This window comes from Fluviicola chungangensis, from assembly GCF_007558725.1.
Lineage (GTDB): Bacteria > Bacteroidota > Bacteroidia > Flavobacteriales_D > Crocinitomicaceae > Fluviicola > Fluviicola chungangensis.
On the sequence record NZ_VLPL01000008.1, the window covers coordinates 1 to 115,343 of the forward strand.

The window sequence follows — 115,343 nt, forward strand, 5'->3', positions numbered from 1 at the left end:
AAATACTTACAATCTGAGCCTCTGTAAATCTCGATTTTTTCATAATTCTGACAATTTAAATCTATATTTTTAAACTGTCTGATTTTTAGGGAAGTTTACATTTTTAGGGAAGTTTACAAAACGATTATCGAATATTTCAATTTGTTTTTTTAAGTAATAATATTTGCTCATGCAAAATATTTTTCAAAAAGTCAAGTTATAAATTATAACCTGAAAAAATGTAACAAGAGAATAAAAAAACATTATACTTGTCATCGTTAGCTTTAATCACTAGCTCTCAACTTCATAGTTGAAAAAGCTTTAATCACTGATGAAATTCAGCGAAAACATATTAAAAAAAATGGAGGTGCTGTAACACCTCCACTAAACGCATTCGGTTGTTTACAGATGGCTCGACATGCAAAACCTTGCAATTGATGGTTAACCGCCGAAAACGCTTTTGCAAAGATATAGAAACAGAGTAGGCGGAACAAATAAATCATGCTATTATGGCAACAAAAAAAATCGAGTCATTGAGCTCAAAAAAGTTTGATTCAAAGAATTTAGGAAAAGTTTTAGGAGGGGTTCCTACTTACGGACCTTATTACGGAACAATTAATGGGAAGTACTATCCAGGTGGAACAGATGACGAAGCACGTCATACATACAATCCAGATGGATACCCAGCAGGTACCGAAGGTGATGGTGATGACTTCGCTTGGTGTATCTAATCTTTGATTAAACAAGGCAATCAAATGAAAGCTTCATTTGGTTGCCTTTAAACTCTAACGTTATGAAGTATTTGATTTTGATTTTTGTCGTTTTGGCAAGCCAATGTTCTTTTGGACAATTAATAAACCATATTGAATATAAGAAAGATTGCAATATTGTTTATCTGAGAGTAGATTCTTCCAAATACAAAGCAGCATTGACCACACTTAAAAAATTAGAAAAAAAATATGGAAGTTTATATACAGAAGAGTATATCCTTAGGGCGTTTTGCTATCATAAACTTAACAATAATAAAAAGGCATCAATTGCAATGGAAGTTGCGTGGTCTCATCGAATTTGTGATCCAGCGTATCTTAATCAAATCGATGGATTTGACTGGGTTAAGATGGGAGAATCTTTTAATGAAAAGGAAAAGAAAAGATTAAATCAAGGTTATGAAAACAATCTCAAACTTAGAAGCAAAGATTTCGATTCACTTGCTTTCCTGGTTAAAGAATTGTCGGATAAAGATCAGAAATACAGAGCTTTTTTATCGCCAAAAAAAATGGAATCATTAGGTGATAGCTTATCAATACTTTCAATAGAGCAAGACTCTTTGAATATCCTTGAATTCGAAAGAATTTATTCTAAATATGGTTTTCCGGGAGAACAGATCTCATGTCTTTTTTCAACTCGATTATTAGCCTTCCTTTTACATTCAGCAGATTATAATTGGTTTGTAGATCGAATGAGACCAAAATTTTTAATTGATGTAAAGAATGGTGATATGCCTGCGTCATTATTCCTGATTTGGGTTGATAGGAACTCAAATTCCAATGGCAAAAAAGAAGAATTCGCAATGTATGTCAATCCGAAGAGTTTTGAAGCTACACCGCTAGAAATTCAATTAATTAAACAGGCAAGGCTTGAATATGGAATCGTAAACTCTTTTCGAGTACCTTATAATTTTACACACCATTAATATGATTTTTATTTTCTCGGAAAATGTAAGTTATTCTGCAAGACACGTGGCGAGGTATCTTTTGAAAGAGAAGCAATCTTTTGAGGTTTTTTTGGAAACAGATAAAATTGATTTTTGCTATAACTTGAATTCATCAGGTAATCAAATTTCGATTCTTAAAAATGGACAATTTTTATGCTCGTATACTGATTTAAAATCGGTATGGGCACATAGGAGCGAAATTAATATTGAAAAAAAACAATATTCTAAACTTGAAAGAAAAGAGCTTAGTTATGTGAAAAGACATGAAGATACACAAGTTAAATCAATTCGAAACTTACTGCATAAAAAGAAATGTCTCGGTCGTTTTGGAAAATTGAATTTCAATAAGATTATTTTCCTGAATGCTTGTCAAGAATTGGAAATCAGAATTCCCAAAACATTAATTACGCGAAAGAAGGATGATTTAATCCCATTTTTTAGTGAACAGAGGAATGGTGTTATCGTTAAATCAATTGCTGAAAATTTTCATCATTGTGTCTCAATTTCACAACATGAACAAATTTGGCAACATGGAACCACTAATCTATTAGATGAAGTAAAATTAAAGAAGATTCCTGAAGAATTTGATTTGAGTTTGTTTCAAGAAAAATTGGATAAAAAATATGAATTGCGTGTTTTTTATTTAGATGGAATTTGCTTTCCTCAGATAATTTTTTCCCAAAAACATTCTTTTTCGGAAGTTGATTATAGATTAGGTCTTGGTGAATCTGAAATGCGTCAAGGAAATTTTAATTTGCCGATGAATGTTCAGGGCCAAATAAAAGACTTGATGAATTCACTTGATCTCAATGTAGGTTGCATAGACATTGTAGTTACTAAGCAAGATGAATATGTCTTTTTAGAAGTCAATCCATCAGGAATTTTTACCGATATGGTAGGTAATTGCAATTATGACATACACTATGAAATAGCAAAATATTTGATGTTATGAAATCAGAAATTGGAACAATAGATGCATTACTTGCAGAAGAAAAAAGTTATCCGGTTGAAAATCTTCCAACAACGGAACCAAACGGAATAAAAATTGGAATAATTGGATTTCAAAACGTTCAATATAGAGAAAGACTTCAACGATCAATTTCGAAGATTATTAATCCTTCCACTATAATAGATGAAAACTGACTTGAATTACATTACACTGTACCCAAATATAATTCCCGTCCGTGGGTATAGTCGTTCTATTCTAATGGATTTGAACATGGGGAAGTTTCTTTTTATTCCGAATTACTTTTGTGACTTTTTAATTGAAAACAAAACTAAAAATCTTCAAAAAGTTGATTTTCTTAATTTCGGCAATTCTGAAAACGACGTTGATGAAATTAATAGGTTAGTAGATCTTTTAATTCAGGAAGATTATTTAACCGAAGTTGATTCCAAATTACTAAGTGGACTTAAAGTTGAAGTTCCATTTATTACAGACGATACGTTAATCAGTGACTGTATAATTGAAATTTCAAACCTATCTAGTTGGAATATATCTGTTTTTCTGGCTAAAATAAACACCCTTGGAGTTAAATTTTTGGAAATTCGTTTTCTTGACTTTACTTCATTTGAAAAACATTACAAAAAAATTCAATTCGACCTTACAGACCATTCTATTGAATTTTTACATTTTATCGTTCCTGGAGATGATAATTTGAATGAAATTATTTCTAATGAAATGATGACATTTCATAGACTAAATCAACTAACTATATATAATTCTAAAGGCAAATTTGAAATAGAAGGAGTCCCTTTTATTTTAAGTTTTTCAACGCAAAACAGCATTGACAATTCAAATTGTGGTTGTATTAACCCTTCTCAGTTTAATTGTAACATTGCCAGCTATTACGCTAATAAAAAAAGCAACAATTGTCTTTCTCAAAAATTGAGCATAGATCAATATGGAGATATAAAAAATTGTCCTTCAAAGAAAGAATCTTTTGGAAAATTAGAAACCGTTAATTTAGAGCGGACAGTTCAATTAAATGAGTTTAGAAAGGAATGGCACATTACAAAAGAATCAATATTAGTTTGCTCTGATTGCGAACTTCGCTGGATGTGCTCCGATTGTAGAGTTTTTATTCAGGATGAATCAAATCCATTGTCCAAACCGTCAAAATGTGGCTATAACCCTTATATCAATAAATGGATTAACGAAGAAGGGTATTTATCAGAATCAGAATGTGGTGTTTCTATTGTGGATAACAGGCTCACAATTGACCAAGTAAAATTAAATGAAATTAATTCTGAGTTATGGGGATAAAAAGACTTTTAGTATTTATTACAGTACTTTTTTTGCAAGAATCAGATGCTTTTTCGCAAGAGTTTATTCAGACTAAACGCTTGGACTCTTTATCCGTTTTTTTTAAATTTGGTAGTTATGAGGTCCAGAATCCACAAAGATTGATTGCCAGATGCAGTAGGATAAAGGCAACTTCTGGAAAGATTAAAATAACTTCGTATACAGATACTATCGGCAGTCAAAAATCAAATCAAAAGCTGGCCGCTAAAAGATTAAATTCAGTTTCTAAAATTTTAAGATCGACTAGCTTAAGTTCTTTTGCGATAGATAGTATAAACAAAAATGAACAACGGGATTTAAAGAAGAAACTAAATGACAGTACTTTCAGAAGAGTTGACATTGTCATTTACAGCGTAGAAAATAAGTTTAAACTTAATTCTCCAATTAATCTTGATATTAACTTCGTATCAGAAACAGATAAAATAGTTCCCGAATCATCAGAAAATTTAAAAATATTATTATCTATCATTCGGGGCGATAGTACGTTAAACGTTCAATTGAATGGTCATGTTTGTTGCAGACCAGGACAAGAATTATCCGAAAAACGTGCGTTAGCAGTTAAAAAGTATCTGGTTTCTAATGGGATTAAATCTAACCGAATTGAATGTAAAGGATTTAGTAATAGTATTCCCTTATTTCCACGTACGGATATTCAGAACGTACATAAAAACATGCGTGTTGAAGTTATTTTCACTAAACCCAAAACTAACTAATTGAGATCATTCCCAACATATTTACAGCCTGATTCAATGGATTGCGGTCCAACATGCCTACGTATGATTGCAAAACACTACGGAAAATCAATTTCGCTAGATAAATTGCGTAATCTATGTGAAACAACAAAATTAGGAAGTAGTTTAAAAGGAATAAGTGATGCTGCCGAGACTATTGGTTTTAGAACCTTAGCGGTGAAAATTGATTTGGAAAGTTTAAAGAAAGAAGCTCCACTACCTTGCATTTGTTTTTGGAACGAACAACATTATGTCGTTGTATATAAAATTAAAGGTGACAAATTTTATATTGCAGATCCAGGAAAAGGTAAGCTTGTTTATTCTAAAAGCGAGTTTTTGAAAAGCTGGATTGGAATCCATGCGGATGAAAATACTGAAGAAGGCATTGTATTACTGCTTGAACCAACACCATTTTTAAACGAAAACGAAGAAGATAATAGCGAAAATAATAAGAATGGATTCAGATTTCTTTTTAAATATTTGAAAGGCTATCGTAAATTATTAATACAACTTAGTTTTGGCTTACTTGCAGCTAGTCTTTTGCAATTAATATTTCCATTCTTAACTCAAAGCGTTGTTGACATTGGAATTCAAAATAAGGACATTCATTTTCTTTATTTAATCCTTTTTGGACAATTATTTGTGTTCTTAGGAAAAATGAGTGTTGAGATAATTCGGAGTTGGTTATTATTACATTTGAGCGCGAGGGTAAATATCTCATTAGTTTCCAATTTCCTAATCAAGTTAATGAAGTTGCCAATATCCTTTTTTGACACTAAAAAGATTGGTGATATTATGCAACGAGTTGACGATCATCATCGAATAGAAACTCTTTTGACGAATCAGACATTAAGCGTTCTTTTTTCATTTTTCAATTTTATTGTATTTAGTGTTGTTTTGATAATATATAGTTTTCCTGTCTTTTTAATCTTCGTAGTGGGCAGTATAATCTATTTCTTATGGGTCCGAATCTTTCTCAAAAGAAGAAAAGATTTGGATTACAAACGCTTTTCTCAAGGAGGGGAAGATCGGTCTAAAATTGTCGAACTCATTCAAGGAATGCAAGAGATTAAGTTGCATAATGCAGAAAGGCAAAAACGATGGGGTTGGGAAAGAATACAAGTTCGTGTGTTCAAATTAAGAATCAAAAGTCTCCGTTTAGAACAACTTCAGAGTAATGGTGCCTTGTTTATTAATGAGTTTAAGAACATATTAGTAAGTTTTTACACTGCTAAATTGGTGATTGATGGACAATTGACTCTTGGGATGATGTTATCGGTATCCTATATAATTGGACAGTTGAACGCACCTATTTCGCAGTTCTTGTCATTTATTTATGCTGTCCAAGATGCCAAAATTTCTCTTGATAGACTTTCCGAAATCCATGATAGAGAAGATGAAGAACCTGAAAATTCTAATAGACAGAATGAATTACCGGATAATAAAAATTTGGTTTTAGAAGATGTAACCTTTAGATATGCCGGAGGTGAAAATTCGGTTCTCAGGGACATCAATTTAACTATAAAATCCAACCAATTAACTGCAATTGTTGGAGCAAGCGGAAGTGGCAAGACAACTTTAATGAAACTTTTATTGAGGTTTTATGAACCTACCAATGGAAAAATTAAAATTGGTTCTGTGGAACTGGAGAATTTCACACAAAGAAGTTGGAGGGAAAATTGTGGTTCTGTAATGCAAGACGGTTATCTTTTTAATGATACAATTGCAAATAATATCGCTATCGGAGAAGATCGAATTGATAAAGAAAAATTAAAACAAGCCGTTAAAATAGCCAATATTCAAGAATTTATTGAAAGTCTACCATTAGGCTACAATACAAAGATTGGAAATGAAGGAATGGGGATCAGTGGGGGACAAAAACAACGTATTTTAATTGCCCGGGCTGTCTATAAAAACCCGACTTTTTTGTTCTTTGATGAAGCGACAAGCTCACTTGATTCAAGAAATGAGAAAGTAATCATGCAAAATCTGGATGAATTTTTTCAAGGCAGAACCGCTGTTGTAATTGCCCACAGACTAAGTACTGTAAAAAATGCTGATCAGATTATTGTTTTAGACAATGGAACAATGGTAGAAAAAGGAACGCATAAGGAACTTATTGCATTGAACGGGGCTTACTATAATCTTGTTCAAAGTCAGCTTGATTTGGAGAAAACTGAGAAGATAGAAATCAATTCATAGTTATGGAAGAGAAGAGATACATAGATATTGAATTGAAGAGTGAACAAATGAATGAAATGCTATCAAATCCACCTTCATGGATTGTAAGATCAGGAAATGGAGTATTTCTAATTGTTTTATTGGTAATTATTGGTCTTGCATGGTTTATTCGTTATCCGGATGAAATTGCAGGTGAAGTACTAGTGACTTCTTCCAAACCACCTATTGAACTTTCAAATCAAGGTTATATTCAATTAAAAACTTTAAATGTTTCAGAAAATGAAGAAGTAAGAATTGGAGATTTAATAGCTCAATTTGATATTCAAGCAAAATCAGGAGACGTAGAAAAGGCTAGGAATTACTTGGGTCAGTTGGAAGTGTTTAATGGGAAGTATCAAAAACAAATACCGGTCTTTAGTCAACCGTTGAAACTTGGAACTTTTCAAGAACAATGGACAACCCTTCTTTCAAAAGTGGCGGAATGGAATAGCGAGCATTCGGAAAATATAACACAACAAGAATTAGCATCCATTCAAAGAGAGATTTCATTTCGAGAGCAATTGCAAATAATTTCAAACAAGAAAATTAAGTTGTCTGAAGGTGAGTATGAATTGATTCAAGAACAATTGGCAAGCAGTGAACGGTTAGCGGAACAAAACGCCATTTCAAAGCAAACATTAACACAAGATAAACGAACACAAACGCAAGCCCTGCAATCTGTTCAAAGTCAAAAAGAACAGCATGTACAAAATCTAATCACATTAAATACTTTAAGAAAGGAACGTTTCCGATTGGAGCATGATGCAAAATTGAAGGAACTTAAAATGTCCTCGGAAATTCAAATTGGTATTTCTGTACTTATGAATGGTTTTCAGACATGGGAAAAGAATGTTGTTTGGATTGCTCCGTGTACTGGAAAAGTAGTCTTTAATAAACTACTTCAAGTTAATCGTTTTTACAAAACCAATGAAGCTTCAATTGTTATTGTTCCGAAAGGGAGCGGTTATATAGCACTTGCAACAATTGAAAGCGCAGGATCTGGAAAGGTAATGGTTGGACAAAAGACATTCATTGAACTAATTGATTTCCCTAAAGCTGAATTTGGAATGTTGGAAGGAAATGTAAGTAAGATTACCAGAATAGATAAGGAGGGTAAGTATGAAGTAAAAATACGATTGCCAAAACAAATGAAAACAACCTATAACAAGGATATTCCATTCAAAGCACAATTGAAAGGGAATGTAAAAATTATTACAAAGGATAAACGTTTGTTAGAGCGATTCTTTGAGCAATTAACTGATCTTATTAAATGAGGTTGATATTTTTAATAGGCTCGTTTTTTTTGTTTTCTGCTGTTTCAGGTCAGGAAGTAATTACGCTACAATTCTGTTTAGATAGGGTAAAGAATAATTCAATCCAAACAGTAACAGAATCCAGCTTATTAAATAGCTCACAGGTAAATAGTCAATATCATTGGTGGAGTTTGCTACCGAACCTAAGCGCATACGCTGGGGTTAACACATCCTTTGGACGTAGGCTCGATCCTTTTACGAACACGTTTGCAACCAGTTCCGTTAACTCTCAATCATTTGGATTGAATTCAAGTGTTACGCTGTTTAACGGGTTTAATTATTTCTATAAGCGAAATATACTTACCGGAACCATAAAACGAAATGAAATCACTTTAACAGCCAAACTGAATGAATTGAGAATACAGGTGATCGAAACCTATGTTACTTTATGTAAACTTTCCACTCAGACCAAAATGGCTGAATCACGAATTGAAAAATACAAGCAGATTCAAGCCATTCAGCGTTTGCTAATACAAGAAGGCAGAATTAATTCAATTGATACGCTTAAAAGCAATAATTCATTACTGAATGAACAGGATTTACTATTAAACTTATCCAATGAATTAAGACTAAATACGATTCAATTAAGTTTTCAAATAGGATTGCCATTATCAGCGAACTACACCTTTGATTTAGCATCTATTTCATCAATTAACGATAAACTCACGTTTTCGGAGAAATATAATATTGAATCCCTTGAAATTGAATCTGAAATACTGGAAAGTCAATTAAAATCTGACCGTTCCAATATTGTGCCAACTATTGCTCTAAATGGGTTGGTTGGAACAGGGTTCTCAACTAATAACAAAGATTATTTAATTCCTGGAAGTCCTACAAAACGTTATGGAGACCAAATCAATCAAAACCTTTATGAAGGAATAGGATTCTATTTGAGTGTTCCAATATTTAATCGCGGTGAATGGCTCAAAACAAAGCGATTAAACACTATTAAACAGACTGAAATTGCTAATAAAAAGCAACTAGCGGAATTATCGTTTGAAAAGCAGAAATTGGAGTTAGAACAAAAGTTGCTCAATATTAGAGCGAAGCAAGAACAGACTAGAGAAATGACAAATAACTTAGAATTAATCTATAAGAAAAGCTTGTTATTGTATGAAGAAGGGCGCATAACCTATACAGAAATTGAAATTTCATTTATGGATTGGCAAATGAAATTATTGGAATATGAATCCTTGAAATTGGATTATGAAAAGTTAAAGATTTATGAGTAAGAATAACTCTTTGAATATCTCTTTTGAAGATTTATTCAAATTAATCATTGGTTTTATTATCGATGATCTAAAAGTGCAAAAGCATTACTATAATTTAAGTCTAAGCGGATTAGATACAACACCCCTCCAATTAAACTTGCATGATGGAATATTTATTTTGGTTGGGTTTAAGGAGATTGATATAACTGAAGAAATTAAACAGTGGTATTTTAAGCAAACAGAACGCGTTTTTACTATGGATATAACTAATGACGAAAAAGCACTCCGAAATTTATCTTCTGAAATCCTCGAAGGATTACTAAAAGCGCGAAATAATTTGTATTCACAAAAAAGGAAACAATAGTTGATCTGAAATTGGTAAGACCAAAATTCAAATAGAATTTTCAAAACAATGTTTACTCTAGTCTTTCTCTCAATAACGAATGCGAATTTATGTTTTGAGAGAAGTAGTAGAAATCTGTTCCAAATCCACCATCAAAAAGTTCGAAATTTCGGTCAACGGGGTCACAAAAAGAAAAAGCGAATTACGGTAGTAGTTCGCTTTTCTTTTTGCCCTCAATACTCACTCTCACACTCGCTCTGTCTTTCAGAGCTATCCTTCGGCTTTTCTGTCTTGTGAGACAGAGCCTCAGTCTTCACAAGCTGTGCTTGCTCTTCTTTCAGTGTGAGTTTTGAGTGCGGAATCCGTGTTCGAAGTTTCAATTGAACTTCCTCCTTTGAAGGAGGACCGAGGAGGATGGCGAAGCAAAATCTCCCGCAAATCATTGATTTTATTGTGTTTTTCTATCGAATCAAAGTGGTTCGAATCCAATTGGGTTTTAGACTTATTTCTTTCCCGGAATTTTTTTTAACAGTGAGTTGGTTTTCAGAATTATTGTTTAGTATTGGGGTAGTAACGAAGATTATTCGCAAAAACATCTGAAATTCAGTATAAAATCCGATTTTAATTAGTTGTAAGTAGTTGGAGTTGCGCATATAAATAAGTTATAGGCAATATTGGGCTATTAAAAGACCGAATGAAAATATCCTTAGTCAAATTGAAGCTTGAATGCGCCACTCACAAACATTTGACGTGAAAAATTTAAAATTAAAAATATTATGTTCATTCGCCTTTTTGATTATAATCGTCATAACAACTACGATTTTCAATGCTTATTATGCTAGAAAAGAACTTAGACAAAAAGTTAATTTCATTGTTGCAAGAATTCATATCACACCCTCTTTAAGGTGCTATCTGTATGACAAATCAGAAAACCAACTAAAATTAAATAGTTATACATTTTACGAGAGCTCAGGGTTGAAAGTCGGTGACAGTCTTGTTAAAATTAGCAATTCACCCACCATTGTTTGTTACCGAAAAAATTACAAAGGAAAATATACTGTTATTGAGGAATTTGAACCTAATTAAATTAACATTACTACTGCCTATAACAACAGGTTTAAGTTAAGCCTCGGGCGAAGTGTAAACACAAGAATTTGAAGCTATTTATTTAGATTAGTGCTATAGGGTTTTGGTGCAAGTAAATTAGGCTCAACTTAAACCTGCAAACCGTTAGTGTAATTACATGTAACATTCAAAAGAATTCGCTTTTATCTAATGAAGTACGTAAATTCAACCAAACGACAAGATATGAAATTACCAATTCCGTATCTTCTGTTTCTAATGATTGTTCTTTTACAATCCGCTTCAACTCAGGCTCAAAAAATTTCGGACGAAGAAATTTATTTTAATGTATGGCATATTACTAACATTAGTCTCGATTCTAACACAATTATTAATATGGATACTTTAATCTTAAGACAAGCATTAAGATCCGGACATACTCATTATCCTGACAGTACCACCATTTCTCCATATGATACCTGGAATATTAGTTTCGGAGAATATCATGATTTAACAATATACTCTGTTCAGCGTCCACCGACCGGAATCGGTATTAATCGCAGCGAATATTATACTGAAATGTATTCCTGTTTAAACACTGTCTGGAGTAGAAATCACAAAGAGATTATTTTTAAAATAGGCACTCAACCTCCAGTAAAATACTTTATTGATCAATATTCACATCTTGAGTTAATATTGGTGAAATTAGAATGATACCCATAACATCAACAAAAATCCACGGGCTAAACAACCACAACCGAGAAGCCCGCGTCTCCTAGTTGAAAACCGTTATAACTATGCTAGCTCTTAATCTTGATTAAAGGTGTTCGACTCTAGAGAATGATGAGCTTTAACTGTGGAACAAATCCCACATTTTTCTACCTTCGAACCAAATTACACTCAATGATTTGCAAACAATTACTTGTTTTTCTTCTAACAGCAATAGTGCTATCTGCCTGTAACTCCGGAAATTCGAAAAAAGTGAAAACCAAGGTTATACCTGAAGCTCAGAAACAAAAAGCTGTTCATTCGGATAAGAAGACGAAGCCCGATGCGTCAGGAGATTCGAAGGATAAACCGAATACTGAAAATGTATTTCGACGTTACGATGCCGTTAAAAAAATCCTGAAAAAATGGAATGAGGCAATTAGTGAGCACCGGCTGTCTGATCTCGAAAATTTGTATGCAGATGAAGTGTCATATTATTCTAAAAAGAGCAACAAACAAGCAGTTTTAACCCAAAAATCCGACTGGTTAAAAATACACCCCTCTTACAAACAAGAATTGGGTTATGTGGATGTTTATTATGATGATGAAGATGTTTTGGGAGTAGAATTTGTGGTGCAATTCACTAAAATATGCATTGAAAACGGGAAGAAAACGGAGATCGAATCGTATTTGTATTTTCGAAAATTCGGGAATGAGTGGAAAATAGTTCGGGAAACAGATGCTCCCACAGAAGTGAATGTGGCACGAAAGAAACCGGTGACGAACCTTCCGGAAGGGAATTACAATTATTACACCGGGCAATGGTCAGATACACGCGATGTTCAAGGATTTGGACATGATCAGGTACCTTATAGTGTGAACCTGAATTTTACAATTGGAGTCGGCGGAATTACCGGAGTTTATCATTATTATAGCGGTACTGCGAGAAGCCGTACCTTTTATTTGATAAAAAGTGGAAAGATAGATAATGGAATTCTGGAGTTACACGTAATTTACTCGCAAGTGGATGATCCAGAACCTGAAGACTTTGATGAAGACGCAGAAACAGAAACATGGCGCTTCAAGATCCTTGAAAACAAACAGTTGTTTTCCCTTTCAAAGGATGAGGCTTTTTATTCCCGTGCTTTGAGACCAATCAAATAGGGACCCTCGCTAAGCAACAACGTTTTCTTAGTTTTGTTTCTACAAATAATAATTTATTTTGAATCTAGCGATTCATGTAATATAAGTTCTAAATCTCCAACAAAAAGTTTGATGCATCTCCGCTTGAGATCACAAAAAGAAAAAAGCATCGCAATAGTGATGCTTTTTTCTTTTTGTCCCTCTTCACTCACACTCCACACTCACACTGAGTTGATGGATCAGGACCAATTCTCGGGGACTAAGTATAAATTTGCCTGAATCGGAAAAAGCCATGATCCGATGGGAGGATCATGGCTTTTTTCCTAACCTAACAAGAGTTTTTCAGTATCTAAGTTGTAATCCGAAAGGAATTTGTTTTACGCTATAAATTTCTTTCAACGCTGCAAAAATAAAGCGATTGGGTTACTTGAAGTACAAAAAAATGCCGAATCAAGGAGAAAATTGAGTGAACAGGTTTAATTAACAAGTTAATGATTTCGGCCCTTCGTGTGTCAGGTAAATTACTTTAGTAAAATTTAGTTTAATTCCCTTTGGAAGCTTTTTTAAACGAAAAATTCCCCTAATTTTAAGAACCCATAAATTGAGTCATTTTCTTAATCGGATAGAGGGAATACAGGCAGATTCTTTTTTTCATGGGGAATGACTATATTTTTGCGTAAAAAAACATGTTTTGATTACTTAACTTTTTGTCTAACTAAAAAAAGCGTTTTATGGAAGTCACCATTCAAAATTACACCGTTCAGCCGGTAATGTTGCCGCTCACTCCGGTTGGTTCACCCACCTTAGCGGATCCAACTGCAATTGATGCAGTATACAGCACTTCAACTCAGAAGTTAACAGTCGCTATGACCTTTATGATTCCCGGAGACCTCAATCCAAACCAGGTATCGATCAAGCAATATTACGATTCTTCCGATTCGTGTAACCTCCAGTTTTATGCTGTTTACAGTTCGAGTTCAACGGCAACTCCCAAGCCAGTAACCTGTTCGTTTAAAGCGTCAGCTGTGGATGCTGCTGGACATGACATCGATTTGGGAGCCATATTGACTTTGTTTATTCTGCTTGTTAATACGGTGGGGCCGAAAAGTTCTCGTGGTATAATGAGTACTGTTAGAACGACAGAACAATAAAAGTATGTTCTATTCAAGCCTAGTTATTAATTGGATAAAGGTGTCTCTTTTCGGGGCACTTTTTTTCATTTCATTTTATTCCTTTTCTAAACGAGATGAGAAAAGTAATCGATTGCTTGACCAAAAGGCAGAAGCACTTACCAGGAAACACAAGGATCTCATTTTTTTATCTAAAACTGTTGGTTTCGCGCAAAGTGAAAATTGGGATTCAGTGCTGGTAAATACTCAAAAGTTGTTGCAACAAGTAAAGGGTCCAAAACAGCTTGATTTTGTGCATTATTATCGCGCTGAAGCATTTCACAAAAAAGGAATTTTTAAATATGCCCTGAAAGAATTTAATCTGGTAAGAAATAGTTTTGAGTTTTATGCAATGGTTCGCTTCAACAAGGGATGTATCTTTCTTTCTCAGGAAAAATATAACCAAGCTTTAAACCTGTTTAAAAGTATTGACACCAGTAATAAGCAAATCATCCAAACAATTCGAATTGATGCACTATTTCATAATACGGGTGTGTGTTATTTTCACTTAGGGAATTTTACAGAGGCAGAAAATTATCTTATTAAAGCAATTCAGAAGATAGAAAAGCTGAAAGATTATACTTCGCTGATTAATGCCTACACGGATCTTGGAAGTGTTTATTACGAACAATACCAGGATGAAAAAGCAATTTCCTATTTTGAAAAAGCATACCTTTTATCTAAAAAATACGGATCAAAAGAACTGAAATTGAGTTCAGCCAATAATATGGCTGTCGTAGAAGAGAATAGGAAACGCTATGATTTGGCTTTAAAGTACCGGAAAGAATATGAAAGCTGGAATGATTCCCTCAGCGATCAAAACAAAATTTACGAAGTAGCCCAAATTGAAAAAAGATTGGCCCTGGCTCATAAACAACGACGTGTAGAGTTGTTGGAATCCGAAAACAAACTGAAACAGGCCGAATTAAACACCTATCTTTTTGCAGCTCTGTTACTAATGGCAATCATTGTCTTCGGAACTTACTTTTACCGTCAGAATGTGCTGCGGTCTCGGGTTATTTTGCGCCAAAAACAAGAACTGGACTTGTTGAATGCCACGAAGGACCAGTTATTCTCTATTGTGAGCCACGACCTTCGCTCGTCTGTTCATGCCTTGAGTGTCAGTAATTCCAAATTAAAGGATAAGGTGCAGAAACAGGAGTACAACAGTCTAGAAAACCAATTGGAAGAAAACAGTGTGATTGCAACCAATACTTACAACATGCTGGATAATTTGCTGAACTGGGCGCTCTTGCAAACGGAAGGCGGTTATTTCAGGCAGGAAGAACACCGGTTGAGTATGCTGATCGACCAGGTGGCTTATAATTTTAAAGGTGTGCTGAACCAGAAACAAATTACTTTTGAAAATACGATCCCCAAATCCATAAAAGTATTTGCAGATGCGGAATCATTGAAGATCGTGTTGCGTAATTTCATGGATAACAGTATCAAGTTTTCCGATCCCGGTTCCGAAATTACCGTGAATTTGCTGCATGAAAATGAAACGGAGGTATGCTTTGAATGGAAGGATACCGGGAAGGGAATGTCGGAAGAAACCCGGTTGAAATTACTCAGTGATTCACCTCAATTGACTAAAAAGGACCATGAAAAAACGATCGGTTCGGGACTTGGAATGAATTTATGTCAGGCAATGCTAGCAAAAAACGATGGGAAATTAGATATTTGGAGTCGACAAAATGAGGGGACGAAGATGATCGTTACCCTAAAGAAAAGTTCAGATGGAAAAAATTAAGGTCCTGATTGTTGAAGATACGGTAGCAGAAAGTGATAAATTAACAGATACATTGACCGAGAGTCAATTCGAAATCGTAGGCGTGGCGCGATCTCACCAGGAAGCACTAAAGTTATTCTATGGGAACAAAGTAGACATTGTGGTGATCGACATATTCCTGAATGGGATCCCGGAAGGAATTACCTTTGCTGAAACCCTGAACAATGTTCCGGAATCTTCCAGGCCTTTTGTATTCCTCACAAGTTCTACGGATAGGAGTATCTTTGAACGGGCGAAACTGACTAAACCGTATAGCTTTCTATTGAAACCTTTCAACCCACTGGAGGTGCTTTACGCCCTGGAAATGGCTATTGAGAAATTCTACGATCAACCGGATATTTTCCAGAGTGAGGAAGAGGATACAGTAATCAGCTCGGAGTTTTTATTCATCAAGAAAAAAGATGCCCTTAAAAAAGTGGCTGTTTCCGATATTATCAACATCGAAGTGGAAGAGCGCTATTGCTCCATTTTTACCGCGATGGAGAAGTTTGTAATCCAGATCTCACTGACGAAGGTGATTAACCTGCTCGATCCGGCAGTCTTTTACCGTGTACACCGCAATCACATTGTGAATGCCCGGGAAATTGAAGAAATCCAACCGTCTGACGGCTTACTGACGATGAGCAATAAAGCGGTTATTCCAATCAGTGATCACTACAAGGAAGTTTTGAACCAGTTTAAAATTATTAAATAACCCTGAACGGTTTCCGTTAAAATAAAGCTAAATGAAGTCGCCTGCCCGGTGACTTTTTTTATGCCTTCAATCCGGATGATTCTATCATGTCCGGGAATTTGTATACCCCGGAAAATAGAAAAGTACGCTTGGTAACCGGTGTTATTAGTTCGTGCTTCATTTTTTGTTTTTCATGACATCGATTCGGGATTTCATGACATTTTGCTCAAGTCGTGCCGCAAAGAACCCTATACTTGTTACAGTCAATGGCACAATGCTGATAGTGTTTTGCCGGCTAAAATGAAGAAAAATGGAATTACTTAACGAAATAAGACTTTCTCCGCTTCCGGAAACCAAAATGGTTCTCGGAGAGATCAAAGATCTAGGGGCTTATTTCGAATTGTATATGCATTTTTCCAAAGGGGAATTATTGCCATTCGATTTTCCCCAGAAGCATCTGGATAAGTTTCCTGACAGATCTTACAAACAGCTGCTGATGATGGAGATAACGAATAAAATGAATGTGATCAATACGTATATGGCCATTCAAAATGAATATTTGAAGAATTATTATGTATTGTATTTGCACTATGCGAACGGAATGGATATTCCTTTGGATTTTCCCGAAGCGATTATTGATCAGTTTCCGAACAGAAGCTATATCCATCGGTTGAAAGGAGCTATAACCACGCTGCAACTGGAGATTAACAACGAAAGAGATGCCATATAAAAAGAAATTACCACCGCTATACACTGAAACACATACTACAACGAAACCTAACGTTTAGCTTTCACAGGAAGAGTAGAGGTAGTAGCGACCTCTGCTTTTTTTTAAAGCCCTGACTGCCCACTGCGTAAGAGTGTAAAAGAGGATGATACTTCTTTTACCGAAAGAAAACGGAATTCCTTATTGGTGAATTCCGTTTTTTCTTTCCGTTAAACCGGGAGTTTTATGCATGAAAAACCTCCGTCTTTTTCCGGGCGGAGGTTTTCTCTTACGCAATAAGCAGTAGTTGTCGGGTGTTATTGGTTTGTATCTCAATGATGTCGGTACGTGCTTTTCTGCATAACAGATTTAGCAAAAGTCAGTCATTTACTTGATTTATGACCTAAGGGGAAACCCTGTTTTTTTGGTGTGAAAAACGATGAATCCATTTCAAACAGGTATTTTTAAAGCGAAATTCGCTGTTGATGAATAAACGATTGATAAAACTGTGGTGCATCGCTTCATTGTTGCTGCTTTTCATGAGTGCTTGTGACAAACCCGATACTGCAATCATTTACCGTCAGGAAGTTAGAACAAACCTGGATGATACCTGTATCTGGCTTTCCAGGCGATCCCATTTCCACGATCCGGATTTTTATCCTGTTTTCAATGCTTATTACGAAAAGCAAATCAAGCTTAAAGATTTTGAAAAGGCGGCAATTGCGCTTGCGGAGCTAACCGAACAGGAAATGTATTATTCCCTTTTTAATCCGAATACGATTAACCAGGTCCGGCTGTTTAAAAAACGATTTGAAAAGAACCTTCCCTGGCATCAGACTCTTTTCGTAGAATCTTACCTGGGGAATTACGAAGTTATCCAGAATAATTACCGCAAAGCAATCCCTTATTTCCGGGAGCTGGTTAGGTATACTCCTTTTGATTACAACACCTGCGTGGAAGTTGGTCACGGTTACGGAGATCTGGCTTTTTGTTACTTTGCCATGGGAGATCATGAAAAAGCGCTTCAATACGATTTAAGAGCCCTTTCGTGGTTCAATAAAACCGATAATGAAACCGCTAAAGGCGGGATTTATGATAATCTGGCCATGGTTCACATGTATACCAAAGATTACAAAACTTCAGAAAGCTATTTTAAAAAAGCAATGACATCCTTCAGGCTGGTGAAAGATACCAGCAATATGTTCACGTCCTTGCACAATAAAATTATTTTGTACCAGGAAATGGATAATCCCGCTCAATATGAATTAATTGATTCCGCCTATCATTTTTTCAAAAAAAGCAAGTTCACCGATGAATCAATCGAACTTTCTTTATCCACGTTTTATATTCATATGCTCCTTTACGAGAACCGGATTGCAGAAGCAGGTGCCATTTTGGGTGAGCTAAAACCCCTGGTGAAAAAGTTGAACTCAGCAGCCTCCGATGCCGAATATATTGTTGCTTTGGCAGAATATGAAATTAAATCCGGAAAAGGGATCAAAGACATCGGGTTGATCGAAAAGGCATTGGAAACGGTGGAAGAGCAGGAGGATTATCAGAATCAAGCGGGATTTGCCCTGGTATTGAAGGACAATGCGGTATTAATGAAGGACTATCAAAAGGCCTATCTCTATTCTGAGAAGTTAAAACTGGCAGAAAACAGGATCAGTGATCAAAAAATGATTAACAAGACAATGGAGTGGAATAAACTTCATGAAACAAAGCGGAAAGAAGCCCAGATTGCGATCCAAAAAGAAACCATTTCCAACGGAAAAGTAACCATTGCACTGCTATTTTCTCTGGTTATGGGCTTGCTCCTGGTTTTGTTTATCGTGTTCTCCAAACAAAAACAGAAAAAAATCAAAACGGAAAATAAACGTGTTCAACAGTATACCAAGCAGTTACTCGATAAAACAGAAGAAGAACGCAGGCGTATCGCAAGTGATTTACACGACAGTGTGAGCCACGAATTATTGAACCTCAAGCACGCAATCGGGGCCAATATCAACCAATCCGGAGAAAAGATCGATTCCATTATTAAAGACATCCGGATTATCAGCAGGAACCTGCATCCGGTCATGTTTGAGAAAGTGGGTTTGTCGGCTAGCATCAATCAACTCCTTGATCGTGCACAATCGGTGAATCAGCTGATGGTTACTTCCGATATCGTTTACTGTGGAGGTTTATCGGTATCGGATGAATTGCAAGTCTACCGGATTATCCAGGAAGCACTCTCCAATATCATCAAATATGCGGAAGCGGTGGCGGCAAAAATCATTATTCGTGAAAGCAAGGATGAGTTGATGGTACAGATCAAAGACAACGGAAAAGGATTCCATGTGGGTGAAACACTCTCCAAGAAAGATGCATTCGGTTTGCATAACATTATTGAAAGAAGTAAGGCTATTGGAGGCTCTGCCCGAATCCATTCCGACAGAAACGGAACTATTATTACTATTGATTTAAAGAAAACAACATGACAATCGTAATTGCTGATGATCATCCATTCACCCTCCAGGGAACACAAAGTTTCGTGGAATCTTACGGATACCAGGTCATTGCCGCCTGTGCGAACGGGGTCTCCGCATTGAACATGATTCAGCTCCGCATACCGGATATTGCCATTTTGGATATCAATATGCCTGCGCTGGACGGACTGGATGTTGCTAAGAAGGTACAGGAATTGAAACTCAAGACCAAAATCATCCTTTTGACTATGCACAACGAAATGACTATTTACAACAAATCGAAAGAGTATGGCGTTTATGGCTACATTTTGAAGGAACATGCACAGGTTGAATTGAAAAATTGTTTGTCAGAGGTCGCAAAAGGAAATCAATACGTCAGTGATTCCTTGCTCAATGACCTGGTAAGTGTTCGGGAAACCGGGACCGGCGAGTTGGATAAACTCACTTTTTCCGAACGAAAGATTATCGAGCTCATCGCAAAGCAAAAAACAAGTAAGCAAATTGCTGAAATGCTTTTCCTGTCTGAAAAGACCATTGAAGGACATCGTTCGAACATCATTGAAAAATTAGGCCTGCCCAAGGAAAAGAATATTTTACTAAAATGGGCCATGAAAAACGGCCTGGAATAAGAGGTGATTTTCAAAATGAAAAATGGGTGTTTCATTTTGACACTTTTTTCTAACGACGGTCGTTTTGGAAGAATAATGGAATAACGGTTGGGTTTCCCGGTAGGGTACAAACGGTAAATTCCGTATCTCTCGTAAATACAAGGACTTCGCTGCTAAATCAGTATGTTCCGGAATACCTTTGTTCCCGATTTTTTTCTTGAAAATGAAAATTCTTTTGGCATGGTATAGTTGTTGACTAGTGAAAAATACCAAACTGAAACAGTTCATTAAATTCAAGGAGTATGGGACGTTTTATTTCAATCAGTTTAGTCGCAATCATCATCAGTAACACAGTTGTTTTTGCTCAAAAGCATGAACCTGTTCCGATGAGAATGTTGCTCCAGGAAACCGTATTGTTTGCTATTCCGTTCAGTTCTGAGGAAATGGTAAGAACGGATGTAGATCAGCTTTCTGCGGTAACAATAAATATATATAACAATGTGAACTCCAATTACCTGACCTTGGAGGTGCTGGGAGCATCGAAAGTAATGACCTTCCAGCTGTTGAATGCTGAGGGGCAGGAAATGTATGCGGGAGAAATACTGGGTACACAGTTGGTAGAAACTCAATCGTGGCCAGCAGGAACCTATTATTTGTTGTGCGGAACGAAACGCGAAACAATAGACCTGATCAAATGATTTAAACAAAATTGGAATTGACCCGATAATTTGATACACAAAAGGCCGGTTTGAATTTTCAAACCGGCCTTTTATTATTTTCAGTAGTTCGTTATTGAATACTGATGGCACGTTGCAAGGTCTCTGTTTCAGAAACCAAACGAACGAAGTAAATTCCCGGCTGAACGTTTAGATTCAGATCAACCGTTGTTTCACCCTGTTTCACCACCCTGTTTTCAATGTGTTTTCCCTGTGTATCTACAATACTCATCTGAGCTTCGGAGGCGAATGCGTTAAAGGAAACCTGGAATGTACCGTTATTGGGAACCGGATAAGCCTGCATGGAAGCCTCGCCCAATAATTCAGTTATTCCATTGGTACACGCTGTGATCGTTACATTCACACTATCCGTAAGCGTACAATTTGCCTCATCCACAACAGATAACACTACTTCGCCGGAAGTTTGAACTGCATAGGAATTAAAGTTGTTGTTTACTCCATTCCAGGTATAGGAATTGTAACCGAAACCTCCGGGAATAATATACAATCCATCTTCGGAACAAACAGTTGTATCGGCTCCTAAATCAATTGAATTGAATGTAAACGTGATCTTAGTCGGACAACCATAGTTCGCTGCTGTTGCTGCCAATCTGGAAGCAGTATCCGAAATCTGGAAGTAAAACAAACTTTCATTATTACCACCAAAAGTCGTCGTGCTTCCTTCATAATGTCCGTAAAAACGATGATTTATGGGGTGAGCAATAAAACTGGCCATGTCTGAAAAATCAGAAATTGATAAGATAGTTATCGTTGTGTCAACAGAGAAATTGTAATCGACAAGCGAATCATTGCTGTCTCTGAAGTATCCGTGACGGTTCGTACCGTCGAATCCGCTCATACCCCAATCAGCCCAATTTTCAGAACCTTGAACTTCCAAATCATGTTGTCCCATTGGCGTAACCAATCCGTTTAAAATAGAAATGTGGTAAAAATCATAATTTCCGTTAGCTGTTCCAACGATTAATTCATTGTACCCTGCAAGGATAAGAGCCTGATCAGCGGTACCAATTGTAATAGGTTGAGACAATAGGATGATTTCATTCCCGTAGCTTAGATCCTCGTTCAGTGAGCGCAGCGCATTCATTGTAAAATAATCGAAATTATCACTGTCTGGTACAAAAGGAGACGTAGTACTATAAAGTGTATAGAGTTTCAATTGTGCCAGGTCTGTAAAGATTCCGTCGCGTATCGGAAGATCAATTCCATTTTGAAGATCCAGGTCAAATCGCCCGGTGGCATCATCACCTACGATGTAAACATAGTTTGCTGTTACTGCAATTCCTCCGCGGTCATCACCGGTAATCGGGTCATGATCAATGATCTGATGATTCGTTGTATCAAGGGAATTTATTTGATAATAGAACGGACTGGATACAACAGCGGAAAATATTTCGGTTGGTGAAGAAGTAATCGGATTTAAAGTGACATTGGTCCCGCTTCCGATCAAGCTACTGAGACTTTCATTGCTTGCGTATACGGTAGCAATATTTCCGGTGTTCAATACAGGAACCGTGTTTTCACATACTGTAAAGGACTGGTCTATTGGGTTTTCAATGATCATGAACGTAGTGGAATCTTCCGTGTAACATCCGGTTGCTTCAGTGAATCGGTACGTAACTGTGTGTATTCCTGAAGGCAAAGCCGACACGTCCAATACATTACCGCTAATGCCGTTTCCGTAAAAAGATCCTCCTGCCGGTATTCCAGCCAGGTTGAACGGACCTTCCGACTGACAAAAAAGGCTGTCAGTAGTAAAAGCGAAATAAGCCTGTTGAGTCGGTACACCTGTTGTACAGTAATTGTATTGAAGTTTAGCGCGTAATCTATTCGCATTACAATAAGGATAAACATTTCCCTGTTTTACAAATTTAAAGATCACACTTGTTCCATAAGTATTAATATCTGCGAGAGGGATAGTGACTGTCGTAGTAAAATTACCACAGGTATTAAAATCGGCTCTCGTGAAATTACCCACCAAAACTGATCCCGGTCCATAAATGTTGTACGAACTTCCTGGTTGAAAATAGCCATTTCCGTCAATAGTTAAGATTGCGTCTTCGTAAGCCCCGTTGGAAAGGGAATTGAAGGTGTAATACATCGTATCGTTTGAATTATCGATGTAGTTGTAGTTATCGTTTGATGGAGTGGTCCCATACGCGGAATAGCTTTGAGAGTAACCAGTGAATGTGATCAGCATACCGGCAAGCATGCTGAAAATCAAGTAATTTTTTTTCATATATAGATTTTTGGTAAAGCTAGGTGCTTTTACAGGGGAATATGTCCGAAGGTCAAGGAATCAGGGGGTAACCCCTGGGGGCAGGAAAGCCATAAATCAGGTACATAAACGTAGTAAGCCTTGTTCTTTTGATGAAGGTGTCTGACTACCAGTTGATTGGTTTTGCAGTTGAACCCAATGGATCCTTCCTTAATAGGGGATCAGGGTTTCCCCTAGGTTTTGGAATTGCATTCGTTCAGGAACGAAAATGAAGCATAAATAGCATTCAGCAGGTGGGAAAAGTTCTGTTTTCTGTTCATTTCACTGATTCAAAAAATTGAACGAATCTTATGACCGACGAAATCCCACCGTTCGCCGATTTTTTAAAATTTAAAGCAAACCGATAGGTGATAATTCGTAATTTTAAGTGTCTTTTTGAATGAAGAGACGGCTAATCTGTTTTAAGGTTTTATGGAACAACAAACCATTATCAAGGTACGGGATTTGTCCAAAAAATTCGGTTCTTTCGAAGCAGTCAAAGATGTTTCTTTTACAGTTCATAAAGGAGATGTTTTCGGTTTTTTGGGACCGAACGGAGCAGGGAAAAGTACTACCATCCGATGTCTGTTATCACTCATTAGTCCGGATAACGGGACCATTGAATTGTTTGGCAAATCGTTGCATAAGAACCGTTCGGAGATCCTGGCAAATATCGGGAGCATTATTGAGAAACCCGATTTTTATAAATACCTGTCGGCTCAAAAGAACCTGGAAATTTTTGCACGCATCTCGGGCGCAAATGTATCTAAGAAGGAGATCCTGAAAATGCTCGATTTTGTTGGGTTGGGAAACCGGGCAAAACACAAGGTGAAGGGGTTTTCTCACGGAATGAAACAGCGTTTGGGAATCGCACAGACTTTATTGCATCAACCGGAACTGATCATCCTTGATGAACCGACTACGGGTTTGGACCCGCAGGGAATTATTGAAATCCGCAACTTGATCCTGCGCCTGAAGAATGAACAGAACAAAACGATTTTGTTGTCTTCGCATCAATTATCGGAAATTGAACTGATAGCAAATCGCATGGTAATTATCAACCAGGGGAAATCCATCGTGGAAGGTTCCGTGGAAGAGTTGCTGAACAGTGAGGAAACCATTGTCCGTGTTGAAATAGATGGAATCGAGCCAGCAATGGACCTGATCCGGTCGAAATTTAATCCGAAAGAACTGACTCAAACCTCTTCAAAAGAGGCGGAAGTACTCCTTTCAAAAAGCCGGGTACCTGATTTGACCAAAGAATTGGTATTGGCCGGTTTTACAATTCATGCAATTGAACCCAAACGCAAGCTGGAAGATTATTTCATTAAAACCATTCAATCCTGATGCTTTTCAAAAACACAACCAACGAGTTCATTAAGATCGTGTCGAAGCCGCGAAGCTATCTAGGTCTGGGCGCTTTAACCTTATTGATCGGTTTAATCATCTTTGCCATGAAAGCAGATGGCGAATCCATGGTTTCTTTTGTAACGGCTACTTTTGAACAAACCCTTTCGTTCAATGGAAAACTGGTAAACGGTAACCTGATAGCCTTCATAATTTTGCAAATGCTGGTGGTTCATATTCCCTTGCTGATTGCATTGGTAACCGGAGATTTGATTTCGGGAGAGGCAGCAATGGGAACGATCCGCATGTTGGCGAGTAAACCGATCTCCAGAACACAGATCGTTCTTTCAAAGTTTATCGCCGGGGCAATTTATACACTGGTTATCACGCTTTGGCTGGGAATCTTGTCTTTGGTGGTTTCTCATCTCGTATTCGGGGCTGGGGACTTGATGGTTTTAAACAGTGATGGATTGGTCATCCTGCCTGAAGCAGATATTTTGTGGCGCTTCGGATTGGCTTTCTGTGTGGCTTATTTGTCCCTGTTAACCGTAGCAACACTTTCTATCTGTTTGTCTGCATTTGCAGAGAATTCAATCGGACCGATCGTTGCTACCATGGCGATTATCATCGTTTTCACCATCATCGGAAGTTTGGATGTAACTGTTTTTGATACGATCAAACCTTATTTATTTACCACACACATGGCTTCCTGGCGCAGTTTCTTTGAAGATCCCGTACCATTTGATGACATCCTGAATTCAATTGTTATCCTGCTGGCACATATCGTTCTGTTAGTCGGAATTACCTTGTTTAAGTTTAATCGAAAAGATATCACATCGTAATGAAAAAAGGAATATTAACCGGTCTCTTGTTACTGACATTCAGTGCATTCGGACAAGACGCAGAAAAGGTCATCGAAAAGATCAATACCAAGTTGGCAACCGTAAAGGATTATACCGTAAATGCGCACATTGACGCAGATATTCCGATGATTAAGATCATGCCTTCCAATGCAAAGATTTATTTCAAGCAAAAGGACCAGGTGAAAATCGAGTCTAAAGGAATTACCATTCTACCCAAGCAGGGGTTTACGGAATTGAACAACTTTTTGTCGGATAAATCCAAATACACAGCTGTTTTCGGAGATTCGCTCAAGATCCGTGATATAGATACGCGGCTGATCAATATCATTCCGAATTCGAGTTCCGGAGAAATTGTATTGGCGAAGATTTGGGTCGATCAAAAGAATTCGGTCATTATACGTTCCCAGGTAACCACTCAGACCAATGGAACCGTTAAAACGGATTACAAATACGGATCGCAATTGAGTTATGGCTTACCCAGTGAATTGAAGTTTGAAATTGATGTGAAGAAATTCAAGATGCCTAAAAGTGTAGCGGCTGATATCAATAAAACGTCAACGGATAAGAAAAATACCAAAACCAAGCAACGCACCAAAGGAAATATCACGATTACCTTAACTGATTACAAGGTCAACAGTGGCTTGAGCGACAGTATCTTCAAAGACAAGAAGAAGAAATAAGCTTTGCTTGTTTATTCGGCACTGATTGGTAACCAATGAAGATAATTCCTGTTCTTATAAAAAAAACGAAGGGTGTATTTAAAATTGACAATAGCCGGAATTTTAATCGTAATGGGTTCGTTCACCCGGGCGCAGATCGCATCCGACAGCTTCCTTTTTCCGGAGCCGTTAAATAAGGGAAAAGACTTATCACTTTGGGCAACCCGGTATTACATTCATGAGTTCCAATCTTCGGGAAATATCCCGATCGTTTATGCAAATGCAGGACCATCCGGTTTGTATGCGGATACCTGTGATTTTTGTACTGCTTCCCTGGAAGGAACTGCTTACGTTAGAGATTCTTCGGGAACTGTTCATGTGATCAATTTTGCACGAACAGGGGAGGAGACAGGAGTAGATTGCAGGAAATGCAAGAAATATACTTCCAGTAAATTAAACGTGGAAAGCTGGGGAAAGACACTTTGGACTAAATCGGAAGGCTTTGGAGATGGTGTGCGGAATTACCGGTTGGTACCTTTTCGGACAGTTGCAGTAGATCCGGCGATGATTCCTTATGGAACGGTGATTTATATTCCGGCTGCAAGAGGCAAATTGGTCAGTTTGCCAAATGGCAAACAGGAAATTCACGATGGTTATTTCTTTGCCGGAGATACCGGAGGAGCAATCAAAAAAAATCACATTGATGTCTTTACGGGGATTTATTCCGGAAATCCTTTTCCTGCCGTTATCCAATCCAATGAAAACAAGCTTTTTGAAGCCGTCATTGTGACGGATGCGGATATTGTCAATGCATTGAGATCCCTGCACGAGAAATAAGTTCCGGATTTTGACCGCTTCATTCTGAAAATTTAACAATCCTGAATCGCTTTACCACATTTAAGGTATTGAGGGAGCAAGTTCCTATGTGTACATTTGTTTTGTAGTGATTATTACCATTCACAATCAATATGAAAGAAGAACAAAAAGTGAAATTGGAAGCAGGTTTGACAGACCGTTTGTTGGAAGAACGGCTGAATAACATGCCCGTTTCCGGTTCTTCCGATTATGCATTGAATCAGCTAATAGACCTGGCGAAAGAAGGTTTTACGGAATTTCCGAAAGCATTGATCCAGGAGGTAGTAATCCAGGATTTGTTACAGGCGCTTAAAAAATCACACGGAAATTACCTGAACATCAAGTTGCCGGAAATAGAACAATCCATTTATAATTTATACAGTAAACAAACGCATTCGGACAACGTACTTCTGATGCTGTGTGGATTCTTTATTTCTTACCAAAAGAAACTGGTGGCGCATATCCAGTATGAAGAAGTCTTTCTGTTCCCATACATTGAGTCTTTACTGGAATACCAGAAATCAGGAACCCCGATAGACAGGGAACGCTTCGGCAAGTTCACGCTGAAGCAATTTTTCGAAAACCATTCCAACCTGGAAGAAGACCTGAATGAAGTCCGAAATAAAATCACCGCGAATATTGATGGATTGAAAGCACCTTTGGCTTTTCGTATTTTCATGACACAATTGGAGCATTTTGAAAAAGATTTGGCGATTCATGCTGTTCTGGAAGACGATGTGCTTTTGCCGCGTTTGGTGGAGCTGGAAGTTCATTTGTTGGGATGAAAAATTCAAATTCCAATAGTCATTGGAATCGACAGGTCAAAAAAGCCCAACAGGTATCTGGTTTATCCATCGAATAATTTTTAAAGCGGTTCATTTTCTAATTTGTTTGGCCTGATATTTGTCTTTTCGTAACTTCAACAAAAATATCATCAAAATGAAACTGACATTCCTTGCCTTGATAGCGTTAGTAAGTACTTGCTCATTTGGTCAGATTACCTTTGAACACGGAACGCTGGAAGAAGCCTTAAAAAAGGCAAAACAAGCCAAAAAGCCATTGTTTGTAGACGTATATGCAACCTGGTGCGGACCATGTAAACAAATGGCGGCAACGTCTTTCATTGATCCGGAAGTAACGGCTTATTACAACGACCATTTTATTTCCTTAAAATTGGATGGGGAAAAGAACGACGGGCCGGGTGTGATGCAAAAATATGGGATCACTGCTTATCCTACGCTGTTGTATTTTAATGCAAACGGTGATTTGGTAGGAAAAGTGGTTGGAGGTCAGCAGGCCAAGCAATTGCTTGCAAAAGGAAAAGAGATTGTTAATCCGGAAGGGAATCCGGTTTTCCAGGCAAATAAAACGTACCAAAAATCTAAGAAGAAGCGGGAAGATCTGAAAGCTTACGTTAAAGTCTTGGCAGATAATGAGCACGATTCATTGAGTAAATATGCCGCAGAATATTATCAGAAATACCCGGATTTGAATTTAAAAGATCCGGTTGAATTCGAGGTGTTCAAAAGTGCTGTACACGATTACAAATCACCTTTAACGAAAGAATTTCTCAACAACGAAGAGAATGTAAAAGATAAAGATGCTTATTTGGGTAAAATCAACGATTTTTTCATGACCACTTACCAGGAAGCTAAACTGGCAAACAACTTTGAAATTATGGAGAAAATGGTCAACGAGCTCTATCCGTATATTCAAAAATGTGATGTTCCCGATCTCCCTTCTCAGTCCGAATACCTGGAATATGCAAAAAGTCAATTTGGGAAGTAACCTCCTGATAGTGAGAAATATGTAATTATCCGGGATCATTTTGTAATGACATACAGCTGGTGATAAAAGATCTTTGCAAAAAGAGCAAAGGTTTTATCATTAAAATAGTAGAGTTATGTCAGCAGAAGAAAGAAATCAGGACCAAAAAACAAACCAGGGGAATCAGTGGCAGAATCAGGGTGAAAACCAGGACCGGGATCAGGGAAACCAATGGCAGGATAAAGAAAATCAGGGACAGAATCCGCAGGCCGGAACAGAAAAAACCGGAGCCAATATGCATGCCAACCAGGATTCACACCTGAATTCGGGTACAGGAAAGAATACAGCGCCCTTTCAAATTACCGGCAATTGGGGGAAACAATCCAGTCAATTAAAAGAACAATACAGTCAATTGACAGATTCCGATTTGAATTTCCAACCAGGACAGGAAAACCAATTACTGGATAAACTCGGCACGAAACTGAACAAGTCACGCGATGAGGTTATCAATATCCTCAATCAGTCCGGTGAATCTGATGAATCAAATCAACCTGACCGGTTCAATTTATAGTTTTTTAGGTGTGAAAACTATCAGCTACTATTATACGACTAATAGTAACTGTTAGGTTCTATCTAGAGAAAGGCGTCAATCGTATGATTGGCGCTTTTTTTTTTGACGGGCACTAGGTTCTGTAAAATATGCAACAATTGGGGCTAAAGGTGTAATGCTTTCAAATGCGTTGAATTGCATATTTGTAAGAAGTGAAAACACATTCACAGTTAATCTGGATAGACATGAAGAAAATAATAATCCGCCTGGGACTGTCTCTTTTAGTTGTCATTCTGGCAAGTTGCACCGAAACACAATCGGAAAAAGTCGATAAGGCAGCAGACGGGGTACAGGATGCGAAAGAAGATTTGAATCAGGCTCAGAAAGAGTACGAAGAAGAAGTTGCGGAGTATCGTCGGTCGGTACAGGCAGATATCGATAATAACAAACTTGAGATCGAGCGCTTAAGGTCCGAACGGGTCAACGCACGGGCAGATGTCATTCGGGAAAGGAACGAACGGATCGATGCGCTTAAAAAACGCAACGATGAAATGGAAGCCCGGATGAAAGAAATGAAAAACACGACCAGGGAAAACTGGCAGGAATTTAAAAGAGAGTTCAACAACGACATGGACGAACTGGGCAGAGCTTTTAAAGACCTGGGAAAAGACAATGTAAAGTAATACAAATAAACAGTTGATAAATTAGAATTGGTTTTGAGAAGGAGTTCTCCCAGGAGGCTCCTTTTTTATCAAACGAAAACCGGGTCAATTGTTAAACTAACATACAGGTTCCTTTCGGCAGCGCAGATCGGAATAAATATTCACCATTTAATACAATGAGTCATGAGAGCAGTTTTGAGCACCATAGCAATCCTTGTAGTCATCGGTTGGGCCATCGGGTACTTTGGTTACCATACAGGAGGTTTGTTTCATTTAATATTAGTCATAGCACTAATAGCATTGGTATTGCAGTTAATTCCGGGTAGGAGAGATTAAATAGCAAGTTGATTATCAGGGAAGGACCATTCGGCAATATATCTTGTCGAATGGTCTTTTTTTTGTTTAAACGGCAAGTAATTGAAATGTGAAATAATTATAAAACATAACCAAGAGTTTTGCAGTGAGATTAATTCGTTTTATCTTAGAATTATAACACACACGTTACGAAGTATATAGCAGACTACATTTCTAAGGAATTATACCAAAATTTTACTGATACCTGAATAACTAAATAGACCGAATTAGTTTTTAATTTAAAAATTAAGCAGTATGAAGTTATTTATTAAATACATGGTGAGTCTTCGTTGTAAGATGGTTGTGAGGGAGGAACTGGCAAATCTGGGGCTGCGGCCTTATAAAGTAGATTTGGGAGTAGTAGAGGTGAAAGATCATGTATCGGATGAGCTTCGTGAAAAGATCCGGGTCAATTTATCCAAATGCGGATTGGAGCTGCTGGAAGATCGTACAAGTATCCTGATAGAACAAATTAAAGGAGTAGTCATTGAAATGATCCACTATTCGGATGAGGCACCAAAAGTAAACTACTCGGATTACATCAGCAAGAAATTGAATTACGATTATACCTATCTCTCAAATGTTTTCTCGAAGGTGAAGGGAATTACGATTCAGCAGTTCATAATTATGAATAAGATTGAACGCGTAAAAGAACTCCTGATGTACGACGAAATGAATCTCACGGAGATTTCATATAAACTGAATTACAGCAGTGTGGCACATTTGTCCAACCAGTTCAAAAAAATCACGGGACTTTCCCCGTCATTCTTTAAACAAACCAGACATGAAAGAAGCAGTTTGGAAACATTCTGATCCGAACTTGCAGAATTACAACCCTATCCAAAAAACTACTTTAACCACTGACACACCCTACCGGGACTTTCTCCAAACTTCGTTTGTGCTATGGGAAAGTCCTGAAATCACCTCCAATCTACTGCATCTTGAATTTTAAATCATTGATCGTCTTCATCCAGATTGGAATGATTGTCACCACCTAAGCTGTAATAATTATTCTCCTCATCTTCACTTCCGATGTCCTCCTGGTCATCATCTAATTCGGAACCCGGTACGTCCAGGTTTTTGTCGATGGAAGGCTTGTTGATGGATTTCTTCCTGGTGATATCTTCCGGATCCAGGTCTTCTTCTTCCTTATCCGTACGATAAATGTCTTCACTTGCAGGATAAATCGGATACCCCGGGAATTCTTCCTTGGACTTTTTCTCCGCTTTTGTTGATTTTTTCGCACTCATAATCCATTGTTTTAAGGTCCGTATCCAGAAAGGTAACTTATTTTTGGGAAAATATGTTACAGGAATCCGGAAGTTCTTTTATAACATTTACAGGTTAACTGTTCGGATTTAGCTGATTCCCATGAATCGCCTGATCCATTGCAGTTTTTTTTCCGAATAAGGAGAATACTTGAGTTTGGTTTCAAACCAGGTCGCTTTTTCCAGGATGCTTTTGTAGTGCGAAAATGTCCGGAATCCGGCTTCTCCGTGGTAAGAACCTACTCCGCTTTGTCCCACACCGCCAAAAGGCAAGCGACTGTTGGAGATATGCATAATCGCTTCGTTGACTGCTCCACCTCCGAATGAAAGTTCGCTGAGCAGTTTGTTCTTGACTGCGGAATCCCCTGTGAAAATGTAACAGGATAAAGGCTTTTCACGTTTTTTGATTTCTGAAATGATTTCGTCCAATGACTCGTATGTAATTATGGGAAGGATGGGACCGAAGATTTCTTCTTGCATGACGGCATCGTCAAAGGTTACGTCTTGCATCAAAATGGGGTGAATGATCCGTTTCTCTTCCATAATCTCACCACCGAAATAAACCTTGTTTTGATCAATGAGGCTTTTGAGGCGCTCCACATTTTTGTCATTGATAATCCGGACGTAATTCCCGTTTTCGATCGAGTAAGAAGCTTGTTCGATTTCCTTTTTTGCCAGCTGCAGGAATTCATCCTTCATAGAAAGGGGCAGCAATACATAATCCGGTGCAATACACGTCTGACCGGCATTCAGGAATTTGGCCCAGATCAGGCGTTTGATTCCTATTGAAAGCTTGGCATTTTCTGTAAAGATAGCCGGACTTTTTCCGCCTAGTTCCAGTGTAACTGGAGTGAGGTGTTTCGCCGCGGCCTGGTATACAATTCGTCCTACATTCGTACTTCCGGTAAAGAAGATCTTGTCAAAGCGTTGGGCCAGAAGTGCTGTTGTTTGATCGATTCCACCTTCTACCACGTGGAAAAATCCGGGATCAAACGAATTATTGATGAGTTCAGCCAATAGTTTGCTGGTATTGGACGGTAATTCACTAGGTTTCAGGATGACTGTGTTTCCGGCGGCAATGGCTGCTACCGAAGGAGCAAGAGACAATTGGTACGGATAATTCCAGGCACCGATGACCAATGAAACACCCAATGGTTCGGGAATAATATAGCTTTTAGCCGGGAAATTGATCCAATTGGTACGTACGCGTTTCCGTTTTGCCCACTGTTTCAACTTGCTGCACGCTTCATCGATATCCAGGAAAACCAATCCGAACTCATTGGTGAAAGTCTCGAAAGGAGATTTGCCAAAGTCGGCATAAATGGCTTCGTTCAAACGGTTTTGGTTCGATAACAACAGGGTTTTCAACCGCTGTAATTGCTTTATGCGAAAGCTCAGGTCTTTTGTTTGATTGGAATTGAAAAATACGCGCTGTTTTTCCGAGAGTTCTTTCATGACTTTAATTTAACTGAAAATCAATAAAGTTCAAGTTATTTCTGCCGAATCATTTCGGAAGTCCCCGGGTATCTGCCTCAAATATTTTTCCTTGTCTGTAAAAGAAAGGATCTTTTGTGATCTTGTATAGTTGATATAACTGTCCGACCACAATGCGGTGGTAATCCATGATTTTCATCTGATCTACCTGGCAGTAATAACTTGCTTCGTTTTTGTTCCGGTATTTATAAAGGTTATTTTTGACCGTCGTCAGAGTTGCCTGCAGGATTCTTCTGGCTTGCGGGTTTTCAGTGATCCGGTAATAATCGTAAACTCCATATATTCCGAAAATCATCCCGTTTAATGTGAAACAGGGCTTTTCCGAGGGATATTCTTCGATCCACAAATACTTGTTTTGATCAGAACATACAACCCATGGAGTGTATTTTTTACCTTTCAAAAGAGTAAGCGACCGAAAAATTTCATGGCAGAAGGTCAAATACTGCTTTCGTCGGGTGATCTCGTACAAACGTGAAAATACGGAAAGAACTTGTCCTTGTGCCATCCCCGAATACCACGGTGCTTCATGGTAGTGAAAGTGATTTGGATGATTTTGGTAGTTGATCGAATAAGGAAAGAACCGTGCGTTGTACTTACAAGTCGATAAGGAAATCAATTTGGCGGCAATGATTTCTATCTGCTTTAAAACAGTACGATCTTTTGTTGTTTGGAAAACATCAATTAATCGAAGAGTATATTGTGAAATGTATACAGGATGATATATGGATTTGTTGTTCATAGTAAGAAGCGGAATCGAGTCTTTATCATACTGTTCGTTTCTGCTGTACGCTGTTTGATGAGTGACGTACGGCAGGTCCGAAGCACTTAGATGATGAATCTGAAAGGAATCAATGCGATAATCGGTTTGATTGCAGGGATCGTTATTCCGCATCGAAATGGTTTTTACCCAATAGTCGATTTCTTGCCTGAAACTGTAAGCCACAATTCCAATGATTCCGATTAGCAGTAATAATTTGATTTTCTTAGGTGTTTTTTTAATTCGTCGCGACATATGATTTATGGGGTTGATGGAAAATGTGAGAAGAATGATCAGGTGAAAAGAAGGATTCCGAAAATAAAATACAGGTTTACAGGCTATATCATACGAATAGATGATTTATTCTATTTCGTTTTCTCGTTCACCTCGTGGATTTCATGCTTGATATCGCGCAGTTCATCCAATACCGAATCTTGTGTCTGAGCAGGTTTCCGGAAGCTTTCGTCCATTAAATCGTTGAATTCTTTGCCCCAATCGATTTCCTTAACGGCTTTTCCGGTAATCTTGTCTTTACTGCTTAAATAGGTTTTCGATTTTCCGGGAATCACATAGATCGCGTGACTGAAAATTCCGTCTTTCCCTATAATGAATTTGGAATCGCGTGGCAAGCGGTTGATCTCTTCCAGGTGGATGTGTACAGCCATTTGGTATTCATCACTGAATTCGATTTTGGTTACCTTCCCGATTTCCCGCTTTTTGAGAATCACATCATCACCTTCATCCAGTCCGTTGGTCTCTTCAAACAAAATTACCAGGTCACGTTTAGGATCGTTACTGCAGGAGAAAAGAATCAGTGTGAAAAAAAAGAAGAAAAACAGGTATTTCATTTCATCGGTATTTGACTGTAAAGATAACCGATTTGTGGTTTATTTCGTGTTCCTACAAGCTGCACAAATGAAACTTGTGGTGTCCCGTATGGTTTTCCGAATTGTTCACATTCCGGACTGTACTGAGAAATGGGATGATGCAGGATGGCTTTGGGGACCGTTCTGACACCGGTTAGGTAATTTAAAATGTAAAAGCGTTTCAATTTTCAATTAATTGGGGCATTCCCCCTTTACATATTTCGTAATTCCATGGCATTCAGCGGAACAGGCGTTGGAATATGTTTTGTTATTACATCCGCAAACAGGATCGTATTCCATCGTGCAAATACAATCTTCTTTGATGTTTTCCTTACAATCTTGCTTATTGCAACTTTTGGCAGATACACCGACTGCCAGGACCGAAACGAACACTAGTATTTTCATAATCCGTGAATTTAAGCTAAGATACTGAAAAATATGCCGTCAATAACGAGTGCCATTTTGGAAATGTTCAGGGTGCCCATTTCGTCCGTTTTTTGATGATAATTTTTATTCCTGTAAAAAGCTGTATCCGTTACCATGCAAGCACTGAAACCCATTTTCCAATAGTTTAAATGATCGGAAAAATCAATTCCCGTGAGTGATTTCGGTCCGTTGAATTTCTTTACCGGCAACCTGGCAAAACGGTCCATCCGTTTGGTGAATTGACGGGCACCTTTTCCTTTACTGTATTTATTGACAACGGTGATGTAATTTGCGCGGGAACCATAGAACAGCTTCAAAAATCCAATCGGGTACTCTTGTGTGTGTTTGGCTTCATTGAAATAACCGATCATTTCCAGGCAGATCATCCCGATGACATCCGCATGTGAATCCCGCAGTGATTTGGCATGAATGTAGCTTCCCATATAATCCGTTCGGAAAAAAGGTGGCTCTTCCAGGGTATAAGCAACCAGTTCGATACATTTGTCCGGGGACTTTCCTCTTAAAAGTCTTGCCAGTTCCAGTAAGCCGATAATTCCCGAGGCATTGTCATCTGCTCCTTCCTGGTTTCCGCATACATCGTAATGCGCTCCGATCACCAGCTTTTTGGAAATTCCGGGGTTAAAGCGGGCAATGACATTTCCATAAGCGATTCCATCCACAGCATACGTTTGGTAGAAAACAGTATCCGCATATTGCCTGAAGTAGCTATAAATGAATGCGGCAGTCTCGTTGAGCTGATCGATATGCTGATAATTGCGCGGTTCGGGTGTTTTGGTGAGTTCAATCAACAATTCTTTGATGCGAAGGGTGTCCGACTGACCGTAAGTGATTTTACCAATGAGGCAAAGGACGAAAAAAAAGCTAATCTTCATGGGGTTATTGATTGGAGTAAGCTGTACAATCGGAAATGTAAAAAGTTTAAAGATTTGAGCAGTATAAATAACCTGAAGTTAGGGTTTCATTGAGCGAGCGGTCAGATCTGGCAACTGTTTTTCATTCCGTGACGTAATATTGCGTTTTACGTCAAAATTTTTGCAGCATAAAAAATCCCGACTTCGCAAAGCGAAGTCGGGATCGTATATGGAGAATAATCTTCGACTTAGTGAGAGAAGCTTCTTTTTTCTTTGATACGCGCTGCTTTACCAGTAAGACCGCGGAAGTAGAAGATACGTGCACGACGTACAGCTCCACGCTTGTTTACTGTAATGGTATCGATGAAAGGAGATGAAATAGGGAAGATACGTTCTACTCCTATGTTTCCTGACATTTTGCGAACAGTAAACGTTTCAGTTGTACCTTGTCCGCGACGTTGTAAAACAACACCCTGGAATTGCTGAATACGCTCTTTGTTTCCTTCTTTAATTTTGTAAGATACAGTTACTGTATCTCCAGCTCCGAATGCTGGGAATTCTTTCAATTCTACTAGTTCTTTTTGAAGCTCTCTGATAAAATCCATGACTCTAATTTTCTTTCACTATCCCGTAATTGGGGCTGCAATATTAGGAATAATTTTTCAATTTGTTATTTATTCCCTGAACTTTTTTTTATTTGAAGCCATTTTTCTCATCTCAATTGCTTTTTTTCTAATTTCGATTACCGAATAACAAACTTCTTTACAAAGATAGGGAATATGGAGGTAGTGAATAAGAAAATAATCGGGCGTAAGGATTTGGTTTCCTTTCCGGAATTTGAGTTGACGAATGTACCGGTGAAAATTGACTCGGGGGCTTACTCCAGTTCCATGCATTGTCAATCCATTGAAATAATTGAATTCGGTGACAAAGAACAGCTTCGCGTAGTTTTCCTGGATTCGGGAATATCCGGGTATACGGGGAAAGAAGTGATTTTTGATGAGTTTAAAACCAAGATCGTGAAGAGTTCCAACGGAGTTGCCCAGGAACGGTTTTTTGTTAAAGGAACGGTACGCTTGTTCGGGGAAACGTATGAAACTGTATTTTCGCTAACGGAAAGAACCGGCTTAAGAAATCCCATTTTATTAGGTCGCAGGTTGTTGAATAAACGTTTTTTGATCGATACGTCCAAAACAAATTGTTCTTACAAATACGAGAATAAGTAACTAAATTAGTTGATCGAAGGAAAGGGATGAGCCTTTCAATAAAAAGAATGAAAATAGCCATTTTATCACGCAATCCGCAATTGTATTCTACAAGACGCCTGGTTGAAGCAGCAGAAAAGCACGGACACGAAGCGCATGTAATAGATCATTTGCGCTGCAATATCGAAATCGAACAAAAAGGACCGTCCCTGTTTTACGGATCGGAATACCTGGAGGGGTTTGATGCCGTAATTCCTCGTGTGGGAGCATCGGTTACGTTTTATGGTACAGCCGTTGTTCGGCAGTTTGAAATGATGAATGTGTTTTCGGTAAACAGCTCTCGGGGGATCGTTCATTCACGCGATAAACTGCGGTGTCTGCAGGTGCTTTCAAAGGAAGGTATCGGACTGCCGAAAACGGTATTCACAAATTATTCGCGCAATGTGGAACACGTGGTGGAATCTGCAGGTGGTGCTCCTGTCGTATTGAAATTGTTGGAAGGAACTCAAGGACTCGGTGTTGTTTTGGCAGAGAACCAAAATGCCGCTCAATCTGTTTTGGAAGCTTTCAACGGATTAAAAGCCCGTGTAATTGTCCAGGAATTCATTAAAGAAGCCGGTGGTGCGGATATTCGAGCGTTTGTGGTTGATGGCGAAGTGGTGGGAGCGATGAAGCGTCAGGGAAAAGAAGGGGAATTCCGGTCGAATCTGCATCGTGGAGGAACGGCAATGATCCTGGAATTGACCGAAGAGGAAAAAATGACGGCGATCAAAGCTGCAGATGCTGTCGGTTTGGGCGTTGCGGGAGTGGATTTACTTCAGTCTTCCCGCGGACCTCTGGTGTTGGAGGTGAATTCCTCTCCGGGACTGGAAGGAATAGAACGTGCTACCGGTGTTGATATAGCCGGAAAGATCATCGCTTTTATTGAGAAGAATGTAAAAAGATAAAAATGGCCCGAAAGTTCTGCATACTTGGAAAAGAAATTCTGCCTGGTCAGAGTGTTGAATTGAGCATGGATGTAGCGAAGTTGCATACCCATACACCGGTTCAGGTCCCGGTTTTTGTTGAAAGATCTCTCAAGGATGGTCCGATCCTGCTATTGATGGCCGGAATGCACGGTGACGAGATCAACGGGATGGAAATTATCCGCAGGGTGATTCGCAAAAAATGGAATAAACCCATTGCAGGAACAATCGTTTGTTTACCGGTCTTTAATATTTTCGGGTATTTGAACCTGAAACGGGAGTTGCCCGACGGAAGAGATCTCAACAGGAGCTTCCCCGGATCGAAGAACGGCTCGTTGGCAAGTCAGTTTGCTTATCAGTTTATGAGCCAGATCGCTCCGAATGTAGATATCGTGATAGACTTTCATACCGGGTCTGCCCAGCGCTCCAATATTGCCCAGATCCGGTGTCTTCTGTCTGATCCGGTGAGTATGGAATTGGCGGAGGTTTTCAGTCCTCCGTTTATTGTGCATTCAGGATATATCTCGAAGTCGGTTCGTGAGGCCCTGAATAAAATGGGGAAGAAAATCCTCCTTTTTGAAGGTGGAAAAACAAATTCCATTGATGAAACCATTGTGGAGGAAGGATTGATGGGAATTCAGCGTATTCTGAACCACTTCCACATGAAGAGTTTCAAATTGGAACCGGTAGAGAACGATCCGATTATCATTAAATCTTCCAAATGGCTGCGTGCTCCCTTGTCAGGTGTGTTCCATTCCGAGGTGAAAAATGGCCAATACGTAGAAAAAGGTGATTTACTGGGATTTGTGAGTGATCCGTATGGCTCTTCCGAACGCAAGATCAAATCCAATTCGAATGGCTACATCATTTGTACCAACGAAGCACCCTTGGTCAATAAAGGGGACGCGATTTTTCACATTGGAAGCGCCTTGAATACAGATAAAATCAAAGAAACAGAATAATGAGAACGTCCAATATTCAGGGGTACTGTGCGATAGGAGTATTCAATGCAAAAACCGATCACAATATCGGTACCTTGTGGAGATCAGCCTATATTTTGGGAGCTTCTTACATTTTTACTGTCGGGAAACGTTACAAGAAACAAACGTCGGACGTAACACGGACTTGGGCACGAATCCCTTATTTTCACTACGATTCATTAGAAGATCTGTGCGAAAATATTCCGTATGATTGCCACCTGATTGCCATTGAATTGACCGACGATGCCGAATTCCTTCATGATTTTGAACATCCGAAACGCGCAATTTACCTGCTTGGTTCGGAAGATCAGGGACTTCCTGAGTCTGTTCTGTCCAAATGCCGGAAAGTCATTAAGCTTCCGGGGAATTCTTCTCTGAATGTAGCTGTAACAGGAAGCATTGTGTTGCACGATCGCGCTGCCAAACTCAAACCGGAACTTCCTCCAAATCATCGATGAGTCTTAGTTTTAACTAGTTAAATAGTTGGTTTATTTCGACGATTTTAAAAAGGTGTTAAATTCGTAACTAACTGATTTTTATTTTTAAACTCAGGATTTGGTTGTGTGAATGGCTTGTTTCGCTTTCTTAATTTTAGTTAAAAATAATGCTGTATCAACTATCTTTGCGTGCTCAAAACTGAGATAGTCCTAAATATGTTCAGATTTATACAACTTTTCCTGCTTGCGTTTTTACTTACTGCTGCTGTAAATGCTAATGCACAGAGAGATACCGTTTTTTGGTTCGCAGCTCCCGATGTTTCTGCCGGAGTTGGAGATACACCCGTTAAACTTCGTTTTCAAACCTACGATCAGCCTGCAACGATCACGGTGACGCAGCCGGCCAATGGTGCTTTCGTGCCCCTGACACTGACCATGCCTGCTTTTTCAAGTGACAGCTTGGACTTGAGTACTGTTGTGGCTCAAATAGAAAGTCCTGCGGGAAATGTGGTTTCGAATAACGGAATTAAGATCAGCGCTACAGCTTTCATCAATTCAGTTTACGAAGTCATTGCTCCGAATAACAAAGAAAGCTTCAGTTTAAAGGGAGGAAAGGCATTAGGAACAAATTTTTATACGCCGTTCCAGAAATTTTGGGACAATTCGGTGACGGCTCCGGCAACGTATTCGGGGATCGAGATCGTAGCTTCCATGAACAATACCACCGTACTGATCACTCCGAGAACAGCGATTACCGGTCATTTGGCCAATGCAACATTTTCGGTTGTGCTAAATGCGGGACAAACATACAGTGCCAGGGATGTGAATGTTTCTGCGGTAACCAGCCTTGCAGGATCCATTGTCTCTGCAAATAATCCCATTGCGGTTACTCTATTCGACGGGCAGTTGGCCCAGTCTTCCTGCGGGGATATGATCGGTGATCAGTTGATCCCGACTCCTTCGATCGGAACGGACTATTCCATTTACAAAGGAACTTCAACTACCGACCGGATTTATGTCCTGGCAACACAGAATGCTTCATCGATTGAGTTTACCGGTGCAAGTACAACTACCACGCTGATTAATTCTTCTGAAACGCTGGAGATCCCGATGACTGATGAGATTCTTTACATCAAAGCAAGTAAACCGGTGTATGTTTACCATGTTTCCGGATTCGGCTGCGAATTGAGTGCGGCTGTTGTTCCCAGTTTAAATTGCAAAGGGAATAACAATGCCGCGTTTTCCCGGTCAAGCTCTGATTCACTCGGGGTAGTCCTGGTGACGCGAAGTGGATTTGAAGGAAATTTTTTGCTGAACGGAAACTCCGGTTTTATTACTGCCGGGATGTTCCAAACGGTTCCTGGAACAAGCGGACAATATAAAACGGCCCGTGTTTTCTTTAATACAACCGATATTCCGGTAAACAGCCACAATATGGTCGAGAACCTGTCAGATATTTTCACCATGGCAACAATCAGTGGGGGAGGAACAAATACAGGTGCTTCGTATGCTTATAATACGGATTTTTACGCTACGGCATTTTCAGAGGCCGGACCCGATGATACGGTTTGTGCCAATGTGAATTATACCTTAAATGGAAATGTGGGAGGCGGAGCTGTAACAGGAGCTTGGTCAAGTAACGGATACGGATCTTTCCAAAACGGATTGAATTCGGTTCCGAATACCTATATCCCAAGTCCCCTGGACACTTTAATCAGCCCGATCAGGATCATCCTGTCCACTACCGGGTTCTGTCCTGTTTCAAGGGATACCATGTATCTTGAAATCACACCGGCACCACTGGTAAACGCCAATACCGATCAATCCATTTGTAAAAATAATGCCTTGGTTCAGTTGAATGGAATCATCGGAGGTGGAGCTGTCACCGGAATTTGGACATCGAATGGTTCGGGAGCCTTTTTACCGAATGCGACAACTTTAAACGCCGAATATGTTCCATCTGCGGCAGATCTTACCGCCGGAGGAGTTCAGTTCGTGTTAACGTCTACCAATGCTGTTTCCTGTGCCATGGTTTCGGATACCATGGAGGTGAATTTTACAGATGCGGCAACGGTTGATGCGGGTGCCGATACCCTGGTTGTTTGCGCCAATAACGCAAACATAACACTATCCGGAACAGTTAGCGGTCCAACGACTACCGGGAAATGGTTGACAAGCGGAACGGGAATTTTTTCACCGAATAACAGTTCGCTCAATTGTACCTATGTTCCGAGCGTTGCAGATACGACGGCTGGTTTCGTCTGGTTGTACCTGGAATCTACTTCAAACGGAAACTGTAACCCGGTCCAGGATAGTATCTACGTGTCTATCAACAATGCTCCGAAAGTGGATGCTGGCCCGAATCAATTGAAGTGTTCCAATGCCGCACAGGTTCAGTTGAATGGAAGTATCATCGGCGGCCCGTTCGGTGGTGTCTGGAGTGGCGGAACCGGAACCTTTACTCCGTCAAATTCAACCTTGAATGCAGTTTATGTTCCGTCCGCAACAGAAATAGCAAACGGTAGTGTGGTGTTGACTCTGACATCGACCAATAACGGAACATGTACGGCAGTTACTGACGGAATCCAGATTAACTTTGCTGCACCGCCATTTGCAAACTTCAGTGCGACCAATGTGTGTGAAGGACTTGCCAATGTATTCACGGATTTTTCACTTCCCGGTTCAGGGACCCTGACAAACTGGTCCTGGAAATTTCTTGCCGGTCAAACCTCTTCCGGCCAGAATCCCACATATAACTTTGGAACTGCCGGTTCTTACCCGGTTGAGCTGATCGTAACAAACTCGAACGGATGTAAAGATACAGTGTCTGTTTCAGTTTCTGTTTTTGATAAACCGGTCGCAGGTTTCAATTCTGCCAATTCGTGTCCGAATAATCAGGTAACAGTTGCGTTTACGGATGCTTCTGCAAGCTCCGAAACCATTAATTACTGGTTTTACGATTTCGGTGGGCAGGGATCTGCTGCGATGGCAGACGTAAATCAACAGTTTGCAAGTGGAGGAACATATACGATTACTCACATTGTTTCTACAGTAAACGGATGTTCCGATACGATCATTCAACCGATTACAATCGATCCGTTGCCGGATGCAGGATTCTACTATAATTCAAACGGGGGAATGAATATCGGAGCGGTATTCAATTTTATCGACACCTCCGAGTATGCAGTAAGCTATTCATGGACTTTCGGTGACGGCGTTGCTTCCACACAAATGAATCCGAGCCATACCTATTATGGAAACGGAAACTATTACATTATTCTTGAGGTAGCCAATGCATTAGGATGCATTGACAGTGCAATCCGGTTTATCGCTATTAATACAGTTACTACTGAAATCAACACCTTGATTCCGACGATTATTTCTCCGAATGGGGACAGCTCGAATGATGTTTGGAAACTGGAGTTTTTACAGTTGGCCTATCCGAATGCTCACATCGAGATCTACAATGAATGGGGACAAACCGTTTTCACTTCGGATGGTTACGAGACTCCATGGGATGGGACCTATAAAGGTGAACCGGTGCCGGACGGAAATTACATGTATGTGATCCAGTTGAATGCAAATGCAGATCCGGATATTTACAAAGGAGTGTTAATGGTGTTACGAAAACGAGATTAAGATGAACAGGAAGAATTTAATTACCGGATTAGTTGTTGCTCTGTTCTTTGTTTCTTATGGACAACAGCAAAGCTTATTTACAAATGTGCTTGCAAATCCCTTGCAGTATTCTCCGGCATATGTAGGAAGTACCAATTACCACGAAGTAAGCTTTTACAACCGGAATCAATGGGTTGGGTTTAAAGATGCTCCCCGGAACTTCTATTTGAATTTTCATGGATCATTTAAAAATAGAGCAAAGCATGGCTATGGAGTGCAGTTATTGACCGAACAAACAGGACTATTGGGAAAAACGGGGATTTACCTGAATTACGGTTACCAAATCAAAATGAGCAGTAAATGGAAAATGGGACTGGGAGTTCGACCTGGTTTTGTTCAATACCGGGTTCGTCTCTATGATGCCGTAATTGCAGATGAAGGAGATCCGATTTTTACCGGGAACAGTTATTCCGGAAATGCATTCGATGTGAATGCAGGTTTTAGGTTATACAGTAACCAATTTGAATTTAGCGGAACGGTTGATCACCTGGTGAAGGGGAAAAGTTTTAATTCATACAATCAAAACCTGCAGTTCCATTATACCCTGATGAGTTCCTATAAATTCCTGTTCAAAAAGAACTGGGAATTAAGACCGGCTGTTTTATTCCGCTACACCAAACCCGTTCCGGCCCAGTTATCCATCTTGGCGCAATTGACCTATAAGGATAAGTTCTTTGGAGGATTGAACTTCAGAACAAATGACGCAATGGGTATTTTCCTGGGAGTCAGGCTGAAAAACCGGTTGGCAATTACTTACGGGTATGATTACAGCTACACGAAGTTGCGAAAGTACAGTGCGGGTTCTCATGAGATCGGGATCTCATTTATAATTACGAAAAACAGACCTTCTCTGGAGGAGGAAGATGATAAATTGAATAATAGTATTCTGGAAGATATCCAAAAGGAAATCGATAAGAATAAATAGTAGGATGAATTTAGAGCTTATGAAATTACGTCGGATAATACTGCTGCTAGCTTTGATTTTTACAGTCGGGTCATTCGAAAGTAAAGGTCAGATTGACTCGGTCTTTTGGTTTGCTGCACCTTGGGTTACGCCCAGTCATGCCGGGAACACACCAATTGCATTGCGCATATCAACATTTAATTCCCCGACAACGGTCCGGGTTTATCAACCAGCTGGAACTTACGACTCTACGTTTACCGTTCCTGCAAATTCATTGAATTCTCACTTTTTGGATGCTATCGTAAATACATTGGAATCGAAACCTGCGGATAATGTATTGAATTACGGAATTAAAATCGAGGCTGATACATTGATTACGGTTGTTTATGAAGTTGTTACCGTCGTAAATAATCCGGAAACCTATTCACTGAAAGGACAAAATGCACTCGGAACGGAGTTTGTTTGTCCATTTCAAACGACGTGGGCAAACGGAAATTATGCACCGATTCAACCGAAATCCATGATTTGTATTGTTGCAACGGAGGACAACACAACCGTTTGGATAACTCCTAAAGCAACAGTAGTTGGCCATCCGGTTGGAGTAACATATTCCATTGTGCTGAACAAAGGACAAACATATACCGTAGAAAATGTGTCACAAGCAACCAATACGCCCGGAAATAACCTGGGAGGTACGATTGTGGTTTCTGATAAACCGATAGCGGTCACTGTTTCGGATGATTCAGTGACGAACTCCGGTGGTGGCTGTCGGGATTTAATGGGGGATCAAATTGTTCCCGTTGATGTAGTTGGAACAAATTATATCGTGAACAGGGGAAATATGTTTTCAAATTCCGAAGAAGGAGTTTTTATTGTGGCAACCGAGAACTTTACTTCAGTAAGCGTAACTACTTCATTGGGAACATTCTCACAGCTTTTAAATCAGGGAGATACCTGGAAATATGTGCTTACCGCAGCTGAAATGCTTGCTTATGTAGACGCGGATAAAAATGTATATGTACTTCAGGCCAGCGGATTTGGATGTGAGGTGGGAGAAGCTTTGCTTCCTCCTGTCAACTGCGCAGGATCCGATCAGGTCAGTTTTACCCGCACAAATGCGCAAACATTCATTTTGAATATTTTGTGCCCGACTACTGCAATTAACAACTTTTTATTGAATGGTAGTTCAACACTGGTTCCTGGAAGCGCCTTTAATCCGGTTCCCGGAACTGCCGGTTTTTGGAGCGGAGCACAAATTACATTTAATACAACCGATATTCCGGCGGGCTCTTCCAATTTGCTCACCAACTCATCCGATTATTTTGGGTTGGGAGTAATTAATGGTGGATCTAGTTCCGGATGTTATTATCACTACATGTCGGCATTTAATCGAAAGGTTTACGTGAAAGCCGGGAATGACACTATCCTCTGTAACGGAGATCCTGCTGTTTTACTGAATGGTTCCGTAACGGGCGGTTCGATTACGGGGCAATGGTCGGTCGTTAACGGTGCCGGTTCTTTTGTCAATGCAACCGATCTGTCAACTTCTTACGTTCCGTCCTCTTCGGATTATACACAAGGTACGTTGACTTTCGTTCTGGCTTCTACCGGAAATTGTGATCCGGTAAGGGATACGATGGTCGTTAGCTTCATTCAATCACCGGAAGCAAATGCCGGAGCGGATGATTCGTATTGTAAGAATAACGTGGGGGCAGTTCCGATTACGGGAGCATTTTCTTATTCTGCCGCTGCGACCTGGAGCGGTGGGAATGGTGGAGCTTTCGGGAACAGTGGGGCCGCGTCAACAACCTATACACCATCTCCGGCAGACTTGACGGCAGACAGTGTGGTGCTTTTCTATACTACTACAGGAAGTTTCTTTTCATGCCCGAATACGCAGGATACGGTAGTTATTTACTTTACCGAAGCACCTTTTATCGATGCCGGTGGAGATCAATTGGTCTGCTCCAATACAACGGATGTTGCCTTGAACGGAATCATAACCGGGATCACAAGCACAGGAATTTGGTCTGCCAACGGAACCGGTGGTTTTTCACCCTCCCAGACCAACCTCAATGCAAATTATGTCTTGTCTACGACTGATATTTCCAATGGCCTGGTGACTTTGTACCTGCAATCAACCAATAACGGGAACTGCCTGGCAGTTATGGACAGTCTTGAAATTCAGATCATCGACTTCCCGACTGTGACCATTACTTCCATGGATTCAATTTGTTCTAATAATGCCACCTTGAGTTTAACAGGAACTGTTACTTCGGGATTTGCTACTCAATGGACAACTTCCGGTTTCGGAACCATTTCAAATCCGTCTAACTTAAATACCCTTTATACCATTTCTCCGGTTGATATCACAAACGGTTTCATAGACATCATTTTATCAACAACCGGTATTTGTCCGATCGCGCATGATTCCCTGAGAGTGACCTTTGTTTCTCCGCCACAGGTAAATGCCGGAACGGACCAAACGTATTGTCAAAATCAGCTGGTTCAGTTAAATGGCCAGATTGTTGGGGCAGACACTACCGGTACCTGGTCAACTTTGGGAACCGGAACTTTCATTCCGGGGCCTTCCTACCTGAATGGATTGTATAATCCGTCGATCGGTGATGTTTCCGGTGGACCGATCAGCCTCATCCTCACTTCCACATCCAATTTTGGTTGTCCGCCCGACAAAGACACAGTTATGATCACGTTCAACAAGATTCCGACGGCCGATTTCACTTTCACAAATGTGTGTCAGGCCAGCAATATGAGTTTTGTTGATGCTTCGGTCGCCAACACGGGAACACTTACTTCCTGGGCCTGGTCATTTGGTGATAATGCAAGCTCCATTGCGCAAAATCCGCAGCACGCTTATATGGGGCCTGGAAATTTCAATGTTCAAATGATCGTGACTTCCAGTAACGGTTGTACGGATACGGTTGTGAAACAGGTGACGGTTTATCCTTTGCCGCTTCCGTCATTCAATGCTTCCATTGCCTGCGAATCATATCCGACCGACTTCACAAATACATCGTTTATCCCTTCCGGATCAATTACAGGATATACATACGATTTCAACGGAATCGGTTCAAGTACACAGTCTGATCCTTCCTTCGTGTTCCCATCGAGCGGAATATACAATGTGAGTCTAACGGCCGTTTCCAATTTTGGATGTACCAATACAGTGATTCAGCAGATTGACGTACATGCGATCCCGACCGCTGCATTTATCGCCGGTCCGAACCCGGCTTTGGTGGAGCAGGACATTACTTTCACGGATGTAACGGCAGGAAATATCGTTTCCTGGCAATGGGATTTTGGTGACGGAGAAGGAGACAATGCATCGATCACGCAACACAGTTACGACGGTGGAGGCGTATATGTGGTTACATTGACCATTACAGATAACATCGGGTGTATTGACACCGTTTCAAAAGAGATTTCCATTGCTCTCTTACCGGTCCTGCCAAGTGGATTCACACCGAATGGAGACGGAGAGAATGATGTATTCATTATCCGGGGCGGACCATTTAGAAATGTAGACTTTAAAGTATACAACAATTGGGGGCAAGTGATTTTCGAATCGGACGACTCCAATATAGGTTGGGACGGAACATACAAAGGAGAACCCGTACCTTTGGGCGTTTATACCTGGACTTTTGTAGTGGATATGGGAAGTGATTTTGTTGTCAGGGAATCCGGCGACGTAACTTTAATTCGATAAGTCGTGAAATTTAGAATTTGTTTTTTAGCCATTTTCTTGAATGGATTGTCTTACGGACAGGATGCGCATTTGTCTATGTACGATGCAGCACCTTTATTCTTGAATCCGGCCCTTACCGGAGTAGTGGAAGGAGATTTCAGAATCCACGGTCAATACCGTACGCAATGGAAATCGGTGAACTATAAACCGTATACTTCGGCTTTGATCAGTTTTGATATGCCGATAAAGAAATGGGGTTTCGGGGTTCAGATCAACAACTTCCGGGCAGGAGCCGGAAACTTTAATGTGTTACAGGGGTTGCTTTCGGCAGCGTATTATGTTCCCTTAAATAAAAATAAAACACATGTTCTGAACTTTGGACTTCAGGGTGGAGTTACGCAAAAATCACTGGAATACCAGTTATTGTCGTTCAATAACCAATATACCCTGAATAACGGAGGTGAGTTTGATCAGACACTGGTATCGGGAGAAGATTTCGGGGCACAGTCCAAGTTTATTCCCATGCTGAACGCAAGTGCTTTGTATTATTATTCCAAATCACAAGCACGTTTGAATCCCTTCATTGGTGTGTCCGTGTTTAATCTGACTCAGCCGAATGAATCTTTTTTCGGAAGGGAAAGCAAATTACCTTTACGCATGTATACGCATTTAGGAACTCGTGTCAATATCACCGAATTGTTTTACTTGATCCCGAAGGTATTGATTATGAACCAAAAGAAATTTCATGAACAAACATACGCTTTGGAAGCCGGTTATTTCTTGAAAGGAAGCGGTGCCTATGTGCTTGGAGGAGTGATTTTCAGAGCAAAAGACGCCATGATCGCAACCCTGGGGATGAAAAAAGATGCTTACACCGTGAAATTGGCTTATGATTTCAACGTATCGTCACTTACATCGACATCCAAAAGCAGGGGAGGGTTTGAACTGTCCTTTACCTATGTACATAAAAAGAAGAAACCAACCGATTACAAAATCTGTCCACGACTATAATACGCATTCTTAATGATGAAATCGAAGATCATTTGCTTGTTGTTTTTGATGATATCCGGTATGTCACTGGCACAATCAAAAAAAATGTATATCTATTTGGGTAATGAGTATTTCAGTAAACTGGATTACGCAAATGCAGTTGAACAATACAAACTGGCCCTTTCCGACTCTGTGTCCAGATCAACAATGACTTATCCATACGAAATACAGGTCACCAACCAAAAACTTTCCAAATCAAAAGTAGAAGTTGATACGAGTCTCAAAGTAACGATGGAAGAATACCTCCATCACCACATTGCCTGGTGTTATTTCCGCTTGCATGATTATCCGAATGCTGAAAAACACCTGAAAAATACCGTGGAAGAAAAAGCATATCCGCACGACAGTTATTTCCTGGCTCAAAGCTACATGAATAACAGCAAGTACGATGAAGCGATTTCCCAGTTTGAAGATTACATTCGCTCTCCACAGGCGGATGACGAACTGCTGCATGCGGCACAGGTAGCGATGACGGGGTGTTACCTGGCAAAAGAAGAAATTGAAAAAACGCGAGAAATTAGTGTCAAGATGGCAGATACAGCTGTCTTTAACAGGGGGACGGCGAACTTTGCTACCATGTATTTTGACAAAGATCAAAAGCTCATGTTTACTTCTGCACGAACCGGTGGTGTTATCCTGAATGAAAAACAACAGTCCGAATACCTGTGTGATCTTTACTGGGTTTCGCTCAATGAAGACAGCACGTGGTCCGCACCGACGAATTTCGGGAGACCTTTGAACAGTGCACAAAACGATGGTGCCGGATCGTTCAATAACAACAATGTCATTTTCTACACCCGCTGGAGCGAAGAAAAGAAAACGGAACAGAATATTTACCTGGCGCGAATGATGGACATGAAGTTCTTCGAGGCTTACAAACTCGATTCATCGGTTAATTACCCTGGATACAAAAGTATCCAGCCTTATGTTTCAATGGATGGAAGGACCTTGTATTTTTCATCCAATCGCCCGGGCGGACTGGGAGGAATGGATATCTGGAAAATTGCCATTGATTCGGCAGGAAATACACACGGACAACCGGAAAACCTGGGCTCATTGATCAATTCGGATCAGGACGAAGTAACACCGTTTTTTCATGAAGTTTCGTCTACTTTGTTCTTTTCCTCGAACGGACATGGAAGTATCGGAGGATTGGACATTTTCAAATCTCATTACGACAGGGAAACAGAAGCATTTAGTGTGCCCTCAAACCTGGGAATGCCGATCAATTCCAGCAGAGATGATGCATACATGATGTGGGACTCCCGTTTGTCAAAAGGATTCTTCTCCAGCGACAGAGAACCTTGCAATGGCGGAAGCTGTTACGATATCTATGAAGTGGTAAATGAACCGATCCACATCTACCTGAGCGGATATTCTTACAATAAAGAAACTGAAGAGATCCTGCCGAATGTGAAATTGACTTTTAAAGACGTGCGTGGAGTATTCCCGCCTTACAATATCGTAACAGATTCAAACGGATACTATGAAAGAGAATTGAATTACGGGGTAGAGCTGTTTATCAAAGGCCAGAAAATCAATTACTTCGCCGATGCAACGAGTGTCAATACCAATTCCATTACGCAAACTACAAGTATCACACGTGATTTCTATTTGAAACCGATTCCGCAGGAAGAAATTGAGATCGAAGGAATTGAGTACGACTTTAACTCGGATAAACTGAGGCCAGCTTCTCAGGCGGTACTTGATAAATTATTCGATTTCCTGGAATTGAACAACAACATCATTGTAGAGATCAATTCACACACGGATGCCCGCGGAAAAGATGCATACAACCTGGACCTGTCTCAAAGACGGGCAAAATCCTGCGTGGATTACCTGGTTTCCAAAGGAATCGATCCGTCGCGTTTGATCCCGAAAGGATACGGGGAAACCCAGCCGAACCAGTTGTATGGACCGGATAAGAAACCGGTGTTGGATGCCGAAGGAAACCCGGTATTGCTGGTAGAATCTTATATCAATACCTTCAAGGTAAAAGCGGAGCGTGAAGTATTGCACCAAAAGAACAGGAGAACATCGTTTAAGGTGATTAACCAATAGGTAGAATTGAAAATTGATAATGGTTTAATTGAAAAGTAGGGCAAGCGAAGCTCTTTTCAATAGTCAATCATACATTTTCAATTGGCGTAGCGTGTCCACGATATTCCATTCTTAAAAACGGTTTCGTGTTCTTTCTGCGCATTCATGTATGATGTAGCCTGTTGTGCGCTTTCTCCGGATTCACAAACAAAGATTACCGTGTCGTATTGCAGTAATTCCTGCTTGTGTTTTTCCAGCTCGGGTAGGGGAATATTCACTCCGGTGCGCGCATGTCCTTGTCTCCAGATGCCTTCAGGCCGCACATCCACAAGGAGTGTTTTACCATTGGTTGATTTCCCGCTGCAAGCGATTAGGCCTAAGAATAAAATAAAACCTGCTATTGTTTTCATGGTATTAATAGTGATAAAAAGGTAGAGGCGAAAAATTTTTCGCCTCTACCTTTTTGAATTCAATCACATTCCCTGGATCAAAAACTCTGTTCTACGATTCTTCGCTTTATTCTCCGGAGTATCATTCGCCACTTTTGGTTTTGCCTCTCCAAATCCTTTTGCTTCGAGGCGGTCATCTTCGATTCCGAGCGAGACCAGGTAGCTTTTTACCCCTTTGGCACGTCGGTCGGAAAGATCTAAGTTCTTCGCGTCATCGCCATCACTATCCGTGTGACCCTGGATCATGATTTTGATCGTTGGATTGCTCTTTAAGAAACGGGAAAATTCGCGCAAAATGAATTTCGATTTGCTCGAAAGTACATCCGAGTTATAATCGTATAAAATGTCATTGATCGTGTACGCTTCCCCGACTTTCAATTCCTTCACTTCGAGCTTGTTGTTTAAACGGTTTTCTTTCTTGACGATCTCTTCTTTGGTAATCAGTTTCGAATCAAATGCAGCTCCGTCCTTTTTCACGGAGACCATGATATCCTGCGGTTTTTCCGTTTTTACCACCACGGCAAATTTTCCGTCGTTTCCGTTTACACGAACCTGTTCCACTTTGTCCGAATTTTCGTATGCAACTTCGATAGTTGCGTTTTCAATAGGTTTCCCGTTCGGGTCCTTCAAATCTCCCTTGATGATCGTTACGGGCTTCGGACGAGCCTCTTCATACAGGTCAAAGCCGTAAATATCCCATTTACCCTGTTGCTGAGAAGAAAAATAGGCAAGTTTTCCATCGGTGGAAACAAAGATTCCAACTTCATCACCTTTGGAGTTGATCGGGTAACCGATGTTTTTGGGTTTGCTCCACACACCGTTTTCTTCGCGCATATAGAAAATATCCAGGCCGCCAACTCCCTTGCGTTCGTCGGAAACAGAAGAAACAAAATACAGGGTTTCACTGTCTTGATGCAGGAACGGACTTTTGTCTTTACCCGCTGTATTGATCTCGTCAAAAGGTCTTGGAGCTCCCCAGGTACCGTCTGCATTTCTTTTTACCACAAAGACGTCGTTGTCTTTTGTTGTTCTGCGGTTTGCTGTGTAGAATAAGGTATTCCCGTCTGCAGACATGGAAGGCTGTGCTTCCCAACCGTCAGGAGTATTGATCTTTGGACCCAGATTCACCAATTCCGTCCATTGATAATCCGATGGATTTGGTCCCGTTTTCTGGTAGGTGGTAGAATACAGATCACAGTTCATGTATGGTTGACCGTTTACTTCCGTTTTCTTACAGGCGCAAATGATCATTTCTTTGTTATCGACAGAAACAGTTGCACCGCCATAACTTTGGAAGTCCCCTTTATTAAATGGTTTAGGGAATGCTTTTCCGCCGTCAAATGCAAGTGCATCATCTGTTCGACTGGAGTAGGTGTAAACTTCCTGGATGTTGGAAACGACATCCCCCAGGTTTTTCAGGTCCTGTTTTCGGGTGTAAAACATCAGCAAGTTATCTGGTGAGATCATCGGTAAATACTCATCGTCTTTTTCAGTACTGACGTTCGGAATTTTTTTCGGATTGAAAGGAACTTCTTTGCTCAGCATTTCGGTTTCTTCCTTTTGAGAAGCAAGCAGCTTTTTCACATCGGCAAGCTGTTTGGTATATTCGGCAGCATAGCGCGAGTTGTCATTGTTCTTGAATGCAACGAACTTTTCGAACCACGCGGTTGCCGCTTCCTTTTGGTCCTGGGTATAATTAATAACCCCGAGGTAATAATAAATATTGGAATGATAATCCGGGCACAGTTCGGCCGCTTTTTCAAATAATCCTTCCGCTTTTAGAAAACTGCGGTCACCCTGAGATGGATTCGGATTGGTCTCATAAGCCTTGGTACCGGATTCGTAAGCATACATAGCGAATTCGTAGTATGGACCTGCGTTATCCGGCTCTGCTTCAATGGCTTTGGCGAAATTCGCTGCCGCCGACTGGAGGTCCGGAGAATTTTTTCCCGCATCGATCAATTTTTGTGTCTTTTTAGAAGGCGCCAAACAGGAGGGATCTTCTTCCTGGGCGTAAAATGAGTTGACAAAAGCAAGAGAAATTCCTGCAACCAATAAGTAGTTCTTCCACATATGCATTTAAATACAATTCGAATAGGCAATAATGATGCCCGATTTACTATATCGTAATTTCGACCAAAAGGTTACTCATTTTCAAAGAAAATTTCAAGCGATACGTGAAAAAGTAGAATTGAAAAGACGAAGCACTTAGAAAGAGAATGACGCGAGTTGTTTTTTACCGTTCTCTTGCAAGGATCCAGTCTTTTCAATTGTCAATTATTCCTGATCAATTTTTGTTTTTTTGGCACAATTTTTTCATGTCATTCGGCGTGAAAATTCATATTTTAGTGAATTAAATTGAAATGAATGAAAACGAACCGTCTCCTCTATAGTTTAAGCTTTTTGCTGCTTACTTTTCTTATTCCCCATAAACTCCTGGCACAATCCGGTTGTACCGAGCAAAAAGTTGGACGAAGCTATTTCAGTATTTGCTCCGATAACATTGTAACGGAAAAAAAGAAACTGTTCCTGACCACGAAAGCAATTCCGAAGAGAATTGACAGTAAAAATACCTTCAAGGTGGTTCATTATTATGTTTCAAACCGGAAAACCACTGAAACAGATGAAATATTCCTGGAATACAGCAAGTTTTTAAACAACCTGGAAACGCACGACTTCTTCATTAATGGGAAGGAATTCACAGGGATATTGAAGATCGCACTTCCATTTAAGAACGCCGGAGTGAGCACCAATTATGATGGATACGACCTGCTGACTTATGAGTTCAAAGAAGGACGCTTTGTTTCCAAAAGCAAGCTCACCGATGTGGAGCTGGAAAAGGAAAAAGCAGTGATTCGTCCGCAATAAATAATCAACCCGTTACGTCTTTTATCCCATTACTGAGATTGTATGAAATACCTATTACTCTGCTTCGTGCTCCTGGCATCATTCTCCACGTTTACACAAGAAGAAGAAGCTCTGCCGGAAATTACAGATAAACAACAGGTTGATTCACCTTTAATGAAGGCAGTGAGGAGCAAGAACCTGGCAGAAGTAAAACGCTTGGTTAATGCTGGTTCTCCGGTCAATGAAAGAGGTCGTTTTGATTACAGCCCGGATCCGATCGACGTCGCAATTCAAAACAATTCACAGGAAATTGCACTTTTTTTGCTCGCTCAGGGTGCTACTTCCAGAAGTGGCTTATGCGATGCCATTGAATCGGGCGATGTTGCCTGGGTACAAAAATTGATTGGCTACGGCTTCAAGTGTTCGGATGGCGTGTTGAATGCGGTGGAAGCAAATAAACCTGAAATGGTTTCTTACCTGGTTTCCAAAGGTTTTAGGGTCGACTTTTCTCAAAAGAGAAGAACCGGATTGTTCCGGAAGCACTACGTTTCTCCGCTTGGGGCCGCCATTGGCCTGAATTCGGATGAAATGGTATATACCCTTGTAAAAGGCGGAGCAAACGTGGAGGAAGCTTTTGCGTATGCCTTGAATGATGGTCGTATCAAATTGGGACAACAATTGATCGATTTGAATGTGAGTCGGGATAAAATGTTTTTTGGTTGTTTTCAGTACAAATCCCTGGTACTTGCCAAATATTGTATCCAAAAAGGTGTCGATAAGAATGTGGTGGATAAAGATGGGTTGAATGCTTACCATTATTCCGTTAAATTCGGTTATAAGGAAGGCATGGATTATTGTTTGCAGGAATTAAAACTCGACCCGGATAAACGGACTGCTTCAAATGAAACTCCTTTGATGCTAGCATGTTCCTCCGGAAGTTTGTTGGTGTTTAATGAGGTATTTGCAACGCAGAAAGCGTCGCTGGAAGCCGTGGACGTAGATGGAGAGACAGCTCTTTTTTACGCCATGCGAGCGGGGAACCTGGCAATGATCGAATACCTGATTACAGCAGGAGCGAATGTCAATCATCAAAACACGCTGGGGAATACGGTTTTCATGGAATCCGCGACCCGGAATAACAGCGATGCCTACGATTTCCTGAAACAAGTGAAACCGGATCTGAAACTCAAAAATAATAAAGGACAAAATATCATCAGCTTCCTGATGAATTCACCGCAGAATTCAAAAGAAATCCTGGAATTAAATGATCAGGGAGCTTCCCTGGATGTGAAATCAGTGAACGGAGAAACCATAGCATTCTATGCCATGAGCAGTTCGAATATGGAACTCCTGGTTCGTGCAAAGAACACAGGGGCCAATATGGATGCTTATGATTCCAGGGGTTATCGGCCTGGCACTGCAAATGCTGAAATTATTCGCTTTGCAGTGGAGAACGGATGTAACCCGAACCGGGAAGATACTTGGGGCGATTCGTACCTGACACAGGCCTTAAAAAACAACCAAATGGACCTGGCGCTGTTCTTAATTCGCAGCGGAGCAGATGTGAACTGGAAAAAACGTGGAGAAGAACCTTTGGTATTCCAGGTGGTAAAAGACCATCATTTACCGGCTCTCCAATTGCTGGTCGATAACGGGGCAAAATTGAATACAATCAGCCGAACGGGTGAAAGTGTTATGGATATTGCGATAGAGCAGGGAGATGCAGGAATCATAACTTATTTGAAAGGCAAAGGAGCACTGACCAAAAAAGAATTGGCGGAATTGGAAATCATCCGCTCAAAGGAAATCCTGAAACTCGACCAATGGATTGCAGACAAGAATTTGACGGAAGCACTTGCTGTTCTTAATAAGTACCCGGATCTCACGCTTTCGAAAACACAGGTGAGTAACTTGGCTGTTTTGAGCGTGGAAAAGATCAATTTACCCTTGCTGCAGCGCCTGATTGAGAAAGAAGGAATGAATATTAATCAATCACTGAATTTCCAGGACCAAAATCTGCTGCACATTGCTGCGGGGACAGGAAACTTGGATTTGGTGCGGCTTTTGGTCAACAAAGGAGCCGATTCCAAAAAGAAAGATGCCTACGACAAACTACCGGTAGATTACGCAAAATCGAAAGAAGTGAAGAAATACTTAAAGTCCCTTTAAGTATTTCTTCAGTAATAATTTAGAAAAAATGGCTCATTTTTTCCGGGCGATCATAATCCCGTCCCGGATCGGAAGTAAAATATTCTCTACCCGTGTATCATGCTGGATCAGTTCATTGAACGCTTTCAGCAACTGGGTATCTTTATCGATCTTTCCTTCGGTTTGTAAGACTTTCCCGGACCACAATACATTATCGGAGAAAATATATCCTCCGGGTTTTACTTTATCGAAAACCAGGTTATAGTAATGGATATAGTTCATTTTGTCCGCATCAATAAATACCAGGTCGAATTGCTCGTTCATCGTTGGGATTTCTTCCATGGCATTGCAAATGCGGTAATCTATTTTAGAACCGTATTCGCTTTCGGCAATATAGGAACGCACGAAATCTTCCAATTGTGCATTGATGTCCAGCGTAATGATTTTGCCGTTTTCGGTCAATCCTTCGGCCATACAAAGTGCCGAATAACCGGTGTATGTTCCGATTTCCAGGATGCGTTCCGGACGGATCATCTTTGACAGCATACTCAGTAAACGTCCCTGGAAATGCCCGCTCAGCATACGTGGCTGTAAAATGTTTACATGTGTGTCCCGGTTCAGCTTTGCCAGTAAAGCCGATTCTGCTGTGGTGTGGGCACAACAATAATCATCCAGTGCCTGATCGATAAATTCCATATTATACTCCGAATTGCTGTAAATGATGGTCGAGGTGCTTGTACATTCCCAATCCCCATTGTTCTTTGGTGATCTTCCCGAAGAAAGCATGCGGTGCGGAAGTACATTTTTCCATTCCGCCTTCCTGGAAAGCTACCAAATGATCAATCAACTCCTGCTTTGCTTTTTCAAAATCGGATGTGTTGGTAATGATAAAATCTTTGTGGGTAGGACCGTTCTTGGGGATGGGCTTCTCGTTGTAGAAGGATTTTTTCATCAGGCTTCCCAATACATAACTCAGGAAAATGCGTTTCAGTTCCTTTTGACCACGTGCCACTTTCATGGTTTCGCTGCAATGGTCCAGCATTTGTGTCGCATTCATTTTTCCCCAAAGCGGTTGCTTATCTGCCTGGATTTGATTGATTCGTTCAATGCTTTTATCCAAAGCCTGTTTCGAAAAAAGAGTTTTCATAATCATAACTTAACCTTTCATGTATTCCCAATCTTTAATTTCACGAAACTTTGCAAAGTCCGCTTTTGCTTTCGGATGCCACAAAGTTGATTCAGGTGAAACGGAGGGAACTTCATCCAAAAGTAAATCTTTTCGGATATAAATCTGGTTCATTCCCAAATCATTTGCTCCCACAAGGCGGTAACCTTTCTTTTCGGCCAGGTTATTCATTGCAATAACACTTGCCCCGTGGTAGATCGGATGTTTTCCCGGATACATATAATGCGGGTCGTAGGGAACGACAATATTTTCCAAACCAAACTCGGTATGGGTTTCAATTACAACCACTTTGGGCTGAACAACCGTCAGTGCATCCCAAACCCAGTAGTCGTTTCCGTCAATGTCAATGGAAAGTAATTCAATTTCTCCGGAAAGTCCTGCTTTTGAAATCAGTTCATTGATGTTTTCCCGTTGAATGATCGCTTGAATATACGTTGGTTTTGGATGATAGGGAGTTGGAATGTTAGAATAGAACTTTTCTCCGCGACGGATCAGTTTCGGATCACCTTCAAAAAACAATCCGGACCACCCGAAATGGATCGCCAGGTTACTGCAGTTGCTGTTGATTCCGTCGTTGGAACCGATCTCAATAAAGGTCTTACTTCCTTCTCCGATCAGTGAAAACAGGAAAAGTAAGAGTCCGTCTTCCTCGAATTGAGAAAAAACCTTGAACCCGGTCGTGTGAAATGCAGGAACCTGTTTATTCTTTTGCGCAAGCTGATACTGCTGCATTAACGCGCGTTGTCCGATCCCCACGGAAGGATGCAGTTTATCGCGATGTATGCGTTTGCTGAAATAATACTTAACCAGGTTCTTGAGCCACATGCCACGAAGTTAATTGATTTTTTGAAAGACTTAAGACCATAGGCAGAAGACTATAGACGGAATTTGTCTTTAGTCTCTTGTCTTGGGGTCCTTAGTCCTCTAGTACATGAGTTGCTTCTTACTGTTGTTTTTCCATCCTGCCTGACTTTCATAATCTACAAAAAAGATTTTCAAATCTGCCTGGCTCTCATACTGTACGAAAAAGATGGATTTTTTCGCCTGGCTTTCGTAATCCACAAAAAACCATTTTCCATCATTGTCTCCCGCCTGTGAAGCATATTTTACTTTGTAAACTTTCAGGTCCGCCTGGGATTCATAATTCACGACAAATACTTTTACATCTGCCTGCGATTCGTAATTAACCGAATAAACTGTTTGTGAAAATGCCTGGCTGGCGCCAAAGAATAAGATACCAAATAGGAGTAGTGCTTTCATAATTGTTTTTATAAATAGTTCAAAATGCTCAATGTGTTCAAAAATAGCTTAATAGTTTGAACTATTTGAGCCTTTTTGAACTTACAAATTGATCCTTTGATCAATTTGGATTTGTTCCAGAAAAATTTCATCGTGCGAAACTACAAGGATTGTGCCGTGATACTGATTGATCGCAGCCGTAAGTATTTCACTGTTTTGGATGTCAAGGTTATTTGTTGGTTCGTCCAATATCAGCATATCAGGGGCTGCTGTTGAAATTGTCAGGCAGCACAAAAGCAAACGCATGCGTTCTCCGCCGCTCAGGTTGCTGCACGATTTATCCCAGGTTTCCTGACCGAAAAGAAAACGGTTCAAACGGATTTTTACTTCGTGTTCCAGTAAAGAAGTCGTATTGAATTCCAGGGCCTGCTCATAAACTGTTTTTGAAGGATCAATCAGGGAATAATCCTGGTCGATGTAAACAATAGTACTTCCTGTTCGTTGAATGCTGCCGCTTTCGGGTTGAAGTTCGCCCAAAATGACTTTCAACAGGCTTGTTTTCCCGGAGCCATTTGATCCATGAATTGCAATTCGTTCACCGCTGTTGATTTGGATACTTAAAGGCCTTTCCCATAAGTTGGTTTTTCCATAACTAACATTCAGATCATTCGCTTTGAATAACACTTTCCCTTTGTGAAGACCGGATTCCTGGAAACCAAACTGCATCTGATCCAGTCCTGATAATTTGGAACGCACTTGTTGCAGATCACCTGAAAGCCCTTCAATCTTATCGGAATGCATGCTTTTAACCTTCGCTGTACTATTCTCAGCGTTGTTTCTCATTGTGTTCATCATGATACGAGCCACACCGGCTTTATCTTGTTTCTTTTTCCCGCGCGAATCCAGCTTCTGCTGTCGTTCCAGGGTTTCGCGCTCTTTTTCTTTGGCTTTTTTTAAACTTTTTTCCGCGTGCTGTAATTCACTCTGAAGGGCTTGTTGTTCGATGGCTTTCTGTTCGGTGTAGAATTCGTAATTGCCCCCATAAGTCCTGATTCCGGATTGTGACAGTTCGTACATGGTGTCCAGTAACTGAAGCAGTTTTCGGTCGTGGCTCACAACAAGAAGGGTGGAAGACGTAGTTCGAATAAAGTCATACAGCAATGATCTGCCTGCCAGGTCCAAATGATTGGTCGGCTCGTCCATCAGGATTAATTCCGGTTGATGGATCGATATTCCTGCCAGGAAAACCTTCGTTTTTTGCCCGCCGCTGAGTGATTCCAGTTTTTGCTCCAAATCCAGCTCAAGCAGCTGCCATTGTCGTAGTGCAGATTCACAGCGCTCTTCGATGGCCCAGTCGTCGTTGAGTATTTCCAGGTTTTCATCGGAAACATTTCCCTGCAGTATTTGGTTGAGCGCTCTCAGTTTTTCGGCGATCTGTAATGCTTCAGCAATTGTAAGATCATTGTATTGCCCGAATTGCTGGGGGACATAATACGGTTCCGACTCCACAGACAATTGTCCGGAAGCCGGTCGGAGTTTCCCTGCGATTAATTTTAACAGGGTAGATTTGCCCGATCCATTATTTCCAATGATGGCAGTTTTGTAATGAGTTTGGACAGCCAGGTTGAGATTTTCAAACAACCGGTCCTTATTGGGATGTTGATAAGCTATTTGTTGAAGAAGAACCATGATTTCTTTCTGTTAGATGAACAAATCGGGTAAACAGCTCTTGGTTTACCATCCTGTTTAGAAAGAAATTGTTTTTTACATGGAGGAATTTTTAATTCAACACAAAATTAATTATCAAGTATTAATTATCAAAATCATCATTGATAATTACTCCCTCCGTTTCTTCTTCTTCAAATCATAAATATCTGTTCTTCGATCCTTGAGATTTCGCACTGACCCGAATTGGTTCAACTCGCGCAAAAGCGTGATATCCACATCGGCGATCAGGATCATTTCCGTATTCGGTGTTGCTTCCGCTTTAATGCCGTTGGAAGGAAAAGCGAAATCACACGGTGTAAACACGATCGATTGGGAATATTGAATATCCATATTATGCACATTCGGCAGGTTTCCCACACTTCCCGCAATGGCTACATAGCATTCGTTCTCAATTGCTCGCGCCTGCGCGCAGTTACGCACGCGGGAATACCCGTTTTGTGTATCCGTCAGGAAAGGAACAAATAAGATATCCATTCCGTCAGCGGCCAATAAACGGCTCAATTCCGGGAATTCCACATCGTAACAGATCAAAATTCCGATTTTCCCGCAATCCGTGTCAAAGACCTGCAAATGATTTCCACCTTCCATTCCCCATATTTTCACTTCGTCGGGAGTCACATGGATCTTCTCAAAACTTTCAATCCGTCCATCGCGATGACACAAATAACCGACATTGAACAGGCGGTCATTCTGCATTTCAGGCATACTTCCGGTAATGATATTGATGTTGTAGCTAATGGCCAGTTTGGAAAATTGCTGAACAACTTCGTGGGTGTATTTCGCCAATTCACGAATCGCCTGCGGCTCCGATAAATGGTTGTTCTCAGCCATTAAAGGGGCATTAAAGAACTCAGGGAAAAGAGCAAAATCAGAGCGGTAACCCGAAACAGCATCCACGAAATATTCTGCCTGCTGCATCAGTTCGTCCAGGTTGGAGTAAGGGCGCATTTGCCATTGGATCAACCCCAAACGGACGACTGTTTTAATGGCACTTGGTGCTTCGCTTTTTACTTCGTAATACAAATTATCCCATTCCAGCAATACTGCATAATCTTTTGACAGCGAATCGCCTTCCAGGTAGTTCTTCAGGATTTTGGACGGGTGAAAATCATTCGACATCTGGAAATCCAGCACCGGATCGTGAATCTCCTTGCGTTTCACCTTTTCAATGTACTCACGTGGAGTCATTTCCTTCGCATAATGATGGTAGTTCGGGATCCGCCCACCGAAAGCAATACCTTTGAGATTCAATTTTTCACACAATTCCTTGCGGTAATCATACAAACGCCTTCCGAGTCTTAACCCGCGAAATTCCTTTTTAATGAATACATCAATCCCATAAAGGATATTCCCGTCCGGGCGATGCGTTTTGAACGTATAATTTCCCGTGATCTGTTTATACGTATGCAAATGCTCGTATTTCGAGGATTCTACGATAATGGAAAGTGCTACTCCTGCGATCTGGCCGTTGACCTTAATGGCAACCTGGCCCTCAGGAAACTGATTAATCAGCGTTTCCACCTGTTTCCTGGTCCAGTAAGGATTCGCCAAGCCGGTATAGGATTCTACCATCGCCTCTTTCAGCGCCTCATAATCAGAAATACTGAGATACGTGAGTTCAATATTGTCAACATCTTCCATTCAGTCAGTTTTTTTTGAAGATACCTAAAAATAGAAGATTCCGAGCGTTCGTTGGGAGAGAATTAAGGAAATTTTAGGATTTTAAGACTTTAAGATGTTAGGACCTCAAGATTGAGAATCTATTTAATTAATTCCAGTTCCTTCAGGCGGTTTTGTTCTGTGGTTCTCATAAATTCTGAGATAGAATAATTATTCTGATACCAGTATCGCAGTATTTTTTTTAGATGGTTCATTTGTTCCTCGTTTGAAATAAGAACTTTGAACTTTTGGTTGTTTATTATAATTTCGCTGATTCCGCTTCTGGCAAAATCTTTTCTAATAAAATGAAATCCTTTACCACGAATACTGTTGTAATTTAGTGTTAGAGCAATTTCCGGGAATCCCATTTGTTCTATTTGATCGTTTCTTTCAATTCGGATTTGATCTTTGTCAAGGATAAAACTTCCAATGTTTAGGTAATCATACTTGAAATAATATTTTACAATTATAATCATATAGGAAATTAGACTTAATGCCATGAGACAAACGAAATAAAGGAAAAACCATTGATTGGTTTTCGCTTTGAAAAAAGGTAAAATGAAAAAGGTGGGAATGGCAAGGAGTAAAAAAGTAAATCCGAACACTTTAGCATAGGTAAAGTGATTGAGAAAAGAACTTTTTTCTTCGACTAGTTCAAGTGTCAATTGACTCATTTGTCTAAAATATCTGAATTGTCTTCTTTCGCAACTTTAGTACGGTACTTCAAAACCATCCATACCAACATAAATACAAAAGAATACCTCATTCCGGTAATGAAAAATTTGAAATTTAGAATTTTGGAGGTGATGATTTTAGGATTATCATTTACGATGAAAACGAAATAGAATATGAATTGATAAATTATAGAAAGTAGAATATAGAAGGAGGAAAATAAAATGACTCTTATGATAACTGTTTTGAATCTGAAATCAGGTATTTTGGAAGTTGAAAGCCCTGTTCCTACTGCGCATAAGAAAATAATCAGACCTTCTGATCCTATATTAAAAGGCACGTATTCCCAATCAAAAATAATGGATAAGGATCTCGTTTTGAAATTTGTGATGATCAAATCTGCAACCGCATTTAGAATAAGTATGAAACCTACTGAAACAAAAGCTAATTTATACCAGGAAACGTAGTTGTAGGGTTGGGAGTTCATAGAATTCATTTGATACTGAGTTGTTTGACTGAATATTGTTTCCAAAAATAAGTAATCAATCCATATTAGCTGTCATCCCCATAAATCATCAGGTAGGTACAATCTCAACTTCTTAATTTTCTATTTTCAATTTTTCGTCGGAAAATTTTGGGTTATTCATAGATGTTTTTAAGGATTAAGTAAGTTCTTTTTTTGCTGACATATTTTTACCGAATGAATATATAGAAGATCGCAGCAACCGGAAAAACAAATATACTGATGAGTTTATTGCTTAGCGTGTCTTTATTATTCAAAACACCCACAATCAGAATAATGTAACTCAGAACCAATCCATAGAATAAGTAAAGGGTGGACCAGGCAAAACCTTCACTGTCATGGATTCCGCCGGAGTAATTTCGGATCAGGTAATCATTGAGAATAATCCCAACTATGATTGCGGTACTTTTTAGGATCAAATTCAATTTCGAACCAAATACAATGATGATGGAAATCACAGCTAAAATTAAAGGAGTAAGCGTAATTCCGTTAGGAGGAAAATAATGCCCGATACATCCATTTATAAGAACGACCGCTCCGGCAGCTACTAATAAAATATTGTCTTTCAAGTTAATGGTGTTCGGGATTCAGAACTAAATTAACCAACCTGCCAAAACAAGTTCTCCTTTTAGTATTTATTAAGAATATAATTAGGAGAAAATGGTCTTTGTTATTCCAAGAATCATTGCGTGAGGGGAGAAGGTCTTCATTACCGAACTTGAAATTGTAAAATCGAAGTGAAAATCAATGAGCCTCCGCATTATTTTTCATTTGAATGGAGACTAAAAGCATTTTTTTCCTACTTTTTTTGCTTTGGAAAAAAGTAGGAAGATAATATTGTTTACCTTTTCGTTTTCTCAACATTAGCTTCAAAACACCTCCATGATTGGAACCGCAAATATGCAACACGAACTGAAACAGCTCTACCGGAAATGGCCGGATATCCGCCGTTACCTGAAGACATTGGGCTGTGATTCGGTAGGTGCAGAAGATATTTTCCAGGAAGCCCTGCTGATCTACATACGTAAACACGAATCTTCGGAATTCGAACTGACGGTTGAACCCTTTTTCTATGTGCGGAACACCTGTAAATTGTTGTGGTACAACCAGGCTCGGAAGGAGCAAAAACAACTTTCAACCGAATTACATGAAAACATCGAAGCAGCGGAAGAGGTGTGGTTTGAAAAAGAAATGAAAATCAGGGAAGTCGAATCGACCCTGGAGAAATTGGGAGCTCAATGCCAGGAATTGCTCCAATTGTTTTACGGATTAGGATGGAACATGGTAGATATTGCCAAAAAAATAGGCTTGCGTAACGACAAAGTGGCCAAAGCACAAAAATACCGGTGCCTGCAGAAAGCAAAGGAAATGATACAGGAACACGAACAACTGGTTGAACCGATCAAAGCATAACTCATGGAAACAAATTGGAATCAGCTCATTGAACGTTACCTGCAAAACGAATTGTCAGAAGAGGGGAAAAATGCTTTTGAACAGGAATTGCAGTTCAATCCGGAATTGCGCGAAGAACTGGAGATGCATCAACTTATTCAATCTGCTGCAAAACGCGCTTCACAGCGAAATATGATCCGGCAGACAGGTAAAATGTACCTGCGAAATCTGCGTATCAAACAATTCGCCGTGGGAGTGGTGGTCACCACGTTGACAGCAGCCGGAATTGTTTATTGGATCCAAACGAAACACAAATCGAATACATCACTAACTGAAAATGTGAGCGCGAATTCAGAGGTACACGCCAGTGAACGGAATCGCAGCGCAGTCCGTATCGACAATCAACCGAACCAGTCAGGAGGTAAAAGTTCTCTTATTCAACCTACTGATTGGCAGATGGCTAAAGAAACGGATTTCCGCTCGAAGACCACTTTAACGGGCTTGAAATCTGCTCATTCCGATTTTCCACAGGAAGTAAACGGCAATGCGGTTGTAAAAGGACAGGGAACAGGTTCCTCCGGAGACTCCCTTCCGGCTCCCAAACCTACTGTGGCGATTCTGGGGTATACAAATGATAAATTGAAAGGAGAAGTGATCGAAACAAAGGTTCTCAACGGTGCAATGGACAAAAATCTGCTGTGGATACAAAAGTACGACAGCGTTGGGAAGTTTAATGATTTGTACTGCGGGTATGCACTGGTTATGGACAAAGCGAAATTCGGTTTTGTAGACCCGGAAGGAAAGATCTTTATCCCGATCAAATACGATCAGATCGTGGTAACAACCAACATCAAGTCTTCCAAACAAAAGAACAAGCGCCAGAAAAAGAAAGTGCTTTATATTCCCAAACGTTCCGGAAAAGATGTCAAAGACTGTGAGGAAGCCAATGGGAAGATTTCCAACGAATGGATAGCTTATTGAAGAAACTAGTTTAACAGATCGGAATAATTGTAAATTTACAGAACCGAAGAATTTAGTGTCTTGAAGAAAAACCTGTTGATTTGTTTGTTTCTTTTGACAGTATCACTACTGCATGGGCAGGATAAAGTGCTCATTTCGCCCGTTGAGGTAATCGATACGGCCAGGTTGAATAAAATTGCCGGACTCGCAGCAAAAGAAGAGCGATCCCTGAAAAAAGTGGTCCGTTTGATGCAAGATTCCTGCAAAACGGAATTGGAACGTGTATATACGATCTATACCTATATTGCAGGATACTACAAATACGATCTGAACCGCTTGAAACTCATTTACAAAAGGGAAATCAAACGGGAGTTGTATCTATCCGAAGTGATCAAAAAGAAAAAGGGAGTCTGTGGTGACTTTTCCAATCTGTTTGCAACACTCTGTGACAGCCTTGATATCGGATGTTACCGTGTTTCAGGGTATTCCCGCAACTTCAATCTTTTTCATCCTGTGCGGAAAAATTACTACAACCATTCCTGGAATGTGGTTCGTGTAGATGGAAACTGGTACCTGTTGGACGTGACTTTCGGAATGCAGCATTTTACCAAAAAAAAGTTTGATAAAGAGCGGATCGACTATGAATTCCTGTTTACAGACCCCATCACATTCGGGATCCGTCATCTTCCGGCAGATCCCGGTTTTCAATTGGTCACCCGCCAAAGATCATATACCGATTTTCGATACCACCACTTTTTATGGCGCATTTCAAATACGCAGGAAACTCCTCCCGGCGACAGTATCCTCAACAAACGGCTGGCGAAAGACTGGAAGGACCAATTACTGGAAGAAGCCTTTGCCGCTCAGGCATTCAATAAAAAAGTAAAGGGTGCCGGCTTGAAATTGCTTGAAGTACGTATCAATAAAGTATTGGATAAGAAAACGAAACGAAAACAGTTACTCAAAAAACAAGATTATGAAGATGCCATTTACCTGTATCAGGGACTTCAGCATAATCTGATCGAAAATAAAGGGAAGAAAAAATACATCAGGTATACCACTTATCGAATTCTGAAATTGAAACAGGAGCGGGATAAATTGAAGAAATAAATGGATAGATTTCAGGATCTTGAGACTTCAGGATGTTACTGGGTCCTAATATCTTCAAATCTTGAAGTCTTACAGTCCATTTTGCTAACTTTGCACCATGAAAACGAATTCACCGATTAATCCGAAGCTTTTAAGCCGTTTAGCGGAATTGGGATTTACAAACCCAACTCCCATCCAGGAACATGCATGGAAGTATTTGATCGAAAAACACCAGGATTATGTGGGGCAGGCCCATACCGGTTCCGGAAAAACGATTGCTTACGGAGTTCCGTTGCTTCAGCGGATCGATGCAAAAGACAAGGATGTACAGGCAGTTGTGTTGGTGCCCACACGTGAATTGGTCGTTCAAACCACCAAAACCCTGTTCAGGCTTTCTAAGAACCTCGACAAGTTCTTTATTCAGTCCATTGTAAAAGGAGACGATATCGAAGAGCAAAAACGCAACCTTCAACGCCCGACGCAGGTCTTGGTAGCAACTCCGGGAAGATTACTGGAATTGGTTCGTATGAAAGCAGTTTCCCTGCGACGGGTAAAGACCATTGTGCTGGACGAAGCGGATGAATTGTATGCGAAAGGGTTTATGAAGGAAATCGATAAGATTTTGGGTGAAACCAATGATTTCCATAAAAAATGGCTCTTTTCTGCAACCATTCACGGTGAATTGACCAAGTGGATCAAACAAACACTGCACATGGACGCACCTAAAGCAGTGATCGCCACCAAAGAAGTCATGAACCCGCGTATTGAACACCAATATGTGGAATGTCAGAAAGAAGATAAACCGATGTTGCTGCTCGAATTCCTCAGCACCATGAAAAAAGGCCGTGGAATTATTTTTTGCAGAACAAAAGGAGATGTGGAGCATGTAGCACGTTTCCTGAGAACACATGAAAAGAAAGTAACCGAGATTTACGGAGAAATGTTCCCGAAAGAACGTGAAAAAGCCATGCGCATGTTTTCCCAGGAGCATACCCAGTACCTGGTTGCCTCGGATATTGCTGCACGTGGAATGGATTTCCCGGATTTGGCTTTCGTAGTTCACTACCAGTTACCGGATGATCCGGATTATTACACACATCGAAGCGGACGAACTGCCAGGGCAGGGAAGCATGGAATTTCACTGAGTTTGGTTGAATCGGTAGAACGTAAAAAACTCCGGTATATCCAGGATTTGCTGCATGTGGATTTTATTCAATTGTAAGGATGGATTTTAAATCCTAGATTTGTAGACGAAACCAATGGAAAAATCGCACAAACATGTTAATTGCCAGGACTGCGCCGTGAGGTCGAACAGCCTTTTCGGGCATTTCACCGCAGAGGAGATCGGCGATTTGGATCAGCATAAAAGCTGTTCGTTCTATAAGAAAAATCAAACCATTTTTGTAGAGGGAAGTTTTCCGAGAGGAGTTTTTTGCCTCAATCGCGGAAAAGCGAAAGTCTATGCTCTTGGAGATGAAGGAAAAGAGCAGATCGTTCACATTGCAAAAGCCGGGGAAGTAATCGGTTTTCGAGCGATGCTAAGCGGGGAACCGTATAAATTATCAGCCTCAACACTTGAGGATTCCAATATCTGTTTTGTTTCAAAAGACGATTTCCTGAACATGCTCGATAATATCCCGAGTCTGCGGAATTCACTGATCCAGGAATTGTCGAAGGAGTTGGGAGAACGCGCTATTTTCATTACAAACCTGGCACAGAAAACAGTACGTGAGCGCTTGGCTTATTCGCTGATCATTCTTTCCGATGTATATGGAGAAGAACCGATCAACCTTTCCCGTGAAGACCTGGCCAATTTCGTTGGAACAGCTACGGAAACACTGATCCGTTTGTTAAAAGAGCTCAAAGAAGACGGCTATATCGATACACAAACGCGCAAAATCTTTATTCTTAAAAGGGAAGAACTGCTTCAGCTGGCAGGCGGACATCGTTAGTAAGACAGCATTTCCGACTTCATAAGCTCTAATTTATCGTATGTCCAGCTCAGGTTCCGAATGTTAAGGGGATTGTCACATAAAGAATGGATCTTTTTTTTCAATGCATCTGCCACCTTCTTCTGTAGCACTGTTTCTTCAATAGGATTTTCCGTACCTGAATGTTTCCTTTTGAACCCGATATAGCTCGAATAAACACAGCTTAATATTTCCATATCATCGTTGGAAAGAATTCCCTGTTCATCAATGGAAGCAATTAATTTCAATGCTTTCGGAGCATAGCTGTCCAGGAACTGCGCGGCTTTTTTCGGAACCATATGAATTAAAGAACCGGTATAAAGTTCTATTAATCCAATATCGGAAGATTCCAATATTGTTTTAAAAGGAAGCTGCTTCAGAAATAATTCAAAAGCAGGTTGATTTGCTTTAATTTCTTCTTCAGGTAGCAGGATCCAGTCATAACAAATGGGATAGAGTGTTCCTCTTTCCACATCGCTTGATGTGGACGAATGAGTTTGGATCGGATGTTTTTGAAGCCTTTCCAGGAGTCTTTGATTGGATTCTTTATCCCAATTCGAGGCGTTCATAACCGGGCCCAATTCGTAAACCAAGTCTCGTTTTACCAAATAGTCTTTCAGGTTGTTCTCGGCAAATACATTGGGGGATGTGGTGTAAAAACGACGTTCTGGATTGGAACTGATCAAATCCAGCATGGCAAGTTCTACGCCGCTCAGGTAGCCTTTATCTGCCGTAAAATCAATAGTCGTTCCCTGGATGTTCAGTATCAGTTTCTCCGAGATTTGGAGCATGTTTTCCTGGTAATAATTATTTTTTGAATCTGGTTCCGGATTATTCATTCGCAATTGAGCCAGCCAATCAGAATAATTTAGTGCAACGTCCGGTCCGTGAGTAAGAAGGAGGTAATTTTGGGAATAAAAATCATACTCTTTTGGCTTCAGGGAAGATTTGATTGGAGTGATGTGTTTGATATAATCAAAGTACCATGCGATTTGAAGAAGGGAATGATTAATGACCAACACATCTGTTCTGTAATGCAATTGATCCTGCACGTACCATAACGGGAAAGTATCCGAGTCTCCAGAAGTCATCAGTACACCGTTTTGTGTGCAATTATCAAGTAGCTGTTTGGCATAGGCAATTGCATCAGCGTTATAGTTGACTTTCTTAAGGATTTGTGTTGCTGCATCATCTTCCCGAACGGATTTCAGAAGCATATAATTGTTCATGCAGTCGTGACTGATCTTTAGGTTGATATCGTCGAATAGCATGGTTTTGTAATTCGGGTCCTTGCTTTTGATCTTTTGGTAACAGGCAAGGCTTTGTGCGGATAAACGGTTAAAGGAAGCAATGCGGTCTGCGGCAATTTTCCCGTACATCGGGTCGTTCAGGTCTTTCGTTGCGTCTATTTCGTTCCCGAATTGGTTCGGATGGATATAATCACACGCTTCTGCTGAATAGGCTCTTGCAAGCATTTCAATTTCCTTGTTGGACAGGTCTTCGCGGTCTTCCATTAGTTTTACCAGTTCTTTGGTGTAATTGGGATAGCCGTATAAATAGTTCAATTCGAAACTCTTGGCGGAATTCCGAATGTGTTTCAGTCCATTTTGGTAAGTCCCCCTTCTGAAATCAAAATCCAGGTACTTGTCGATTTCCAGATTGAGGTGTTTTTTTGTATTTGCGTCCCAGGCTTTTATAAATATGGGGTCTTGTATTTTACCATTGTTATACGGAATAATCTTCAGGTAGTAGCCGTCTGCTTTCTTAGCCAGCCCGAATTGACAATCCTTTCCTGGAGCCTCGATCTGTCTGTTGACGTGGGTGTATATTTCTTCAAAAGAAGGGAATTTTGTCTCACGTAACTGGTTCAGCATTTCCAAGGAAGCGCTTTGACAGCTGGTAGTAAAGACAATAATAACAAAGCCAAACAACAGTTGAAAAGTTGGTTTCATGGATCTGATTTTTGCTAAAGATAACAATTAAGCATAAGCTCCAATTGTTCGTTTTCGATAGTGTTTGCTTCTCTTTTTTTTTCTTCTTGGGTTTAAACAGACTTTTTTTATCACCCGAAGCGGCCATGCTTATTTCTGTCAGGTCATTCGGAATTTGTTCATCTGCCTGAACGGGTGAGATTGTAAAACCCAAGAAAGATGCTGCTGTCAGGAAACGAAACAAAAAGGCTTTTCTCCAGTGGAATACCGGTCTTGCTTCCAATTGCTCATTCCGGTAGATCCCGCGATTTTTTGTCCTTTATAAGCCAGTATTTCAGGCTCAGTTGCCTGGGTAAAATCAATCACTTTTTTAGAACATCCCTTGCAGAAATAACAATTTGCGCCTGTTTTTTGGAGTTGGTTCATGCTTACAGGGCACGGATCATTGATTTGTAACATAGGTTATAGTTTTCAACAATTATAATGGATACTTGTATAAACTCCTAATTTTAGGAAAAAATTGCAATCACATGAAAAATGCCCCTTATTCGGTAGAAGAGCGTTTTGTGCGCTATGTTCAGATCGACACTACCGCAGATCCGGATTCCTCTTCGTTTCCTTCCAGTGAAAAACAAAAAGACCTTTCCCGTTTATTGGTGAAAGAATTGAAAGCATTGGGAATTGAAGATGCAGAAGCAGATCAATGGGGGTATGTTTATGCTACAATTCCTGCGACTTCTTCCAAAGAGAATATCCCGACGATCTGTTTCTGTTCGCACATGGATACGGCTCCTGACTGTTCGGGAACCAATGTAAAACCAATCATTCACCGCAACTATACGGGAGCTCCGATCATTCTTCCGGATGATTCGACACAGGTGATTACAACCGAAAAGCATGCTTACCTGAAAGAGAAAATAGGAGATGATTTGATTACTGCTTCCGGTTTGACCTTATTGGGTGCGGACGATAAAGCGGGAGTAGCGATCATCATGGATTTGGCAGAGCAATTGATGAGAAAGAAAGAGATTCCTCATGGAAAAATCCGCATACTCTTCACTCCCGATGAAGAAGTTGGAAGAGGGGTGGAGCAGCTGGATATGGAAAGATTGGGAGCTGATTTCGGATATACGCTGGATTCAGGAGAACTGGGAGCAATTGAAGATGAATCGTTTTCGGCAGACGCAATGACTTTTGTGATTTCAGGAGTAAGTGCTCATCCGGGGTATGCAAAAGGAAAGATGGTACACGCGATGAAAGTTGCAAGTGCATTCATTGATGCATTGCCAAAGGATGAGTGGTCACCCGAAAGCACCAAAGATCGGGAGGGATTCGTTCATCCGACTGCTATTTCAGGTGGTTTGGAAGAAGTGACAGTCAGTTTCATTATCCGCGATCACATCACTGCGAAACTGGAGGAATACGAAACCCGCCTGGAAGAAATACTGAAAGAGGTTATCGCCCGTTTTCCGGGAGCAAGCTATACATCTAAGGTGACCGAGCAGTATCGTAACATGAAGGAGATCATCAAAGAGGTTCCTTTTGTGACCGATTATGCCATTGAAGCGATGAAAAATGCAGGGATTACTCCAAAACCAACAATTATTCGCGGGGGAACAGACGGATCTCGCATGTCATTCATGGGCTTGCCTTGTCCGAACATCTTCACCGGTGAAATGGCCATTCACAGCCGTCACGAATACGTCAGTGTCCAGGATATGCAAAAAGCAGTGGATACGCTGGTGGAACTGGTTCAGATCTGGGAAAAGCATTCATGAGTTCAGAATATGATGTATAATGATTTAAAAGAAGCGTTTTTGCTCCGGGAAGACGTCACATTTTTGAACTTCGGATCATTCGGAGCGACTCCCAAGCCGATTTTTGAATCGTACCAGCGTTTCCAGCGCGAATTGGAATACGAACCCGTACAGTTTATCATCAATAAAGGCCCGGAATACCTGAAGGAAAGCAGGGAACGGCTCGGAGAATACCTGTTTTCTCATCCGGATAACCTGGTTTATGTGCCAAATCCTACGTATGCGGTCAACATTGTTGCCAGGTCATTGGATTTGAAAGCCGGTGATGAGGTTTTAAGTACAGATATTGAGTACGGTGCCTGCGACAGAACCTGGGAATTTTATTGCAGAGAAAAAGGTGCGACTTATGTCCGTCAAACCATTTCATTGCCCATTCAATCTAAAGAAGCTTTCCTGGCCGATTTTTGGAAAGGGTTCAGTGAAAAGACACGTTTGGTCTTTATTTCGCAAATAACATCCGCTACGGGCTTGATTTTGCCTATAAAAGAGATTTGTGAGGAAGCGAAACAACGGGGGCTGCTTGTTTTTATTGATGGTGCGCATGTTCCCGGGCATATTTCGTTAAATCTCACCCAATTGGATGCTGATTTTTACACCGGAGCTTGTCATAAATGGATGATGACGCCAAAAGGATCCAGTTTTTTGTATGTGAAACCGGAACACCAGGATGAATTGGACCCGCTGATCATAAGCTGGGGATACCAGGCAGACTATCCGAGCCATTCTCAGTTTTTGGATTATCACCAGTTTAACGGAACGCGGGATTTTTCGGCTTATCTGACCATTCCGGATGCCATTGATTTTATGAAGATGAACGACTGGTGGGGAGTAGCTGAAAGCTGCAGAATACTGGTACGGAAATGGTTGCCCAAATTATGTGATTTGGTTGGTTCGGAACCATTGGCACCTGTTACAGACGAATTTATCGGTCAAATGGGAAGTATTCCTGTCCGATGTGGAAATCCGGTTGAACTGAAACACATTCTTTACAATGAATACAAAATAGAAATCCCGGTAATGGTTCAGAATAACCAGGTGTATATCCGGTATTCGATCAATGCATTTAATTCAGAGGAAGATTTGAACATACTCGAAAAGACATTGAAAGATCTCAAGAAAAGGACATTGATTTTTTAATTGAGGATCAAAATCAGCTATTTTTTTGGTTTTGGCTGTAACGAGGAAACGTATAAAAGAGAAATAACGTGTTTATACATCAGGGTAAAAAAAGAACTGTAAAGCATAATTTGCAAATTGCATCCTTACTTTCTTTTGTCGCCGGGATCGTTAACGTTGCCGGTTTTTTGGCTGTAGCAAAATTGACTACCAATGTCACCGGTCACTTTGCATTCTTTGTAGATGAGCTTTTCAAGTTGAAATTTTGGGAGGGTTTGATCTATTTTCTGTATATATTCTTCTTCTTTCTCGGGTCGTTTTCATCCAGTTTTTTGGTGGAGGTACTTTCGAGGAGAAATGAAAACTATGTTTATATTTTTCCTACCTCGATAGAATGTTTAATCCTGACAATCGTTGCTTTTTCCGGGAACCAATTAATGCTCGAAAATCCCAATGTCATTGCTTTTAGTTTGCTCTTCGCCATGGGATTACAGAATTCGTTAGTCACCAGGATCTCAAATGCTACTGTTCGAACAACTCATTTAACAGGGCTCTTTACTGACTTGGGTATAGAGCTTTCGCAATTATTCTTTTACAAAGAAGACGAAACAAGAATGAAACTGTTTGCATCAGTGAAATTGAGACTAACAATCATCAGCTTCTTTTTCATTGGTGGAATTGTTGGTGGTATTTTCTATTCTTATATTGGGCTCCATGTGTTGTTACTGGGTTCTGTTTCGTTAATACTTGGAATTATCTATGATACGGTCCGCTTGAAAATAAAGTTGCTTCAAAAAAGGCATCATCACTGAAACGAATCCTTAACTTCGTCAATTATGGAATGGCAAAAAGAAAAACACATTTTTCTCATCGGTTTCATGGGAAGTGGTAAGTCAACCGTCGGGGCTTTGTTGGCTGAACGGCTCAAGCTCCCGTTTATAGATTCGGATAAGGAAATTGAAAAGCAACAAGGGAAAACGATCAACGAGATTTTTGCACAATCGGGTGAAGTTGCTTTCCGGGAATTGGAGATGGAGTTTTTAAACCGGTTGAAATCGCAGGAACCTTCGGTTATAGCTGTAGGAGGGGGGCTTCCGTCCATTCCGAGAGCGATTGAACTGATGCATGAATCTGGGCTGGTTATTTATTTGAATACAAGCTTATTGACTTTAATTCAGCGGCTGAAAAATGAAAAGCAGGACAGACCTTTATTGAGGGAATTGAGTGATACGGAATTTCATCCCTTTTTGGAAGCTTTATTGAGTGAGCGGGTCCATTTTTACAAGCAGGCAAAATTAATCATGCCGAATGAGCGAAATTCACCTAATGAATTAGTTTTAAAATTGGAAAAAGAATTAATAAAACTTAATAATTAGTTATTCGAAATCTTCGTCAATCCCAAAGAAATTGGTCTTTTCTCCACGTGCTTCTCTGTTTAGAAAATAGTAATACAAGCTGGAATGTCCGATCAACAGGAAAAAGGCAATTTTATCAAAGGTAGTTGTATCGTGGTACCAATACGAGAATCCTAAAAGGAGCCACATGGAAAGTAGATAGAGTCCGCCGGAAGCCCAAATAAAGTAAATGAACCAGGTATTCTTTCGCCATTGCAGGACCAGCCCGATAAATAAACCCATCCACGAAATGAGCGCGATGTTATAGAATGTGATGAGGTTCTTTTGAAAATCCGTTCCGGTAAACCCCAATGCTTGTCCACGCTGTTCGATGAGTGAATGAACATCCAAACCTTTTTCCTGTTCAATCCACTCTGTGCTTGTAAGAACAACATACCCCAAAATAATCCAGACTAAAAAGATGATCCAAATAATCAATCCCAGGTAGAAACCTATTTGGGTATAGGTGTCAGGAGATTCCTTCCCGAAAATGACGTTGCGTAAGCGGGTCAATATGGGAATGGGACTTTCAAGATGAGCCTCAAATTCTTCGCGAAATGAATGTTTTTTATCGGAATTCGTCACTCAACGAATTTAGTTAATTTCGTACAATGAACGCACAAAATCGTGACTTAAAACAGGAGGAATTCCTGGTCGAAACCTCACAGATGAATTATTCCAGTCCGGAAGTAAGGCAATTCATTCAAACCATTCCTGTTCATTCGCAGCCTCTTAGTCAAGCGATTGCTATCTATGAAACGGTCCGCGATTCGTTTTTGTATGACCCGTACCATCTTGATCTACGTCCGGATTTTTTAAAAGCAAGTGTCATTGTTTTAAAGAAACGTGCCTGGTGTGTTGAAAAAGCCCTTTTGGCCTGTGCTTGTTTTCGTTCGTTTGGTTTTCCTGCCAGGTTGGGTTTTGGAATAGTCAAGAATCACATTGGTGTGGATAAATTGAAAATTTACCTGAAACGGGATGAGATCGTATTTCATGGCTATGTAGAAGTGTACATCGATGGAAAATGGAGTAAATGCACTCCGGCATTCGATCCGCGTATTTGCAAATTAAGTGGTGTTCCCTTACTGGAGTGGAACGGGAAGGAAGATTCCCTTTTTCAAGCCTTTGTAGAAGAAAGTCAATTTATGGAATACCTGCATTTTTATGGTGAATTTGAAGATGTTCCTTTTGAATTGATGCATGCTGAAATGTACAGGTATTATCCCGATTTATTTAATCATCCGGTGGATACGAGGGCTTTTTCGTTTCATTTTGATCCGGTTTATTTGCCATAAAGCTAAAGTGAAAATTCGGGAATTCGAAAATTAGCTTGTTCCCAAAGATACGAACAGATTTCGTGTTAAATCACTGATAATAAGTAATTTATTTTTTTAAAACGTATGATTTAGTTTAAATACAATCCGATTAAACTTCTACCTTTCCGTTCGAAATCGGTACTTCTGTTTTTACATTCCGCACCTTCACAAATTTAGGCTCCAAAATCATAAACGTACAATCATCCGTTTGCTCACCTTCTCCTTTCCAAAACGAGAATTGGTTCATTAATCGATTATACAATACACTTCCGCTTTGATTGGAAGAGCGGGACAATAGGTAACGCAGCTGCTTTTTACCAAACTTTTTGTTCGATTCTTTTCCGAATTGGTCTACCATTCCATCGGTGAAAAAGACCAGTTTGTCATCCTCTTCCAGAATAAGCTCTTGTGACTTGAATTCCAGATGATTCATATATGTGAAGCCAATGGGAACACGTTCTCCGTTTAATTCAATGACTTCGGAGTTTCGTAGAATCCACAAAGGCATTTGAGCTCCGGAAAAAGACAGTTCCCGAGAGCGCTTATCCAAACAGCATATGGCGATATCCATTCCATCCATTCGCTGTTCTTCGTCGGAACTGATTCTTCTGAGGATCGTTTTGCGCAAGGAATCAAGCAATTCATTCGGTTTGCGGATCCCGTCAGCGAACAACTCGTCCAGGGTGTTCATACCCAATACGCTGAGTAAAGCTCCCGGAACGCCGTGTCCGGTGCAATCTGCCAATGCAAACAGGATTTTCTCCGAACCGTTTTCTCTAAATGTCTTCATCCAGTAGAAATCTCCGCCAACGAGATGCTTGGGGGTGTAGTGGATATGAACCTGCTCGAAATGCTGGGCCAGTTGTTTTCGGGATACCAATAGGGATTCCTGCAGTTTTTGAGCATAGCGCAAGCTGTCCATCATTTCGGAATGCTGCTTTTCCAATTGGACGTTCTTCTCATGAAGAGCAGTGGTTCTTCTCAAAACACGGTCTTCCAATAAATGCACGTCCCATTTGATTTTTCGTGCCATTTTCAGGAACTGAATGCTGATTTGTCCGATCTCATTTTTAGGTAACTGATGGGAAATACTTTCATAAGCCTGGTAATTGGATGAAATAAATTCATTCATACTGCGCTGCAACCTGCTAACTTGGATCGTGATGTTGCGGACGATGTAGATACTTCCGATAATCAAAGCAAAGAAGGCAATGCCCGATATGATGTACTGCATGGTTAGTGAATCGTTTGACAGGGCATAGGATTCGCGGATGAATTCTCCTCTGATCCGTCTTAAACTTGCCTGAATATTGAGTATGCTTAAGGACCAGTTTGTATAATGGTTCCTGTTTGGAATAGCAAACAGCAGTTGAATGCGGTTACGAACAGAGTCGAAATACCGGAGGTAACTGGAGAGTTCGGCAGGGCAGTTTCCATTGGCTTGCCAATGTGCGATTTCCCGGTGAAGGGATGCGGCATAATTTTCATCGTTCCGCATAATGTAGTCCTTTTCATGCCTGCGTAAACTCAAAATTTGTTCGTCAAACTGGGGGAATTTTTCTTCCACCCGGTGAATGACCTCGCGCATTTTTCCAATGTATCCGAATTCCTTGAAACCGATTTTGGCGATATCGTTCAAAATGTGGTCCTCAGTCAGCAGAACGTTGTCCAGGGTGACTAAGAGTTCCTTCTCGGTCTTTTTATTAGCTGCAAAGACCTCGTGAAGATTCTGACGAATCAGCTCATGCGTAAAGCTGTTTTTTCTGCGGTATTCCTGTTCGTTCTTTGCAATAGAGTCGTACCAGAAATGCTGATTGGTCAAATGCTCCATCCAATCTTTGTGATCCTGTATTTGGGTTGACAGATTATCCAGTTTTACAAGCAAGGCCTGTTTTTCATGCATTTTCTGATTAAAGTACCAGGACATCGAAGCAAAAATCAACAACACCAAACCAAATCCTCCAAGGACTACCACCAACGATTTTTTCATGCTGCAAAATTCAGCTCTTCCTTTTGCTACAATATAAATCGCGTGTCAAATTGCTGTTAACAAGCATTAGAAAATGATGAATTTCTTTTGAAAGAAGTATATTTGGCTAAATTAAAATCGAGCAATGAAATCAGCATTACTTATCGTATCACTTAGCCTGGCAGGAATGATCAATGCGCAAAAGATCCAATATGCGCTGCGAATGACAAAACCTCAGAATCATTATTTTGAAGTAGAAATGGAAATTTCCGAATTCAAAGCGGGTGATCTGACCGTTAAAATGCCCGTTTGGGCTCCCGGTTCTTACCTGGTAAGAGAATTTTCAAAAAATGTGAACCTGGTTCGTGCTTTTGATGAGAAAGGGGAAGCTTTAAAAGTGGGTAAAACTTCGAAAAATGCCTGGAAGATCACTACCGGTAAAGCGAAAAAAGTACGTGTTCAATACGAGGTTTATGCATTCGAGTTGTCTGTAAGAACAAGCTTTTTGGATTTGACACATGGATTTGTTTCAAGTTCAGGAGTTTTCTGTTATTTGGACGGACACAAAGACAAAAGCGGAACGGTGACGGTTTATCCTCATGCGGATTTTAAGGTGATCACAACACCATTGGAAAAGACTGCTGAACAGAAGTCGGGTGAAAGATCGGAAACCTTTCAGTTTCCCAATTACGATGTATTGGTAGATTCTCCGTTCGAGATCGGAAACCAGGAAGTGTTTGACTTTACAGTTGGTGAAACAAAACACAAAGTTGCTATTTTCGGTTCAGGGAACTTTGATATGGATGAATTGAAAGTCGATATGTCGCGAATTGTTCAATCGGAAAATGAAGTCTTTGGCGGCAAAAACCCCAATAAAAACTACACCTTCATCATTCACAATGTGGTGAACGGACAAGGAGGTCTGGAGCATGCCAATTCCTGTGTTCTAAGTGTAAACCGCTGGACATATGGTGGAGCTTACAAAGACTTTTTATCCCTGGTTGCACACGAATATTTCCATTTATGGAATGTAAAGCGCATTCGTCCCATCCAATTAGGTCCATTCAATTACGACGAAGAAAATTATACTTCTTTACTTTGGGTAATGGAAGGTTTTACATCGTATTACGATGAATTGCTGCTTGTAAGGGCTGGGTATTACACCAAAGAGGAATACCTGAGAAAATTACAGGGAACATTGAATTACGTGGAGGGTTCGGTTGGCTCACGGGTTCAACCGGTTGCGCACGCCAGCTACGATGCCTGGATCAAAGGATATCGTCCAAATGAAAACAGTGCAAATACCACAATGACTTATTACTCAAGAGGAGCAATTCTGGGAGCCTACCTGGATGCGGTCATTATTGATAAATTTAACGGGACCAAGTGTCTGGACCATTTCATGCAATACTTATACGAAGAGTTTTATATAAAGAAAAATCGGGGATTCACGGAAATTGAATTTCAGGATGCACTTGAAAAATTCCTGGGACAGGACATGGATTACTTCTTTGACAAGTATGTGAATGGTACGGAAATACCTAATTACAAAGAAGTCTTCGGAAAAATTGGAGTCGATGTGACATATACCGGCAAACCCACAACTTCTTTCGGAGCAGCATTATCTCAGGAAGGAGGAAACTGTATCGTAAAAGGAATTCGTGCAGGAAGTGCTGCTGAGAGTGCCGGTTTGAGCGTTGGAGATGAAATTATCGCTGCAGATGGTATGCGGGTAGATAACAGTGCAGTTGAAAGTTATGTTGGAAGTTTGGGAGAAGGAGAAACGTGTAAATTGCTAATTGCGCGGGATGAAGTAATCCTGGAGCTGACGGTTCAAATGACACTTTATGAAAGACCGTCATTCAAATTGGAGCCCAATGGAACAGCAAAGAGTAAATTCGATTATTGGTTAAGAACAACGAATTAATTCAATAAAGAATAGCAGGAGCGGGGCATTCGGAAGAGTGTTCCGTTTTTAATTTTTACCGCAAAGGCCGCGGAGAACGCTAAGATATATTCTTCTTCTCTTTGCGGTTCACTCTTACTTTCGTCCTCTTGGTGTTGATTTCTTTCCTCTGAAATTACCCGATTTTCCTCCGCTGTTTCTGTTCGACCCGGGTTTACTTCCGAATGGACGCTTGTCTTGTCCATTTTTCTTCTGTTGAACAGGTGTTTTTTTCTTTGCAGGATTGGATTTGTTGGCAGGCTTGTCGGCCTCTCCAGACGAATCTTTCAGCAATTCATTCATGGCGCGCATTTCTGCATCGGTGAGTTCACGCCATTCACCTAAAGGAAGTCCCTTCAGTTCGATGTTCATGATGCGGGTGCGTTCCAGTTTGGTCACGTTGTAACCGAAATACTCGCACATTCTGCGTATCTGACGATTTAAGCCCTGAACCAGGATGATTTTGAAAACCGTAGAAGAAATTGGTTCAACGATACACTTTTTGGTTACTACTCCCAGTATTGGTACTCCGGCTGCCATTCGTTCCACAAAATCACTTGTAAAAGGTTTGTCAACCGTTACGATGTATTCTTTTTGATGCTGATTTCCGGCGCGCAGAATCTTGTTTACAATGTCTCCGTTTGTAGTCAGGAAAATAAGTCCTTGCGAATCCTTGTCCAATCGTCCGATTGGAAAAATACGTCTCGGATGACCAATGTAATCAATGATGTTGTCTTCAACTCCTTTTTCGGTTGTGGAAGTAATGCCTCTGGGTTTGTTTAAAGCAATATACAGATCATCTTCCTGTATTTTTCGCGGAACAGTATGTCCGTTCACCACGACGATGTCTTTGGAGAAAACCTGTGAGCCGATTTTTGCACGAACCCCATTGATGAATACCGATCCTTGCTCAATGTATTTATCGGCTTCCCTGCGTGAGCAGTAGCCGCTATCACTGATGAATTTATTTAGCCGGATCGATTCGTGCATGACTCTTATTGAAAACGGAGTTAAAAAGAGTACGAAGGTAGTTTATTCTATTCGATCTACAGTCTTGAAGCTGGATTTATTGATGCCGTTTATAGCTGAACACTGATCGTGAATTCTCCCTTTTTGCTACAAGTAGAGACATCTTTGTTTAGCGTGTATTGAACACAATTATTCACACACTGCATGATGACATCCAATTCATCGGTCGATAGCTCTTTCTGTGCATTGATTTGGTAGACTTCTTCCTGTGGTTCAGGTTGTAATTTGAGGACCAGAACGGAAAGGGATTCGGCATTGATTTTTTTTGAATAGGTTACGAATCCATCCACTGTAAATTCAACGACAATTTCTTTTTGGTCGGTTGCAAATTCAAAACTCAGTTCCGGTCCCAATTCCTTTTCAAAAAGAATTTTCCCTTTTGTATCTGAGATTTGAATATTTCCACTTTTCTTGTTGCCGGAAATCTTACCGTTCAGGCGATTGATATTTCCTCCCAAATGCGCAATTTCAATGGCATAATTCAATGGTTTTTGGTACTGATCAAGGGAAAACCAATATTCGAAGGATTTGTCTTCACGAACTGTTTGGTGCATGATCTGACTATGTATGAAGGAACAGCAAGATAATGTAAGTAATGTTATGATAGCTTTCATAAGTTTCCAATTTTCTGTAGCACCATAAAAGTAATGCCAAAATCGGATTGGGCAACAAAAACGTCCATTAGTCAATGAACTAATGGACGTTTTTGTTATTCGGGTTGAATTTATTTAATTGCTCCTGCACACAATTTCATGCGAATAACTCGTTTTGCAGCAGAATCTACAATTGCTTTAAACGCTGCATCTGAGCGGTATTTTGCCAGGATCTCTCCGTGTGATCGCATACAATCCAAAGGCATCAATAAAATATCTACACCGGCTTCAATAGCTTTTACACTGTTTCCCTTTACTGCTGTAACTCCGCCCATGTTCATGGCATCGGTTACTACCAGTCCTTTAAAACCAAGTTCTTTTCGCAGTAAATCCGTAACAATTACTTTCGAGCAGGTAGCCGGCAATCCGTTTGTATTGTATTTCGGGTTGTTTACAACTGCTAAGTGTCCGATCATGATACTTAAAACTCCCTTTTGGATCAATTCCGGATATGTTTTTATTTCTTTTAATTCACCGTCAATTGCCTGTAAGGATTTATGCGTATCTCCGGAAACCAATCCGTGTCCGGGAAAGTGTTTTGCCGTAGCAATGATCCCTTGTTCCTGCATACGTGCAATAAACGCGTTCGACCAGGGAACATTGTTTGCCTCTACTTTCGCAAATCCTCTGTATCCGACGGTTCCGTTTTTAGCCAAATCCACCACCGGGGCAAAATTGTAATTGATCCCGATTGCTTTCAAGGTAGCTGCTATTGTATCGGCACATTGGTTTACTTCAGCAAGTGAAGTGATTTCGTTTGCTTTCTTTACGGGTGAAGAACCAGAAATTTTGCGGTTGAACAAGCTTGGCTCTGCATCTGCACTGTACAAAAATCCCGGGTTTCCATTTTTTTCGTTCAGTTCATTGAATTTGGTTATCCAGGAAGTAAATTCTGTTTTGGTACCGTTTAACATTAATACACCACCAATCACTCGTTTGTTGATCAGGGCTTCAATGGAGTTCGGTGTATTCCCAAGTCTTCCAACTGCCGGCATGATCAATTGTGCAACAATAGCCGTATCGTCCAGGGTCTTAAATAGTTCTTCGACGTCTTTATCTAAATCGTTGTTTTCACTTAAATAATCTGAAAGTTTGTAGGTATGTTTAATTTCGGGTAATTGAGGTACCGTTCGTTCTTTTGTTTGCGTTTCTGTTTTCGTCCCCTCTGCATTTTGTCCGCAAGCCTGAAGCAATAAAGCAGAGCAAGCACAAATTGTGATCCAATGTTTCATTTCTACTTTTATCATAGTTGCTGCAAATGTAAGCCGAAAGTTGCTTACGATCGCCTTTTGCATAGGCACTTATAAACAATTCAAAGGTGAATTGTCATTTCTGTTTATTGTTTGACGATGCGCAGCACACGCTTTTCTCCGGAATTTGTAGTCACATTTAGCAGGTAAATTCCTGTCGACAAATCAGACATGTTTAATTCATTTTCTGAAAGCACAATCCATTGCTTTTTCCCGAACAAATCAACTACTTCAACGGAACGAACAGGTTCGTTTGCATGGATTTCCAATAAATTGCTTACCGGATTGGGAGAACAGGAAACGACAACTTTTGATCCTTCTTCCATTCCCAATGTAGAGTAAACAATGCAGGAAGAGGTATCCGTGCAATTGTTTATGGTGATGGACACGGCATAAGCTCCGTCAGCAGTTGGTGAAAAAGTTTGGGCTGTTGCCCCGGAAATAACGGCATAGCCGTTTCCGCAGTCAAGCCACTGGTATTGTGCACCACTTGCAACTGCGCTTAGTTGGTGCCCGGATAAATTGACCCCGTTGTTGATGTTCGTTACTGTTAAAATACTTGTAACAATACTGTCACAGCCATTTGCAGCGGATAAGGGATCGTTGTATGTTCCAGAAGTTGTATGGGTGAACGGCCCGACAGTTAAACTTTCTCCCGAACAAATGGAAACGGTCTGACTGCTCCCGATTGCTGCGGGTTCTGTCAAAGTTTGTGTCAATTGCTGGGTACACCCGGTCGCATCTGTAATGGTGCAAGTATATGTTCCTGCTCCCTTATTGTTAAGGTTTTGAGTCGTTGTAACCGGGCTGGTGTTCCAGGAGTAAGTAATCGGAGTTAAACCGGAAGGGGTTAGTTGAACGTATCCGTTAGTTTCACCGAAACAGTCGGGGTCATGAAATCCAAGAATACTGCTTGTACTGACAGGTGAAGCTCCTGAAACAGCAAATATTGCTGTTTTAATAGAGGGAGAAGAAGTGGTATTGATGATCAGGATGCGTTGTATCGTTTTCGCTTGGTCTGCACAAGATAAATGCACGTTGATCCGATACATATATGGCTGAAAAGCGTTGTAATCCGGCGTATCTCCCGTTCTTCCCGTTCTGTCAAAGCCATTGATAACAGCACCGGTTCCTGTAAACCAGTCGGGAAGATTTGAACTTGGTACAACCATTGCACTGCCATCCGTAAATTTGATAATGAACAAAACGGTTCCTGCCCCTTCCGTTGAAAATCCTAAGAAACTTAAGGAAGAATAAGAGGAGGGAGTGGTCAATTCCAAAGAATCGGTTTGACCGGTGGAAAGGAAAATAACATTGTCTGAAGTATATGGAGCTAATTGATAGGTGCTTGATCCGGAAGTGATCAGGCCGTTATTCGGTAAGCCTGTTCCAGTTCCAAAAGAGGAACCATATGTCTGATTGTACAAAACATAATCACTACCATCCATTGCTGTGTTGGTTGTGGTCATGGCCGGAGTTGCTTCGGCAATTACATCGAAATTATAGCCCGTTACAGCTATCGGGGTGTAGTTTTGGGTGAAGGCAAGTGAAGTGATGAATAAAGTTGCGAGTGTAAAAAATGATTTCATAGTCTATAAGGTTCCATTCAATTTTGAATTGTTGCAGACTAAAAATATTCTAAAACGATTAATTAATCAAAGTTACTCATAATCAATGCATCAGAAAGAACGATAAATCACAATTCCTTTCATTTTTATGAAAAATTGAAACAGTAACGACTGCTATTTTAACTTATCAGAAGCATTTTTGGAAGCATTTGTTTTCCTTGCAGCCGGTTTTTTGGTCGTTATTTTTTGTTTAACGGGCCTTGACCTGGATAACGCATATTTTTCTTTGTGGTCTTCCTGGGCCTCTTCAATCGAATGAGAAGCCGTTATAGATTGATGTTGATCTGATAGCTCACTTAGTTTTTGATAGTATTTTTGAACAATTATCATTTCATCTTCCGTCATACTTTCAATATCGACCAGGCGGTTGCTTGATTTGTTACTTGAAGCGACCAATTCGTTCAATTTGAGTTGAGTAGCCAGCGAATCCTTATTTTGGGATTTTTGGATCAGGAAAACCATTAGAAAGGTGATGATGGTTGTTCCAGTATTGATTACCAGCTGCCAGGTTTCAGAAAAATCAAAGAAAGGTCCGCATATTGCCCAAACAATAACTAACGAAAGTGCAGTAATAAAAGCATAAGGGCTTCCCACTGCTTTTGAAGCCTTTGTTGCAAAATTCTCGAAGAATTGCTTGCCTGATTTTTTACGTTTCATCGTATGCTCTTTTTGAATTAAAAGGAATGTTTAATTTTCTACGATCTCACCCCCATTTACATGGATGAATTGTCCGGTTATATAACTGCTATCGGAAGAAGCCAGGAAAACGTATGCCGGAGCGACTTCAGAAGGCTGGCCGGCACGACCCATGGGAGTGTCCTTTCCGAATTTTTTCAATTTTTCAAAGCTGGAAACTATTAAAGGGGTCCATATCGGCCCGGGTGCAACACCATTTACGCGGATTCCTTTTTTTGCAAGCATCAGGGCAAGTGATTTGGTGAATGTTGAAATAGCACCTTTTGTACTCGAATAATCCAGTAAATGGTCACTTCCACGGTATGCCGTCACAGATGAAGTGTTAATAATAGTGTCTCCTTTCGAAAGGTGTGGAATAGCAGCTTTTACAATATAAAAAAGGGGGTAAACATTCGTTTCGAACGTTTTCACCATATTTTCAGAAGTCACTTCTGATGGAGTGTCCGTATTGAAATGGGTTCCTGCATTATTGACTACAATATTCACCCTTCCATATTCTTTGATTACATCTTTGATACATTTTTTGCAGAATTTTTCATCCGTAAGATCGCCTTTTATAAGTAGGCAGTTTCTGTTCTGGGCTTCCACCAATTTTTTGGTTTCCTGTGCATCTTTTTTTTCAGAGAGATAAACGATCGCCACGTCAGCACCTTCATGAGCATAATGAACAGCAACACTTTTTCCAATCCCACTGTCTCCACCCGTTATCAGTGCCACTTTGTTGGTTAGCTTGCCGCTTGCTTTGTATTTTTTGCTGATGTATTCCGGACTGGGAATCATTTTGGACTCCAGTCCCGGTTTTTTTTGTTTCTGGGGTTTAAAATTTTTCTGCTTCATGAATAAAACGGTTTAAAAGTCCTATTCAAAAATTAATTGAAGCAAAACTATTTTCCAAAAACTTTATCCCAATAAACGCTAAAGTTTATTTTACTGAAATCGCGGGAGCGGTGTGAAAAAAGCTTTTCAGGTTTTTGGTCTTTTAGGATAAAACCATATCCCAGGAGTGGGTTTCTGCTGGTCCCGTTGGTAATGGTTGTGGTTGTTCCAAACCTAAGATCAAAAATAAACAGGCTGTCCCGGTGTTGTTCGACGGCGTAAAATCCATTCGTTATATGCTCGATTTCCGTGATCCGTGATTTTCCCTGCCAACGGATGTTTTTCAGCAATTGGTGATTCTTGGGAAGCACTTCGATTTGTTTTGGATCAAAAGGGGCGAAAAGAGATTTATAACCTATGTAATAACATGAATCATCTTCCACGATTAAGTCCCAATAAAAAGAAGTTAAGGGCATGGGAGTAACCATCGCTCTTTTAGGATGAATAGCTGCTTGTTCAAAGTAAGAATCCGTCTTGCTGTAAACGAATAATTTGATCCCGACCCCCCAAAGTAAATACAGGCAAGAATAACCAATTCCAATCCAGTTCCAGATACGCCGTCTTTTGGATTCCCGATTCATAAACAACGCACCAATCAACAGGACCATAAACGGAAGTGTGTACAAAGGGTCGATGACGAAAACCGAATTGAAAGTCAGCCGCCAATCAAGCGGCCAAAAAAACTGCGTTCCATAATTGGTGAAAATATCCAGCATGGGATGCGTTACAATCGAGAGGAACCACAATAGAAACCATGTTCTGTGGGTATACTTTTTACCACTTCCTTTACCCGAAAAATACATGAGGAAGATTCCGGCAATCAGCGCAAACAACAGTGAATGTGAAAATCCCCGGTGAACCAATGCGGCATCCAAAGGGTCATAGAAGAAACGAAGAAAAACATCCAGATCCGGTATTGTACCTCCAATTGCACCCCATAAAGCAGCTTTCGCTCCCATTTTTCTTCCTGCAACCGCTTCACCGACAGCGGCTCCTAATACAATTTGAGTCAAAGAATCCATGGCGTAAATGTAAGAGATATTCTATTTTAATACTTGATTAAAAAATCGGATAAAAATGTTGATAAAAATGGAAAAATGTAGTGAAATGGTTTTTTACTTCGAAAGTATTTTCGTATTTTCAGGTAAAATTTGAAGATAAATGCAAGTCCAAAAAACAACCATTCCTCATTGGTCTGAAGATGACAGACCCCGTGAAAAAATGATGCTTAAAGGAAGAAGTTCATTGTCAGATGCAGAACTCCTTGCGATTCTTATCGGAACCGGTACCGGCTCAAAATCGGCAGTAGATTTAGGTAGGGAATTACTCTCTTTGTCCAATGGAAATCTATACGAATTTGGTAAACTCCGGCTTTCTCAACTATGTGCCGTAAAAGGAATCGGGCAATCCAAAGCGATCGCAGTTTTAGCCGCCTTGGAATTGGGAAGGCGAAGAAAAGATCTCCGAACAGAAAAACGCACCAAAATCACAGGATCTTTGAAAGCCTATCAGGAATTGAAGGGTTACTTTTCTGATCTGCAACACGAAGAGTTTTTTGTCCTTTACCTGAACCGCGCGAATAAGGTGTTGCAGGTAAAGCAACTTTCGGTTGGAGGAACCTCGGGAACATATGTTGATCCGAAAATCATTTTCAAGAACGGGATGGATTTAGCGGCATCGGGGATTATTTTGGCTCATAACCACCCAAGCGGAAATTTGAAACCAAGTGAAGAAGATAAAAAAATCACCAAAAAGATCAAACAATTCGGAGAGATGATTGAAATGCCTGTTTTGGATCATCTCATTATCACGGATAATGGCTACTTTAGCTTCTCGGATCAAGAACTTCTTTAAAACATGTTGTTTTACGTCGATGAAATTTCAGTACGCTTAATTTATACCCTTGATTTCATATTCAAGGAACATGGCTTAGAATATCAATTGACGAATGATAAATCTGCCTTTAATTCCTTTTCCGGAAGAAAAATAGCCTATTCCCGTTTTGAATTCGGTCATTCACCTGTTTTATATCCCTCAGCTTTATTATTTGAGGAGTCATACAGGGAAACGGTGCATGTAGAAAAAGGCAGCTGGCAGGAAACAGATTGTTTAAAGTTTGATTCTGTTTCGGATCCCCTGGCTTCCATTTTTTATGTCATCACGCGCTATGAGGAATACCATTGTAAATTTCCGGATGATCACGGAAGGTTTACAGCAAAAGAAAGCCTTCAAAGTAAATTCGGGTGGCTGCATATCCAAATTGTTGAGCGCTGGATAGAAGCGTTCTTCCGGTTTTATTCCCCCGAATTATATGACGAACTGATCTCCCGAAAACAGGTCCGGATTATTCCTTCTTTTGATATTGATAATACCTTTTCCTACAAATGGAAGGAAGGTTGGCGGTCCTGGTTATCGAATGGAAAAGATATGTTGCAGAACAACAAAGAACGTTTGAGAACCCGGAAACTGGTCCAGAAAGGAGAACTGACTGATCCCTATGACTCTTTTGAAACCATTCGTTCTGTTTTTCAAAGCTACCCGGAAACACGTGTTTTTTGGCAGTTGGGAAACTATGCTAAATATGATACGAATATAGCATGGAACCACCCACAACATCAGAAGTTGATTTTAAGCTTAAGTGAATTGGGGTTTGTTGGTTTACATCCAAGTTATGCCAGCAATCATTCGGATGAAAAATTGGATCAGGAAGTACTCCGTTTAGAAAGAATCACATCGAAAACGGTTCTGGAATCCAGGCAACATTTTCTGAAGTTAAATCTCCCGAATACTTACCGCAGAATGATTGAACGTGGTTTTGAAAAAGACTACACCATGGGATATGCGGATGATTATGGTTTTCGGTCAGGTACTGCATATGAACACGTTTTTTTTGATTTGTTGACCAACCAGCCATTTCCGAACTACCGAATAGTTCCTTTTGCCTATATGGACGGAACATTGCTGGAATACAAGAAGCTGACCATTGATCAAAGTATGGAAGCTGTTGATCAATTAATAGAAGAAGTCAAAAGATACGGAGGTGTTTTTTGTTTCATCTGGCACAATGAAACGTTGGCAGAAGCAGGGAAGTGGAAAGGATGGAGAAAGGTTTTTGATCATACATTGGAACAATTAAAATGACTATTTCAACAGCGAGTTTATTTCAAAAAGAATTCCCGAAAATCCAGCATGGTGATTCGATTGTGCAGTTAGGATCCTGCTTTTCAGCGAATATGTCGTATTGGTTCCGAAGAGCAGGATTTCAAGTACTCGACAATCCTTTAGGGATTATTTTCCACCCGGTTCCATTAGCAAAACAAATCCTGTTGGCTTTCGGAAAAGCAGAACCCGGTGGGATTCTTCAAAAAGAAGATGTGCATATAAGCTATGATGCAAGCAGTAGCTTGTATTCAATGAGTGAAAAGGGTTTAAATAAGCTGTTTTCAAATCAACTGGAACTACTGAAAGAAGCTTTGTTAAACGCAAAAGTGCTGGTCGTTACTCTTGGGTCAGCTCATGGCTACCGACTGAGGGAATCTGGAAACCTTGTGGCGAATTGTCACCAACAACCACCGATTTTATTTGATAAAGTCTTGACTTCCGCTGAAGAGATGTGTGTTTTTTGGGATTTAGCGATAAACGAACTAAAAAAGACAAATCCGGGGCTTCAAATCGTATTTACGATTAGTCCGGTTCGCTATATTCGTGATGGTTTAATCGCTAACTCCTCTTCGAAATCGGAATTGTTCCGGTTGGTTTCTATTCTTAAGAACCATGCAGTTCACTATTTTCCGGCTTATGAATTGGTAAATGATGTGTTACGGGATTATCGTTATTTTGAAACCGATGGAGTTCATCCTTCGGATCAGGCAACTGAATTTGTTTGGGATTTTCTCAAACAGGAACTTTTTTCCGATCAGACAAACTACTTGATTGATGAAATAATGAAGCTTCGGAAGATGGAGGAGCATCGTTTATTGTATCCCGAATCCCAAAAAGCGGAAGAATACCTGGACAAAGTAAAACAAAAAAGGGAAAGTTTCCTTTCCCAATACCCAGTAGTAGTCTGGTGCTAAATTGATTAATGTGTTTTAATTACAAGTGTTCCTTTGTATTCTCTAGGTTCTCCAGGGTTTGGATTACCTAAAATAACTTTCCAATAAACAACACTTCCGTTTGGTAAAACTTCACCGGTATTGTTATCAACACCGTTCCATCCTGCGGAAGCATCTGTTGTTTTGTAAATTACCCTTCCGCTTTTTGTATCGTAAATAAATAACTCAAACGGAGTGTTTCGTTCTTTTAATGCAAAAGGCATGAATGTGGAAACTGCGGGGTTTCCGGAGTTCATATCGATTCCCTTAGGTGCATTTAAATTATATCTTTCCGGCAATGAGATTGTCTTCGTTTCAACAACAGAACAACCATTCTGATCTTTTGAACTTGCCGTAACGGTGATTTCTTTTTCGCTATACGGGTGTACAATGAATGTCCCGTTTTCCATTTCACTTGCCAATTTTCCGGCCGACCAGTGAACAGGGGAATTGTTTCCGGAAACAGTGAAGCTGATTGCCGGAATACCATTTTCATAAAGTAATGTCTGATCAACATTGATGTACAAATCTGAAATAGGTTTGCTTACTGAAATGGTTTGTTTTTGAGTTCCAGTCACCAGTTCGATAACGCCTTCACTGGAAGCAATAAAGGTTTTTTTCGTTCCAGGTTTAACAATACCGATCATTTTATTGTTTTGGACCACAGCAACAGAAACGGCATCATTCGGATTTCCAATTTCCATTTCGTCACCGACACAATATTTTGGTTTGTTTGATGTTGCTGCCAGTAAGTTTGTTTTTTGTTCACCACCATTATCCAATGATCCTTTTGCAGAGTTTTGAGAAGCTTGGAAACCTGGATTTTTCTGAGAAATATCTTTTGTATTTTGAGCAACGTGTGCTGCGTCAACACCCGGATTGTTTGCGTATTCAACCGGTGTTGCCTGAATACTGCTCAGTGGTTGTTTTTGAGTCTGTGGAGTGTTTGCTTGAGGGGTCGTATTGGTTTTATTCAAAGGGTTTTCTGTATGAGAATCTGTTTGTGGCGCAGCCTTATGTTGGCTGATTACAGGTGTGCTTTCGTTCACAATCTCTTTGGAATCCGATGGAGCGTTCAATGCAAAAAACAAGGCAGAACCAACCAACACTGTCCCAACTGAAGCAGCAACCCACCATTTGCGGTAGAAAGGAGAAGGAGTTGTCCCGTCTAATCTTTTGGATAAGGATTCCCACGCAGCCTCGTTGTAAGGCAACTCATGGTTCTCAAGGGATTCTTTTAATAGCTGTTCAATGTTCTTCATTGAGCGATTTTTGTAAATTTCTGTTTCAAATAATTCTGCAGGTTCATTTTGGCTTTTGCTAAATTGGATTTCGACGTTCCTTCACTGATTTCCAAAATCTCCGCAATTTCTTTGTGCGTAAACTCTTCCATCACATACAAGTTGAAAACTGCTTTATAAGCCGGTGAAAGCTTGTTGATCGCTTCCATCGCAAATTCGGCTTTTAACGTCGTAATCTCCCATTCTTCACCGAATTCATCTTCTTCGGGAACGTATTTGAAATCATTGTCGTTATCGCTAAGCATCCAGTCTTTTTTTGATTTTCGGATCGAATCAATTGCACAGTTCACAATAATTCGTCTCATCCAACCCTCAAATGACCCTTTCTTGTCGTAACCTTTAATATGTTCAAAGACCTTTATGAAACCTTCCTGTAAAACTTCCTGGGCCGAATCTTTATCGCGAATATACCGTTGACAAACCACCAGCATTTTACCGTAAAACTTCTTGAATAATTGTTCCTGTGCCCTCCTGTCGGACGACTTACAGCCTTCAATTATATCCTCTAATTCCCAATTCTGTTTCACTGTCTCTATTCAATAACGAAGGATTGCTTGCAGGGTTGCCTCTTTCATTTGGTTCAAAAGTTGAAAAGTTCAAAAAGTTCCAATTTTGGACCCTTTGAATCTTTTGAACATTGTTTAAACCAACTTTTAATAACCTGTTTACAAATAACGTTATTTCTCCATAAAATTTGAACTTGGAGCAAAGTTTTATTCTTAAATTCGTTGCGATTTATAGAAATAATTATCATTTAATCATAACACAATGAAAGTAACGGTAGTAGGTGCAGGAGCTGTTGGAGCAAGCTGTGCAGAATACATCGCAATGAAAAACTTCTGTTCGGAAGTCGTATTGGTAGACATTAAAGAAGGATTTGCCGAAGGTAAAGCAATGGATTTAATGCAAACTGCATCGCTTAACGGATTTGATACGAAAATTACAGGAACAACGGGGGATTACAGCAAAACAGCTGGTTCTCATGTAGCAGTGATCACTTCTGGGATTCCAAGAAAACCGGGAATGACTCGTGAAGAATTGATCGGGATCAATGCAGGGATTGTAAAAGACGTGACTGCAAACCTGGTTAAGCATTCTCCGGAAGTAATCATTATCGTGGTTTCCAATCCAATGGATACAATGGCTTATTTGGTTCATAAAACTTCGGGTCTTCCGAAACACAAGATCATCGGAATGGGTGGAGCTTTGGATTCTGCACGTTTTAAATACCGTTTGGCGGAAGCATTGGGATCTCCGATCTCTGATGTAGATGGAATGGTAATCGCTGCACACAGCGATACAGGAATGCTTCCTTTATTGAGTAAAGCAACAAGAAACGGTGTTCCTGTAACGGAATTCCTTTCTGCTGATAAGCAAAACTACGTGGTTGAAGAAACGAAAGTAGGAGGAGCAACCCTGACGAAATTATTGGGAACTTCGGCTTGGTACGCACCGGGTGCAGCTGTTTCTGTGATGGTTCAGGCAATTGCGTGTGACCAGAAGAAAATGATCCCGTGTTCATTGATGCTGGATGGTGAATACGGACAAAGTGATATTTGTTTGGGAGTTCCTGCAATTATCGGTAAAAACGGAGTGGAGCAGATCGTAACGGTAACATTGACTGAAAACGAGAAAGCGAAATTTGCCGAAGCAGCAAACGCCGTAAGAGAGATCAACGGAGATTTGAAATATTAATCAAACCGATTATAAAAAAGTAGGGGTGGAAAATTTTCCACCCCTACTTTTTTTAGATATTTTTTGTTTCTTAATTATCCAAAGCCCCGATATCAGGAGCAGCCATGTTCCTGATTGTCCCGAGTATATCTCTTGCTACAGCGTAAGCGGGATCTCCAGTATTGTTCAGACTAGATGCCCCGTAGAATTTAAAATTATCTCCGCTTGGATTGATAAATAAAGGATCAGCAGAGTTACAGTTTTCAAACATGGAATTGCTCATATTTGTTTTCAGGATCACCGATGTTCTAAAATGAAAATTCAATAACAAACCACCCGTTTGGATTGTATCAATAGCTAAATGCTCACCGCTGCTTCCGTAAATCACGCAATTGTTGAAATTTGCATTCGGGATCTGAGCAACAAATGTACCTTGTGCATTCGTATAGTAATTGGAAATTCCCACTGCAGGCGTAGTTCCTTCTCCAGCGCCATACCCCAGGAAATCACAATGGTTAAATGTAAAGTCTGCCCCCTGAGCTACCAGTAAGGAATGAACTCCGGTACTGTGCACCAATACATTTTCACCGTACACCTTCGGTCCGTCAAACAAAAACAATCCATAACTGGAAGCATTCAGGATTTCCGTATTGGAAATAGTCAGTGTGTTGATAGTGTAGGCCTGATCGCGGGAATCTACATGAACTCCGGCTGTTGCGTTTTTGATCACCGCATTGTCAATCATAGAAGGTCTCGCTTCCTGGAAATAAATTCCGTAATACTGACCGGGAACATCCTTATAGGAAGCCTCCAGTCTGTCTCCCTGGATCGTTACTTTGTTATTATAATCTCCATCGATATTTAAAGTGCCTTTGTAATTCCAGAGAATGGAATTTTTATGCAGGTAAATATGTGTGCCACCGATAATATTCAATGTTTTAGCTGAATCTACAAAAGCGGCACCGTAAATAACGTGTGGTTTATCGGTTTGCCAGGTTCCTTCGTTTAGGTCCAGGTCATTTGTTCCGAAATTGGAATAGTGGTAGTACATGTCTTGTCCCCAAACGGCCAATTTCACGTATTGATCTTCTCCATTGGTCGTAAACCGAACAGAGTCCTCCACGATTACAGGCAAGTTTTGACCATTGACACTCAATTTTACTTCCACAAAACAAAACAAACTGTCTCCGGAAGGAATTTCCACATCTGAAAAACTGGTTCCCTGAACACCGTCCAGGTTTAGTTTGAATTTGGAAGAAGTACCGCCGATTAACTGAACTTCACTGATTTTGAGTGCTTTGCTTTGATGGTTGTAGATCTTGAAATACTTGGTAGTTGAGCCGATGGTTGTGAAAACGGTATCAAATACAAGCGTGTCATTGGAAAAGCTCAAATTGCCGTCTCCAAACAAATGTTTCTTTTTACACGAAGAGCTGCCCAGTGAAAGAGCAACCAATATAGTGATCCCGAAAAAGAGATTGAGTAATTTCATCATGACAAAAATAACGAAAGTGTAATAGGTTTTATTTTTTTTGTTGTGAATTAAAAAGTTTGATTATCTTTGCAAACCATTTTTGATAAGAATAATTAAGATTAACAGCATATGAAAGCAGGTATTCACCCGGAAGATTATAGATTAGTAGTATTTAAGGACATGACAAATGAGTATGCATTTTTGTGTCATTCTTCTGCTAATACTTCAGAAACAATTACTTGGGAGGATGGAAATGAGTATCCATTGGTAAAATTAGATATCTCTCACAAGTCTCATCCGTTCTTTACAGGAATTGTTCAGTTCGTGGATACTGCAGGTCGTATCGATAAATTCAACAATCGTTACGCGAAATACAAAAAGTAATTTCTATCACGAAATAGTTACCCTGACTCCGTTGATCGACGGCCGTCAGGGTTTTTTTTTGATTCTTTTTCTGTTTCGTTTTCGGTCATTTTTTGACCTTTTTTAAGCTTTTACCTCGCTTTTCATATGTCTTTAAGTCCTTAGTTGGTTATATTTGTATCATGAGTTCACTGCAGGTTAAGATTTTAGTTTTATTTATTGTTTGTGCATTTACAACCGCTAAAGCGGGATCGATCGATGATGCATTTAAGGCTTTGAGCCAGTTCAATTATTTCGAAGCGAAAAAGCAATTTGAAAAATCGGTCAAATCACATGAATCTGCAGCAAATTATGGCTTGGCAGTCATTTATTTCCGAACAGATAACCCTTTTCATCAATTGGATTCAGCCTATGTTAAAATTGTCCGCTCCGAAAGAGCATATGGCTCGATGAAGGACAAACAGAAAGAAGCGCTTAAAAAATACCAATTTGATTATGCAGCAATTGAACGCTTGAGAAAAGATATTTCGAGTGGGCTTTATAGGCTTGTTTTGAAGAATCCTTCCGAAGAAGCATACGATGTGTTCCAGAAGAACAATCCCTGGGCCGACGAACGAAGCATGGCCATCTATTCGCGTGACTCCATCGGTTACCAGAAAGCAAAAAATGCCAATACGTCAGCAGCTTTCGACCTGTTTTTGAAAAAATACCCGGAATCAGACTTTAAAAAAGAAGCACTGAACAACTTTTATCGTTTACAGTATAAGGAAAACACAGACGGAAAAACAATTTCCTCTTTTTTAAGTTTCGAAAAGCAATTTCCGGAAAACCCTTACGTAGCGGATGCGCAGGATCAGGTGTACAACTTAAGTACGGCACGAAACCAGGTAACCGATTACGATCTGTTCATCAAAACATACCCCAAGAACAGGAATGTAGAAAATGCCTGGAGAAAATTGTACCAGTTATATATGTCTGATTATTCCGTGGAACGCTTGGAAAAGTTTCAAACCGAATATCCGAACTATCCATACAAAGATGAAATTACCAAAGACAAAAAGTTAAGTTCTCAGCAAATTATTCCTTACAAACATGCCGGGCAATTTGGTTGGATGGACCTGAATGGGAACATTGTTATTCCGGCTCAATACAGCTCCGTTGGATTTTTTAAAGAAGGATTGGCATGGGCAGAGAAAAGCGGAAAATATGGTTTTATAAACAAGGCAAATGAGGTGGTTGTCCCGTTCAAGTTTTCCAGTGCGAATGATTTTGATAAAGGACGGGCAATTGTTCAGGTAGACGATTTATTCGGGATCATTGACCGCTCCGGAGCGTATATTGTAGAACCACAATACAAAGATATCGGTCAGTTTTCCGAAGGGCTGATTTACGCAATTAAAGATAGCTTGTATGGCTACTTCGACGGCTTGGGATATCCAAGAATACCGGAACAATACGAAGAAGCCTTTTCATTTTCGGGAGGAATGGCCAAAGTAACTTTTAAAGGTTTGGAAGGATACATTGATGCGTTCGGTTCTTTTAAAGTGAAACCTCTGTTTGAATCCATTAATCTTTTTGGCGATTCGGCAATCGTTATCGAAGGAGACGAGTTTGCGAAATTGGCTACATTCCAGGGAAATGAGATCAAAACCATTCCCATTGAAGTGATCGGGTCGCTTGTTTCGGACAGGGCTTTGGTGATTTCGGATGATAAGATCGGTTATGTGAATAAAAAAGGACAAACCGTTATTCCTGCAACGTATGATTATTTTACCAATGCACGTTCGGAAGGGGAATTTGTGGGGATGTATGCCAAAGTTTCAAAGGCAAATAAATTCGGGATCATTGATCGGTTTGGGAAACCCGTTATTCCATTTACATATTCTAAATTGGGTGCTGTCTCTTCCCTGATTGCTTTTGAAAAGTCTGGGAAATGGGGATACATCGATTTGCAGAATAAAGTAGTTGTTCCTCCGATGTATGAGACTGCCGAAAGTTTCAAATCCGGCTTGGGAATTGTTCAGTTGTTAACCCTGAAAGGCGCAATCGACGCAAAAGGAGAAACGGTTATACCGTTGGAACACACCACGGTTAAGCCCTTGGATGAGTCACATTTCCTGGTTTCACTGGGAGCATTTTATGGTATTTACACCAACAAAGGAAAGCTGGTTGTCCCTTTGGAATACGCCAATATCCGGAAGGTTCAGGATGATTTTTATATCCTTACCAAGGGAACCGAACTGCATTATTTCTATGTTCCCGAAAATAAATTGATCAAACCGATCTTAGAATAGAGGAATGACGGTATTAAAGAACTTCATTCGCTCATTGATTCCTGGTAAATGGCTTCACGCTTACCGGGAAAGAAAGAAAGATAAACAGCGCAAATCCATTCGGGAACAGGCGGAAAAAGGAGACGGTCTTACCCTGGAGCAATTGATTGCGGATCTGAAGGCTTGCGGGATCAAAGAAGGAGATTCGGTTTTGGTGCACAGCAGTTTTTCGAAGATCGGGTACGTAGCAGGTGGCCCAAAAACAATTGTAGATGGTTTATTGGCTGTTATCGGGACAACAGGAAATCTCCTGATGCCCAGTTCACCGAATCCGGGCTACCAGTTGGATTATATCCGGAATCTGAAGGAGTTTGACGTTCAGAATGATCCTTCCAAAATGGGGGCAATTACGGAATATTTCAGAAAACTTCCCGGAGTGATCCGTTCGGAAAGCCCAACAGAACCTGTTTGCTGTTTCGGGCCGAAAGCGGGTTGGTTTACCGGTGGACATTTGAGCGAACTGACTCCGTATACTCAAAACAGTCCGTTTGCCCGGCTTGCCCAGGTACATGGCAAGATCCTCTATATTGGAGTTACCCTGGACAATGCGGGAACTTCGCTGCATGTGCTGGAAGATGCAGTACCGGATTTCAGTTACCCGGTTTATTATCCGGAGGTTTTTCACGTATCTGTAAAACAAGCAGACGGAACACTTGTTCCTGTTTCGGTCAAAGTTCATAATCCCGAACAGTCTGCAAAACGTAAATGTGACGAACTGCTGCCGATGTTTGAAGCGAAAGGAGTTATGCAGTATTCAACAATTGGGAAAGCAAAGACACTGATCTTCGATGCGGCCAAAATGCTGGAAGTGATGATTGAAGAATACGAAGAAAACGGCGTAACGATGTATACGCCAACCGGTAATAAATAGGAGAGTTTCTTTGCTGCCTATTGGTTCTCCGCCGTTCAAAATGACAAGTTATTACAGCAAAGAATGTAAGAACGCAAAGATTGATAATTATCGGCAAGAGAATGCCAAGTTTTATGCAAGCATTGCTATTTTTGTAGAATCAAAAACAACGAACATGTCAAACAGAAACTGGACAAGTATTAAGTCCTATACAGATATCAAATTCGAATTCTTCGAAGGAATAGCAAAAATCACCATTAACAGACCGAAGGTATACAATGCTTTTCGTCCGGAGACCAATATGGAAATGCTGGACGCATTGGAAATTTGTCGCGAAAGACAGGATATCGGTGTGGTGGTATTGACAGGTGAAGGAGATAAAGCATTCTGTTCCGGAGGAGATCAGAATGTGAAAGGAGTAGGAGGATACATTTCTGAAAACGGAGTTCCCCGGTTGAATGTATTGGACGTTCACAAAGCAATTCGCGCTTTACCTAAGCCGGTTATCGCAATGGTAAACGGTTATGCGATCGGTGGCGGACATGTGCTTCACGTGGTTTGCGACATTACGATTGCTTCCGATAACGCACGTTTCGGACAAACAGGACCGAAGGTAGGAAGTTTCGATGCCGGTTTTGGTTCTTCATTCCTGGCAAGTCATGTGGGGCAGAAAAAAGCGCGTGAGATTTGGTTCCTGTGCGAACAATATACGGCAGATGAAGCTGAAAAAATGGGAATGGTAAATAAGGTTGTTCCGTTGAAAGATTTGGAAGATACAACTGTTCAGTGGTGTCAGACAATTATGAAGCGTTCTCCTCTAGCCATTCGTATGATTAAGCGTGGCTTGAATGCTGAATTGGATGGGCAAAGAGGTTTGATGGAATTTGCCGGAGATGCCACATTGATGTATTACTTAATGGAGGAAGCACAGGAAGGAAAACGGGCGTTTTTGGAAAAAAGAGAGCCGAATTTCCAGCAATTCCCTAAATTTCCTTAGAAAGTTCAATCGTTTAAAGGTTAAAAAGGTTCAAAATTGAACTCTTTGAACTTTTGAACAATTTAAACCAAGACAAGTATGGCACTTTTGGATATCGAAGCTGATTTTCAGCGCATTTTTGGATTTAGCTTAACGGAAGGAAAACAATGGCTCGTTAAATCAGGAACCAATCTGATCTTTGCTGCTATTATTCTTTTCGTTGGTTTTTGGCTGGCTAAATGGATCGGTCGTTTGGTGGTGAAGATCCTGACAAAAGGAAAGGTAGATGCGGGATTAGTAACCTTTTTATCCAGTTTAACGACTATCATTCTTAAAATACTCGTTGTTGTTACTGCAATTACCCAGTTAGGAATCGAAATGACCTCCTTTGTCGCAATCCTTGGAGCGGCAGGATTGGCAATCGGTATGGCATTTTCAGGAACACTTTCCAATTTTGCAGGTGGTGTTATGATCTTGTTGTTCAAACCATTCAAGGTAGGAGATTTTGTGGAAACACAAGGACAGCAAGGAGTTGTTAAGGAAATTCATATTTTTTACACCTATCTGCATACCGCTGATAATAAGGTGATTGTTATTCCGAACGGTCCGGTGGCAAATGGCAATATTATCAACTTTACGAAAGCTGATAAAAGGAGAATTGAATGGATTGTTGGAATATCTTACGGGGATAATTACATGGTAGCCCACGATGCAATTTTAAAGTTCATAAAGGAAGATAAAAGAATCCTCAGAGATCCGGAACCTTTTATCGGATTGGGATCTTTAATGGATTCATCGATTAATATTACGATTCGTGCGTGGGTAAAAACAGATGATTATTGGCCGGTTTATTTTGATATGAATAAGCGTATTTACGAAAGCTTCCCTGAAATGGGATTGACTTTTCCTTTCCCACAGATGGATGTCCATATTACCAAAAGCGAAACTGTATGAAAGACCTGAAACATCACCCGATTATTCAGCAATACATTATCTGGAATCGCTTTGGTGATTTGTTGGGAATGGATTTCGAAGTCAAAGAGAAAGGTCATGTAATGTACCGGATGCCAGTGAAAGACATTCATTTGGCAACTCCTTTTGCAGCACACGGAGGTTCCGTTGCTGCTTTGATCGATGCTGCATTGGGTGTGGCATGCCTGACAGAAGTATGCGAAGATCTGAAAGTTGTTTCAACAGTAAATCTGACGATCTCATACTTAAATCCTGCCCACAAGGGTGATTTGCTGACGGCTGATGCACGCGTAACCAAATCGGGAAAGCGCATACTTTTTGTAGAAGGAAAGGTCATCAACCAAAAAGGGGAGTTGATTGCTACAGCTTCGGCTACAATGAACGCGTATCCTGTTTCGAAAATTAGTGAGAAAGTTTTTTGAGTAATTATCAATTATGAATGACTTAATTATCAAGGGGATGCTCTTGATAATTAATAATTAAATCATTGATAATGACCCTCTGATTTTCTCCCACAATTTCACCGTCTCAACTGCTTCTTTCACGTCATGTACCCGCAAAATATTTGCTCCCTTATCCAGTGCAATGTTATTCAAAACAGTCGTTCCATTCAATGAATCTTCCGCACTTATACCGAGTGTTTTATAAATCAATGATTTTCGTGAGATTCCAACCAAAACAGGACAGTCGAAGAGTTGAAATGCCTCCAGGAAGGAAAACAATTTCAGGTTTTGTTCGCTGTTTTTTGCAAAACCGAATCCCGGATCTATGATGATGTCTTTTACTCCGGCTGTTCGCGCTTTTTCAACTTGTGTTCCCAATTCAACCAAAACCTCCTGTAACAGGTTATCGTAATGGTTCTGTTGTGCCATCGTTTGAGGTGTTCCGCGCATATGCATTAAAATACACGGAACCTGATAATCTGCTGCAATGGAGAAAATTTCCGGATTGATCAGTCCGCCGCTGATATCGTTAATCAGATGAATGCCTTGTTCCAATGCATACTCGGCAACGGCAGACTGAAAAGTATCAACACTTATTTGGATATCAGGATACTTCTCTAAGGCATAGGAAACAGCGAATTTAATGCGTTCAATCTCTTCTTTCTCTGAAATGTGTTCGGCTCCCGGTCTGCTCGAGTAACCTCCTATGTCTAACCACGTTGCGCCGTTTTTGACATGCAGGTCAATCAGTTTTTGTTGTTTTTCGATTGTAGAACTTTGGCTTTCGGAGTAGAACGAGTCTGGTGTACAATTGACAATTCCCATCACCTGAGGTGCAGAAATAGTGAATAACTTACCGCGGATGTTTAGGACCCGTTCTCGTGAAAAAGTTGTATTTTCAAACCTTAAAAATTCCATACTGACATAGATGATACAAACATCGGAACAATATCAACACATCGTACAGGGTTGTAGAGAAATTTTCCTTAAAAAAACGATAGATTACGGAACTTCCTGGCGTATTGCCCGGGCAAGTAGTTTAACGGACCAGATCTTCATCAAAGCCAATCGCATTCGAACGCTCCAGGAAACCAAGGAGAATAAAGTAGGTGAGAGTATAGAAGGAGAGTTTGGAGCAATGGTGAATTATTGTATCATGGCCATTATCCAATCGCGGTCAGCAGATAACATGGGACTTGAATTGACCGCTGAACAAGCCCGGACGCTCTATGATGATGTTGCACAGGAGGCCTTTGAATTAATGGAAAAAAAGAATCACGATTACGGTGAGGCCTGGAGAGATATGCGCGTAAGTTCATTAACCGACATGATTTTGATGAAGTTGTTACGAATTAAACAAATTGAGGATAATGGGGGGAAAACAATTGCTTCGGAAGGGATTGAATCAAATTATTTTGATATTTTGAACTATTCTATTTTTGCTTTGATACACCTTACTCTTTAAACTATTGGTTTCTATGAAAACTACTCGTACCATTTCAGGACATTCATTACCACTCAATGTTCTGTTCGTGATTTTAAATCTGGCGGGGCTTGCTTTAACAACGATGGGCTTTCACGATCATTTTGAAGCTCAGAAAATGTTGTTTGTAAGTATCGGACTGGTTTTAATGTTGTTCTCTGCTGTCGCATTGGTCTTTTTTAAAGGAAGGCTAATGATCGCTACTGTTTCCCGCATAATTGTCGGAAGTTTGTTTATTGTTTCGGGTTTGATTAAAGCGAATGATCCACTCGGATTTTCCTATAAACTGGAAGAATATTTTGAAGACGGGGCCCTTGCTTACCGGATAAAGGAATTTTTTGGAGCTCCGGGTTTTTCATTGGAATACTTCATTCAACATGCGCTGGCACTTTCGGTGATTATTTGTATTGCTGAAATTGTGTTGGGAGTCCTGGTGATCATCGGTGGAAAAATGCGTTTGGTGAGTTGGCTGCTGGTGATCATGATGCTGTTCTTTACTTTTCTTACCTGGCATACCTCCAGCTGCGATGCAAAAACCAAATTTGTGGACAGGGACACTTATTCCTTAGCCATCGCCAAAGAAGCTTCACTTGCAGATACTAAAATCGAGGAGGCGAAAACCAATAAAGAGATCAAGATTATTTCCAAGAATTCCAAAGAAGTAGTGGTTGAAGAATTAAAAGCTCCGCAATGTGTCACTGATTGCGGATGTTTCGGAGATGCCATGAAAGGTTCTGTCGGAAGATCTTTAACTCCGAAAGAATCACTTTGGAAAGACATCGTATTGCTTTACCTGGTAATCTGGATCTTTGCGGCCCAAGGAATGATCAAACCGAATAATGTGCGCCAAAACTGGATCTATGTGCCGATTTCCTTGCTCTTGATAGCGGGACTTTCATGGGTGTTTGACTGGTATTTCCCGATTGTTTTCTCCTTGATTGCCATTTTGGCGGCATTGTGGATTTACCGGGTGCGTAATAAACGGATCGGGAACCATTACAGTTCGGCATTGATCGTGACATGCTTATGCGGGATTTTCATTTGGTATGTGTTGAGATACGATCCTTTGCGCGATTACCGGGCGTATGCAGTAGGGAATTATCTGCCTGATCTGACTAAAAACGGCGATCCGGGAAAATACCAGAGTTTGTTGGTATATAAAAACATTCAAACCGGCGAGAAGAAAGAATACGATGGTTCAAGTAAGGAATTCATGGCTTCCAAAATCTGGGAAAAAACCGGTGAATGGAAATACCTGGAAATGATCAACAAAGAAATCATTCCCATGCGGCTTCCTTCGATTGATACGGCACAATTCAATCCTTCCTGCAGTATTTCATCCTTGTCCGAAGATGAGTTACAGCTTGACGTGGTGAAGAAACAATTAAAGAACACCAAAGTGAGCGGCTTGCGACTGGAAGATAAGGTAACGAAGGAAAGAACAGAAATTCCGGAAGTGGAATACAATGTGGAATCATATCCTCCGGACACGTATGCGATCCTGGATACGATCGAAGTGGAAAATCCGGAACTGTCCGATGTAAGTATCCGCCAATTCCTGTTCACAGCTCCCAAAGTGATTGTCGTATTCTCCAGGAACCTGAAAGAATTCGATTTGAATCATTTAAGTGAGATCAAATCGATTGCTGCAAAAGCGAAAAAAGCAGCGATTCCTTTTGTCTTGGTGGTCGGATCTGGGGATGAGGAAATTGCTGCATTTAAAAAGAAACACGACCTGCATGTGCCTATTTTTATCAATGACGGAGTGGAATTGAAAGCAGTTTCACGAGCAAACCCTGCTTTGATGGTGTTGAGATACGGACGTGTAAAAGGAAAATATACCGGTAACTCATTACCGACATTTAATTGGATTCAACGAAATTTATTAGCAAAATAAGATGCGCTCAAAAATTGTAGCCGGAAACTGGAAAATGAATTTGTCTGAAAAAGAGGCAAAAGAATTGTGTAAAGAAGTAAATAACATGAACATCGGTTCAGAAATCGAAGTGTATATTTTTCCGCCGATGCTGTATGTGAGTGACTGCAAGGCGCTTTCATCGAAAGTAAAAGTAGGTGCGCAAAATGCTTATCCGAAGGATTCCGGGGCATATACAGGAGAAGTCAGTATGTGGCAGTTAAAAGAAGCCGGAATTGATGCTGTTTTGATTGGACATTCCGAACGGAGAGAATATTTCGGGGAAGACCATTCCTTTTTGAAACAAAAACTGGATTCGGCAATTGCTCACGGAATTACCCCGTTCTTTTGTTGTGGAGAACCATTGGAGATTCGGCAAAACGGAACTTTTTTGAGTTACGTAAAAAATCAACTGGAAGAAAGTGTCTTTCATCTTTCGGCAACGGAATTTGAGAAAGTAGTACTCGCATATGAACCGATCTGGGCCATCGGAACCGGTCAAACGGCTACTGCAGAGCAGGCGGAAGAAATGCACGCAGCAATCCGTTCATGGGTAGAAGAGAAGTACGGAAAAGAACTTGCCGGAAAAACATCGGTTTTATACGGTGGAAGTTGTAACCCGGGCAATGCTCAGGCGTTATTCGCATGCGAAAATGTAGATGGAGGATTGATCGGAGGGGCATCTTTGAAAGCTGCAGATTTTTCCGTTTTAGTAGCTGAAAGAACATGGACTATTTTGAATTGACAGTAAATATCGAGCCTAGGGAACCCTGGGCGGATATTTTGGTTGCGGAACTTGCTGAATTGGGTTTCGAAAGTTTTGTTGAAACTGAAAGTGGAATTCAGGCGTACGCTCCAGTTCAAATTGGCGATGTTTCATCCATTTTGAAAGAAACGTGCATCCACAATAACAGCGAAATCAACATGGATTGGAAGCTGGAGAAAATTCCACACCAAAACTGGAACGCGACCTGGGAAGAATCATTTGACCCGGTTTTGGTTGATTCGCGTTTGGCCATTATTGCGCCCTTTCACAATGCAAACGATTTCCCGGAGAGGGAGTTGATAGTCATCCAACCGCAAATGTCTTTTGGTACCGGACATCACCAAACGACCTACCTGATGTCACAATTCCTGCTTGACTTACACTTACTTCCTGAAAGGTTGCTCGATATGGGAACAGGAACGGGTGTTTTGGCCATTTTAGCCGAAAAGAAAGGAGCGAAAGATATTTTGGCCGTTGATATTGAATCATGGTCTGTAGAAAACACACTTGAAAATGCGGCCCGTAATGGTTGCTCAAAGATTCGCGGCCTTCTTGGGGATATCGATTCGATTAAGGAAAACGACTTTGGTGTGATACTTGCTAACATCAATAAAAATGTACTGAAAAGGCATTTACCTGATTACGCAAAATTATGTTCTGATAACGGTTTACTCTATCTGAGCGGTTTCTTTACTTCCGATGTTTCGGAATTGGAGGAAGCTGCCCAAAAAGTGGGCTTTCAATTGGAAGAAGTAAGAGATAAAGAAACATGGGCGTCCATGAAACTTAAAAAAACAGCACTATGAAAAAATGGGGATTCATTTTAATTGCATTAGTATGTACTGCAAATTCATTTTCTCAATCTTATCCGGAAGACAGGGAGAAATTTGTAAAGACCATCAGTTCTCTGACGAGTGATTATTTGGATAAAGAACAGAAAGATTTTCTGAAAGACGAGTTTTCCGTTGCTTTGCTCAAATCAACGGATTTTCCAGATAAGTACTTTTCCAAAATGGTAGCAACCTGCAACCTGATGGAAAGCAAGCGATTAAAAGTTTATCCTGAAATTTACAATTATGTATTTTCCGTTTACTCCTTTGTAAAAAACAAACAGCCCGAATCTTCTTTCACGGCCTGGCATAGTTCGGTAGATAAATTGCTGGATGCTAAGAATGTGAACAAATTCAAGGATTTTATCGAGACATCTGCCGGATTCTTCTCCAAAGGAATGCTTGCCAGCTCTTCCAATGAAGAATGGTATTTCTACGGTACTTATTTATTCGAATTCACGGATAGACCCATCATTAAGTTTACAAACGGAAAACTGGTATGCGGTTTTCCCAATAGGGGAGCGAAAAAAGATGAACCTCGTTTCATCGATTCACTGGTGGTTTACAATACCAATGGAACTTATGACCCGACACTAAAAAAATGGATCGGGCAAGGTGGAAAAGTAAATTGGGTAAAAGTTGGACTAAAGGAAAACGAAACCTTTGCAGAATTGGGAAATTATGATGCATCATTGAAATCGAATTTTATTAAGGCAGACACGGTTGCTTTAACAAGTCCGTTCTTTCCGGGAAAAAAGGTGAAAGGAACCCTGAACGAACGCGCTTTCCGGATCATTCGGGAAGCTGATCGCAATTACCCGCAATTTATTTCCTTTGAACGCAAACTAATCATTAACAATGTGCTTCCGGACATGGATTACGTGGGAGGTTTTTCGTTGCAGGGAGCCAGTGTAATTGGGATTGGAAATGCAACCGAACTTGCTCAATTGACAATCAAACGGAACGGGAAGAAATTCCTGGTAGCCAAGACGCAATACATTGCCATTGAACCTGCTAAGATTGTTTCGAACATCACTCAAACCACCTTGTATGTGGGAGAGAAAGATTCGATTACACATCCGGGAGTCGGTTTTACTTATACCAAGGATTCAAACATCGTTGAATTGACCAGGGGGAAATCGGGTGTGCTGCAATCTCCGTTTACAGATTCGTACCATCAATTGGAATGGTATGTCCAAAAAGTAACCTGGAAGCGCACCGGAACGGACCTGTATTTTACATATGAGTTCGGAACAAGCCAGGAACAGCGAATCGCGCGCTTTGAATCAATGAATTTCTACGATGCAAGATTGTATGACCGTCTCCAGGGAATGGAACAGGTTCATCCGCTTGCCGCCTTGTATAATTATTGTTACAAATACGATGAATTTACGTTGACAGAAGGAAAGGCGGCAACAGCACTTGGGAAAACAATAGACCAGGTAAAAACACAGTTGCTGGATTTGGCTTCTTACGGATTTATTAGTTACGATACGGAGAATAAGATTATCAAAGTAAATCAAAAAACAAAAGTGTTCATTGAGTCCAGAGCAGGTAAACGTGATTACGACAACCTGATCTTTGTTTCAGATATGCGTCCGAAACCGAAATTTGCCCCGGAACAATTAAAAGACAATCCGGCACTTCAAAAAGTAGCTGCACAGGATTCGATCCTGGCAATCCAAAGAAGGTTGATGCCGAATTTCGGGAGTATGAACCTCGGAACAATGGAAATAGCATTAGAAGCAGTTGACCGTGTAACGATCTCGGATGCACAGGGATCATTTGTTTTGCCTGACAGAGCACAAGTGAAAATCACTAAAAACAGAGATTTTAAGTTCACAGGATGGGCTTCTTCCGGTAAATTTGAAATCCATACATTGGAAGCGAATTACGCATACGATGCCAATAAGATCAACCTGATTAAAACTGATAGAAGTTATTTCCGTGCAAAACCACTTTCTCAAGCCGACGGGACAAGGTCTATTGCATTAGGTTCTCCTGTTCATGGGATTGTAGGGGAAATTTTGGTGGACGATCCGACGAATCGTTCGGGGATGAAAAAAGAGATCACCAAATACCCGATCTTAAAATCGACGAAGCCTTCCAAGGTTTACTACAATCAGGAGGACTTATTCAAAGGAGTATATGATTCTGCACGCTTCTATTACACCTGTTTACCTTTTGAAATGGATAGTTTGGATAACTTCTCCGAAAAATCTTTCCGTTTGAAAGGAGAATTGGTTTCAGCAGGAATTTTCCCGGTCATTAAAGAAGATTTGAGAATCATGCCGGATTATTCCCTGGGTTTCAGTACAGTTGCTCCGCCGGAAGGTCATGTTTTCTACGGCACGAAAGCGGTATACAAAAACAAGATCGTTTTATCGAACAATGGATTGCAGGGAGCCGGAGTGATTAACTTTATTCAATCAACTTCCGATTCGAAAGCCTTTACTTTTTTACCGGATTCAACACTCGGATATGCGAAATTCGAGAACAAACCGGTAGAGGCAGGGGTTCAATTCCCGGATGTAAAATCACCTGATGCCTTTATTACTTACGTTCCGAGGCAGAATGTATTAAAAGCATCTTCAACCCAGGAAAATGAGCTGGCTTTCTTTAACGGAGAAGCCAAAATGAAAGGAACGGCGATCATTCAACCTACCGGAATGACCGGATTCGGAATTATTTCGATGCAAAAGGCCAATCTCGGTTCAGATAACTTTAAATTTAAACGCTACGATATCAATTCGGATACCTCTGTCTTTAATTTGAAGAACCCATATCCTGAGGAGGGGGAAAGTCCATTGGCGTTCTCTTCGAATAATGTCAACGCACATATTTCATTCAAGGATCGTAAGGGAGACTTTAAATCGAATGACGGGGAAGAATTGAAAATTTTCCCTGTTATTAAATATGCAGCGAAAGTGGACCTCTTCACCTGGCTGATGGATCAGGATGAAATGGAATTGTCCAAAAAAGGAGGTGGCTCCGGAGATATCAATATCAATACAGATCTGAACCTGGCCCAGCCGAATATGTTCTCGATCCATCCGGATCAGGATTCGTTGCAGTTTGCAGCTCCAAAGGTGAAATTCTCCATGAAAAGCAAAGTGTTGTATTGTTCCAACACGACCTTTATAGACGTAGCTGATGCACGTATTTATCCGGACAGTGCCAAAGTGACCATTCACAAAAATGCAGTAATGGATCCGCTTCTGAACTCCAAAATCGTTGCCAACTATGTAACAAAATACCATACGTTCCTGAACGCGAATACAACCATTGCTGCCAGAAGAAAATATACTTCCGAAGGAGATTATCCGTATTACGATGCGGATTCTGTTAAGACACTCATCCACATGGATAAGATCACGGTTGATTCCACATCCCAAACGGTAGCAACCGGTACAGTAAAAAGTGAAGCCGGGTTCAAACTGAACAAGTACTTTGATTACTACGGTCCGATGAAAATTAGAGCCGCAAACCCATTGATCAGCTTTAGCGGAGCAACGCGCATTAACCACAATTGTGAGAAGTTTGCAAAAAGCTGGATGTCATTCTCGGCTGAAATTGACCCGAAGAATATCCAGATCCCGGTTACACCGAATATGAAAACACTTGATGGACAGGCGATCGCCGCAGGTATTGTGTGGAGAGATTCGCGTCAGAAAGATTCGATCCGTTTGTACCCGACGTTCCTTTCTTCCCTGGAAGATCCGAACGACCCGATTTTTATCACGGCGACAGGCGTACTTCAATATGATTTCTCTTCCAAGGAATTCCAGATCGGACCGAAAGAGAAGTTATTGAACCGCAACGAACCGGGGAACTTCATTTCCTTACATACGGAAAGTTGTTCCATGAATGGTGAAGGAAAGATCAACATGGGAATGGATTACGGGGATGTGACCGTTGATGCGATCGGAACAGTTTCTTACAACCAGCAAAGCGGTCAAACCGATGTCAATGCAACCCTGAAGCTAAATCTCCCAATGGATAAAGGTGTATGGGAAAGTGCCGGTCAGCGTATTGTGGATTACGAAGGTTCCAAACCGTTATCATTTGAAACGACCAACATCGAACAAGCCTTGTTGATGTGGGGAGATCGGAAGACGGCAGACAAGATCAAATCGGATTATACCCTTTCCGAAGACAAGAAGGTGAAACGTTTGCCGGATGAAATGGAAAAATCGATCGTGATTACCGGAGTACATTTGAAAAATATCCCGTTGACGAAAGATATCCGCGGTTTAATGTCAAGCCTGGAAGGTGCTGCAATTGTGAACTTATATGGAAAACCGGTAATGAGACAAGTGGTGTTCCGGGCTGCGTTTGAACAGATCTATTCTCAAAATGGCGACCATTTCACGATCATGATGCAGGTTCCGGGTGGACCGGATTACTTGTTGGATTATGGAATGATGAAGCGTGACGGAACCCTGAATATCATCACAAGTGATTCAGAACTTGCGAATTCCATCAATGCAATCAAAGAAGATAAACGCAAATCAAAAGGTTTCTTATACCAAATCTCAACAAATAGCGTGTATTTAGGCAAACTAAATGCTATTTTTGAATAATGAATTGGACTGATTTTTTATGGGCCATACCTGCATATTTTTTAGGATCAATACCAACAGCAGTTTGGGTAGGTCGTGCAAAATATGATTTAGATGTAAGAGAACACGGAAGTAAGAATGCGGGAGCTACGAATACTTTTCGGGTACTTGGAAAAAAAGCAGGTAGGGTGGTTCTGACAATAGATATTTTAAAAGGAATGCTGGCAGTACTGTTACCGTATTTTGTACTGCCAGTTAAATTTTCTGATCCGCATTTAACGCATATTCAGCTGGTAGCTTCCTTCATGGCGGTTTTGGGGCATGTTTTCCCCATTTTTGCCGGTTTTAAAGGAGGGAAAGGAGTGGCAACTTCTTTGGGAGTGATCGTCGGGTTACAGCCCGCAGCCGCAGCTATTTGCCTGGTTGTGTTTTTAATTGTCTTTATTACAACTCACTATGTCTCTTTGGGATCGATCAGTGCAGCCGTTGTATTTTCAGGTTGTTTGTGGTTATTTCCAATAAATACGTACGCTTTGCCTATCTTTGGGTCATTGTTGGCGTTCATTGTCATTTTTGCCCACCGGAAAAATATCACCCGGTTACTGGATGGGACAGAAAGTAAAATGAACCTTTTTAAGAAATAAGCGTATTGCCTCTAAAACAATAAGTTGAGCTTGAAGTCATTTAAATGGATAAATGGTTGGTTACTACTATTTCTGTTTGTTCAAACAGCTCACTGCTCCTTTGCCCAAGAAACCGAAGCGGATTTAAAAGCCAAAGCTGATAAACTCTTCGATGCAGAGCTTTTTGTAGAGGCTACTCCGCAATTTCTGCACCTGATCGCACTCAATCCGCGGTCACCGGAATACAACTATAAATACGGGACGTGCCTGCTTTTCAATTCGTATAAAAAACAGGACGCATTCAAATACCTGAATTTTAGTATTACTGATCCCAACATTGCCCCGGAAGCGTATTTTTACCTGGGGAAGGCATATCACCTGAATTTCCAGTTCAACGAAGCTATCAAGAATTACAATCTCTATATTCAAAAAAGCGGGGGAAAACCCCATGCAGGTTTCGACATTGATCACCAGATCGAAATGTGCCAGAATGGAAAAAAATTACTCACAACCATTACGGACCTGGTGGTACTGGAAAAGAAAGAGATCGAGTACAGTTCTTTTTTTCGCTTATATAATTTGGCCGATATTGGCGGGGTCATTCTGATTACAGCCGAATACCAGTCCAAGATTGATAAAAAGCGAAACCACACGCCCTTGATCCATTTCCCGGATAAGGCACAAACAATTTATTACTCTTCTTACGGAGATTCTGAAAAAGGAAGTAAGGACATTTATTGCAGAAAACGGCTGCCCGATGGGAAATGGGGCCTTCCCGCTTTGGTCAGTGGAAATGTGAATACTGCTTTCGATGAAGATTTTCCATACCTGAGCCCGAACGGAGAATATTTGTATTTCTGTTCCAAAGGACATAATTCCATGGGAGGATTTGATGTCTTCCGTTCGAAATTTGACCCGGAAACCAATTCCTTCGGTCAACCGGAGAATATGGATTTTGCCATTTCTTCGCCGGATAACGACCTGTTCTATGTGGTCGATTCATTGGAAAAGAATGCCTATTTCGCATCCACCCGTCAAAGTCAGAATGGAAAGATCCACGTATACAAAGTGCGGGTAGACCGCGTTCCGCTGCAATTGGCGATCATCAAAGGAGAATTTTATTCGACCATTAAACCTGAAAATAAAAAGATCAGTATCAAAGTAACGGATGTTGCTTCCGGGAATGAGATCGGGGTATTCAGGTCCAATGAAAAAGGAAGTTACCTGATTACGCTTCCAAAAGGCGGGAAGTACACTTATGAAATGACCGTTGAAGGGAACACGAATGTTCACCGGTCGCAGGTAAATGTTCCGTTCCTGAAGGAATTCAAGCCCTTGAAGCAGAAAATCCAGGAAGAATCATCCGGTTCGGGTGAACAACTTGTCCGGGTAGTAGACCAGTTCAATGAAGAAGTAGATGATGCGTCGGGTATTTTGGCGGAAGTCATTCGCACACGTGCCGAATTGAATGTAAATGCCGGAAATTTTGATATCAATGCCCTGGATGCACAAAAGGAAAACAAAAAAGTATTGGCGGATATCGGTTTGGAAGGAGCATCCAACCAGGAGATTATTTCAAAATTTGAGATGATCCAGCAAAAACAGGAACAAAAAACGGATGGATTGACTCGCCTGGAAGCCGGTTCCCTGGTTGCTATTGTAGAAAAAGCGGAACAGGTTGAAGCATTGCAGGCTGAAGTAAAAAAAGACGTTGCCAAAGCAAATGCAGCAGGTACAAATGAAGAAAAGAACGATATTTTATTGGCTGCAAATGATAAGGTGGCTAAGATTTTGGAACTGAAGGAAGAAATTCAGCGCATTGATGTTTTTGCCGACAGTATTTCCAAGTTGATACCGAACGAACAGGAAAAACTGAAAGCGATTACGGAACTGAAAGAAACGGTCAGTAAATCGGTAATAGAAGAACAATACGATGCACTCAAGAAAGCAGTCAGCGCAAAAGCCGATTTGGTGAAAAGTATCGAGAGCGAAAAAGAATCGCACCCGGTAGACCATTTGTTGGCACAAAATGAAAGCATTGGCAAACAGTCTGAGAAACTGAAGAAACAATTGGGTTCGTACCAGGATAGCCAAGCTCTCTTAGAGAAAGAAATTGCGGCTTTAAAAACGGAATTGGCTGATGCGAAGACAAAAGATCAGCCTGCAATTCAATCCAAAATCGATTCTAAAGAGGCTGAAAAACAGCTGGTTTCGGAAGAAATTAACCGGTTGGGGGACAAGGTGGCGGATCTGAATAAAAAAGAGATTGGAAATACCAAGCAGATCACCTTTATCAACAACCTGCAGCAAACAAACGATAACAAAACAGTTACGAAGACAGAAGCGGATGCAAAAGTAGAAGCGATCAACTCGAACAATGTACGTTCTTTGGAGTCATATGTAAAAGAACAGTTCAAATCCATTGATACCACACAGATTACCGCAAGAACAAACGACATTCTTGCACAGGAATCCAAAACGCGGGTAGAAGCTTTTGAAACAGATTATGCCGCGGCACAGGAAGCCGTCGACAAGCAACCGGATTTGACACACGAAGAAAAAGTTGCTTTGAAAGTCAAGAATAACGAACAGTTGGATAAGAAACTGATACAGGAGTTGGCAAAAATCGATGAAGGCCTGGCAAAGAATCCGAGCGATACGAAATTGATCGAGCAGAAAAAAAACGTTCTGACTGCCAAAACCGAAAATGAGAAAAACAAAGAAACCATTCTTTCGGAATCGCAATTGCCTGTTAATACATCAACTACCCCGGAAAACGAATTGGCAGCGTTGATGCCGGATTATGATACTGAAATCAAGAATGCAGGAAATCATTCGGATGAAGAACAACGTTTAAAGAGCCAGAACCAAGTAGATGAATCCTTGCTGGACCAGGTAGATAAAGCATTGGAACAGGTTTACGAATCCCTGACTAAAGATCCTTTGAATCAGAAGTTACAAGACAAAAAAGAAGCTTTAACAAAACTGAAAAAGGATAAGGAAGCAACGGTTAAAGAACGCCAGGAAAAACTAAACGAACTGGAATCCGTTCAAAACGAACAGCTTGGGTCAGTGACTATCGAAAAGGAATTGATGCAGGTTGCGCCGCATTACGAGGAAGAAAAGAAGGCAATTGGTGAAGAGAACGGATTGGGTGAGTTGAAAGCACTCAACCAATTGGAAACAAAAACCATAAATGCAATCGATAAGGAATTGACCGTTCTGAGTCCGAAAACCGATGCAGTAAGCACCAAACGAAAAGAAGTGTTGTTGGATCTGAAAAAACAATTTGAGGAGAACATTGCTTCCAGGGATGCGGAAATCAATGCTTTAACGACAACAGCTGTTGTTGAATCGAAGAACCCGGAAACGGATTTGGTAAAAGAGGTCCGTCCGTCATACGAAGAAAATATGACCAAGATCAAAGCAAGTACCGCTTCTTCCGAAGAGAAAATGAAACTGCTGATCGACGAAGAAGTGAAATTACTCACGGCTATTAAGGAAAAACAGAACAACATTAAGAAAGTCATTGCAAAGAACCCGACAGATTCCGTTTCGATTAACAAATTGTTCGATTTAAACCAACTGGAAACCATTCACGAATCGACGCTGGATGAAGCGAAGCAGACGGCTGTTTCCCAGGTTAAAGCAACATTGAAGAATGAACAGGTACGCCAGGAGGTGATGCCTGAATATCAGGCATTAAGCACGGATGAAATTCAGAACCTGAGCAAAGACGAAGCTGTAAAGAAATTAGAAGAAGAACAAAAATTACAGGCTGCGATTGAAAAACAGATCCAGTCCAACAGCAAAGCCATTGATAAAGAGTTTTCAGCAGAAAAAATTGCTGAGAACCAGGTGTTGACAGAATTGCTGCAGCAATCAAAAGAAACGGAAGAAGAGCTGAAAGCTTCGGCAAGCAAAACACCGGTCGCAACCCGCCCAACATCGGATGTGGCAAGTTTGGAGACTGTGTTGGGAAGCGAATACGCGTTCGCGATGACACAAAAGCCCGGAACAAGAGAGGAGGCAGCAAAACAATTGCAGATACTGAATGAGCTGTCTGAAACTATCGGGACAAAAATTGCTGAAGAGAAGCGTGCTTCGAATCCCGATACGGAAAAGATTGCAAAACTGGAAAAACAGTTGGAAGAGGTTGTTGCCCGGAAAGAAATTGTGGAAGCTGAAACTCCGACCGCAACAATCAATCATGCTTCAGAAGTTGCTTCTTTGGAAAAAGTACTTGGGGATGAGTACGAATTTGCCATGATCCGAAAACCGGTTAGCAAGGAGGAAGCTGCAAAGCAGTTGCAGATTCTCAATGAATTATCCGAAAGCATCGAATCAAAAATAGACGAGGA

103 protein-coding genes (1 of these 103 running past the window's edge) are annotated in these 115,343 nt (G+C 40.5%); 69 read left to right on the forward strand and 34 right to left on the reverse strand.

Annotation, left to right across the window (positions count from 1 at the left end; all coding sequences use genetic code 11):
- Positions 1-488: 488 nt before the first annotated feature.
- The 19 genes from FO442_RS14680 (at position 489) to FO442_RS14770 (ending at position 20,843) form a co-directional block, all read left to right on the forward strand.
- Positions 489-710: a hypothetical protein gene (locus FO442_RS14680; RefSeq protein ID WP_144333965.1), complete on the forward strand. Its 222-nt coding sequence runs from the start codon at positions 489-491 to the stop codon at positions 708-710.
- Between the two features lie 62 nt (positions 711-772).
- Positions 773-1,672 carry a hypothetical protein gene (locus FO442_RS14685; protein ID WP_144333966.1) on the forward strand — a complete coding sequence of 300 codons (900 nt, stop codon included), beginning with the start codon at positions 773-775 and terminating at the stop codon, positions 1,670-1,672.
- Position 1,673: 1 nt separating this feature from the next.
- On the forward strand, positions 1,674-2,645 hold the full coding sequence (locus tag FO442_RS14690) for an ATP-grasp domain-containing protein (RefSeq protein ID WP_144333967.1): 972 nt from the start codon (positions 1,674-1,676) through the stop codon (positions 2,643-2,645).
- Positions 2,642-2,836 carry a hypothetical protein gene (locus tag FO442_RS14695; protein ID WP_144333968.1) on the forward strand — a complete coding sequence of 65 codons (195 nt, stop codon included), beginning with the start codon at positions 2,642-2,644 and terminating at the stop codon, positions 2,834-2,836. The genes FO442_RS14690 and FO442_RS14695 overlap by 4 nt, the downstream gene beginning before the upstream one ends.
- Positions 2,826-3,959, forward strand: coding sequence for a grasp-with-spasm system SPASM domain peptide maturase (gene gwsS, locus FO442_RS14700; RefSeq protein WP_144333969.1), 1,134 nt, complete (start codon positions 2,826-2,828; stop codon positions 3,957-3,959). The genes FO442_RS14695 and gwsS overlap by 11 nt, the downstream gene beginning before the upstream one ends.
- Positions 3,950-4,711, forward strand: a complete 762-nt coding sequence (locus FO442_RS14705; RefSeq protein ID WP_144333970.1) for an OmpA family protein — start codon at positions 3,950-3,952, stop codon at positions 4,709-4,711. Before gwsS ends, FO442_RS14705 begins: the two co-directional genes overlap by 10 nt.
- Positions 4,712-6,931 carry a peptidase domain-containing ABC transporter gene (locus FO442_RS14710; RefSeq protein ID WP_144333971.1) on the forward strand — a complete coding sequence of 740 codons (2,220 nt, stop codon included), beginning with the start codon at positions 4,712-4,714 and terminating at the stop codon, positions 6,929-6,931.
- Positions 6,932-6,933: 2 nt separating this feature from the next.
- On the forward strand, positions 6,934-8,223 hold the full coding sequence (locus tag FO442_RS14715; RefSeq protein WP_144333972.1) for a putative HlyD family type I secretion protein: 1,290 nt from the start codon (positions 6,934-6,936) through the stop codon (positions 8,221-8,223).
- A complete protein-coding gene (locus FO442_RS14720) occupies positions 8,220-9,494 on the forward strand; it encodes a TolC family protein (protein WP_144333973.1) in 1,275 nt (424 codons plus the stop codon). Before FO442_RS14715 ends, FO442_RS14720 begins: the two co-directional genes overlap by 4 nt.
- Positions 9,487-9,837: a hypothetical protein gene (locus FO442_RS14725; protein ID WP_144333974.1), complete on the forward strand. Its 351-nt coding sequence runs from the start codon at positions 9,487-9,489 to the stop codon at positions 9,835-9,837. Before FO442_RS14720 ends, FO442_RS14725 begins: the two co-directional genes overlap by 8 nt.
- A 1,287-nt stretch (positions 9,838-11,124) precedes the next feature.
- Complete coding sequence (locus tag FO442_RS14730; protein ID WP_144333975.1) at positions 11,125-11,592, forward strand: hypothetical protein; 468 nt, start codon at positions 11,125-11,127, stop codon at positions 11,590-11,592.
- Between the two features lie 267 nt (positions 11,593-11,859).
- Positions 11,860-12,750: a hypothetical protein gene (locus FO442_RS14735; RefSeq protein ID WP_186280153.1), complete on the forward strand. Its 891-nt coding sequence runs from the start codon at positions 11,860-11,862 to the stop codon at positions 12,748-12,750.
- Between the two features lie 710 nt (positions 12,751-13,460).
- Complete coding sequence (locus FO442_RS14740; protein ID WP_144333977.1) at positions 13,461-13,880, forward strand: hypothetical protein; 420 nt, start codon at positions 13,461-13,463, stop codon at positions 13,878-13,880.
- Positions 13,881-14,151: 271 nt separating this feature from the next.
- A complete protein-coding gene (locus tag FO442_RS14745; RefSeq protein WP_186280155.1) occupies positions 14,152-15,651 on the forward strand; it encodes a tetratricopeptide repeat-containing sensor histidine kinase in 1,500 nt (499 codons plus the stop codon).
- Positions 15,638-16,384, forward strand: coding sequence for a LytR/AlgR family response regulator transcription factor (locus FO442_RS14750; RefSeq protein ID WP_144333979.1), 747 nt, complete (start codon positions 15,638-15,640; stop codon positions 16,382-16,384). The genes FO442_RS14745 and FO442_RS14750 overlap by 14 nt, the downstream gene beginning before the upstream one ends.
- A gap of 289 nt (positions 16,385-16,673) precedes the next feature.
- Positions 16,674-17,093: a hypothetical protein gene (locus FO442_RS14755; protein WP_144333980.1), complete on the forward strand. Its 420-nt coding sequence runs from the start codon at positions 16,674-16,676 to the stop codon at positions 17,091-17,093.
- A 461-nt stretch (positions 17,094-17,554) separates the two neighbouring features.
- On the forward strand, positions 17,555-19,549 hold the full coding sequence (locus FO442_RS14760) for a tetratricopeptide repeat-containing sensor histidine kinase (protein ID WP_144333981.1): 1,995 nt from the start codon (positions 17,555-17,557) through the stop codon (positions 19,547-19,549).
- Entirely contained in the window at positions 19,546-20,166 is a 621-nt protein-coding gene (locus tag FO442_RS14765) for a response regulator (protein ID WP_144333982.1), read from the forward strand. Before FO442_RS14760 ends, FO442_RS14765 begins: the two co-directional genes overlap by 4 nt.
- A gap of 281 nt (positions 20,167-20,447) precedes the next feature.
- Positions 20,448-20,843: a hypothetical protein gene (locus FO442_RS14770; protein ID WP_144333983.1), complete on the forward strand. Its 396-nt coding sequence runs from the start codon at positions 20,448-20,450 to the stop codon at positions 20,841-20,843.
- 91 nt (positions 20,844-20,934) lie between these two features.
- Here FO442_RS14770 and FO442_RS14775 read toward each other — a convergent pair whose 3' ends face one another.
- Positions 20,935-23,118 (reverse strand): T9SS type A sorting domain-containing protein, encoded by a 2,184-nt coding sequence (locus tag FO442_RS14775; RefSeq protein WP_144333984.1) that lies wholly within the window; start codon positions 23,116-23,118, stop codon positions 20,935-20,937.
- Positions 23,119-23,568: 450 nt separating this feature from the next.
- Between FO442_RS14775 and FO442_RS14780 the strand changes: the two genes are divergently transcribed.
- The 10 genes from FO442_RS14780 (at position 23,569) to FO442_RS14825 (ending at position 31,006) form a co-directional block, all read left to right on the forward strand.
- On the forward strand, positions 23,569-24,483 hold the full coding sequence (locus tag FO442_RS14780; protein ID WP_144333985.1) for an ABC transporter ATP-binding protein: 915 nt from the start codon (positions 23,569-23,571) through the stop codon (positions 24,481-24,483).
- On the forward strand, positions 24,483-25,325 hold the full coding sequence (locus FO442_RS14785; protein WP_144333986.1) for an ABC transporter permease: 843 nt from the start codon (positions 24,483-24,485) through the stop codon (positions 25,323-25,325). Before FO442_RS14780 ends, FO442_RS14785 begins: the two co-directional genes overlap by 1 nt.
- Complete coding sequence (locus tag FO442_RS14790) at positions 25,325-26,026, forward strand: hypothetical protein (RefSeq protein ID WP_144333987.1); 702 nt, start codon at positions 25,325-25,327, stop codon at positions 26,024-26,026. Before FO442_RS14785 ends, FO442_RS14790 begins: the two co-directional genes overlap by 1 nt.
- 72 nt (positions 26,027-26,098) lie before the next feature.
- Positions 26,099-26,842 (forward strand): 3D domain-containing protein, encoded by a 744-nt coding sequence (locus FO442_RS14795; RefSeq protein ID WP_222102004.1) that lies wholly within the window; start codon positions 26,099-26,101, stop codon positions 26,840-26,842.
- A 131-nt stretch (positions 26,843-26,973) separates the two neighbouring features.
- Entirely contained in the window at positions 26,974-27,645 is a 672-nt protein-coding gene (locus tag FO442_RS14800; RefSeq protein ID WP_144333988.1) for a hemerythrin domain-containing protein, read from the forward strand.
- Positions 27,646-27,799: 154 nt separating this feature from the next.
- Positions 27,800-28,648 carry a thioredoxin family protein gene (locus FO442_RS14805; RefSeq protein WP_144333989.1) on the forward strand — a complete coding sequence of 283 codons (849 nt, stop codon included), beginning with the start codon at positions 27,800-27,802 and terminating at the stop codon, positions 28,646-28,648.
- Positions 28,649-28,763: 115 nt separating this feature from the next.
- The gene (locus FO442_RS18910; RefSeq protein WP_246073863.1) at positions 28,764-29,198 is read left to right on the forward strand and encodes a hypothetical protein; all 435 of its coding nucleotides are present in this window, start codon (positions 28,764-28,766) and stop codon (positions 29,196-29,198) included.
- A gap of 224 nt (positions 29,199-29,422) precedes the next feature.
- Positions 29,423-29,860: a sll1863 family stress response protein gene (locus FO442_RS14815; protein ID WP_144333990.1), complete on the forward strand. Its 438-nt coding sequence runs from the start codon at positions 29,423-29,425 to the stop codon at positions 29,858-29,860.
- 162 nt (positions 29,861-30,022) lie between these two features.
- Complete coding sequence (locus FO442_RS14820; RefSeq protein ID WP_144333991.1) at positions 30,023-30,175, forward strand: lmo0937 family membrane protein; 153 nt, start codon at positions 30,023-30,025, stop codon at positions 30,173-30,175.
- A gap of 273 nt (positions 30,176-30,448) precedes the next feature.
- Complete coding sequence (locus tag FO442_RS14825; RefSeq protein WP_144333992.1) at positions 30,449-31,006, forward strand: helix-turn-helix domain-containing protein; 558 nt, start codon at positions 30,449-30,451, stop codon at positions 31,004-31,006.
- A gap of 140 nt (positions 31,007-31,146) precedes the next feature.
- Here the strand turns inward: FO442_RS14825 and FO442_RS14830 are convergent, their stop codons facing one another.
- From FO442_RS14830 to rplS, 8 genes are all read right to left on the reverse strand, one after another.
- On the reverse strand, positions 31,147-31,443 hold the full coding sequence (locus FO442_RS14830; protein WP_144333993.1) for a hypothetical protein: 297 nt from the start codon (positions 31,441-31,443) through the stop codon (positions 31,147-31,149).
- A 108-nt stretch (positions 31,444-31,551) separates the two neighbouring features.
- A complete protein-coding gene (locus FO442_RS14835) occupies positions 31,552-32,916 on the reverse strand; it encodes an aldehyde dehydrogenase (RefSeq protein ID WP_144333994.1) in 1,365 nt (454 codons plus the stop codon).
- 49 nt (positions 32,917-32,965) lie between these two features.
- Positions 32,966-33,967 carry a D-glucuronyl C5-epimerase family protein gene (locus tag FO442_RS14840; protein WP_144333995.1) on the reverse strand — a complete coding sequence of 334 codons (1,002 nt, stop codon included), beginning with the start codon at positions 33,965-33,967 and terminating at the stop codon, positions 32,966-32,968.
- Positions 33,968-34,077: 110 nt separating this feature from the next.
- Complete coding sequence (locus FO442_RS14845) at positions 34,078-34,560, reverse strand: MlaD family protein (protein WP_144333996.1); 483 nt, start codon at positions 34,558-34,560, stop codon at positions 34,078-34,080.
- Complete coding sequence (locus FO442_RS14850) at positions 34,557-34,763, reverse strand: hypothetical protein (protein WP_144333997.1); 207 nt, start codon at positions 34,761-34,763, stop codon at positions 34,557-34,559. The genes FO442_RS14845 and FO442_RS14850 overlap by 4 nt, the downstream gene beginning before the upstream one ends.
- A gap of 7 nt (positions 34,764-34,770) precedes the next feature.
- On the reverse strand, positions 34,771-34,983 hold the full coding sequence (locus FO442_RS14855) for a Kazal-type serine protease inhibitor family protein (RefSeq protein ID WP_144333998.1): 213 nt from the start codon (positions 34,981-34,983) through the stop codon (positions 34,771-34,773).
- An 11-nt stretch (positions 34,984-34,994) separates the two neighbouring features.
- Positions 34,995-35,897, reverse strand: a complete 903-nt coding sequence (locus FO442_RS14860) for a M28 family peptidase (RefSeq protein ID WP_144333999.1) — start codon at positions 35,895-35,897, stop codon at positions 34,995-34,997.
- A 227-nt stretch (positions 35,898-36,124) separates the two neighbouring features.
- Complete coding sequence (gene rplS / locus FO442_RS14865) at positions 36,125-36,481, reverse strand: 50S ribosomal protein L19 (RefSeq protein WP_144334000.1); 357 nt, start codon at positions 36,479-36,481, stop codon at positions 36,125-36,127.
- A gap of 174 nt (positions 36,482-36,655) precedes the next feature.
- Here rplS and FO442_RS14870 point away from each other — a divergent pair, with 174 nt between their 5' ends.
- The 9 genes from FO442_RS14870 to FO442_RS14910 all read left to right on the forward strand — a co-directional run bounded on the left by FO442_RS14870 (position 36,656) and on the right by FO442_RS14910 (position 50,862).
- Positions 36,656-37,102, forward strand: coding sequence for an ATP-dependent zinc protease family protein (locus FO442_RS14870; RefSeq protein WP_144334001.1), 447 nt, complete (start codon positions 36,656-36,658; stop codon positions 37,100-37,102).
- A 47-nt stretch (positions 37,103-37,149) separates the two neighbouring features.
- Positions 37,150-38,028: a 30S ribosomal protein S6--L-glutamate ligase gene (gene rimK / locus FO442_RS14875; protein WP_144334002.1), complete on the forward strand. Its 879-nt coding sequence runs from the start codon at positions 37,150-37,152 to the stop codon at positions 38,026-38,028.
- 2 nt (positions 38,029-38,030) lie between these two features.
- Positions 38,031-39,008 (forward strand): succinylglutamate desuccinylase/aspartoacylase family protein, encoded by a 978-nt coding sequence (locus FO442_RS14880; RefSeq protein WP_144334003.1) that lies wholly within the window; start codon positions 38,031-38,033, stop codon positions 39,006-39,008.
- Positions 39,008-39,484, forward strand: a complete 477-nt coding sequence (locus FO442_RS14885; protein WP_144334004.1) for an RNA methyltransferase — start codon at positions 39,008-39,010, stop codon at positions 39,482-39,484. The genes FO442_RS14880 and FO442_RS14885 overlap by 1 nt, the downstream gene beginning before the upstream one ends.
- 195 nt (positions 39,485-39,679) lie before the next feature.
- Positions 39,680-43,102: a PKD domain-containing protein gene (locus FO442_RS14890; protein ID WP_144334005.1), complete on the forward strand. Its 3,423-nt coding sequence runs from the start codon at positions 39,680-39,682 to the stop codon at positions 43,100-43,102.
- Position 43,103: 1 nt separating this feature from the next.
- Positions 43,104-44,066: a PorP/SprF family type IX secretion system membrane protein gene (locus tag FO442_RS14895; protein ID WP_144334006.1), complete on the forward strand. Its 963-nt coding sequence runs from the start codon at positions 43,104-43,106 to the stop codon at positions 44,064-44,066.
- Positions 44,067-44,085: 19 nt separating this feature from the next.
- The gene (locus FO442_RS14900; protein ID WP_186280157.1) at positions 44,086-47,772 is read left to right on the forward strand and encodes a PKD domain-containing protein; all 3,687 of its coding nucleotides are present in this window, start codon (positions 44,086-44,088) and stop codon (positions 47,770-47,772) included.
- Between the two features lie 3 nt (positions 47,773-47,775).
- Positions 47,776-48,762: a PorP/SprF family type IX secretion system membrane protein gene (locus FO442_RS14905; protein ID WP_144334008.1), complete on the forward strand. Its 987-nt coding sequence runs from the start codon at positions 47,776-47,778 to the stop codon at positions 48,760-48,762.
- 12 nt (positions 48,763-48,774) lie between these two features.
- A complete protein-coding gene (locus tag FO442_RS14910) occupies positions 48,775-50,862 on the forward strand; it encodes an OmpA family protein (protein ID WP_144334009.1) in 2,088 nt (695 codons plus the stop codon).
- A gap of 77 nt (positions 50,863-50,939) precedes the next feature.
- Here FO442_RS14910 and FO442_RS14915 read toward each other — a convergent pair whose 3' ends face one another.
- Both FO442_RS14915 and FO442_RS14920 read right to left on the reverse strand, forming a co-directional pair.
- Entirely contained in the window at positions 50,940-51,251 is a 312-nt protein-coding gene (locus tag FO442_RS14915) for a rhodanese-like domain-containing protein (protein WP_144334010.1), read from the reverse strand.
- A 63-nt stretch (positions 51,252-51,314) separates the two neighbouring features.
- Complete coding sequence (locus FO442_RS14920) at positions 51,315-53,363, reverse strand: OmpA family protein (RefSeq protein WP_186280159.1); 2,049 nt, start codon at positions 53,361-53,363, stop codon at positions 51,315-51,317.
- 294 nt (positions 53,364-53,657) lie between these two features.
- On the opposite strand from FO442_RS14920, the gene FO442_RS14925 reads away from it, so the two are divergent.
- Together FO442_RS14925 and FO442_RS14930 are read left to right on the forward strand one after the other, a co-directional pair.
- Complete coding sequence (locus FO442_RS14925) at positions 53,658-54,158, forward strand: hypothetical protein (protein WP_144334012.1); 501 nt, start codon at positions 53,658-53,660, stop codon at positions 54,156-54,158.
- Between the two features lie 42 nt (positions 54,159-54,200).
- Positions 54,201-56,306 carry an ankyrin repeat domain-containing protein gene (locus FO442_RS14930; RefSeq protein ID WP_144334013.1) on the forward strand — a complete coding sequence of 702 codons (2,106 nt, stop codon included), beginning with the start codon at positions 54,201-54,203 and terminating at the stop codon, positions 56,304-56,306.
- Between the two features lie 33 nt (positions 56,307-56,339).
- On the opposite strand, the gene FO442_RS14935 is transcribed toward FO442_RS14930, so the two are convergent.
- From FO442_RS14935 to FO442_RS14965, 7 genes are all read right to left on the reverse strand, one after another.
- Positions 56,340-56,981, reverse strand: a complete 642-nt coding sequence (locus FO442_RS14935) for an O-methyltransferase (RefSeq protein WP_144334014.1) — start codon at positions 56,979-56,981, stop codon at positions 56,340-56,342.
- A 1-nt stretch (position 56,982) separates the two neighbouring features.
- On the reverse strand, positions 56,983-57,432 hold the full coding sequence (locus FO442_RS14940) for a DUF1569 domain-containing protein (protein ID WP_246073864.1): 450 nt from the start codon (positions 57,430-57,432) through the stop codon (positions 56,983-56,985).
- Between the two features lie 9 nt (positions 57,433-57,441).
- Complete coding sequence (locus tag FO442_RS14945) at positions 57,442-58,296, reverse strand: hypothetical protein (RefSeq protein ID WP_144334016.1); 855 nt, start codon at positions 58,294-58,296, stop codon at positions 57,442-57,444.
- Positions 58,297-58,395: 99 nt separating this feature from the next.
- A complete protein-coding gene (locus FO442_RS14950) occupies positions 58,396-58,731 on the reverse strand; it encodes a 7(1) septoil knot domain-containing protein (protein WP_144334017.1) in 336 nt (111 codons plus the stop codon).
- Between the two features lie 81 nt (positions 58,732-58,812).
- Positions 58,813-60,399: a ribosomal protection-like ABC-F family protein gene (abc-f, locus tag FO442_RS14955; RefSeq protein WP_144334018.1), complete on the reverse strand. Its 1,587-nt coding sequence runs from the start codon at positions 60,397-60,399 to the stop codon at positions 58,813-58,815.
- A 147-nt stretch (positions 60,400-60,546) separates the two neighbouring features.
- Positions 60,547-62,079, reverse strand: coding sequence for a carbon-nitrogen hydrolase family protein (locus FO442_RS14960; protein WP_144334019.1), 1,533 nt, complete (start codon positions 62,077-62,079; stop codon positions 60,547-60,549).
- Positions 62,080-62,198: 119 nt separating this feature from the next.
- Positions 62,199-62,771, reverse strand: a complete 573-nt coding sequence (locus FO442_RS14965; protein WP_144334020.1) for a hypothetical protein — start codon at positions 62,769-62,771, stop codon at positions 62,199-62,201.
- A 231-nt stretch (positions 62,772-63,002) separates the two neighbouring features.
- Between FO442_RS14965 and FO442_RS14970 the strand changes: the two genes are divergently transcribed.
- Positions 63,003-63,236 (forward strand): hypothetical protein, encoded by a 234-nt coding sequence (locus FO442_RS14970; protein ID WP_144334021.1) that lies wholly within the window; start codon positions 63,003-63,005, stop codon positions 63,234-63,236.
- 226 nt (positions 63,237-63,462) lie between these two features.
- On the opposite strand, the gene FO442_RS14975 is transcribed toward FO442_RS14970, so the two are convergent.
- The gene (locus FO442_RS14975) at positions 63,463-63,861 is read right to left on the reverse strand and encodes a hypothetical protein (protein ID WP_144334022.1); all 399 of its coding nucleotides are present in this window, start codon (positions 63,859-63,861) and stop codon (positions 63,463-63,465) included.
- 313 nt (positions 63,862-64,174) lie between these two features.
- On the opposite strand from FO442_RS14975, the gene FO442_RS14980 reads away from it, so the two are divergent.
- From FO442_RS14980 to FO442_RS15000, 5 genes are all read left to right on the forward strand, one after another.
- The gene (locus FO442_RS14980) at positions 64,175-64,705 is read left to right on the forward strand and encodes an RNA polymerase sigma factor (protein ID WP_144334023.1); all 531 of its coding nucleotides are present in this window, start codon (positions 64,175-64,177) and stop codon (positions 64,703-64,705) included.
- Positions 64,706-64,708: 3 nt separating this feature from the next.
- The gene (locus tag FO442_RS14985; protein WP_144334024.1) at positions 64,709-65,665 is read left to right on the forward strand and encodes a hypothetical protein; all 957 of its coding nucleotides are present in this window, start codon (positions 64,709-64,711) and stop codon (positions 65,663-65,665) included.
- 60 nt (positions 65,666-65,725) lie between these two features.
- Positions 65,726-66,754, forward strand: coding sequence for a transglutaminase domain-containing protein (locus FO442_RS14990; protein ID WP_186280161.1), 1,029 nt, complete (start codon positions 65,726-65,728; stop codon positions 66,752-66,754).
- A gap of 97 nt (positions 66,755-66,851) precedes the next feature.
- A complete protein-coding gene (locus FO442_RS14995) occupies positions 66,852-67,955 on the forward strand; it encodes a DEAD/DEAH box helicase (protein ID WP_144334026.1) in 1,104 nt (367 codons plus the stop codon).
- Positions 67,956-67,992: 37 nt separating this feature from the next.
- Positions 67,993-68,685 carry a Crp/Fnr family transcriptional regulator gene (locus FO442_RS15000; protein WP_144334027.1) on the forward strand — a complete coding sequence of 231 codons (693 nt, stop codon included), beginning with the start codon at positions 67,993-67,995 and terminating at the stop codon, positions 68,683-68,685.
- Here FO442_RS15000 and FO442_RS15005 read toward each other — a convergent pair.
- Positions 68,682-70,655 (reverse strand): hypothetical protein, encoded by a 1,974-nt coding sequence (locus tag FO442_RS15005; protein WP_144334028.1) that lies wholly within the window; start codon positions 70,653-70,655, stop codon positions 68,682-68,684. The genes FO442_RS15000 and FO442_RS15005 overlap by 4 nt on opposite strands.
- A gap of 207 nt (positions 70,656-70,862) precedes the next feature.
- Positions 70,863-71,093 (reverse strand): hypothetical protein, encoded by a 231-nt coding sequence (locus tag FO442_RS15010; protein ID WP_144334029.1) that lies wholly within the window; start codon positions 71,091-71,093, stop codon positions 70,863-70,865.
- Positions 71,094-71,164: 71 nt separating this feature from the next.
- Between FO442_RS15010 and pepT the strand changes: the two genes are divergently transcribed.
- From pepT to FO442_RS15030, 4 genes are all read left to right on the forward strand, one after another.
- Positions 71,165-72,412 (forward strand): peptidase T, encoded by a 1,248-nt coding sequence (pepT, locus tag FO442_RS15015; protein WP_144334030.1) that lies wholly within the window; start codon positions 71,165-71,167, stop codon positions 72,410-72,412.
- 9 nt (positions 72,413-72,421) lie between these two features.
- Entirely contained in the window at positions 72,422-73,588 is a 1,167-nt protein-coding gene (locus FO442_RS15020) for an aminotransferase class V-fold PLP-dependent enzyme (RefSeq protein ID WP_144334031.1), read from the forward strand.
- 68 nt (positions 73,589-73,656) lie between these two features.
- Positions 73,657-74,379 (forward strand): YoaK family protein, encoded by a 723-nt coding sequence (locus FO442_RS15025; RefSeq protein ID WP_144334032.1) that lies wholly within the window; start codon positions 73,657-73,659, stop codon positions 74,377-74,379.
- 24 nt (positions 74,380-74,403) lie between these two features.
- Complete coding sequence (locus FO442_RS15030; protein WP_144334033.1) at positions 74,404-74,943, forward strand: shikimate kinase; 540 nt, start codon at positions 74,404-74,406, stop codon at positions 74,941-74,943.
- Here the strand turns inward: FO442_RS15030 and FO442_RS15035 are convergent, their stop codons facing one another.
- Positions 74,944-75,546 carry a hypothetical protein gene (locus tag FO442_RS15035; RefSeq protein ID WP_144334034.1) on the reverse strand — a complete coding sequence of 201 codons (603 nt, stop codon included), beginning with the start codon at positions 75,544-75,546 and terminating at the stop codon, positions 74,944-74,946.
- A gap of 26 nt (positions 75,547-75,572) precedes the next feature.
- Here FO442_RS15035 and FO442_RS15040 point away from each other — a divergent pair, with 26 nt between their 5' ends.
- Positions 75,573-76,256, forward strand: coding sequence for a transglutaminase-like domain-containing protein (locus FO442_RS15040; RefSeq protein ID WP_144334035.1), 684 nt, complete (start codon positions 75,573-75,575; stop codon positions 76,254-76,256).
- A gap of 130 nt (positions 76,257-76,386) precedes the next feature.
- On the opposite strand, the gene FO442_RS15045 is transcribed toward FO442_RS15040, so the two are convergent.
- A complete protein-coding gene (locus FO442_RS15045) occupies positions 76,387-78,267 on the reverse strand; it encodes a SpoIIE family protein phosphatase (protein ID WP_144334036.1) in 1,881 nt (626 codons plus the stop codon).
- A 124-nt stretch (positions 78,268-78,391) separates the two neighbouring features.
- Between FO442_RS15045 and FO442_RS15050 the strand changes: the two genes are divergently transcribed.
- Complete coding sequence (locus FO442_RS15050) at positions 78,392-80,173, forward strand: M61 family metallopeptidase (protein ID WP_144334037.1); 1,782 nt, start codon at positions 78,392-78,394, stop codon at positions 80,171-80,173.
- Positions 80,174-80,287: 114 nt separating this feature from the next.
- Here the strand turns inward: FO442_RS15050 and rluF are convergent, their stop codons facing one another.
- From rluF to FO442_RS15085, 7 genes are all read right to left on the reverse strand, one after another.
- A complete protein-coding gene (gene rluF / locus FO442_RS15055; RefSeq protein WP_144334038.1) occupies positions 80,288-81,181 on the reverse strand; it encodes a 23S rRNA pseudouridine(2604) synthase RluF in 894 nt (297 codons plus the stop codon).
- Between the two features lie 89 nt (positions 81,182-81,270).
- Entirely contained in the window at positions 81,271-81,834 is a 564-nt protein-coding gene (locus FO442_RS15060; RefSeq protein ID WP_144334039.1) for a hypothetical protein, read from the reverse strand.
- A gap of 110 nt (positions 81,835-81,944) precedes the next feature.
- Positions 81,945-83,105, reverse strand: a complete 1,161-nt coding sequence (locus tag FO442_RS15065; protein WP_186280163.1) for a glycoside hydrolase family 3 protein — start codon at positions 83,103-83,105, stop codon at positions 81,945-81,947.
- A gap of 104 nt (positions 83,106-83,209) precedes the next feature.
- Positions 83,210-84,712: a T9SS type A sorting domain-containing protein gene (locus FO442_RS15070; protein WP_144334041.1), complete on the reverse strand. Its 1,503-nt coding sequence runs from the start codon at positions 84,710-84,712 to the stop codon at positions 83,210-83,212.
- Between the two features lie 153 nt (positions 84,713-84,865).
- On the reverse strand, positions 84,866-85,408 hold the full coding sequence (locus tag FO442_RS15075; RefSeq protein ID WP_144334042.1) for a low affinity iron permease family protein: 543 nt from the start codon (positions 85,406-85,408) through the stop codon (positions 84,866-84,868).
- Between the two features lie 30 nt (positions 85,409-85,438).
- Positions 85,439-86,284: an SDR family oxidoreductase gene (locus FO442_RS15080; protein WP_144334043.1), complete on the reverse strand. Its 846-nt coding sequence runs from the start codon at positions 86,282-86,284 to the stop codon at positions 85,439-85,441.
- 47 nt (positions 86,285-86,331) lie between these two features.
- Positions 86,332-87,345 (reverse strand): metal-dependent hydrolase, encoded by a 1,014-nt coding sequence (locus FO442_RS15085; RefSeq protein ID WP_144334044.1) that lies wholly within the window; start codon positions 87,343-87,345, stop codon positions 86,332-86,334.
- 139 nt (positions 87,346-87,484) lie between these two features.
- On the opposite strand from FO442_RS15085, the gene radC reads away from it, so the two are divergent.
- Genes radC through FO442_RS15100 form a run of 3 tightly spaced genes read left to right on the forward strand, consistent with a single transcriptional unit; the run spans position 87,485 to position 90,399 of the window.
- Positions 87,485-88,177, forward strand: coding sequence for a RadC family protein (gene radC / locus FO442_RS15090; RefSeq protein ID WP_144334045.1), 693 nt, complete (start codon positions 87,485-87,487; stop codon positions 88,175-88,177).
- A gap of 3 nt (positions 88,178-88,180) precedes the next feature.
- Positions 88,181-89,464, forward strand: a complete 1,284-nt coding sequence (locus FO442_RS15095) for a polysaccharide deacetylase family protein (RefSeq protein ID WP_144334046.1) — start codon at positions 88,181-88,183, stop codon at positions 89,462-89,464.
- Positions 89,461-90,399, forward strand: a complete 939-nt coding sequence (locus tag FO442_RS15100) for a GSCFA domain-containing protein (RefSeq protein WP_144334047.1) — start codon at positions 89,461-89,463, stop codon at positions 90,397-90,399. Before FO442_RS15095 ends, FO442_RS15100 begins: the two co-directional genes overlap by 4 nt.
- A 5-nt stretch (positions 90,400-90,404) precedes the next feature.
- Here the strand turns inward: FO442_RS15100 and FO442_RS15105 are convergent, their stop codons facing one another.
- Both FO442_RS15105 and FO442_RS15110 read right to left on the reverse strand, forming a co-directional pair.
- Positions 90,405-91,679 (reverse strand): hypothetical protein, encoded by a 1,275-nt coding sequence (locus FO442_RS15105; RefSeq protein WP_144334048.1) that lies wholly within the window; start codon positions 91,677-91,679, stop codon positions 90,405-90,407.
- Positions 91,676-92,245, reverse strand: a complete 570-nt coding sequence (locus tag FO442_RS15110; RefSeq protein ID WP_186280165.1) for an RNA polymerase sigma factor — start codon at positions 92,243-92,245, stop codon at positions 91,676-91,678. The genes FO442_RS15105 and FO442_RS15110 overlap by 4 nt, the downstream gene beginning before the upstream one ends.
- A gap of 241 nt (positions 92,246-92,486) precedes the next feature.
- Between FO442_RS15110 and FO442_RS15115 the strand changes: the two genes are divergently transcribed.
- On the forward strand, positions 92,487-93,413 hold the full coding sequence (locus FO442_RS15115; protein WP_144334050.1) for a malate dehydrogenase: 927 nt from the start codon (positions 92,487-92,489) through the stop codon (positions 93,411-93,413).
- Positions 93,414-93,483: 70 nt separating this feature from the next.
- Here FO442_RS15115 and FO442_RS15120 read toward each other — a convergent pair whose 3' ends face one another.
- Positions 93,484-94,887 (reverse strand): right-handed parallel beta-helix repeat-containing protein, encoded by a 1,404-nt coding sequence (locus FO442_RS15120; protein WP_144334051.1) that lies wholly within the window; start codon positions 94,885-94,887, stop codon positions 93,484-93,486.
- 108 nt (positions 94,888-94,995) lie between these two features.
- Between FO442_RS15120 and FO442_RS15125 the strand changes: the two genes are divergently transcribed.
- The 6 genes from FO442_RS15125 to FO442_RS15150 all read left to right on the forward strand — a co-directional run bounded on the left by FO442_RS15125 (position 94,996) and on the right by FO442_RS15150 (position 100,782).
- Positions 94,996-95,250 (forward strand): type B 50S ribosomal protein L31, encoded by a 255-nt coding sequence (locus tag FO442_RS15125; RefSeq protein WP_144334052.1) that lies wholly within the window; start codon positions 94,996-94,998, stop codon positions 95,248-95,250.
- 161 nt (positions 95,251-95,411) lie between these two features.
- Entirely contained in the window at positions 95,412-97,523 is a 2,112-nt protein-coding gene (locus FO442_RS15130; RefSeq protein ID WP_144334053.1) for a WG repeat-containing protein, read from the forward strand.
- 4 nt (positions 97,524-97,527) lie between these two features.
- Positions 97,528-98,433: an AAC(3) family N-acetyltransferase gene (locus tag FO442_RS15135; RefSeq protein ID WP_144334054.1), complete on the forward strand. Its 906-nt coding sequence runs from the start codon at positions 97,528-97,530 to the stop codon at positions 98,431-98,433.
- Positions 98,434-98,587: 154 nt separating this feature from the next.
- A complete protein-coding gene (gene menB, locus FO442_RS15140) occupies positions 98,588-99,409 on the forward strand; it encodes a 1,4-dihydroxy-2-naphthoyl-CoA synthase (RefSeq protein ID WP_144334055.1) in 822 nt (273 codons plus the stop codon).
- Between the two features lie 78 nt (positions 99,410-99,487).
- On the forward strand, positions 99,488-100,342 hold the full coding sequence (locus FO442_RS15145) for a mechanosensitive ion channel family protein (RefSeq protein WP_144334056.1): 855 nt from the start codon (positions 99,488-99,490) through the stop codon (positions 100,340-100,342).
- On the forward strand, positions 100,339-100,782 hold the full coding sequence (locus tag FO442_RS15150; protein WP_144334057.1) for a PaaI family thioesterase: 444 nt from the start codon (positions 100,339-100,341) through the stop codon (positions 100,780-100,782). The genes FO442_RS15145 and FO442_RS15150 overlap by 4 nt, the downstream gene beginning before the upstream one ends.
- A 57-nt stretch (positions 100,783-100,839) precedes the next feature.
- On the opposite strand, the gene folP is transcribed toward FO442_RS15150, so the two are convergent.
- Positions 100,840-101,721 carry a dihydropteroate synthase gene (gene folP / locus FO442_RS15155; protein WP_144334058.1) on the reverse strand — a complete coding sequence of 294 codons (882 nt, stop codon included), beginning with the start codon at positions 101,719-101,721 and terminating at the stop codon, positions 100,840-100,842.
- Positions 101,722-101,731: 10 nt separating this feature from the next.
- On the opposite strand from folP, the gene FO442_RS15160 reads away from it, so the two are divergent.
- The 7 genes in view from FO442_RS15160 to FO442_RS15190 are tightly spaced (at most 30 nt apart) and all read left to right on the forward strand, a layout consistent with a single transcriptional unit that may run on beyond the window.
- Entirely contained in the window at positions 101,732-102,268 is a 537-nt protein-coding gene (locus tag FO442_RS15160; RefSeq protein ID WP_144334059.1) for a DUF1599 domain-containing protein, read from the forward strand.
- A 13-nt stretch (positions 102,269-102,281) separates the two neighbouring features.
- A complete protein-coding gene (locus FO442_RS19005; protein WP_144334060.1) occupies positions 102,282-104,183 on the forward strand; it encodes a DoxX family protein in 1,902 nt (633 codons plus the stop codon).
- A gap of 1 nt (position 104,184) precedes the next feature.
- Positions 104,185-104,946 carry a triose-phosphate isomerase gene (gene tpiA, locus FO442_RS15170; RefSeq protein WP_144334061.1) on the forward strand — a complete coding sequence of 254 codons (762 nt, stop codon included), beginning with the start codon at positions 104,185-104,187 and terminating at the stop codon, positions 104,944-104,946.
- Complete coding sequence (gene prmA / locus FO442_RS15175) at positions 104,928-105,773, forward strand: 50S ribosomal protein L11 methyltransferase (RefSeq protein ID WP_144334062.1); 846 nt, start codon at positions 104,928-104,930, stop codon at positions 105,771-105,773. The genes tpiA and prmA overlap by 19 nt, the downstream gene beginning before the upstream one ends.
- Positions 105,770-110,380 carry a hypothetical protein gene (locus FO442_RS15180; protein WP_144334063.1) on the forward strand — a complete coding sequence of 1,537 codons (4,611 nt, stop codon included), beginning with the start codon at positions 105,770-105,772 and terminating at the stop codon, positions 110,378-110,380. Before prmA ends, FO442_RS15180 begins: the two co-directional genes overlap by 4 nt.
- Positions 110,380-111,003 carry a glycerol-3-phosphate 1-O-acyltransferase PlsY gene (gene plsY, locus FO442_RS15185; protein WP_144334064.1) on the forward strand — a complete coding sequence of 208 codons (624 nt, stop codon included), beginning with the start codon at positions 110,380-110,382 and terminating at the stop codon, positions 111,001-111,003. The genes FO442_RS15180 and plsY overlap by 1 nt, the downstream gene beginning before the upstream one ends.
- A 30-nt stretch (positions 111,004-111,033) precedes the next feature.
- Positions 111,034-115,343, forward strand: partial view of a PD40 domain-containing protein gene (locus FO442_RS15190; RefSeq protein ID WP_144334065.1) — the 5' portion only. It continues 2,419 nt past the right edge of the window; the window shows 4,310 of its 6,729 coding nt (coding positions 1-4,310); it begins with the start codon at positions 111,034-111,036; the stop codon falls past the right edge of the window.

Excerpts from the sequence above, each read along its gene's own strand:
- FO442_RS15080 (WP_144334043.1), bottom strand. The coding sequence starts at position 86,284 with ATGAAGCAGAAAAATTTTAAACCCCAGAAACAAAAAAAACCGGGACTG.
- FO442_RS14775 (WP_144333984.1), bottom strand. The coding sequence starts at position 23,118 with ATGAAAAAAAATTACTTGATTTTCAGCATGCTTGCCGGTATGCTGATC.
- FO442_RS14770 (WP_144333983.1), top strand. The coding sequence starts at position 20,448 with ATGGGACGTTTTATTTCAATCAGTTTAGTCGCAATCATCATCAGTAAC.
- gwsS (WP_144333969.1), top strand. The coding sequence starts at position 2,826 with ATGAAAACTGACTTGAATTACATTACACTGTACCCAAATATAATTCCC.
- FO442_RS14945 (WP_144334016.1), bottom strand. The coding sequence starts at position 58,296 with ATGTGGCTCAAGAACCTGGTTAAGTATTATTTCAGCAAACGCATACAT.
- folP (WP_144334058.1), bottom strand. The coding sequence starts at position 101,721 with ATGGAATTTTTAAGGTTTGAAAATACAACTTTTTCACGAGAACGGGTC.
- FO442_RS14690 (WP_144333967.1), top strand. The coding sequence starts at position 1,674 with ATGATTTTTATTTTCTCGGAAAATGTAAGTTATTCTGCAAGACACGTG.
- FO442_RS15100 (WP_144334047.1), top strand. The coding sequence starts at position 89,461 with ATGACTATTTCAACAGCGAGTTTATTTCAAAAAGAATTCCCGAAAATC.
- FO442_RS15060 (WP_144334039.1), bottom strand. The coding sequence starts at position 81,834 with ATGAAAGCTATCATAACATTACTTACATTATCTTGCTGTTCCTTCATA.
- FO442_RS14790 (WP_144333987.1), top strand. The coding sequence starts at position 25,325 with ATGAAAAAAGGAATATTAACCGGTCTCTTGTTACTGACATTCAGTGCA.
- FO442_RS15030 (WP_144334033.1), top strand. The coding sequence starts at position 74,404 with ATGGAATGGCAAAAAGAAAAACACATTTTTCTCATCGGTTTCATGGGA.
- FO442_RS15010 (WP_144334029.1), bottom strand. The coding sequence starts at position 71,093 with ATGTTACAAATCAATGATCCGTGCCCTGTAAGCATGAACCAACTCCAA.
- abc-f (WP_144334018.1), bottom strand. The coding sequence starts at position 60,399 with ATGGTTCTTCTTCAACAAATAGCTTATCAACATCCCAATAAGGACCGG.
- FO442_RS15050 (WP_144334037.1), top strand. The coding sequence starts at position 78,392 with ATGAAATCAGCATTACTTATCGTATCACTTAGCCTGGCAGGAATGATC.
- FO442_RS15065 (WP_186280163.1), bottom strand. The coding sequence starts at position 83,105 with ATGAAACATTGGATCACAATTTGTGCTTGCTCTGCTTTATTGCTTCAG.
- FO442_RS14730 (WP_144333975.1), top strand. The coding sequence starts at position 11,125 with ATGAAATTACCAATTCCGTATCTTCTGTTTCTAATGATTGTTCTTTTA.
- FO442_RS18910 (WP_246073863.1), top strand. The coding sequence starts at position 28,764 with ATGTCAGCAGAAGAAAGAAATCAGGACCAAAAAACAAACCAGGGGAAT.
- FO442_RS15070 (WP_144334041.1), bottom strand. The coding sequence starts at position 84,712 with ATGAAATCATTTTTTACACTCGCAACTTTATTCATCACTTCACTTGCC.
- FO442_RS19005 (WP_144334060.1), top strand. The coding sequence starts at position 102,282 with ATGAAAACTACTCGTACCATTTCAGGACATTCATTACCACTCAATGTT.
- FO442_RS14985 (WP_144334024.1), top strand. The coding sequence starts at position 64,709 with ATGGAAACAAATTGGAATCAGCTCATTGAACGTTACCTGCAAAACGAA.
- FO442_RS15085 (WP_144334044.1), bottom strand. The coding sequence starts at position 87,345 with ATGGATTCTTTGACTCAAATTGTATTAGGAGCCGCTGTCGGTGAAGCG.
- FO442_RS14920 (WP_186280159.1), bottom strand. The coding sequence starts at position 53,363 with ATGTGGAAGAACTACTTATTGGTTGCAGGAATTTCTCTTGCTTTTGTC.
- FO442_RS14925 (WP_144334012.1), top strand. The coding sequence starts at position 53,658 with ATGAAAACGAACCGTCTCCTCTATAGTTTAAGCTTTTTGCTGCTTACT.
- FO442_RS14855 (WP_144333998.1), bottom strand. The coding sequence starts at position 34,983 with ATGAAAATACTAGTGTTCGTTTCGGTCCTGGCAGTCGGTGTATCTGCC.
- FO442_RS15120 (WP_144334051.1), bottom strand. The coding sequence starts at position 94,887 with ATGATGAAATTACTCAATCTCTTTTTCGGGATCACTATATTGGTTGCT.
- FO442_RS15130 (WP_144334053.1), top strand. The coding sequence starts at position 95,412 with ATGAGTTCACTGCAGGTTAAGATTTTAGTTTTATTTATTGTTTGTGCA.
- FO442_RS14830 (WP_144333993.1), bottom strand. The coding sequence starts at position 31,443 with ATGAGTGCGAAAAAATCAACAAAAGCGGAGAAAAAGTCCAAGGAAGAA.
- FO442_RS14890 (WP_144334005.1), top strand. The coding sequence starts at position 39,680 with ATGTTCAGATTTATACAACTTTTCCTGCTTGCGTTTTTACTTACTGCT.
- menB (WP_144334055.1), top strand. The coding sequence starts at position 98,588 with ATGTCAAACAGAAACTGGACAAGTATTAAGTCCTATACAGATATCAAA.
- FO442_RS14825 (WP_144333992.1), top strand. The coding sequence starts at position 30,449 with ATGAAGTTATTTATTAAATACATGGTGAGTCTTCGTTGTAAGATGGTT.
- plsY (WP_144334064.1), top strand. The coding sequence starts at position 110,380 with ATGAATTGGACTGATTTTTTATGGGCCATACCTGCATATTTTTTAGGA.
- FO442_RS14880 (WP_144334003.1), top strand. The coding sequence starts at position 38,031 with ATGGCCCGAAAGTTCTGCATACTTGGAAAAGAAATTCTGCCTGGTCAG.
- FO442_RS15160 (WP_144334059.1), top strand. The coding sequence starts at position 101,732 with ATGATACAAACATCGGAACAATATCAACACATCGTACAGGGTTGTAGA.
- FO442_RS14780 (WP_144333985.1), top strand. The coding sequence starts at position 23,569 with ATGGAACAACAAACCATTATCAAGGTACGGGATTTGTCCAAAAAATTC.
- FO442_RS14970 (WP_144334021.1), top strand. The coding sequence starts at position 63,003 with ATGATAACTGTTTTGAATCTGAAATCAGGTATTTTGGAAGTTGAAAGC.
- FO442_RS14860 (WP_144333999.1), bottom strand. The coding sequence starts at position 35,897 with ATGAAGATTAGCTTTTTTTTCGTCCTTTGCCTCATTGGTAAAATCACT.
- FO442_RS15045 (WP_144334036.1), bottom strand. The coding sequence starts at position 78,267 with ATGAAAAAATCGTTGGTGGTAGTCCTTGGAGGATTTGGTTTGGTGTTG.
- FO442_RS14845 (WP_144333996.1), bottom strand. The coding sequence starts at position 34,560 with ATGAAATACCTGTTTTTCTTCTTTTTTTTCACACTGATTCTTTTCTCC.
- FO442_RS15145 (WP_144334056.1), top strand. The coding sequence starts at position 99,488 with ATGGCACTTTTGGATATCGAAGCTGATTTTCAGCGCATTTTTGGATTT.
- radC (WP_144334045.1), top strand. The coding sequence starts at position 87,485 with ATGCAAGTCCAAAAAACAACCATTCCTCATTGGTCTGAAGATGACAGA.
- FO442_RS15005 (WP_144334028.1), bottom strand. The coding sequence starts at position 70,655 with ATGAAACCAACTTTTCAACTGTTGTTTGGCTTTGTTATTATTGTCTTT.
- FO442_RS14840 (WP_144333995.1), bottom strand. The coding sequence starts at position 33,967 with ATGTCGCGACGAATTAAAAAAACACCTAAGAAAATCAAATTATTACTG.
- FO442_RS14715 (WP_144333972.1), top strand. The coding sequence starts at position 6,934 with ATGGAAGAGAAGAGATACATAGATATTGAATTGAAGAGTGAACAAATG.
- FO442_RS14750 (WP_144333979.1), top strand. The coding sequence starts at position 15,638 with ATGGAAAAAATTAAGGTCCTGATTGTTGAAGATACGGTAGCAGAAAGT.
- FO442_RS14740 (WP_144333977.1), top strand. The coding sequence starts at position 13,461 with ATGGAAGTCACCATTCAAAATTACACCGTTCAGCCGGTAATGTTGCCG.
- tpiA (WP_144334061.1), top strand. The coding sequence starts at position 104,185 with ATGCGCTCAAAAATTGTAGCCGGAAACTGGAAAATGAATTTGTCTGAA.
- FO442_RS14805 (WP_144333989.1), top strand. The coding sequence starts at position 27,800 with ATGAAACTGACATTCCTTGCCTTGATAGCGTTAGTAAGTACTTGCTCA.
- FO442_RS15095 (WP_144334046.1), top strand. The coding sequence starts at position 88,181 with ATGTTGTTTTACGTCGATGAAATTTCAGTACGCTTAATTTATACCCTT.
- FO442_RS15150 (WP_144334057.1), top strand. The coding sequence starts at position 100,339 with ATGAAAGACCTGAAACATCACCCGATTATTCAGCAATACATTATCTGG.
- FO442_RS15115 (WP_144334050.1), top strand. The coding sequence starts at position 92,487 with ATGAAAGTAACGGTAGTAGGTGCAGGAGCTGTTGGAGCAAGCTGTGCA.
- FO442_RS14685 (WP_144333966.1), top strand. The coding sequence starts at position 773 with ATGAAGTATTTGATTTTGATTTTTGTCGTTTTGGCAAGCCAATGTTCT.
- FO442_RS14785 (WP_144333986.1), top strand. The coding sequence starts at position 24,483 with ATGCTTTTCAAAAACACAACCAACGAGTTCATTAAGATCGTGTCGAAG.
- FO442_RS14680 (WP_144333965.1), top strand. The coding sequence starts at position 489 with ATGGCAACAAAAAAAATCGAGTCATTGAGCTCAAAAAAGTTTGATTCA.
- FO442_RS15040 (WP_144334035.1), top strand. The coding sequence starts at position 75,573 with ATGAACGCACAAAATCGTGACTTAAAACAGGAGGAATTCCTGGTCGAA.
- FO442_RS14800 (WP_144333988.1), top strand. The coding sequence starts at position 26,974 with ATGAAAGAAGAACAAAAAGTGAAATTGGAAGCAGGTTTGACAGACCGT.
- FO442_RS15125 (WP_144334052.1), top strand. The coding sequence starts at position 94,996 with ATGAAAGCAGGTATTCACCCGGAAGATTATAGATTAGTAGTATTTAAG.
- FO442_RS14765 (WP_144333982.1), top strand. The coding sequence starts at position 19,546 with ATGACAATCGTAATTGCTGATGATCATCCATTCACCCTCCAGGGAACA.
- rluF (WP_144334038.1), bottom strand. The coding sequence starts at position 81,181 with ATGCACGAATCGATCCGGCTAAATAAATTCATCAGTGATAGCGGCTAC.
- FO442_RS14815 (WP_144333990.1), top strand. The coding sequence starts at position 29,423 with ATGAAGAAAATAATAATCCGCCTGGGACTGTCTCTTTTAGTTGTCATT.
- FO442_RS15020 (WP_144334031.1), top strand. The coding sequence starts at position 72,422 with ATGATGTATAATGATTTAAAAGAAGCGTTTTTGCTCCGGGAAGACGTC.
- FO442_RS14755 (WP_144333980.1), top strand. The coding sequence starts at position 16,674 with ATGGAATTACTTAACGAAATAAGACTTTCTCCGCTTCCGGAAACCAAA.
- FO442_RS15135 (WP_144334054.1), top strand. The coding sequence starts at position 97,528 with ATGACGGTATTAAAGAACTTCATTCGCTCATTGATTCCTGGTAAATGG.
- FO442_RS14935 (WP_144334014.1), bottom strand. The coding sequence starts at position 56,981 with ATGGAATTTATCGATCAGGCACTGGATGATTATTGTTGTGCCCACACC.
- FO442_RS15180 (WP_144334063.1), top strand. The coding sequence starts at position 105,770 with ATGAAAAAATGGGGATTCATTTTAATTGCATTAGTATGTACTGCAAAT.
- FO442_RS14725 (WP_144333974.1), top strand. The coding sequence starts at position 9,487 with ATGAGTAAGAATAACTCTTTGAATATCTCTTTTGAAGATTTATTCAAA.
- FO442_RS14900 (WP_186280157.1), top strand. The coding sequence starts at position 44,086 with ATGAAATTACGTCGGATAATACTGCTGCTAGCTTTGATTTTTACAGTC.
- FO442_RS14915 (WP_144334010.1), bottom strand. The coding sequence starts at position 51,251 with ATGAAAACAATAGCAGGTTTTATTTTATTCTTAGGCCTAATCGCTTGC.
- FO442_RS15105 (WP_144334048.1), bottom strand. The coding sequence starts at position 91,679 with ATGAAGAACATTGAACAGCTATTAAAAGAATCCCTTGAGAACCATGAG.
- FO442_RS14760 (WP_144333981.1), top strand. The coding sequence starts at position 17,555 with ATGAATAAACGATTGATAAAACTGTGGTGCATCGCTTCATTGTTGCTG.
- FO442_RS14960 (WP_144334019.1), bottom strand. The coding sequence starts at position 62,079 with ATGGAAGATGTTGACAATATTGAACTCACGTATCTCAGTATTTCTGAT.
- rplS (WP_144334000.1), bottom strand. The coding sequence starts at position 36,481 with ATGGATTTTATCAGAGAGCTTCAAAAAGAACTAGTAGAATTGAAAGAA.
- FO442_RS14820 (WP_144333991.1), top strand. The coding sequence starts at position 30,023 with ATGAGAGCAGTTTTGAGCACCATAGCAATCCTTGTAGTCATCGGTTGG.
- FO442_RS14835 (WP_144333994.1), bottom strand. The coding sequence starts at position 32,916 with ATGAAAGAACTCTCGGAAAAACAGCGCGTATTTTTCAATTCCAATCAA.
- FO442_RS15000 (WP_144334027.1), top strand. The coding sequence starts at position 67,993 with ATGGAAAAATCGCACAAACATGTTAATTGCCAGGACTGCGCCGTGAGG.
- FO442_RS15075 (WP_144334042.1), bottom strand. The coding sequence starts at position 85,408 with ATGAAACGTAAAAAATCAGGCAAGCAATTCTTCGAGAATTTTGCAACA.
- pepT (WP_144334030.1), top strand. The coding sequence starts at position 71,165 with ATGAAAAATGCCCCTTATTCGGTAGAAGAGCGTTTTGTGCGCTATGTT.
- FO442_RS14695 (WP_144333968.1), top strand. The coding sequence starts at position 2,642 with ATGAAATCAGAAATTGGAACAATAGATGCATTACTTGCAGAAGAAAAA.
- FO442_RS14705 (WP_144333970.1), top strand. The coding sequence starts at position 3,950 with ATGGGGATAAAAAGACTTTTAGTATTTATTACAGTACTTTTTTTGCAA.
- FO442_RS14910 (WP_144334009.1), top strand. The coding sequence starts at position 48,775 with ATGATGAAATCGAAGATCATTTGCTTGTTGTTTTTGATGATATCCGGT.
- FO442_RS14895 (WP_144334006.1), top strand. The coding sequence starts at position 43,104 with ATGAACAGGAAGAATTTAATTACCGGATTAGTTGTTGCTCTGTTCTTT.
- FO442_RS14870 (WP_144334001.1), top strand. The coding sequence starts at position 36,656 with ATGGAGGTAGTGAATAAGAAAATAATCGGGCGTAAGGATTTGGTTTCC.
- FO442_RS14720 (WP_144333973.1), top strand. The coding sequence starts at position 8,220 with ATGAGGTTGATATTTTTAATAGGCTCGTTTTTTTTGTTTTCTGCTGTT.
- FO442_RS14885 (WP_144334004.1), top strand. The coding sequence starts at position 39,008 with ATGAGAACGTCCAATATTCAGGGGTACTGTGCGATAGGAGTATTCAAT.
- rimK (WP_144334002.1), top strand. The coding sequence starts at position 37,150 with ATGAAAATAGCCATTTTATCACGCAATCCGCAATTGTATTCTACAAGA.
- FO442_RS14995 (WP_144334026.1), top strand. The coding sequence starts at position 66,852 with ATGAAAACGAATTCACCGATTAATCCGAAGCTTTTAAGCCGTTTAGCG.
- FO442_RS14950 (WP_144334017.1), bottom strand. The coding sequence starts at position 58,731 with ATGAAAGCACTACTCCTATTTGGTATCTTATTCTTTGGCGCCAGCCAG.
- FO442_RS14980 (WP_144334023.1), top strand. The coding sequence starts at position 64,175 with ATGATTGGAACCGCAAATATGCAACACGAACTGAAACAGCTCTACCGG.
- FO442_RS14930 (WP_144334013.1), top strand. The coding sequence starts at position 54,201 with ATGAAATACCTATTACTCTGCTTCGTGCTCCTGGCATCATTCTCCACG.
- prmA (WP_144334062.1), top strand. The coding sequence starts at position 104,928 with ATGGACTATTTTGAATTGACAGTAAATATCGAGCCTAGGGAACCCTGG.
- FO442_RS14965 (WP_144334020.1), bottom strand. The coding sequence starts at position 62,771 with ATGAGTCAATTGACACTTGAACTAGTCGAAGAAAAAAGTTCTTTTCTC.
- FO442_RS14940 (WP_246073864.1), bottom strand. The coding sequence starts at position 57,432 with ATGAAAACTCTTTTTTCGAAACAGGCTTTGGATAAAAGCATTGAACGA.